This window comes from Kitasatospora sp. NPDC056184 (assembly GCF_042268405.1).
Classification (GTDB): Bacteria; Actinomycetota; Actinomycetes; order Streptomycetales; family Streptomycetaceae; genus Kitasatospora.
In genome coordinates this window covers 245,405-339,068 of sequence record NZ_JBHJUI010000008.1, presented here as the reverse complement: position 1 = coordinate 339,068, position 93,664 = coordinate 245,405, and the positions used below count along the sequence as shown (strand labels likewise).

Annotated in this window: 79 protein-coding genes, 3 tRNA genes and 1 other RNA gene (1 of these 83 only partly in view); 34 read left to right on the top strand and 49 right to left on the bottom strand. The window is 74.1% G+C overall.

All coding sequences use genetic code 11. From position 1 onward, the window contains the following. Positions 1 to 154: 154 nt before the first annotated feature. Positions 155 to 382 carry a hypothetical protein gene (locus ACFC0B_RS19020; protein ID WP_376086973.1) on the bottom strand — a complete coding sequence of 76 codons (228 nt, stop codon included), beginning with the start codon at positions 380 to 382 and terminating at the stop codon, positions 155 to 157. A gap of 125 nt (positions 383 to 507) precedes the next feature. Here ACFC0B_RS19020 and ACFC0B_RS19015 point away from each other — a divergent pair, with 125 nt between their 5' ends. Beyond that, positions 508 to 1,176: a helix-turn-helix domain-containing protein gene (locus tag ACFC0B_RS19015; RefSeq protein WP_376086961.1), complete on the top strand. Its 669-nt coding sequence runs from the start codon at positions 508 to 510 to the stop codon at positions 1,174 to 1,176. Then, positions 1,173 to 2,768 carry a tyrosine-type recombinase/integrase gene (locus ACFC0B_RS19010; RefSeq protein WP_376086960.1) on the top strand — a complete coding sequence of 532 codons (1,596 nt, stop codon included), beginning with the start codon at positions 1,173 to 1,175 and terminating at the stop codon, positions 2,766 to 2,768. Before ACFC0B_RS19015 ends, ACFC0B_RS19010 begins: the two co-directional genes overlap by 4 nt. A gap of 130 nt (positions 2,769 to 2,898) precedes the next feature. Here ACFC0B_RS19010 and ACFC0B_RS19005 read toward each other — a convergent pair. From ACFC0B_RS19005 to bldG, 12 genes are all read right to left on the bottom strand, one after another. Then, positions 2,899 to 2,972, bottom strand: a tRNA-Thr gene (locus tag ACFC0B_RS19005). A 79-nt stretch (positions 2,973 to 3,051) separates the two neighbouring features. Continuing rightward, positions 3,052 to 3,711 carry a leucine efflux protein LeuE gene (gene leuE / locus ACFC0B_RS19000; protein WP_376086959.1) on the bottom strand — a complete coding sequence of 220 codons (660 nt, stop codon included), beginning with the start codon at positions 3,709 to 3,711 and terminating at the stop codon, positions 3,052 to 3,054. A gap of 68 nt (positions 3,712 to 3,779) precedes the next feature. Next, on the bottom strand, positions 3,780 to 5,462 hold the full coding sequence (locus tag ACFC0B_RS18995; RefSeq protein WP_376086958.1) for an alpha/beta hydrolase: 1,683 nt from the start codon (positions 5,460 to 5,462) through the stop codon (positions 3,780 to 3,782). An 82-nt stretch (positions 5,463 to 5,544) separates the two neighbouring features. Further along, entirely contained in the window at positions 5,545 to 6,780 is a 1,236-nt protein-coding gene (locus tag ACFC0B_RS18990; RefSeq protein WP_376086957.1) for a hypothetical protein, read from the bottom strand. A 224-nt stretch (positions 6,781 to 7,004) separates the two neighbouring features. Next, the gene (locus tag ACFC0B_RS18985) at positions 7,005 to 8,216 is read right to left on the bottom strand and encodes a DNA polymerase III subunit delta' (protein ID WP_376086956.1); all 1,212 of its coding nucleotides are present in this window, start codon (positions 8,214 to 8,216) and stop codon (positions 7,005 to 7,007) included. Between the two features lie 207 nt (positions 8,217 to 8,423). Beyond that, on the bottom strand, positions 8,424 to 11,804 hold the full coding sequence (gene tmk, locus ACFC0B_RS18980) for a dTMP kinase (RefSeq protein ID WP_376086955.1): 3,381 nt from the start codon (positions 11,802 to 11,804) through the stop codon (positions 8,424 to 8,426). A 193-nt stretch (positions 11,805 to 11,997) separates the two neighbouring features. Then, complete coding sequence (gene topA, locus ACFC0B_RS18975; protein ID WP_376086954.1) at positions 11,998 to 14,886, bottom strand: type I DNA topoisomerase; 2,889 nt, start codon at positions 14,884 to 14,886, stop codon at positions 11,998 to 12,000. Between the two features lie 385 nt (positions 14,887 to 15,271). Next, the gene (locus ACFC0B_RS18970; RefSeq protein ID WP_376086953.1) at positions 15,272 to 15,763 is read right to left on the bottom strand and encodes a DUF3592 domain-containing protein; all 492 of its coding nucleotides are present in this window, start codon (positions 15,761 to 15,763) and stop codon (positions 15,272 to 15,274) included. 197 nt (positions 15,764 to 15,960) lie between these two features. Beyond that, positions 15,961 to 17,493, bottom strand: a complete 1,533-nt coding sequence (locus ACFC0B_RS18965) for a methyltransferase (RefSeq protein WP_376086952.1) — start codon at positions 17,491 to 17,493, stop codon at positions 15,961 to 15,963. Between the two features lie 193 nt (positions 17,494 to 17,686). Continuing rightward, positions 17,687 to 18,385, bottom strand: coding sequence for a hypothetical protein (locus tag ACFC0B_RS18960; protein WP_376086951.1), 699 nt, complete (start codon positions 18,383 to 18,385; stop codon positions 17,687 to 17,689). A 166-nt stretch (positions 18,386 to 18,551) separates the two neighbouring features. Further along, positions 18,552 to 18,971, bottom strand: coding sequence for an ATP-binding protein (locus ACFC0B_RS18955; RefSeq protein ID WP_376086950.1), 420 nt, complete (start codon positions 18,969 to 18,971; stop codon positions 18,552 to 18,554). Positions 18,972 to 19,148: 177 nt separating this feature from the next. Next, positions 19,149 to 19,490, bottom strand: a complete 342-nt coding sequence (gene bldG / locus ACFC0B_RS18950; protein WP_030310770.1) for an anti-sigma factor antagonist BldG — start codon at positions 19,488 to 19,490, stop codon at positions 19,149 to 19,151. A gap of 221 nt (positions 19,491 to 19,711) precedes the next feature. Between bldG and ACFC0B_RS18945 the strand changes: the two genes are divergently transcribed. Then, positions 19,712 to 22,228, top strand: coding sequence for a DEAD/DEAH box helicase (locus ACFC0B_RS18945; protein ID WP_376086949.1), 2,517 nt, complete (start codon positions 19,712 to 19,714; stop codon positions 22,226 to 22,228). Here the strand turns inward: ACFC0B_RS18945 and ACFC0B_RS18940 are convergent. The 7 genes from ACFC0B_RS18940 to ssd all read right to left on the bottom strand — a co-directional run bounded on the left by ACFC0B_RS18940 (position 22,223) and on the right by ssd (position 27,965). After that, positions 22,223 to 22,669: an Rv3654c family TadE-like protein gene (locus ACFC0B_RS18940; RefSeq protein ID WP_376086948.1), complete on the bottom strand. Its 447-nt coding sequence runs from the start codon at positions 22,667 to 22,669 to the stop codon at positions 22,223 to 22,225. The two genes, ACFC0B_RS18945 and ACFC0B_RS18940, sit on opposite strands and share 6 nt — an antisense overlap. Then, positions 22,657 to 23,079, bottom strand: coding sequence for a TadE family type IV pilus minor pilin (locus ACFC0B_RS18935; RefSeq protein WP_376086947.1), 423 nt, complete (start codon positions 23,077 to 23,079; stop codon positions 22,657 to 22,659). Before ACFC0B_RS18935 ends, ACFC0B_RS18940 begins: the two co-directional genes overlap by 13 nt. Then, complete coding sequence (locus ACFC0B_RS18930) at positions 23,069 to 23,335, bottom strand: DUF4244 domain-containing protein (RefSeq protein ID WP_376086946.1); 267 nt, start codon at positions 23,333 to 23,335, stop codon at positions 23,069 to 23,071. Before ACFC0B_RS18930 ends, ACFC0B_RS18935 begins: the two co-directional genes overlap by 11 nt. Before the next feature lie 69 nt (positions 23,336 to 23,404). Next, the gene (locus ACFC0B_RS18925) at positions 23,405 to 24,214 is read right to left on the bottom strand and encodes a type II secretion system F family protein (RefSeq protein ID WP_376086945.1); all 810 of its coding nucleotides are present in this window, start codon (positions 24,212 to 24,214) and stop codon (positions 23,405 to 23,407) included. After that, positions 24,211 to 25,311 carry a type II secretion system F family protein gene (locus ACFC0B_RS18920; protein ID WP_376086944.1) on the bottom strand — a complete coding sequence of 367 codons (1,101 nt, stop codon included), beginning with the start codon at positions 25,309 to 25,311 and terminating at the stop codon, positions 24,211 to 24,213. The genes ACFC0B_RS18925 and ACFC0B_RS18920 overlap by 4 nt, the downstream gene beginning before the upstream one ends. A 186-nt stretch (positions 25,312 to 25,497) precedes the next feature. After that, on the bottom strand, positions 25,498 to 26,841 hold the full coding sequence (locus ACFC0B_RS18915; RefSeq protein ID WP_376086943.1) for a TadA family conjugal transfer-associated ATPase: 1,344 nt from the start codon (positions 26,839 to 26,841) through the stop codon (positions 25,498 to 25,500). After that, positions 26,841 to 27,965 (bottom strand): septum site-determining protein Ssd, encoded by a 1,125-nt coding sequence (gene ssd, locus ACFC0B_RS18910; protein ID WP_376086942.1) that lies wholly within the window; start codon positions 27,963 to 27,965, stop codon positions 26,841 to 26,843. The genes ACFC0B_RS18915 and ssd overlap by 1 nt, the downstream gene beginning before the upstream one ends. Before the next feature lie 671 nt (positions 27,966 to 28,636). On the opposite strand from ssd, the gene ACFC0B_RS18905 reads away from it, so the two are divergent. Continuing rightward, a complete protein-coding gene (locus ACFC0B_RS18905) occupies positions 28,637 to 29,617 on the top strand; it encodes an HAD-IB family hydrolase (RefSeq protein ID WP_376086941.1) in 981 nt (326 codons plus the stop codon). A gap of 369 nt (positions 29,618 to 29,986) precedes the next feature. Here the strand turns inward: ACFC0B_RS18905 and ACFC0B_RS18900 are convergent, their stop codons facing one another. Next, on the bottom strand, positions 29,987 to 30,907 hold the full coding sequence (locus ACFC0B_RS18900; protein WP_376086940.1) for an oxidoreductase: 921 nt from the start codon (positions 30,905 to 30,907) through the stop codon (positions 29,987 to 29,989). A gap of 222 nt (positions 30,908 to 31,129) precedes the next feature. Here ACFC0B_RS18900 and ACFC0B_RS18895 point away from each other — a divergent pair, with 222 nt between their 5' ends. The 7 genes from ACFC0B_RS18895 to ACFC0B_RS18865 all read left to right on the top strand — a co-directional run bounded on the left by ACFC0B_RS18895 (position 31,130) and on the right by ACFC0B_RS18865 (position 41,293). Next, positions 31,130 to 32,137 (top strand): ATP-binding protein, encoded by a 1,008-nt coding sequence (locus tag ACFC0B_RS18895; RefSeq protein ID WP_376086939.1) that lies wholly within the window; start codon positions 31,130 to 31,132, stop codon positions 32,135 to 32,137. A 455-nt stretch (positions 32,138 to 32,592) separates the two neighbouring features. Then, positions 32,593 to 35,073: a SulP family inorganic anion transporter gene (locus tag ACFC0B_RS18890; protein ID WP_376086938.1), complete on the top strand. Its 2,481-nt coding sequence runs from the start codon at positions 32,593 to 32,595 to the stop codon at positions 35,071 to 35,073. A 212-nt stretch (positions 35,074 to 35,285) separates the two neighbouring features. Continuing rightward, entirely contained in the window at positions 35,286 to 37,262 is a 1,977-nt protein-coding gene (gene acs / locus ACFC0B_RS18885; RefSeq protein ID WP_376086937.1) for an acetate--CoA ligase, read from the top strand. A gap of 410 nt (positions 37,263 to 37,672) precedes the next feature. Further along, positions 37,673 to 39,079 carry a Na+/H+ antiporter NhaA gene (gene nhaA / locus ACFC0B_RS18880; protein ID WP_376086972.1) on the top strand — a complete coding sequence of 469 codons (1,407 nt, stop codon included), beginning with the start codon at positions 37,673 to 37,675 and terminating at the stop codon, positions 39,077 to 39,079. 112 nt (positions 39,080 to 39,191) lie between these two features. Next, entirely contained in the window at positions 39,192 to 39,668 is a 477-nt protein-coding gene (locus ACFC0B_RS18875) for a phage holin family protein (RefSeq protein WP_350558600.1), read from the top strand. Between the two features lie 185 nt (positions 39,669 to 39,853). After that, the gene (locus ACFC0B_RS18870; protein WP_376086936.1) at positions 39,854 to 40,843 is read left to right on the top strand and encodes an alpha/beta fold hydrolase; all 990 of its coding nucleotides are present in this window, start codon (positions 39,854 to 39,856) and stop codon (positions 40,841 to 40,843) included. A 177-nt stretch (positions 40,844 to 41,020) separates the two neighbouring features. Next, positions 41,021 to 41,293 (top strand): hypothetical protein, encoded by a 273-nt coding sequence (locus ACFC0B_RS18865; protein ID WP_376086935.1) that lies wholly within the window; start codon positions 41,021 to 41,023, stop codon positions 41,291 to 41,293. Positions 41,294 to 41,507: 214 nt separating this feature from the next. On the opposite strand, the gene ACFC0B_RS18860 is transcribed toward ACFC0B_RS18865, so the two are convergent. The 4 genes from ACFC0B_RS18860 to ACFC0B_RS18845 form a co-directional block, all read right to left on the bottom strand. Continuing rightward, positions 41,508 to 42,692 carry a MarP family serine protease gene (locus ACFC0B_RS18860; RefSeq protein WP_376086934.1) on the bottom strand — a complete coding sequence of 395 codons (1,185 nt, stop codon included), beginning with the start codon at positions 42,690 to 42,692 and terminating at the stop codon, positions 41,508 to 41,510. Between the two features lie 133 nt (positions 42,693 to 42,825). Further along, positions 42,826 to 43,569 carry an NUDIX hydrolase gene (locus ACFC0B_RS18855; protein ID WP_376086933.1) on the bottom strand — a complete coding sequence of 248 codons (744 nt, stop codon included), beginning with the start codon at positions 43,567 to 43,569 and terminating at the stop codon, positions 42,826 to 42,828. After that, positions 43,566 to 44,441: an endonuclease III gene (gene nth, locus ACFC0B_RS18850; protein WP_376086932.1), complete on the bottom strand. Its 876-nt coding sequence runs from the start codon at positions 44,439 to 44,441 to the stop codon at positions 43,566 to 43,568. Before nth ends, ACFC0B_RS18855 begins: the two co-directional genes overlap by 4 nt. 90 nt (positions 44,442 to 44,531) lie before the next feature. After that, the gene (locus ACFC0B_RS18845; protein WP_376086931.1) at positions 44,532 to 45,491 is read right to left on the bottom strand and encodes a beta-ketoacyl-ACP synthase III; all 960 of its coding nucleotides are present in this window, start codon (positions 45,489 to 45,491) and stop codon (positions 44,532 to 44,534) included. Positions 45,492 to 45,594: 103 nt separating this feature from the next. Between ACFC0B_RS18845 and ACFC0B_RS18840 the strand changes: the two genes are divergently transcribed. After that, a complete protein-coding gene (locus ACFC0B_RS18840) occupies positions 45,595 to 46,278 on the top strand; it encodes a TetR/AcrR family transcriptional regulator (RefSeq protein WP_376086930.1) in 684 nt (227 codons plus the stop codon). Between the two features lie 69 nt (positions 46,279 to 46,347). Here the strand turns inward: ACFC0B_RS18840 and ACFC0B_RS18835 are convergent, their stop codons facing one another. After that, entirely contained in the window at positions 46,348 to 47,193 is an 846-nt protein-coding gene (locus tag ACFC0B_RS18835) for an isocitrate lyase/phosphoenolpyruvate mutase family protein (protein ID WP_376086929.1), read from the bottom strand. 154 nt (positions 47,194 to 47,347) lie between these two features. Between ACFC0B_RS18835 and ACFC0B_RS18830 the strand changes: the two genes are divergently transcribed. Both ACFC0B_RS18830 and ACFC0B_RS18825 read left to right on the top strand, forming a co-directional pair. Continuing rightward, a complete protein-coding gene (locus tag ACFC0B_RS18830; RefSeq protein ID WP_376086928.1) occupies positions 47,348 to 48,352 on the top strand; it encodes a DUF5937 family protein in 1,005 nt (334 codons plus the stop codon). Between the two features lie 273 nt (positions 48,353 to 48,625). Continuing rightward, complete coding sequence (locus ACFC0B_RS18825; protein ID WP_030288117.1) at positions 48,626 to 49,300, top strand: Crp/Fnr family transcriptional regulator; 675 nt, start codon at positions 48,626 to 48,628, stop codon at positions 49,298 to 49,300. Positions 49,301 to 49,416: 116 nt separating this feature from the next. On the opposite strand, the gene ACFC0B_RS18820 is transcribed toward ACFC0B_RS18825, so the two are convergent. The 5 genes from ACFC0B_RS18820 to ACFC0B_RS18800 form a co-directional block, all read right to left on the bottom strand. Then, positions 49,417 to 50,244: an MBL fold metallo-hydrolase gene (locus ACFC0B_RS18820; protein ID WP_376086927.1), complete on the bottom strand. Its 828-nt coding sequence runs from the start codon at positions 50,242 to 50,244 to the stop codon at positions 49,417 to 49,419. Then, positions 50,241 to 50,417 (bottom strand): hypothetical protein, encoded by a 177-nt coding sequence (locus ACFC0B_RS18815; RefSeq protein ID WP_376086926.1) that lies wholly within the window; start codon positions 50,415 to 50,417, stop codon positions 50,241 to 50,243. The genes ACFC0B_RS18820 and ACFC0B_RS18815 overlap by 4 nt, the downstream gene beginning before the upstream one ends. Before the next feature lie 118 nt (positions 50,418 to 50,535). Then, positions 50,536 to 51,414, bottom strand: a complete 879-nt coding sequence (locus ACFC0B_RS18810; protein WP_376086925.1) for an NUDIX hydrolase — start codon at positions 51,412 to 51,414, stop codon at positions 50,536 to 50,538. A gap of 160 nt (positions 51,415 to 51,574) precedes the next feature. Further along, entirely contained in the window at positions 51,575 to 52,045 is a 471-nt protein-coding gene (locus ACFC0B_RS18805) for a RidA family protein (RefSeq protein ID WP_376086924.1), read from the bottom strand. After that, the gene (locus tag ACFC0B_RS18800; RefSeq protein ID WP_376086923.1) at positions 52,042 to 52,209 is read right to left on the bottom strand and encodes a DUF4177 domain-containing protein; all 168 of its coding nucleotides are present in this window, start codon (positions 52,207 to 52,209) and stop codon (positions 52,042 to 52,044) included. The genes ACFC0B_RS18805 and ACFC0B_RS18800 overlap by 4 nt, the downstream gene beginning before the upstream one ends. A gap of 200 nt (positions 52,210 to 52,409) precedes the next feature. Between ACFC0B_RS18800 and ACFC0B_RS18795 the strand changes: the two genes are divergently transcribed. Both ACFC0B_RS18795 and ACFC0B_RS18790 read left to right on the top strand, forming a co-directional pair. Further along, a complete protein-coding gene (locus ACFC0B_RS18795) occupies positions 52,410 to 53,495 on the top strand; it encodes an ArsA-related P-loop ATPase (protein ID WP_376086922.1) in 1,086 nt (361 codons plus the stop codon). After that, a complete protein-coding gene (locus ACFC0B_RS18790; protein ID WP_376086921.1) occupies positions 53,492 to 54,685 on the top strand; it encodes an ArsA family ATPase in 1,194 nt (397 codons plus the stop codon). Before ACFC0B_RS18795 ends, ACFC0B_RS18790 begins: the two co-directional genes overlap by 4 nt. A 118-nt stretch (positions 54,686 to 54,803) precedes the next feature. Here ACFC0B_RS18790 and ACFC0B_RS18785 read toward each other — a convergent pair whose 3' ends face one another. Then, positions 54,804 to 55,127, bottom strand: coding sequence for a WhiB family transcriptional regulator (locus tag ACFC0B_RS18785; RefSeq protein ID WP_344338874.1), 324 nt, complete (start codon positions 55,125 to 55,127; stop codon positions 54,804 to 54,806). A gap of 423 nt (positions 55,128 to 55,550) precedes the next feature. Between ACFC0B_RS18785 and ACFC0B_RS18780 the strand changes: the two genes are divergently transcribed. Next, positions 55,551 to 57,893, top strand: coding sequence for a transglycosylase domain-containing protein (locus ACFC0B_RS18780; protein ID WP_376086920.1), 2,343 nt, complete (start codon positions 55,551 to 55,553; stop codon positions 57,891 to 57,893). 112 nt (positions 57,894 to 58,005) lie between these two features. On the opposite strand, the gene ACFC0B_RS18775 is transcribed toward ACFC0B_RS18780, so the two are convergent. Next, a complete protein-coding gene (locus tag ACFC0B_RS18775; RefSeq protein WP_376086919.1) occupies positions 58,006 to 58,461 on the bottom strand; it encodes a GatB/YqeY domain-containing protein in 456 nt (151 codons plus the stop codon). Between the two features lie 89 nt (positions 58,462 to 58,550). On the opposite strand from ACFC0B_RS18775, the gene ACFC0B_RS18770 reads away from it, so the two are divergent. The 3 genes from ACFC0B_RS18770 to ACFC0B_RS18760 all read left to right on the top strand — a co-directional run bounded on the left by ACFC0B_RS18770 (position 58,551) and on the right by ACFC0B_RS18760 (position 60,356). Continuing rightward, complete coding sequence (locus ACFC0B_RS18770) at positions 58,551 to 59,165, top strand: CGNR zinc finger domain-containing protein (RefSeq protein ID WP_376086918.1); 615 nt, start codon at positions 58,551 to 58,553, stop codon at positions 59,163 to 59,165. Positions 59,166 to 59,235: 70 nt separating this feature from the next. Beyond that, positions 59,236 to 60,180 (top strand): metallophosphoesterase, encoded by a 945-nt coding sequence (locus ACFC0B_RS18765; protein WP_376086917.1) that lies wholly within the window; start codon positions 59,236 to 59,238, stop codon positions 60,178 to 60,180. A gap of 102 nt (positions 60,181 to 60,282) precedes the next feature. Further along, positions 60,283 to 60,356, top strand: a tRNA-Pro gene (locus ACFC0B_RS18760). A gap of 123 nt (positions 60,357 to 60,479) precedes the next feature. Here the strand turns inward: ACFC0B_RS18760 and ACFC0B_RS18755 are convergent. Beyond that, positions 60,480 to 60,815: a nuclease-related domain-containing protein gene (locus tag ACFC0B_RS18755; RefSeq protein WP_376086916.1), complete on the bottom strand. Its 336-nt coding sequence runs from the start codon at positions 60,813 to 60,815 to the stop codon at positions 60,480 to 60,482. Between the two features lie 65 nt (positions 60,816 to 60,880). Here ACFC0B_RS18755 and ACFC0B_RS18750 point away from each other — a divergent pair, with 65 nt between their 5' ends. Then, on the top strand, positions 60,881 to 61,789 hold the full coding sequence (locus tag ACFC0B_RS18750) for a YDG/SRA domain-containing protein (RefSeq protein ID WP_376086915.1): 909 nt from the start codon (positions 60,881 to 60,883) through the stop codon (positions 61,787 to 61,789). Positions 61,790 to 61,948: 159 nt separating this feature from the next. Here the strand turns inward: ACFC0B_RS18750 and ACFC0B_RS18745 are convergent, their stop codons facing one another. Beyond that, on the bottom strand, positions 61,949 to 63,433 hold the full coding sequence (locus ACFC0B_RS18745) for an amidase family protein (RefSeq protein WP_376086914.1): 1,485 nt from the start codon (positions 63,431 to 63,433) through the stop codon (positions 61,949 to 61,951). A gap of 99 nt (positions 63,434 to 63,532) precedes the next feature. Here ACFC0B_RS18745 and ACFC0B_RS18740 point away from each other — a divergent pair, with 99 nt between their 5' ends. Next, complete coding sequence (locus ACFC0B_RS18740) at positions 63,533 to 64,114, top strand: TetR/AcrR family transcriptional regulator (protein WP_376086913.1); 582 nt, start codon at positions 63,533 to 63,535, stop codon at positions 64,112 to 64,114. A gap of 7 nt (positions 64,115 to 64,121) precedes the next feature. On the opposite strand, the gene ACFC0B_RS18735 is transcribed toward ACFC0B_RS18740, so the two are convergent. Further along, positions 64,122 to 64,979: a LysR family transcriptional regulator gene (locus ACFC0B_RS18735; RefSeq protein ID WP_376086912.1), complete on the bottom strand. Its 858-nt coding sequence runs from the start codon at positions 64,977 to 64,979 to the stop codon at positions 64,122 to 64,124. A 174-nt stretch (positions 64,980 to 65,153) separates the two neighbouring features. Here ACFC0B_RS18735 and ACFC0B_RS18730 point away from each other — a divergent pair, with 174 nt between their 5' ends. The 6 genes from ACFC0B_RS18730 to ACFC0B_RS18705 all read left to right on the top strand — a co-directional run bounded on the left by ACFC0B_RS18730 (position 65,154) and on the right by ACFC0B_RS18705 (position 72,238). Next, the gene (locus ACFC0B_RS18730) at positions 65,154 to 66,521 is read left to right on the top strand and encodes an MFS transporter (protein WP_376086911.1); all 1,368 of its coding nucleotides are present in this window, start codon (positions 65,154 to 65,156) and stop codon (positions 66,519 to 66,521) included. A 125-nt stretch (positions 66,522 to 66,646) separates the two neighbouring features. Continuing rightward, a complete protein-coding gene (locus tag ACFC0B_RS18725) occupies positions 66,647 to 67,276 on the top strand; it encodes a ScbR family autoregulator-binding transcription factor (protein WP_376086910.1) in 630 nt (209 codons plus the stop codon). Positions 67,277 to 68,015: 739 nt separating this feature from the next. Beyond that, positions 68,016 to 68,360: a hypothetical protein gene (locus tag ACFC0B_RS18720; protein WP_376086909.1), complete on the top strand. Its 345-nt coding sequence runs from the start codon at positions 68,016 to 68,018 to the stop codon at positions 68,358 to 68,360. 185 nt (positions 68,361 to 68,545) lie between these two features. Continuing rightward, positions 68,546 to 69,190 (top strand): ABC transporter ATP-binding protein, encoded by a 645-nt coding sequence (locus ACFC0B_RS18715; RefSeq protein ID WP_376086971.1) that lies wholly within the window; start codon positions 68,546 to 68,548, stop codon positions 69,188 to 69,190. Continuing rightward, complete coding sequence (locus ACFC0B_RS18710) at positions 69,187 to 71,400, top strand: FtsX-like permease family protein (RefSeq protein ID WP_376086908.1); 2,214 nt, start codon at positions 69,187 to 69,189, stop codon at positions 71,398 to 71,400. Before ACFC0B_RS18715 ends, ACFC0B_RS18710 begins: the two co-directional genes overlap by 4 nt. A gap of 199 nt (positions 71,401 to 71,599) precedes the next feature. Further along, positions 71,600 to 72,238: a DUF4937 domain-containing protein gene (locus tag ACFC0B_RS18705; RefSeq protein ID WP_376086907.1), complete on the top strand. Its 639-nt coding sequence runs from the start codon at positions 71,600 to 71,602 to the stop codon at positions 72,236 to 72,238. Here the strand turns inward: ACFC0B_RS18705 and ACFC0B_RS18700 are convergent. Together ACFC0B_RS18700 and ACFC0B_RS18695 are read right to left on the bottom strand one after the other, a co-directional pair. Next, positions 72,225 to 72,632 carry a hypothetical protein gene (locus ACFC0B_RS18700; RefSeq protein ID WP_376086906.1) on the bottom strand — a complete coding sequence of 136 codons (408 nt, stop codon included), beginning with the start codon at positions 72,630 to 72,632 and terminating at the stop codon, positions 72,225 to 72,227. The genes ACFC0B_RS18705 and ACFC0B_RS18700 overlap by 14 nt on opposite strands. Before the next feature lie 68 nt (positions 72,633 to 72,700). Next, a complete protein-coding gene (locus tag ACFC0B_RS18695; RefSeq protein WP_376086905.1) occupies positions 72,701 to 73,933 on the bottom strand; it encodes a serine hydrolase domain-containing protein in 1,233 nt (410 codons plus the stop codon). Positions 73,934 to 74,177: 244 nt separating this feature from the next. Between ACFC0B_RS18695 and ACFC0B_RS18690 the strand changes: the two genes are divergently transcribed. Continuing rightward, positions 74,178 to 74,906 (top strand): helix-turn-helix domain-containing protein, encoded by a 729-nt coding sequence (locus tag ACFC0B_RS18690; RefSeq protein ID WP_376086904.1) that lies wholly within the window; start codon positions 74,178 to 74,180, stop codon positions 74,904 to 74,906. 171 nt (positions 74,907 to 75,077) lie between these two features. On the opposite strand, the gene ACFC0B_RS18685 is transcribed toward ACFC0B_RS18690, so the two are convergent. After that, the gene (locus ACFC0B_RS18685; RefSeq protein WP_376086903.1) at positions 75,078 to 77,813 is read right to left on the bottom strand and encodes an AAA family ATPase; all 2,736 of its coding nucleotides are present in this window, start codon (positions 77,811 to 77,813) and stop codon (positions 75,078 to 75,080) included. Positions 77,814 to 77,967: 154 nt separating this feature from the next. On the opposite strand from ACFC0B_RS18685, the gene ACFC0B_RS18680 reads away from it, so the two are divergent. From ACFC0B_RS18680 to ACFC0B_RS18665, 4 genes are all read left to right on the top strand, one after another. Further along, positions 77,968 to 78,381, top strand: coding sequence for a nuclear transport factor 2 family protein (locus ACFC0B_RS18680; protein WP_376086902.1), 414 nt, complete (start codon positions 77,968 to 77,970; stop codon positions 78,379 to 78,381). An 81-nt stretch (positions 78,382 to 78,462) separates the two neighbouring features. Next, a complete protein-coding gene (locus tag ACFC0B_RS18675) occupies positions 78,463 to 79,944 on the top strand; it encodes an MFS transporter (protein WP_376086901.1) in 1,482 nt (493 codons plus the stop codon). Positions 79,945 to 80,043: 99 nt separating this feature from the next. After that, the gene (locus ACFC0B_RS18670) at positions 80,044 to 81,939 is read left to right on the top strand and encodes a prolyl oligopeptidase family serine peptidase (RefSeq protein ID WP_376086900.1); all 1,896 of its coding nucleotides are present in this window, start codon (positions 80,044 to 80,046) and stop codon (positions 81,937 to 81,939) included. Positions 81,940 to 82,029: 90 nt separating this feature from the next. Continuing rightward, positions 82,030 to 82,563 (top strand): hypothetical protein, encoded by a 534-nt coding sequence (locus ACFC0B_RS18665; protein WP_376086899.1) that lies wholly within the window; start codon positions 82,030 to 82,032, stop codon positions 82,561 to 82,563. On the opposite strand, the gene ACFC0B_RS18660 is transcribed toward ACFC0B_RS18665, so the two are convergent. The 10 genes from ACFC0B_RS18660 to ffs form a co-directional block, all read right to left on the bottom strand. Continuing rightward, a complete protein-coding gene (locus ACFC0B_RS18660) occupies positions 82,564 to 83,367 on the bottom strand; it encodes an SURF1 family protein (RefSeq protein WP_376086898.1) in 804 nt (267 codons plus the stop codon). Between the two features lie 571 nt (positions 83,368 to 83,938). Continuing rightward, positions 83,939 to 85,555 carry a hypothetical protein gene (locus ACFC0B_RS18655; RefSeq protein WP_376086897.1) on the bottom strand — a complete coding sequence of 539 codons (1,617 nt, stop codon included), beginning with the start codon at positions 85,553 to 85,555 and terminating at the stop codon, positions 83,939 to 83,941. Next, positions 85,548 to 86,111, bottom strand: coding sequence for a SigE family RNA polymerase sigma factor (locus ACFC0B_RS18650; RefSeq protein ID WP_376086896.1), 564 nt, complete (start codon positions 86,109 to 86,111; stop codon positions 85,548 to 85,550). Before ACFC0B_RS18650 ends, ACFC0B_RS18655 begins: the two co-directional genes overlap by 8 nt. A gap of 289 nt (positions 86,112 to 86,400) precedes the next feature. Further along, positions 86,401 to 87,543 (bottom strand): aspartate-semialdehyde dehydrogenase, encoded by a 1,143-nt coding sequence (locus tag ACFC0B_RS18645; protein WP_376086895.1) that lies wholly within the window; start codon positions 87,541 to 87,543, stop codon positions 86,401 to 86,403. Then, on the bottom strand, positions 87,540 to 88,820 hold the full coding sequence (locus tag ACFC0B_RS18640) for an aspartate kinase (protein ID WP_376086894.1): 1,281 nt from the start codon (positions 88,818 to 88,820) through the stop codon (positions 87,540 to 87,542). The genes ACFC0B_RS18645 and ACFC0B_RS18640 overlap by 4 nt, the downstream gene beginning before the upstream one ends. 354 nt (positions 88,821 to 89,174) lie before the next feature. Continuing rightward, the gene (locus ACFC0B_RS18635) at positions 89,175 to 89,921 is read right to left on the bottom strand and encodes a DUF5063 domain-containing protein (protein WP_376086893.1); all 747 of its coding nucleotides are present in this window, start codon (positions 89,919 to 89,921) and stop codon (positions 89,175 to 89,177) included. Continuing rightward, positions 89,914 to 90,513 (bottom strand): recombination mediator RecR, encoded by a 600-nt coding sequence (gene recR, locus ACFC0B_RS18630; RefSeq protein WP_376086892.1) that lies wholly within the window; start codon positions 90,511 to 90,513, stop codon positions 89,914 to 89,916. Before recR ends, ACFC0B_RS18635 begins: the two co-directional genes overlap by 8 nt. A 180-nt stretch (positions 90,514 to 90,693) precedes the next feature. Then, complete coding sequence (locus ACFC0B_RS18625; RefSeq protein WP_376086891.1) at positions 90,694 to 91,035, bottom strand: YbaB/EbfC family nucleoid-associated protein; 342 nt, start codon at positions 91,033 to 91,035, stop codon at positions 90,694 to 90,696. 70 nt (positions 91,036 to 91,105) lie between these two features. Continuing rightward, the gene (locus ACFC0B_RS18620) at positions 91,106 to 93,349 is read right to left on the bottom strand and encodes a DNA polymerase III subunit gamma and tau (protein WP_376086890.1); all 2,244 of its coding nucleotides are present in this window, start codon (positions 93,347 to 93,349) and stop codon (positions 91,106 to 91,108) included. Positions 93,350 to 93,414: 65 nt separating this feature from the next. Then, an RNA gene (ffs, locus tag ACFC0B_RS18615) (signal recognition particle sRNA small type) lies at positions 93,415 to 93,505 on the bottom strand. Positions 93,506 to 93,639: 134 nt separating this feature from the next. On the opposite strand from ffs, the gene ACFC0B_RS18610 reads away from it, so the two are divergent. Continuing rightward, positions 93,640 to 93,664, top strand: a tRNA-Ser gene (locus tag ACFC0B_RS18610) (it continues 63 nt past the right edge of the window).

Sequence of the window (93,664 nt, the reverse complement as noted above, 5' to 3'; positions counted from 1 at the left end):
AAACCCCCTGGGAGTGCTGGCACCTGGGGGGTGGCCCCGGGGGGCCCACGGCCGCCGCGGCACCACGAACGTACGGTCGTGCCGCTGGAAGATCCACTCCAATCGGGCAAGTACGCCCACGGCAGACAGGCTTGTGGATCGGGCTCTCACCACGTCAAGCTGCATCAGCCGCCGAACCTTCGCCGAGCGCCCCATCGATGCCGAGCAGGCGCAGAAGGTCCGCTGTGATCACGCGGTACTTCTTGCCCAGCCGCAGGACCCGGCAGGGGTAGGCGCCGAGGCGGGCCAGCTCGTAGCCCTTGCTCCGCCCGAGGCCGATGGCCCGGTTGGCGGTGTCGAGGTCGATGGCCGCCGGCAGCCTGAGAAGTTCGGCCCGACCCATCCCCTGCGCCGTCGCCGATATGTCACCAGTTCGCACATGAACTCCAAATCCGAGCTTCCCCCGGACGGGGGGCTGCGGCGGAGTGCCGCAACGGAGAAGAGCTTTCCAGTGGCTACTGTGTCGATATGACACAACGCCGCGAGGAACACTGGTCCACCGACGACGAAGACGCGCCCGACTGGCCCGAACGGATCACCAAGGACGTCATCCGAGCAATCACCCGAAGGAGGCAAGACCTTGGACTGTCCGCGCAGGATGTGGCCGACGAAACAGGGGACTTGGGCTACGAAGTCCCCCGGAACGTCATCGCCAACTGGGAGTCCGGCAGGCGCAAGACGATCACGATTCCCGAGCTGATCGTCGTGGCCGAGGCCCTGGACATCGCACCGGTCGAGCTCCTCTTCTCTCCAGCTCTCGGCGGCTGGGTCGACTACCTGCCAGAGATGCCCAGCGACCGCTGGTCGGCGCTCACCCACTTCACAGGAGAGGCCCGCCACTCGCTCGGGATGTACCGGCTCCGCCTCTACCGGAAGCACGAACGGATCTGGCAAGAGCTCCAGGAGGAACATCACGACGCGTTCCAGCTGGAATTCAAATTGTTCCGGGAGGAATGGCCTCCCGGCTCGCAGGACAAACTCGATGCTTTTGTTGCAGCCGTCCGCGAGCGGCTTCAACCCGTCAGGGCACACCTGCGCGAGATCGGCCTGGAAGTCCCGCACCTCGCACCGAGTCTCGACTTTCTCGACGCCGAGCTTCCCCCACTGAACACCGATACCGATCTGGAGGACGAATGAAGGGTTCCACCTACCACCGCTGCTACTGCCGCGACGCCGAGACCGGAAAGCCGCTCGGCAAGGCGTGCCCGAAGGCCGGCAGCCGTAAGCACGGCTCCTACTCCATACGCCAGGAGCTGCCCAACTCCGAGGACGGCACCCGCCGTTCGTTCAACCGTGCCGGCTACGAGACTCTCAAGGAGGCGCAGGCTGACCTCGACCACGTCCGTGGCCTGCTCGCCCTCGGCAAGGAGGATCCCGACGACCTGGCCCTGGTCGCCGAGCTCCTGGTGAAGGTCGCCGACGAGAAGGCCCAGCTGCCCGATATCGAGGAGACCCGCAACCGCCTAAAGGCCGGTCAGGATCTGTCCAGCCGCGTCACCGTGGGCGAGTGGCTCGACACCTGGCTGGCCGGCAAGAAGATCCGCAAGTCCGGGATCACTCGCTACGAGTGTGACGTGCGGGTCCACCTCAAGCCCCGCATCGGGCACATCCGCGTCGACCGGCTGCGGGTGAGCACGCTCGCCGAGATGTTCACGGCCATCGCCGACGCCAACGAGGAGATCCTGGAAAACAACGCCCTGCGGCACGCGCTGAAGGCCGAGCTTGCCACGGTGCCGTTCAAGGGCGTGGAGAACCGCGCCCGCCGCAAGGCTCTGCGGGCCGAGCTCGCCGAGATGCCGCCCTTCCGGCGAACGACCGGCGCGGCCACCCGCCAGCGCATCCGGGCCACGCTCCGGACCGCCCTGAACGACGCGATCCCCGAGGGCCTGATCACCCTCAACCCGGCCGCCCACGTCAAGCTCGACCCGGCTGCCAAGCCGAAGGCTCTGGTCTGGACGCCGGAGCGGGTCGCCCAGTGGCAGGCGACCGGCGTGAAGCCCTCCGCCGTGATGGTCTGGACGCCGCAGCAGACCGGCGCGTTCCTCGACTATGTGGCTGCCGACCGTCTGTACGCGATGTGGCACGTGATCGCCTTCCGCGGGCTTCGCCGGGGCGAGGCGTGCGGCCAGCCGTGGTCCGAGACCAACCTCGACAACAGCTCGCTGACCGTGACGGCCCAGCTCGTGCAGGACGGCTGGGAGGTCGAGGAGTCCGACCCCAAGACCGACGGGAGCTTCCGGACCGTGGCGCTGGACGACGACACGGTGGCCGTCCTGCGGCGCCACCGCGAGCGCCAGCAGAAGGAGCGGGACGACTGGGGGCCGGCCTGGAAGGACACCGGCCGGGTCTTCACCAACGAGGACGGTTCCTGGCTCCACCCCGGCAAGGTCACCGAGATGTTCGAGCGGCTCGTGACCGCGTCCGGCCTGCCGCCGATCCGCCTGCACGACCTCCGCCACGGCGCGGCCACCCTCGCGCTCGCGGGCGGGGTCGACATGAAGGTGGTGTCCGAGATGCTCGGCCACTCCTCCATCAAGATCACCTCGGACATCTACACCAGCGTCCTGCCCGAAATCGCCAAGGGCGCGGCCGAGGCCGCCGCGAAGCTCGTCCCCCTCCAGCGGAAGACCGAAGCCGAGGCTCACGCCAAGGCCGCAGCCGAAGCGGAGAAGGCCAAGCGGAAGGCCGCGAAGAAGGCGAAGTCCAAGGCCAAGAAGGCCAAGGGCTAACCCAAGATCAACACCGGCGCTCACGCATCGCTCACGCAAGCGATCTTGTAGCGCGTCGCTGACGCCTGCCCGCACGTCAAGGAATGGCAAAAGGCCCAGGTCATGGGCTATATGACCTGGGCCTTCTCTGAGCCGCCTGCGGGATTCGAACCCGCGACCTACGCATTACGAGTGCGTTGCTCTGGCCAACTGAGCTAAGGCGGCACCGTTGCCGGAAGTGCTGGCAACGCGGGCCAGTCTACACAGGTTGGCCGGTGATCCGTAACGCGATGCCAGGTGGGGGTCAGGCGGAGGAGACGGCGAGCTTGGCGGCGAAGCCCGCGAAGAGGGCGGCGACGCCGCTGGTGAGGCCGGCGGAGAGGCGCTTGCGGCGGCGGAAGGCGGAGGCCAGGGAGGTTCCGGCGAAGATCAGCAGGGAGAGGTAGAGGAAGCTGAAGGTCTGCAGGATGCCGCCGAGGAGGGCGAAGGAGAGGACCGGGCTCCCGTAGGAGGGGTCGACGAACTGGGTGAAGAAGGAGAGCAGGAAGAGGATGGCCTTGGGGTTCAGCAGGCTGATCACCAGGGCGCGGCGGAACGGGCGCTCGGTGGACTCGGCGGGGTCGTCGGCCGCCGCGGCGGCGGGGTCGGGGGCGGCCCGGTGCTCGCGCCAGAGCCGGCGGGCGGCGCGCAGCATGCCGATGCCTATCCAGAGCAGGTAGGCGGCGCCGCCGAACTTCACCATGGCGAAGACGGCCGGGTTGGCCTCCAGGAGGGAGGCGGCACCGAGCGCGGTCAGGCTGATGAGGGTGAAGTCGCCGACGAAGACGCCGGCGGCGGCGCGGTAGCCGGTGCGCACGCCCTTGCGGGCGGCGACGGACAGCACGTAGAGGGAGTTGGGGCCGGGGAGGAGGACGATGACGAGGGCGCCGAGGACGTACGTCGCCAGGTCGTTGACTCCGAGCACGGTGGGCTCCGGTGGGGGTGGGAGAGCGATGAGGGGGCGCTCATCCTAACGTCGTACCGGACGCTTCCTCAGTGCCCGCAGCTCTTCCCGTTCTCCGGTGCCTCGCCGGCCAGCAGGTAGCGGTTGACCGCGCCGTCGAGGCAGGCGTCGTGGCGGCCGTACGCGGTGTGGCCGTCCCCGTCGTACGTGAGCAGCCGCCCGGATTCCAGCTGCCCGGCCAGCGACTGCGCCCACGCGTACGGGGTGGCCGGGTCCCGGGTGGTGCCGACGACCACGATCGGCGCGGCGCCCGCGGCCCGGACGGTGTGCGGCGTTCCGGTGGCGCGGACCGGCCAGTAGGTGCAGGTCAGCGCCATCCAGGCCATGTCCCGGCCGAACCGCGGCGAGGTCCGCTCGAACTCCGGTACCGCCCGCGCGGCGTCCTCGGGGCCGGCGAACGGCGCGGGCAGGTCGAGGCAGTTCACCGCCATGTTGGCGAACATCAGGTTGGGGTAGGCGCCGTCCGGCTCCCGCCCGTAGTACCCGTCGGAGAGCTTGAGCAGGCCGGTGCCGTCGCCGCCCTTCGCGTCGGCGAGCGCGGTGCGCAGCCGGGGCCAGAGGAAGTCCGCGTACATGGCCTGGATGACGCCGGTGGTCGCCTGCGCCTCGCTGAGCCGGCGGGCGCCGTCGGCGGTCGTCAGCGGGTGGGCGTCGATCGTCGCGAACAGGGCGGTGAGCTGCTCGCCGGCCTGCTGCTCGGTGCGGCCGAGCGGGCAGTCCTCGCGGGCGACGCAGTCCCGGGCGAAGGCGGTCCAGGCGGTCTCGAAGCCGCCCGCCTGGGTGCGGTTGCCGGCCAGTGAGTCGAGCGAGGGGTCCATCGCGCCGTCGAGCACCATCCGGCCGGCGCGGCCCGGGAACAGGCCCGCGTAGGTCGCGCCGAGGAAGGTGCCGTAGGACTTGCCGACGTAGTTGAGCCGCTCGTCGCCGAGCAGGGCGCGCAGCACGTCCAGGTCGCGCGCCGCCTCGACGGTGCTCAGGTGGCCGAGCCGGGCGCCGGACCGCTGGCGGCAGCCCTCGGCGAACTCCTTGGCGGCGGCCACCAGGGCGTCGACCTCGGCCGGGTCGTCGGGGGTGATGTCGACGGCGGTGTACGCGTCCATCCGCTCGCCGCTCAGACAGGTGACCGGGGCGCTGCGGCCGACCCCGCGCGGGTCCAGGCCGACCAGGTCGTACCGGGCGCGCACCGCGGGGTCGTACGTGCGGGCCGCGGCCTCGACGTACTCGACCGCCGAGCCGCCGGGGCCGCCGGGGTTGAGCAGCAGCGAGCCGAGACGGCCGTCGGACCCGGAGGACCCGGAGGACCCGGACGAGCCGGAGGAGTCGCCGGGGACGGCCGGGGCGCGGACGGCGGCCAGGGTGAGGTCGCCGTCCGCCGGGCGGTCGTAGTCCAGCGGCACCCGGAAGGTGGTGCACTCGTAGCCGTCGTCGCAGGACTGCCAGGCGAGCCGCTGCCCGTAGTAGGGGGCGAGCGCGGACGGCACGGCGGCGGGCAGCGACTCCAGAGGGGTGGCCGGCGGCGCGGAAGCGGCCCCGGACGGAGCGGCGAAGCCCGGCGTCCCGCCTCCGGACGGGACGGCGACGGTCTCCGGGGCGGCGGCCCCGCCGGCCGAACAGCCGCTCGCGACCAGCCCGGCGGCCGCCAGCAGCGCGGCCGCCACGGCCCCTCCCCCGCGCACCCGCGCCGGGGCGTCCTGCCGCCTGTCGGCCCGCATCTGGGATCCCCTCAGCCGTTCACGCCCGGTGGCCCCACTGCCACCCGGGGTACCGGAAGCGTAGTGCCGCGCGTCGGCGCGCTCAGGACGCCTTGCCGAGCGCGTCGCCGAGGTACTGCGCCGCCTGCCGGACCAGCCGCAGCCGGATCCGGTCCGCCGAGTAGTCCGTCGCGTTGTCGGAGATCCGCACCTCGGCGCGGGCGGCCGCGCCGGTGCCGCCGCGCAGCGCCGACTGGAGCTTGCGGGCGGCGTCCAGCCCGGCGGTGTCGGCCTTCCCGGCGGCGAGCAGCAGCCTCGGGGTCCCGGTGGCGGGGGCCTCGGCGCCGGTGCGGACGAGCGCGGCCGCGTCGTACCGGCCGGAGACGGCCGCCGCCGCGCCGTAGAGGTCCGGGCGGGCCAGGCCGGCGGCCGCGGCGCAGGGCGCGCCGTCCTCGACCCCGAGCGTGCCCCAGGCCGCCGGGCCGGGCGGCAGGGTGCGGAAGGTGGCCGCGATGGTGGTGCGCAGCGCGGCGTCGTCGGCGACGGCCATCGGGGCGGCGGCGACCAGCTCGCAGGGGTGCGCGGTGCCGTTCGGCGCCTCGGGGGCGACCAGGATGAACGGCTTGGACCTGGCGCTCTGCACGGCGGAGGCGAGGCCCTCGAAGACGTCGGGGACCTCGGCGTCGGCGGTCTTCCGGGGGGTGGCGGCGTGCATCACGACGACCGGGAAGCGGGCGTTCGGGTCCTTGGCGTACTGGGCGGGCAGCCAGACCCGGACGTTGCGCGGGTGGCCGTCCGGGCCGGGCACGGCGGACTGCAGCAGCTCGCCGCCGCCCGGGTGTCCGACGCTGTCGAACCGGCTGACGACCGGCGCCGGGGACGGCGTCGGCACGGCCGCGGCGGCCGCACCCGCGCCCGCGGCCGCGGCCGGGGCGGACGCCGCGACGGCGTCCGCGGGCCCGACCGGCGGTGCGGCCTGCCGGCCCCCGCCGGGACCGGCGGCCCCGTCCTCCGCGCCATCGAACCGGTCGGCGAACGAACCGAACGAACCGAGCGAACCGGCGGAACCGAACGAACCGTCCGGACCGGCCGTCCCGTCGGCCCCGCCACCGCCCAGCGCGCCGAACGTGCCCAGCGCCGTCAACAGCGTCAGCACGGTGACGCAGACCCCGCAGACCATCGCCCCGGCCGCCCGCACCAGCATCGGCCGCTGCTCCCCGGCCAGCTCGTACGTCGCGGCGGCCCGCAGGTCGCGCCAGCGCAGCAGCGCGCCGCGGGCCAGCCAGACGCCGCCCCCGGCGGCGGCCAGCAGCGGAACGAGCAGAAGCGAACGGACCATGGGACGCACCACCTCGGAGAAGGGCCGGCCGACCGGTCGGGCCCGGCACCGTAACGGGGACGCGACGGCCCCCGCGGTGGGGCGCGGTCGGCCCCCCAGCGTGCAAGACGATCCGGGGTTCGCACACGCGTGTGCCCGGCGCGTAACGCACGTTCACTCGAAGGTGGGATGCCGCAAGAGCGCGACGGGCCGAACGGGCGTACCGCCCGCACCGCACCGGCGGCTCAGCCCGCGCGCAGCGCCACGGTCATCGCCTCGACGGCGAGCAGCGGGTCGACGTTGCGGTCCAGCGCCCGCCGGCAGGCGAGCACCGCCTCGATCCGGCGCAGCGTGGACTCCGGCGGACCGCCCTGGGCGACCCGGTCCAGCGCCTGCCGCTGGTCCTCGTTGGCCAGCGCTCCGGTCGAGCCGAGCTGGAGCGCGAGGACGTCCCGGTAGAAGCCGAGCAGGTCGAGCAGCGCGACGCCGAGGGTCTCGCGGCGGGTCCGGGTGGCCCGGCTCTTCTGCCGCTTCTCCAGTTCCTTGACCGCTCCGGCCATGCCGCGCGGCGCCTTGCCGCCCTCGGCCGCGCCGTACGCGGCCTTGAGGTCGTCGGTCTCCTTGGCGTCCTGGGTCTCGGCGAGCGCCTCGGCGTCGGCCTTGGCGGTGTCGACCAGGCGCTGGGCGGCGGCCAGGCAGCCGCCGATGTCGCCGACCTCCAGCGGGATCCGCAGCACGTCGGTGCGGCGGGTGCGGGCCTGCTCGTCGACGGCCAGCCGGCGCGCGCGGTCGACGTCGCCCTGGCCGGCCAGCGCGGCGAGCCGGGCGGTGTGCGGCTCGACGCCGTCGCGCCGCACCAGCATGTCGGCGACCGCCTCGGCGGCCGGGGTGCGCAGCACCAGCAGGCGGCAGCGGGAGCGGATGGTCGGCAGCACGTCCTGCACCGAGGGGGCGCAGAGCAGCCAGACGGTGCGCGGGGACGGCTCCTCCACGCCCTTGAGCAGCGCGTTGGCGGCGGCCTCGGTGAGCCGGTGGGCGGCGTCGACCAGGATCACCGACCAGCGGCCGCCGGTCGGGTAGCTGGAGGCGCGCAGCACGAGGTCGCGCATGTCGCCGACGCCGATCGACAGGCCGTCGGTGCGGACGTACTTCACGTCGGCGTGGCTGCCCGCGAGGACGGTGTGGCAGCCGTCGCAGAAGCCGCAGCCGGGCGTGCCGCCGAGCGCGAGGTCGGGGCTGGTGCACTGGAGCGCGGCGGCGAAGGCACGGGCCGCGGTGGTCTGGCCCGCCCCGGGCGGGCCGGTGAACAGCCAGGCGTGCGTCATCAGCGAGGCGTTGCCGCCCGACTGCGGCTCGGCGCCGCGCCCGGCACCGATGATCGCCCCGGCCGCCCGGGCGGCGGCGGTCAGCTGCTCGACCACCCGCTCCTGGCCCACCAGGTCGTCCCAGACGGCCACTGCTGCTCCCAAGCTCGCTACGGACCTGCCGCCCCGCCCGTACCGGCGGCGGCGGGAACCGGAACCGTGACCGGCCGGGCACGCCGCCCCGGCCACCTCTCCCGCTCCCGCCGTCGAGCATACGTGGCCGCTACGACGGGCCCGGGCCCCGCGGGAGCCCGGTCGGGCACCGGCCGGGTCCGGACCACGGCCCGGCCGTGGTGCCCGTCAGCCCCGACGGCCCCAGCGACGGCCCTTGCCGCCCTTGCCGCCGTCCTTGCCGCCGTCCGGTGCGCCCTGGCCGGACCGGCCCTCCGGAGCACCCTGGCCGGACCGGCCGTCCTGGCGGCCCTGGCCGCCTGCGCCACCCGGACGGGGACGGTCGTCCTGATCCCAGCGGGCCCACTCCTCGCGGGACCCGAGCAGGGTGTCGGTCAGGCTCGGCAGGTCGTCGAGCGGGGTCTCCTCCGCCCAGTCCGGGCGCGGCCGCGCGTCCTCGGCGGGCGGGTCCTGCCGCGGGTCGACCACCGGGAGCTCGCGGGTGCGCTCCACCGGGCGCTCCTCGGCGACCGGCCGCCCGACCGGTCGCCGGGCCGGCGGCGCCTGGTCGACCGGGGCGGCACCCGACCCGATCCGGGGCAGCACCGCCGTCCGGTCGGCGTCCTCGGCCGGGATCCGCGGCAGCACGGCCGTCTCGTCGGCCGACGGCACGTCCGGCACCACCGGCAGCTTCGCCGTCGCCGTGAGGTCCGCCGCACCGGCGCCCCGGCCGCGCAGCGCGAGCTCCTGCGTCGCGTCGTTGCCGAGCCCGGTCCGCGGATCCGCCGGGCCGCCGTCCTTCACGGCCCGCAGCTCGGTGGTCGCCGCGTCGTCCGGCGCCCCCGCTCCCCCGGCATCCGCGCGCTCCGCCGCCTCGGCGGCCGCCGCCGAGGCCGCCGCCAGCGCGGCGGCCTGCGCCAGCCGGGCCTCCTCGGCCCGCTGCAGCGCCTCCTCCGCCCGGCGCCGCTGCTCCTCACGCGCCAGCTCGCGCTGCCGCTGGAGCTCCGCCCGGGCGGCCGCCTCCTCGGCGAGCCGCTTGCGCTCGGCCTCCTCGGCGGCCCGGCGCGCCTCCTCCTCCGCGCGCCGCTCCGCTTCCTCCTCCGTCCGGCGGCGGGCCTCCTCCTCGGCCTTCTTCCGGGCCTCCTCGGCGGCCTTGCGCGCGGCCTCGGCGGCGACCCGCTCGGCCTCCTCCTCGGCCAGCCGCTCCTTCTCGGCCTGCTCGGCCCGCAGCTGCGCCAGCACCTCCTGGCGCTTGCGCTCGGCGGCCTCCTCCTCGGCCTTCCTGCGGGCCTCCTCCTCGGCCCGGCGCCGCGCCTCCTCGGCCGCCTTCCGCTCCCGCTCGACGCGGGCGGCCTTCTCCTGCTCGGAGAGCGGCAGCTCGCGGTCGAGCCGGTGGCGGATCGCGGTGGTGACGGCGCCGGGGGCCTGGCTGCCGTCGACGACGAGGTAGCGTGCCGCGTCGGCGGCGGCGAGCGCCAGGAAGCCGGAGCGGACCCGCTGGTGGAATTCGGTCGGCTCGGACTCCAGCCGGTCCAGCGCCTCGGTGAACCGCTCCCGGGCCCGGGTCGGGTCGACGTCCAGGACGACGGTCAGGTCGGGCATCAGCCCGCCGGTCGCCCAGCGCGAGATCCGGGCGACCTCGGTGGCGGCCAGGTCGCGGCCGGCGCCCTGGTAGGCGATGGAGGAGTCCATGTAGCGGTCGGTGATGACCACCGCGCCGCGGGCCAGCGCCGGGCGGATCACGTTCTCGACGTGCTCGGCCCGGTCGGCCGCGTAGATGAGGGCCTCGGCGCGGTGCGAGAGGCCGGTGTTGCCGACGTCCAGGACGAGCCCGCGCAGCCGCTGGCCGACCGGGCTGCCGCCGGGCTCGCGGGTGAGCACGACCTCGTGGCCCTTGCCGCGGATCCACTCGGCGAGCGCCTGGGCCTGGGTGGACTTGCCGGCGCCGTCGCCGCCCTCCAGGGCGATGAAGAAGCCGGTGCCCGCCCGGTGCGGGGCCGGGCCGGTGGCGCCGCGCACCGCGTCGACGAGGTCCCGGCCGAACGGCACGGTGCCGCGCCGGTCGTCGGCGCGCAGCAGCACGACGGCGGCCAGCACCAGGGTGAGCAGTCCGGCGGTGGCGACCGCGAGGGCCGCGCCGCCGTGGATGAAGGTGAACGAGCCGGGCTCGACCGTGCCGTACTCGACCGCCCCGTAGGCGGCGGCGATCAGCGGGACGCCGACCAGCGCGGCGCCGACCACGGCCCGCAGCACCGCGTGGAGGTGCTCGGTGACCTGGGGCAGCCGGACCTCCTCGACCTCCTGGGCGAGCAGGGTGCGACCGGTGGAGATCACCACTCCGGCGGCCAGCGCGGCCAGCACGGTGAGCAGCAGGACGAGCACGAAGTCCACGACCAGGCCGGCCAGGATCAGCGCGACGCCCTCGGTCAGCAGGGCGAGCGCGAGCAGACGGCGGCGGGAGAGCGCGGGCAGCACGGCCCGGGTGAGCCGGACGCCGAGCGCGGGGACGCCGGTGGCGGCCAGCACCAGCAGGGCGTAGCCGATCGGCCCGGCGCCGTGCTCGGCGGCGGTCAGCAGGGCCAGCGCGGCGACGCCGGCCATCGTGGCGTACCCGGCGGCGACGGCGAAGGTGAAGTAGGGGGCGGAGCCGGTGCGGCCCTTGGCCAGGGCCGGGCCGGGGGTCGCGTCGGTCGGGGCGCGCAGGCCCCGCAGCGGCGGGACCGGCGGTACCCGGACGGGGCCGCCGGGCAGCTCCTGGAGGTGCACCCGGGCGGCCGAGACGGCGAACAGGGCGGCCGCCCCGAGCGCGGCGAAGGTGGTCTGGTGGGCGCGCAGCCAGTCCGAGCCGAGCGCGGCGGCGACGTTGTTGAGCAGCGTGAGCGCGACCAGCGCGGCGGCGCCGAGCGGCACCGTGGCCCAGCCGGTGCGGTGGTCCAGGGTCCGGACGGTGGCCAGGTCGGCGGCGGACGGGCGCTGCTCGGCCGCCGGGGCGTACACGTCGGCGGGCGGCAGCAGCCCGGGGACGGCAGCGGCCTTGGCGATCGCCCAGACCCGTTCGGCGGCGCCGGTCAGGAAGACGGTGGCGAGCAACACCCAGGTCGCGGCGCCGGAGGGCTCCGACCCGGAGCCCAGCCAGACGATCCACCAGGGGGCGAGGCCGATCAGCACGGCGCGCAGCGCGTCGGCGCCGAACAGCGTCCAGCGCCGGTCGAGCTTCCCGCTGAGCAGTCCGTGCACCGGGCCGAGCAGGGCGGCGCCGACCAGTCCGGTGGCGGCCAGCCGGGTGGCGAGGACGGCGGCGACGGCGAAGGCGAGGCTGCGCGGCGGGTCGCCGAACGGCCCGCCGAACACGGCGGCGATCACGGTGAGCATCAGCAGCACCAGCAGGCCGAGCCGGTCGGCGGTGCCGCCGATCAGCTGGGTGGTCCACAGCCGCCGGTAGGGGCGCAGCCGCAGCAGCGCCCGGATCCGCTCGCCGGCGGTGCCGGCGGGCGCGGTCTCCGGCCGGTCGGGCGTGCCGGTGCCGGCGGCCGCCGCGGCGCTGGGGGTGGGCTGCTCCTCGCTCGTCATACGGTCAGCGTAGCGGTCGGGGCAGGGCGCAAAAGAGGGGAGCGCGGCTCCGGAACGGCACCGCCGCCGGGTTGTGACGATCCGCGCACGTCCCTGTCACGCCCGGTCCCCGGGCCCGCCGGGGCGGAGCGGCGAACGGTTCGGGCCCGCGCCGCCGGAGGCGGACACGGGCCCGGGTGCGACCGACCGGGGGTCAGCCCTCGTCGGTGGCGGTGGTCTTGCTCGTGGCGGTCTTGCTCGCCGCGGTCTTCTTGGCCGCCGCCGTCTTGGTGGCGGCCTTCTTCGTGGTGGTGGTCTTCTTCGCCGCCGTCTTGGCCGCCGTGGTGGTCTTCTTGGCAGCGGTCTTGGTCGCGGTCTTCTTGGCCGCCGCCTTCTTCGCCGGGGCCTTCTTCGCCGTCTTCTTCACCGGTCCGCGCGCCCGCTTCTCGGCGAGCAGCTCGTAGCCGCGCTCGGGGGTGATGGTCTCGACCGCGTCGTCCTTGCGGAGCGTGGCGTTGGTCTCGCCGTCGGTCACGTACGGCCCGAACCGGCCGTCCTTGACCACCACCGGACGCTCGCTGACCGGGTCGGTGCCCAGCTCCTTGAGCGGCGGCGCGGCGGCGGCCCGGCCGCGCTGCTTGGGCTGGGCGTAGATCGCCAGCGCCTCCTCCAGCGTGACCGTGAACAGCTGGTCCTCGCCGGCGAGCGAGCGGGAGTCGGTGCCGCGCTTCAGGTACGGGCCGTAGCGGCCGTTCTGCGCGGTGATCTCCACGCCCTCCTGGTCGACGCCGACCACGCGCGGCAGCGAGAGCAGCTTCAGCGCGTCCTCCAGCGTGACGGTGTCCAGCGACATCGTCTGGAACAGCGAGGCGGTCCGCGGCTTGACGGCGTTCTTGCCGGTCTTGGGCGTGCCCTCGGGCAGGATCTCGGTGACGTACGGGCCGAACCGGCCCTTCTTGGCGACCAGCTGGTTGCCGCTGACCGGGTCCGTGCCGAGCTCGTAGTCGCCGCTGGGGCTGGCCAGCAGCTCCTCGGCCAGCTCGACGGTCAGCTCGTCCGGCGGCAGCTCGTCCGGGATGTCGGCGCGCTGGCCGGGCTCGCCCTCGACCTCGGAGGCGCGCTCCACGTACGGGCCGTAGCGGCCGACCCGCAGGGTGATGTCGTCGCTGACCCGGAACGAGCTGATCTCCCGGGCGTCGATCGCGCCGAGGTCGGTGACCAGTTCCTTCAGGCCGCCCAGGTGGTCGCCGTCGCCGTTGCCGGCCTCGGCGGCGCCGCCGGCGGCGGCACCCTCGCCCGCGCCCTCGCCGAAGTAGAAGCGCTTGAGCCACGGCACGGACTGCGCCTCGCCGGCCGCGATCCGGTCGAGGTCGTCCTCCATCTTCGCGGTGAAGTCGTAGTCGACCAGCCGGCCGAAGTGCTTCTCCAGCAGGTTGACCACGGCGAAGGAGAGGAACGACGGCACCAGCGCCGTCCCCTTCTTGAAGACGTACCGGCGGCCGATGATGGTGTCGATGATCGAGGCGTAGGTGGAGGGGCGGCCGATCTCCCGGTCCTCCAGCTCCTTGACCAGCGAGGCCTCGGTGTAGCGGGCCGGCGGCTTGGTGGCGTGGCCCTCGGGGGTGAGCTGCTCGGCGGACAGCGGGTCGCCCTCGGCGACCTGCGGCAGCCGGCGCTCGCGGTCGTCCAGCTCGGCGTTCGGGTCGTCGGCGCCCTCGACGTAGGCCTTGAGGAAGCCGTGGAAGGTGATGATCTTGCCGGAGGCGGAGAACTCGACGTCCCGGCCGTCGGCCGAGCGACCGCCGACCTTGACGGTGACCGACTGGCCGACCGCGTCCTTCATCTGGGAGGCGACGGTGCGCATCCAGATCAGCTCGTAGAGCCGGAAGTCGTCGCCGCTCAGGCCGGTCTCGGCGGGGGTGCGGAAGCGGTCGCCGGACGGGCGGACCGCCTCGTGCGCCTCCTGCGCGTTCTTCACCTTGGAGGCGTAGGTGCGCGGCGCGTCCGGCAGGTAGTCGGCCCCGTACAGCTGGGTGACCTGCGCGCGGGCGGCGGTGACGGCGGTGTCCGACAGCGTGGTGGAGTCGGTGCGCATATAGGTGATGAAGCCGTTCTCGTACAGCTTCTGGGCCACCTGCATGGTCCGCTTGGCGCCGAAGCCCAGCTTGCGGCTGGCCTCCTGCTGGAGCGTGGTGGTGCGGAACGGCGCGTACGGCGAGCGGCGGTAGGGCTTGGACTCGACGCCGCGCACCGCGAAGGCGGTCTGCTCCAGGGCGGCGGCCAGCGCGCGGGCGGCCTGCTCGTCCAGGTGGAGGGTGTTGGCGCTGCCGGCCTTGAGGCGGCCGTCCTGGCCGAAGTCGCGGCCGCTGGCGATCCGCTTGCCGTCGACCGCGATCAGCCGGGCGCCGAAGCTCTCCGGGCTGGCCGCGTCCGCCGCGGTGCGGCCGGTGCCGAAGGTGCCGACCAGGTCCCAGTACGAGGCCGAGCGGAACGCCATCCGCTCGCGCTCGCGCTCGACGACCAGCCGGGTCGCGACCGACTGCACGCGGCCGGCCGACAGCTTCGGCATGACCTTCTTCCAGAGCACCGGCGAGACCTCGAAGCCGTACAGGCGGTCGAGGATGCGACGGGTCTCCTGGGCGTCGACCAGGCGCTGGTTCAGCTGGCGCGGGTTGGCCACCGCCTCCTGGATGGCGGACTTGGTGATCTCGTGGAACACCATCCGGTGCACCGGCACCTTGGGCTTGAGCACCTGCTGGAGGTGCCACGCGATGGCCTCGCCCTCGCGGTCCTCATCGGTGGCGAGGAAGAGCTCGTCGGACTCCGCGAGCAGCGACTTCAACTTGCTGACCTGGGACTTCTTGTCCGCGTTGACCACGTAGATCGGAGCGAAGTCGTGGTCCACGTCCACCCCGAGACGGCGCACCTCACCGGTGTACTTGTCCGGAACCTCGGCGGCCGTGCTGGGGAGGTCGCGAATGTGCCCGACGCTCGCCTCGACGATGTAGCCGGGGCCCAGGTAGCCCTTGATCGTCTTCGCCTTGGCCGGCGACTCGACAATGACGAGTCGCTGTCCGTGCGCGGTCTCGCTGCTCGGGGACACCTTCGCTCTTCTCTCCCGGTCGTTACGTGAGCTGGTCGGCGCCGGCAGCACGGGCTGCGCTCCGCCCGACCCCTCCACCGTCCCGGGGCTGCCGCTGTACGACGACCCCACCAGCGGAGTGTGACCGTACCCCGGCCACCCTTGTCAAACGGACGGATCCCGCGATTTCACCGGCAAGGCCGACCGACGCCACTCGAACGGTAACCCGAGGGCGACGCATCGCGCCCTGCGGAGGGGGGCTTCGGCGGGTTTCGAAGGATGGAATGACGGATTTCAAAATCTGTCAACGGAATATCCGCCCCCGGTTCCCGCCGGTGCGGGGGCCGTCCCGCGCGGGCCCGGCGGGGGGCCCGGCAGGGCCCGGCAGGGCCCGGCAGGCAGACGGCTACCCGGCGGTGACCAGCAGGATCGCCCCGGCGGCCAGGCAGCCGAGGCCGAGCGCCGTCCACAGCAGGTCCGCGACGAGGGCCCGCGGACCGGTCTCCTCCGGCGCGAGCACGGCGAGGCCGGGGCGGCGGGGATCGTAGGCGATCCGGACGGAGGTGCCCGGGACGAACCGGGGCGGGCGCCGCAGCGGGGTGTGACCGCGCGGACGGGTCAGCACCAGCTCGCAGGCGTCGACGGCCAGGACCCCGTGCGCTCCGGCGCCGTACGTTCCCGCGGAGCCGACGGCCGCGGGCCCGGTGGCGAAGGAGAGCAGCGGCGCGCTGTCGAGTTCGCCGTGCGCGTCGGACTCGGCGACCACGGTCGCGACGGCCGGCCGCCCTCGGCGGCGCACCCGGCGGCGCACGCGCGCTTCGGCGGCGCACCAGAGCAGGAGTGCGCCGCCGAAGAGGACGAGTACCGCGCCCCCCGCCGTCGCCGTCGTCGTGTCCACCCCAGCCGCCCCCAGCCCTGTCCACAGCCTGTGGACAGAGCCTCACAGCCCACGGCCAACGAGGGGCAGATGTTCGGCGAACAATCGACGAACCAGGGGGAGCCGGGCGGTGAACCAACGGCGCTCGGGCACCACGAGGCCACCGGCGTTCAGCCCGCCGACGCCGCTCGGCCCGCCGGTGCTCGGTCCACGAGTGCTCAGCCCACCGGCCGGATGAACCCCTGCTCGGTCAGCAGCCGCAGCGACTCCGGCACCCGGTCCCGCAGCACCACCCGGTCCTCGCCGAGCAGCTGGGCGATCGCGTCGACGATCTCGCCCGCCGCCAGCGTCCCGTCGCAGACCCCGACGAAGCCGGCGCCCACCGTGTCCACCTTGGTGGCCCGGCGCATCCCCCGGTTGTGACGCAGGATCACGTGCTCCGGGTCCTCCGCCCCCGGCGCGCCCACCTGCTCCTGGACGACCTCGTCGGCCAGCACGTACCGCGTCGCCAGCAGGCCCGCGTCGTCGTGGGTGCGCAGGAAGTCCTGCCGGTCGAACCACTCCTCGATGTGCGGGCCGAGCGGCTGCTCCACCGGGTGCGGCCACTCCTCCACCCGGACGGTCGGCTGCGCGGCGCCGCTCGCCCGCAGGGTGATCCAGCCGAAGCCGATGCCCTCGACCCGGCCGGCCTCGAAGGCGTCCAGCCACTCCCCGTACCGGGCCTGGTAGTCGCCGCCCGGGCCGCGGTGGTCGCCGCCGTCGCGCAGCCAGAGCTCCGCGTACTGGGCGACGTCCTGCACCTCGCGCTGGACGATCCAGGCGTCCAGCCCGGTGCCGGCCACCCAGCCGGCCAGCCGGTCGTGCCAGTCCTCGCCCCTGACGTGCTGCCAGTTCGCCAGCAGCTGGCAGTAGCCGCCCGGTTCCAGATGGTCGGCGGCCGAGCGGACCAGGCTGCGGCAGAGGTCGTCGCCCGCCATCCCGCCGTCCCGGTAGGTGAACCGGCCGCCTGGCGAGATCACGAACGGCGGGTTGGAGACGATCAGGTCGAAGCGCCGCTCTCCCACCGGCTCGAAGAGGCTTCCGGCGGCCGTCTCCGTGTTGTCGAAGCCGGACAGCGCCAAGGTCAGCTCGGTGAAGCGCAGCGCCCGCGCGTTGAGGTCGGTGGCGGTCACCCGCTGGGCGTGCCGGGCGGCGTGCAGCGCCTGCACGCCCGAGCCGGAGCCGAGGTCCAGCACCGAGCGGACCGGCCGGCGCACCGTGATGTTGGCCAGCGTGGTGGACGCGCCGCCCACCCCGAGCACCAGGTCCTTGCGGGCCACGCCGTGCGCGGTCTCGCCGGAGCCGATCCCGCCCGCGCCGCCGACGGCACAGCCCAGGTCGGAGACCACCCAGGCGTCCGAACCCGGCAGCCCGGCGACCTCGTTGGCGTACGGGCGGACGTCCACGGTGGCGCGCACCAGCTCGCCGTCCGGGCGCAGCCAGCCGTCGATCAGGCAGTCCTCCACCGGCAGCGCGGCGGCGGCCGCCTTGTACGGCACGGGCTGCTGCAGCAGGAAGAGCCGCACCAGCGTCTCCAGCGGGCTGCCGCCGCGGGTCGCGCGCAGCGCGGGGACCGCCTCGCTGCGGGCCAGCGCCGCGTACCCGGTGGGCCCGAGCAGGTCCAGGCAGCCGTCGGCGGTGTACGAGGCGGCGAGCAGCGCCTCGCGCAGCTTGGCGAGGCGGGTCGGGTCGAGAACGGGGCTACTGATCACCCCGCCATTGTCCCCCGCGCGGTCGCCCTCGCCCGACCTCCTCGCCCGCTCTTCCCGGGCCTCCCGGACCTCCCGGCTCCGCCCGACGCCGCCGCCCCCTCGGCCGGGGGGCCGAGGGGGTGCGGGTTCGAACGCGGGTGCCGGCGCGGTGACGGCGCCGACGCGAGTGCGGCGCCGACGCGGGCCCGGTCGGTCAGCTCGCCGAGGGGGCGGCGGCCGGGGTGGTCGGTGCCGGGGTGGCGGCGGGGTCGCTCGCCGCCGGGCTCGCGCCGTCCGTGGCTCCCGCCGCGGGCGTGCCCGTCGGTGTGGCCGCCGGGCTGCCGGTCGAGCCGCCGGTCGGAGCGGCGGCCGCCGAACCCGGCTTGCAGCCCTCCTGCTTGGCCATCGCCGCGCCCAGATCGCCGCGCTGCAGCTTGCCCTGCGCCTGCGTGGAGAGCGCCGACAGCTGCCGGATCTGGTCGCCCACGCTGCGCAGCCCGTCGGCGAACTTCGACTGGTCGTCCACGGTGAGCTCGGACAGCTTCTTCTGGACGTCGAGGTAGCCGTCGGCCGCCTTGTTGAGCTCGGCGACGGTGTCCTTCTGGAGGGTCCCGCCGTCGTCCACCTTGGGGGCGCCGGCCCCGTCGATGGCCGCCGCGATGTCCTGGTTGGTCTTGGCCAGCTGGCCGATGTCCGCCGAGAGCCTCTTCTGGAGGTCGGCCGGGACCTCGCCGGTCTTCACCTGCCCGGTGTCCGCCAGCGCGGTCTGCGCCTGGGCGATCGGGTCCTTGGCCGCGCCGCACACCTTCGCCGCCCAGGACTCCAGCTGCTTGCTGTTGTCGTCGCCGCAGCCGACGGCACCGAACGCGAGCAGCGCCCCGAGCGCGGGTACGGCCAGCAGTCGCTTGTTCACCGGGAGAAGCCCTTTCGGTTACGGTCGTCGAACTGCGAACCTACACGTCCGCCGTTCGACTCCCGGTTCCCGCCCGGGCCCCCTCCCGCGCTCCCGCCGCACCGCGCGACGCCGAGGGACGCGACGCCGCAGGTCGCGGTGCCGTCGTGACGCCGCCGCGGGTCGCTCAGCGCGCGAGGGCGTCCACCGAGGCCGGCCAGCTCATCCGGATCAGCCCGCCGCCAGCACCGGCGGTGACCTCCAGGTCCTCGACCAGGCCGGTGAGCACCGCGAGACCGAGGGCGTCCTCGTCCGGCTCGCCGCCGTCCGCCGTGCCGGAGGTCGGGACGGTGTCCAGTCCGGCCTCGTCCTCGACCTCGATGAGGAAACGCTTCTGCTGGTCGATGAGCGCGACGCGCACCGCGCCCTTGACGTCTCCACGCCGGTGCAGACCCACCGCCCGCGAGCACGCCTCGCCGACGGCCAGCCGCACCTCGTCGAGCACCGACTCGTCGACCCCGGCCCGTCTGGCGACTGCCGCGGCTACCAGCCGGGCGGTCCGCACGTGTTCGGGAAGCGCGCTGAATCGAAGTTCGACGGTTGCCATCTCTTCCCCCTCGGGGTGCTCCGACCGGGGCCGGGCTCACGGCCCCTGCGGGCCGGCGTCGGCCGGCCCTGGGGCGACTGGGCCGGCCGGGGCGTGACGCCCCGGCTCCCGGACGCATAGGGATCGGGCGGGTCGGCCGCCAGGGGCCGACCCGGCCGGGTCAGTCGGTCCTGCTGATCAGTCGGTCGCCTGGACCGCGTCGTCCACCGAGGTGTGGATCGGGAAGACCTTGGTCAGACCGGTGATCCGGAAGATCTTCAGAATGCGCTCCTGGTTGCACACCAGGCGCAGCGAGCCCTCGTGGGCACGCACCCGCTTCAGACCGCCCACCAGCACGCCGAGGCCGGTGGAGTCCAGGAAGTCCACGCCCTCCATGTCGACGACGAGGTGGTAGCTACCGTCGTTGACGAGCTCGACCAGCTGCTCGCGCAGCTTCGGGGCGGTGTACACATCGATCTCGCCGCCAACCTCGACGACCGTGCGATCGCCGACTGTACGGGTCGACAGGGACAGGTCCACGGAACCTCCAGCACCTTGCCTTGCTACGTCATTGCGATCCTCGGCCGGACGGCCGTCACCGCATGGTCGCCGCTCCGGGCACACCCAGCCAGTGCGTGGCAAGCCTCAGCGCTGCGACCCCCGGCCGTACGGCCGTCACGGCCACATTCAACCACCTGCGACCATGCCCGCACGATGGCTTAGGACGATTCTCCGTCACGCCGGTGACACACTGGGTCCTCATGCCGCCGCGTCACAGCCTGCCCGAGGCACTGCTCACGACCCTGTCCACCACCCGAGGGCGGTCGGACCGGCTCACCCATACGGAGCACCTTCCCGCCCGGCCCGCCCGTTATGCGCCGTGGCCCGACTGGATCCGGCCCGAGATCACGGAGTCCGCGCGGGCCACGGGTGTCCGGCAGCCCTGGGCCCACCAGGCGGAGGCGATGAACCTGGCCAAATCCGGTCAATCTGTGGTGATCGCCACAGGGACCGCCTCGGGCAAGTCCCTCGGCTACCTGGCCCCGGTGCTCTCCGACCTGCTGGAGGGCACCGAGGCCCGCAACGGCCGCGGCGCCACCGCGCTCTACCTCGCGCCGACCAAGGCGCTCGCCGCCGACCAGCGCCGCCGGGCCGCGGAACTCGCCCCGCCCCGGGTCCGGGCCGCCCTCTACGACGGCGACACCCCGCCCGAGGAGCGCGAGTGGGTCCGCCAGTACGCCTCCTACGTCCTCACCAATCCGGACATGCTGCACCGCGGCATCCTGCCCGCGCACGCCCGCTGGTCCTCCTTCCTCAAGACCCTGCGCTACGTCGTGGTCGACGAGTGCCACGGCTACCGCGGCGTCTTCGGCTCGCACGTGGCCCAGGTGCTGCGCCGGCTGCGGCGGATCTGCGCCCGCTACGGCTCCTCGCCGGTCTTCCTGCTCGCCTCCGCCACCACCGCCGACCCGGCCGTGACCGCCCGCCGCCTCACCGGCCTGCCCGCCGAGGCGGTCACCGAGGACGGTTCCCCGCGCGGCCCGATGGTCTTCGGGCTCTGGGAGCCACCGCTCACCGAGAACGTCGGCGAGCACGGCGCGCCGGTCCGCCGGACCGCCACCGCCGAGGCCGCCCACCTGCTGACCGACCTGGTCGAACGGGAGACCCGGACCGTCGTCTTCGTACGCTCCCGGCGCGCCGCCGAACTCGTCGCCCTGCAGACCCAGGACCAGCTCGGCCGACCGCTCGCCGACCGGGTCGCCGCCTACCGCGGCGGCTACCTCGCCGACGAGCGCCGGGCCCTGGAACGCGAACTGCACTCCGGCCGGCTGCTCGGTCTCGCCTCCACCTCCGCCCTCGAACTCGGCGTCGACATCTCCGGCCTGGACGCCGTCCTGATGGCCGGCTACCCGGGCACCCGGGCCTCGCTCTGGCAGCAGGCCGGCCGGGCCGGCCGCGAGGCCCAGGGCGCGCTCGCCGTCCTGATCGCCCGCGACGACCCGCTGGACACCTACCTGGTGCACCACCCGGAGGCACTGTTCGCCACCCCGGTCGAAGCCACCGTGCTCGACCCGGACAACCCGCACGTCCTCGCCCCGCACCTGTGCGCGGCGGCCGCCGAGCTGCCGCTCACCGACTCCGACCTGGAGCTGTTCGGCCCCTCGGCCGCGCCGCTGCTGCCGGTGCTGGAGCGGCGCGGGCTGCTCCGCCGGCGCGGCGACGCCTGGTACTGGACCCGCCGCGAGCGGGCCGCCGACGCCGTCGACCTGCGGGGCAGCGGCGGCAGCCCGGTGCAGATCGTCGAGGCGCCGACCGGCCGGCTGCTCGGCACCGTGGACGCCTCCGCCGCCCACACCACCGTGCACACCGGCGCCGTCCACCTCCACCAGGGCCGCACCTACCTGGTCAAGGACTTCGACCTGGACAGCTCGGTCGCCCTGGTCGAGCCCGCCGACCCGCCCTACACGACGTCCGCGCGGGACATCACCTCCGTTTCCGTGCTCTCGACCGACACCACCGTCGACTGGGGCGAGGGCCGGCTCAGTTTCGGTTCGGTGGAGGTGGTCAACCAGGTGGTCGGCTACCTCCGCAAGCGGATCTCCACCGGCGAGATCATGGGCGAGAGCAAGCTCGACCTGCCGCCCCGGACCCTGCGCACCCGGGCCGTGTGGTGGTCGGTCACCGAGGACCAGCTGCTCGACGCGGACATTCCGCCCGACCAGCTGCCCGGCGCCGCCCACGCCGCCGAGCACGCCTCGATCGGCCTGCTGCCGCTCTTCGCCACCTGCGACCGCTGGGACATCGGCGGCGTCTCGGTGCCGCTGCACCCCGACACCGGGCTGCCCACCGTGTTCGTCTACGACGGCCACCCCGGCGGGGCGGGCTTCGCCGAACGCGGCTTCCGGCGGGCCGAGCAGTGGCTGACCGCCACCCGGGAGGCGATCGCCGCCTGCGAGTGCGAGCGCGGCTGCCCGTCCTGCGTGCAGTCGCCCAAGTGCGGCAACGGCAACGACCCGCTGGACAAGGCGGCCGCCGTCCGGCTGCTGGACGTGCTGCTCGTCGGCGCTCCCGCCGCCGCTGGACCGACCGGCCCGGACGGAGCAGCCGGACCGACCGGACCGCGCGAACCGGCTGGAGAGACCGGCAAGGCCGCAGATGCCGGAGAAGCCGCGCCGACGCACACGGCGGACCCGGCGGAGGCGGCCCGGGCGATCGAACGGGAGGAGGGGCCGGACGAGGGCGGGCGCACCGGCGAGGGCTCGCCGGGAGCTTCATGAGCCGCCTCCGATCTGCCCGGCGCCACCCAGCGCGGCCCGGGCGTCCTCGTCCGTCGGCGCCACCGGTGCCCTGATCGGTCCGGCCCGGGCCCGCGCCCGCGCCGGGCCCACCGGCAGCCGCGAGCTCAGCCCGGCGACGGGCACCTGCGCCACCACCTCGACGGCGTCCGCCGCCAGGTCCACCGCGCAGGAGACCACGGTGGCCTCCTGCGCGGCCGCCACGGCGTCGGCTCGACCGCAGCCGCCGTCCGCGTCCAGCAGCAGCCGGTCCGCCGCCGCGAGCGCCGCCAGGTCGGCGGCGGACTCCGCCCGGTGGCGGGCGCCGACCACCGCGCCCACCGAGAGGGCGGCGGTGCACGCCAGGCAGCCGAGCAGCGCGCAGAGCAGCAACCAGACCGTCGCCGACCCCGTGTCCTCCCGACGCGCCCTCAGCCCGGCCACGGACCCGCACCCCCCTCCGCTCCCGGCAGGGTGTCCTCCCGGGCCGCGACGGCGGTGGCGCTCAGCCGTACCGCGAGCACCTCCGCGAACCGCCCGGGCGCCCCGTAGGGCGCGTCCACGGTGACCCGGACGGTGTCCGGCGCCAGGTCGACCAGGACCGCCGCCCCGGCCGGCGCGGCCGCCCGTGCCACCCCGGCGGCGTCCGCCTCCCCGCGCGCGGCCGCCCTGGCTCCCACCCGGGCGGCGTCGACGCACCGGAGCTGGGCCGCCGCCGCGAGCACGGCCCAGACCAGCAGCACTCCCAGCAGCACCAGGGCCGGCAGCGCGACGGCGGTCTCGGCGGTGACGAACCCGGCGTCGCCCCGCCGGCTCCGCCGCTGCCGCCACCGCAGCGGTCGGTCAGGCCACATGGAGCGCCCGGTCCAGGGCCCCGGCGAGCGCTTCGAGCACCGCCGTGCTGGTCGCCACCTTGTACAGCCCGGCCGCCAGCGCGCACGCCCCGAGCGTGCCGACCGCGTACTCCGCCGTCGTCATCCCCGCGTCCGGGCCGCCCCGGCCCGTGATCCGGCGCCGGATCACGGGCCGGACCACAGGCCGGACCACAGGCCGGATCCGGTGCGCCCTCCGGGGAGCGGTGACGACCACGGGCTTGATCACCACGTTCATGGTTTTCCTCCTTGCATCGAGCCATCGAGCCATCGAGTCGGTTCGGTGTTGTGGTGTTGCGGTGTTGCGTCACATCGCCTGCGAGAAGCGGCTGGTGAGCCCCACGACCACCGGGGCGACACCGACCAGGACGAACGCCGGGAGAAAGCACAGCCCGAGCGGCGCCGTCGCGAGCACCCCGGCTCGGCGGACGCGGGCGTGCGCCGTCCGGACGGCCTCGGCCCGCCGGCCGCTCGCGAGCCCGGAGAGCGCTGCCGCCGCCGGGGCGCCGCTCAGGCTCGTCCGCACCAGGCACCGGGCCAGTGGTGCCAATGGCGGGTGTTCCTCGCCGAGCCGGCGCCAGCAGACCTCCGGCGGTGCCCCGAGGGCCAGCTCCGCCGCGGTCGACAGCAACCGCGGCCCCATGGGGGCGTCCACGCTCGCGCCGACCGCCGCCACGGCCTCCGCCGGTGAGGCCGCCGAGCCGAGGCAGGCCGCCAGCAGCTCGGCGGTGAGCGGCAGCTGCCGCACCAGCCGCTCCTCCTCCAGCACCGCCCCCCGCTCCGCCGGGGACCTCGCCCGAGGCATCCACCGGTGCAGCCCGACCGCCAGCAGTCCGCCCGCCAGCAGGCCTCCCGGTCCGCCGAGGAAGGCCGCCGCCCCGAGCCCGGCCGCCACCGCCGTCGCCGCCCGCCGCAGCCACCCCGGAAGGACGGGGCTCCCCCGCGCCGCCGACCACCGGTCGGCCTTCCACCGCCGAGGCGGGTCCCCGGCGTCCAGCAGGGCGCCGGCCCTCCGCCGTGCCCGCCACTCGGCGCGGACCTGACCGGCGGCCACCGCGACCATCAACACCCCCGCACCGGCCGCCGCCACGACGGCCCGCTCCGTCGGCCAGGTCATCCGCACCCCACCTCCCGGCGGAACGCCCCACTCGGCCGCCCGGTCCGGGCACGGGTCCGACTGATCCCGCACCGCCACTGCTCCGGAGGCGGCTCGGTCTCCCGCACCGGCGCCGAGCCCAGGGCTCCCTCGGCGGCCGCCCTGACGATCCGGGCGGTCCAGGCCAGGCCCAGCGCCTCCAGGGCCGTGCCGGCCACCAGGGAGGCCAGCCCGGCGGGCGTGTGGAGCAGCACCTCCAGCGGCCTGGCTCCGAGGGCCGCGCCCAGCAGCAGCCCGGCGAGCGGCAGGGCCGCCAGGACCGCGATCGTGGTGCGCGGTGCCGCCAGCTCGGCGGCGATCTCCTCCGTGAGGGCCCGCTCGACCCGCAGGGCCTCGGCCACCCCGTCCAACCCGGCCGCCAGACCCGACCCACCGGAGGAGGCGACCTCCCAGCAGGCGGCGACCGCCGCCGCCCCGCTTCCGCCCGGCCGTTCGGCGAGCAGCCGGAACGCGGCCGGCACGTCCGCGCCGTAACGGCCGGCCGCGAGCCGCGCGACCGGCTCGGCCCCCAGTCGGCGCAGTGCCACGGGATCGGCGGCGATCCGCGCGGCCACCAGGTGCAGCGCCTGCTCGGGCGTCGCCCCGCCGCGCAACTCGCCCGCCAGTCCGGCGCAGAGCTCCACCACCGCGGCCGCCCGGTGCCGTGCCTCGGCCGCAGTCGCGCGCCGCAGCCGCCACCGCCGGACCGGCAGGACCGCCGGGACGGCCGCCAGCACCGGGACGGGCGATCCCGTCGCCCACCCGGCCGCCAGCCCGCCGGGCAGGAGCAGCAGTTCGGGAGCACCCCGGACGGGCCGCCAGAGCCCGGCCGACCACCACGCGACCGCGGCCGCCGCACCGCCGATACCGCCACCAACGTCACCGACGTCACCGACGTCACCACCACCGCCGGCGCGGGCGCCGGTGGCACCCGCCAGCACCGCACCGGCCCGACGAGCGCCCGCCGCCTGCCGCTGCAGCCCGCACCACGCCGCCACCGCGGCCCCGCTCAGCACCGTCACCCACCACACCGCCACCCCGTCCACCGCCACGGACACCACCTCCCTCGGCGCCGCCACCGACGCCACTCCGCCCGCCGACCACCCGGCCGGGCCACCGCCAGCCGTCACCCGCTCGGCCACCCCGGCCGCCACCGTCCCGATCCCCTCGCCTCCCCGGTCCGCCGCCCGGCCCGAGGAGCAGCAGGGCGCCGGCCGCACAGCCGCCCATCAGCAGGGCGAACGCCGCCTCCGCCCACCCGGCCGTCACGGCGGGTCCTGCTCGACGCCGGCTCCGCGGGCGGCGAGCAGGCCGGTCAGCCGCCCCCAGCCGGGGCCCGGGACGGTGGCGCCGTCCGCCGTGAAGGTCACCGCCGGGGTGGTGACGGCGAGTCCGCGCCGGTCGCCGCCCACGGTGTGGATCTCGGCGACGCGCCGCCGCCCGGTGCCCGGTTCGCGCACCAGGTGCACCACCAGGTCGAGGGCGGCGCGGAGTTGGCTGTGCAGGGCCGGGCGGTCCAGCCCGGCCAGCGAGCCGAGCGCCTCCAGCCGGACCGGCACGTCCGCCGCCGTGTTGGCGTGGACCGTCCCGGTACCGCCCTCGTGGCCCGTGTTGAGGGCGGCGAGCAGATCGGCCACCTCCGGGCCGCGCACCTCCCCGATCACCAGCCGGTCGGGCCGCATCCGCAACGCCTGGCGGACCAGGTCCCGAAGGGTGAGTTCGCCCAGCCCCTCCTGGTTGGGCGGGCGTCCCTGGAGCCGCACCACGTGCGGGTGGTCGGGCCGCAGTTCGGCGGAGTCCTCGGCGACGACGATCCGCTCCTCCGGACCGACCAGGCCGAGCAGCGCCGCGAGCAGCGTGGTCTTCCCCGTGCCGGTGCCCCCGCTGACCAGCAGCGAGAGCCGGGCCCGCACCACGGCGGCCAGCAGCGCGCCGCCGCGCGACGGGAGCGCCCCGGCGGCCACCAGCTCGTCGAGGCTGAACGGCCTGGGGCGGCACACCCGCAGCGAGATGTGGGTGCAGCCGGCCGCGATCGGCGGCAGGACGGCGTGCAGCCGGGTGCCGTCCGGCAGCCGGGCGTCCACCCACGGCCGCGCGTCGTCGAGCCGCCGGCCGGCCGCCGTGGCGAGGCGGTGGGCCAGTCGGCGCACCGCCTCCGGGTCGGCGAAGCGGACGCCGGTGGCCCGGTGCAGACCGCCGCCGCGGTCGAACCAGATCTCCTCCGGTCCGTTGACCAGGACGTCCGTGACGTCGGGCGCCGCCAGCAGCCGGTCCAGCGGGCCCGCACCCACCAGCTCGGCGCAGAGCGAGCGCACGGTGTCGAGGGCGTCGCCACCGCCGAGCGGCGGTCTTGCGGCGCGCAGCGCGGTCGCCACCGAGCCCGCGGTCGGCGGTGCCCCGGACTCGGCCAGCCGCAGCCGGACGGCGTCGACCAGCGCGGCGGCGCGCTCCTCCCGCGCCGTCCTGCCGTAGGGATTCGGTCCGGGCCGGGCACCGGCCGCCGGGGCGGTCCCGGGGCCCGGGACGCTCCGCAGCACCCGCCGCTCGCGCGGCCCGTCACGGCCCCGGCCGGTGCCCGGCCCGTCACAGATCCTGCGCAGACGCACCATCAGAAGACCCCTCCCTCGACCGCCGGGACCGGCGGCAGCACCTCGTCCAGGAACGCCCCGCAGAAGCGGGCGAGCGGCCCGCCCTCCCGGATGCCGGGCGGGACGCCCTGTTCGAGGTCGACGGCCAGGCCGGGCTCCGGCTCCAGCACCCCGGCGAGCTGCATCCGCAGCCCCCGGGCGACCCGGTGCGCGGGGAGCCCGAGGGGCCCCGGCGACCGCACCACCGCCCGCACGTCGTCGAGCCGCATCCGGACGGACGCGGCCACCCGGTCCGCGGCCGCCACGGCGCGCAGTTCGGCCGGCACCACCAACAGCGCCGTGTCGGACTGCTCCAGCGCCTGCCCGGCCGCCGGATCCAGCCGCCGGGGCACGTCGACCACCACGAGGCCACCCCGACGGCGGGCCGCGGCCAGGACGCTGCGCATGGCCTCGGGCGGCACCGCGAGGGTGTCGCCGCGGTCCCAGGACAGGCAGGACAGGGTGCCGAGCCGCTTGAGCGCGGGCAGCGCCCGGGCCAGCTCGGCGCCGTTCACCCGTCCCCGGGATCCGGCGAGGTCCGGCCAGCGCAGACCGGCGGCCGTCTCACCGCCGAGCAGGATGTCGAGCCCGCCGCCGAGCGGGTCCCCGTCGACGAGCACGGTGCGCAGGCCCCGGCGCGCGGCGGTGACCGCGAGCGCGCAGGCCAGGGTGGAGGAGCCCGCGCCGCCCCGCCCGCCGAGCACGGCGACGGTGCGCGCCGGGGTGCCACCCCCCTCGGCGGCGTCGGCGACGCGGTCGAGCAGCCAGGCCTCGGCCTCGGGCAGGAACAGCACGTGCTCCGCGCCGAGTTGGACGGCCCTGACCCAGACGCCCGCGTCGTCGAGGTCCGTCCCGAGCAGCAGCACCCCGGGTCTGCGGGGCATCCCGGCGCACTGCTCGGACCGGTCGTCGCCGACCAGGACCAGCGACGCGCCCTCCCAGAGCTCGCGCGGCGGCGGGGCGCCCCGGATCAGCCGCGGCTCGGTCCCGGCCGCCGCGCAGATCCGCAGCAGCTGCTCGGCCAGGCCGTCGTCCCCGGTGAGCACGAGCGGCCCCGCGGGCTCCGGCCCGCCAGTGGTGGCGTGGTCGGTGATGGGCTTCGTCATGGCGGCTCCCCTGTCGTCCTGGTGTCCGGTCGGTCCGGGCGGCCGGCCGCCCGGACCGACCTACGGGCCCGGCGACCGCCGCCGGACCTCACGGTGGACGGTGATCCGGATTCCGGCCGACTGCTTCCGAATGCCTGTGGACAACTCGGGGGCTGTGGACGAAAACGTTCACCCACACGGGGGGCTATTGGACAAAGAATTGACGAAACGGGCTCACGGAGATGAACCGGCATACCGGCGCGGCCGGATAGCGCGGCGCGGACCGCGCACTCCGCGGGGCAGGTCCGGGCCCATTCCCGAAGCCGCGGGGACAGGGGTCGGCCGACAGCAATGCCCTACGGACCCTCTACGGAGAGTGACGAAAACGGGGAAACGCCCCCACCCGTCGACACCCCCTGTAGACGCCCCCCGGGGCCGACCCGCGGATCCCCGCGACGGGCCGTTCAAGCCCTGAAAATGGCCCCGGACGTGCGACGACCCCCGCCGGGGGGGAGAGCGGGGGTCGTCTATCCACGGCCCGACTCGGGGGGGAGGAGCCGGACCGGGTTAGCACGGTCGCGAACGATCCGTGACTTCCATGGTGTACCCGAGCGGCCAGAAACACAAACCCGCACGCCCACGAGTACGCCGAATGGCGGGCTGTTTTGCGGCGCCCTCTATCCTCGGTTCCCGTGGACACCACCGAGAACGCCGACGAGCACGCCGACGAGTCCCCGGACTCCACCGCCGCAGCCGCCGGGACCGACGGGACACCCGGGCCCGAGGGGACGACCGTGACCGGCGCGCACCCCGGAACCGCCGGCTCCGCCCCGGCCGGAGCCCGCCCGCCCGCCGTCCGGCCGCACCCGGCCGGACCGCGCACCGCCGCCTTCTTCGACCTCGACAAGACGATCATCGCCAAGTCGAGCGCCCTCGCGTTCAGCCGACCGTTCTACCAGGGCGGCCTGATCAACCGTCGGGCCGTCCTGCGAAGTGCGTACGCCCAGTTCGTCTTCCTGGTGGGCGGCGCGGACCACGACCAGATGGAGAAGATGCGGGAGTACCTCTCCTCGCTGACCCGGGGCTGGAACGTGCAGCAGGTCCGCGAGATCGTCGCCGAGACCCTGCACAACCTGATCGACCCGATCATCTACGACGAGGCCGCCTCGCTCATCGAGCAGCACCACGCGGCCGGCCGCGACGTGGTCATCGTCAGCAGCTCCGGCTCCGAGGTGGTCGAGCCGATCGGCGCGCTGCTCGGCGCGGACCACGTGATCGCGACCAGGCTGAAGATCGAGGACGGCTGCTACACCGGCGAGATCGAGTACTACGCCTACGCCGAGAACAAGGCCGCGGCGATCCGGGAGTTGGCCGAGGTCGAGGGCTACGACCTGACCGAGTGCTACGCCTACAGCGACTCGTCGACGGACCTGCCGCTGCTGGAGGCGGTCGGCCACCCCTCGGCGGTCAACCCGGACCGCGCGCTGCGCAAGGAGGCGGTGGCCCGCGAGTGGCCGGTGCTGGTCTTCGACAAGCCGGTGGAACTCCGGCGCCGGCTCCCGGAATTCTCGGCGCCGAGCCGCTCGGTGCTGACGGCGGTGGCGGTCGGCACGGCCGCGCTGACGGCGGGGGTCATCTGGTACGCGGCCCGGCGCCGCCGCCCGGCGGCCTGACCGGGGAGCGTTGGACAAAACGGTCAAAAGCCGAGGACGGGACTTTTCGGGTTCCCCTTTCGCCCGAAACGCGATACAAATGAAGCACGGCCCGCGAGACCCGGTCAGGACCGAAGAGGTCAAACCGACAACGCAGTTCAGGCCCCACGGACCGCCGTACAGATGACCGAGCACCCACATGCAGCCGACCCGCTGTCGGGCCGCCGGACCAGACGAACGGGCAGGATCCCCGTCTGATCGGCACTTCCGGTGCATGCATGGTCACCCGGCATCTGTGCCAGCGGCGGCACCTGGCAGGATCAGGTGCCGCCGCATCTCGCTGTCGGGGCCCGGCAGTCGGCGCCGGAGCCGGGCGGCCGGCCCGGGCGCTCAGACCATGCCGCGCTGCATCGCCTCGCAGACCGCCGTGCTCTCCCGCACCCCGAGCCGCAGCGCCCGGCCGCAGTGGCCGATCCAGGCCGCCAGCCCCTCCGGCGTCCCCGCCAGGTAGCCGGCCAGCGCCCGCCGGTAGGCGTCCGTCCCCAGCTCCACGAGGCCGACCTCGGCCGGGCAGATCGACTTCGGGTCGAGCCCCTCGGCGATCAGCACGATCCGCTGGGCGGCCCGGGCGATCAGGCCGTTGTACGCGCCGAAGGGCCGCAGCGCCAGCAGCTCGCCGTGCACCACCGAGGCGACCACCAGGGCGGGCGTCCCGACGCCCTGGCCCTCCGCGCGGGCCACCAGCAGCCGGGAGAGCTGGTCGAGCCGGGCGGCGACCTCCTCCGGACCGGGCGCCGCCGGCAGTGCCGGCACCGGCCCGTCCGCCGGCGTGCCGGCCACCTCGGCCGCCGGGCCGTGGTCCGCCGCGACCCCCTCCGCCGGCCTCAGCGCCAGCGGGAACGGTTCGTCGGCGCCCTCGCCGCCCTGCCGCGGGCGGCCCGCCGCGGGGTCGGCGTCACCGACCGCCAGCAGGTGCAGCCTGGCCAGCACCTGGAGCGGCGAGTGCCGCCAGATGCTCAGCAGCTGGCCCGCCTCGGCCGCGACCCGCAGTGCGGCGCCCACCGTGCGGGCCTCGGGGTCCGCGCCGAAGTCGCTGCGCCGCCGGACCTCCTCCAGCGGCCAGTCGGCCCCGGCCAGCGCCGCCGAGGCGCGGGCGCCGCGCAGGGCGGACTCGGAGGTGACCTCGGCCGCGCGGCGGCGCATCACCCGGTGGCCGTAGAGGCGGTCGACGGCCTTGCGCACCTCGGCCACCGCGTCCGGCACTCCGGGGAGCTGGGCCAGCGGGGCGAGGGGATCTGTTCCAGTGCTCACCTACCCGAGAGTAATGACCCGGGCGCCCCGGCCGGAACAGCAACCTCACATCACCCGTTAGAGGCAATCCTCACTTCCCGTCGGCCCGCGAGCCCGAACCCCGATAGCATGACCACTGTCGAAGACGATAACGATTTCCAACTCTAGGGAAATCGTCGACCCCGCCGCGGGGCGCAGCCGCGACCGCGGCGGGCCCCAGGAGCGAGAGCCGGAGTCCCACAGATGAAGATCGCCTTCGTCGGCAAGGGCGGCAGCGGCAAGACGACGCTGTCCGCGCTGTTCATCCGCCACCTGGCCGCCGCGGGCCGACCGGTCCTCGCCGTCGACGCCGACATCAACCAGCACCTCGGCCCCGCGCTCGGCCTGACGGACGACCAGGCCGCCGCGCTGCCCGCGCTCGGAGCCCACCTGCCCGAGATCAAGGAGTACCTGCGCGGCGGCAACCCGCTGATCCGCTCCGCCGAGGAGATGATCAAGACCACCCCGCCGGGCCGGGGCTCGCGGCTGCTGCGGATCGTCGAGGAGAACCCGGTCTACACGGCCTGCGCCCGCCCGGTCGCGCTCGACGAGGGCTCGGTGCGACTGCTGGCGACCGGCGCGTTCACCGAGGAGGACCTCGGTGTCGCCTGCTACCACTCCAAGGTCGGCGCGGTCGAACTGCTGCTCAACCACCTGGTCGACGGCCGGGAGGAGTACGTGGTGACCGACATGACCGCCGGTTCCGACTCCTTCGCCTCGGGCCTGTTCACCCGTTTCGACCTCACCTTCCTGATCGCCGAGCCCACCCGCAAGGGCGTCTCGGTGTACCGCCAGTACCGGGACTACGCGCGCGATTTCGGCGTGCGGCTGCGGGTCGTCGGCAACAAGGTGCAGGGCCCGGACGACCTGGACTTCCTCCGTCGGGAGGTCGGCGAGGACCTGCTGACGGCCTTCGGCCAGTCCGACTGGGTGCGCCGGCTGGAGCAGGGCGCGCAGCCACCCTTGCGCGCCCTCGAACCCGCCAACCGCGCCGTGCTGGACGAGCTGCGCGCCGCGGCCGACGCCGCGTACGAGCTGCGCGACCCGCACCGGTACACCGAGCAGGCCGTCCTCTTCCACCTGCGCAACGCCGAGAGCTGGGCCAACGCCAAGGTCGGCACGGACCTCGCCGCCCAGGTCGACCCGGACTTCGTGCTCGGCGGCGAGTCCGCGCCGGCCGGCGCACCCACCGCCGCCGGCGCGGCCGTCTGAGCCGGAGCCCCGCCGCGCCACCCACGGGCCGCGGTCCCCGCACGGGGACCGCGGCCCGCGCGCGTCCCCGGCCGGAGCCGCTCCCGACAGGCCCGCCACCAGCAGATTCCCGTCCGTTCGACCACCACCCAATGGGGTGAATCCGGCCGTTATTCACTGTCGCTTCGAATGACGCTGTGCAAAGCTCTCATTACCCTCGGTTTACCGAGTCTTGATGTTCCGCTTCCGTCCCGGTGTCCCTCGCCGTGGCCTGGCTCCTCCCAGCGCCCCGCCGAGCGACCGCCGGGCGCCCGATGGACCGAAGCCCGGCCGGTGACACCCCGCACTCCCGGCCCGACCGCGCCATCCCGCCACACCGTCGCGACCCACGACAGCCGATCCGCTTCACCGAGCCCACGCCCGGACTCACCGCCGGACCTGACTGCGTTCGTTTCCCCGGACAGACGGGAAGACCCATGACCCTCGACATCTCCAGCGCCCCCATCGCCTCCGACACCACCGACCACGCACCACCGGGCCGACGTCCCCGCGCCGACTGGACACGGGACCTCTCGGCCTCCCTGGTGGTGTTCCTGATCGCCGTGCCGTTCTCCCTCGGCATCGCCCTGGCCACCGGCGCCCCGCTCACCGCCGGGCTGGCCGCGGCGGCCGTCGGCGGCATCGTGGTCGGCCTGCTCGGAGGAACCCCGCTGCAGGTCAGCGGCCCCTCCGCCGCACTCACCGTGATCACCGCCGGGCTCATCGCCCAGTACGGATGGCAGGCCACGTGCGCCATCACCCTCGCCGCCGGCCTGCTCCAACTCCTGCTCGGGGTGCGCCGGGTGGCCCGCACCGCGCTGGCCGTCTCGCCCGCCATCGTGCACGGCATGCTGGCCGGGGTCGGCCTCGCCATCGCCATCGCCCAGCTGCACGTCGTCCTCGGCGGTTCGCCGCAGAGCTCGGCACTGGCCAACCTGCTCGCCCTGCCCGGACAGTTGGCGACCCCTCACCCCGCGGCCCTGGCCGTCGGCGCGGTCACCGTCGGCGTGCTGCTCGGCTGGCCCCGGCTGGAGCGGCTCCCCGGCCGGTACGGGGAGTTCGGTGCCCGGCTGGCCAAGGTCCCCGGCCCGCTCGCAGCCGTCGCCGCCGCCACCGTGCTCGCCGTCGCGCTGGACCTGCGGATCGCCCGGGTCGAACTGCCCGCCTGGCAGCCGCACGGCCTCGCCCCCGACCTGCCGCACGGCGCGCCGCTCGCCGTCCTGGGCGCCGTCCTGACCGTCACCGCCGTGGCGAGCGTCGAGTCGCTGCTCTCCGCCGTCGCGGTCGACCGGATGTCGCGCCGCACCGGGGACCTCGACCGCGAGCTGCGCGGCCAGGGCCTCGCCAACCTGGTCAGCGGACTGGTCGGCGGGCTGCCGATCGCCGGCGGCGCGGTGCGCAGCACGGCCAACGTCCGGGCCGGGGCGCAGAGCCGCCGGTCCTCGGTGCTGCACGGCGTGTGGGTGCTGGCGGCCGCGCTGGCCCTGGCCGGCGGCCTGCGCAGGATCCCGCTCGCCGCGCTCGCCGCCCTGGTGCTGGTGGTCGGCCTGCAGATGGTGAGCTTCGCGCACATCCGCAAGGTGCACCGGCACCGCGAGTTCCCCGTCTACCTGACCACCGTGGTCGCCGTGGTGCTGCTCGGCGTCCTGCCGGGGGTGGCTCTGGGCGCGGGGACGGCCGTCCTGCTCGCGCTCTACCGGCTGACCCGCGCCCATGTGGACGTCCTGGCCGGCTCCGACGGCTCGTTCACCGTGGAGACGCACGGCCCGCTCACCTTCACCGCGGTGCCCCGGCTGAGCCGGGCGCTGGCGGGCATCCCGGCCGGAGCCGAGGTCACCCTCGTCCACGACGGCTCCTTCCTGGACCACGCCGCCTTCGAGACCGTGCACAGCTGGCGCACCGGCCATCAGGCGGACGGCGGGCGGGTGTCGATGGTGACGCGCCGCCAGGACGACGAGGTGCTCGACCCGGACGGCACCGTCCGCGCCGGCAGTTCCCCCGGCCCGCACCGCTGCCGCGCCTGGACGCCCTGGGTCGGCCACCACTGCATCGAGCAGCAGGAGGACCCGCACGGCCGGCTGCTGGACGGGGTACGGGTGTTCCAGCTGCACACCGCCCCGCTGGTGCGGCCCGAACTCGCCCGGCTCGCCCGGGAGGGGCAGACGCCGTCGCAGCTCTTCCTGACCTGCGCCGACTCCCGGATGGTCACCAGCATGATCACCAACAGCGGTCCGGGCGATCTCTTCACCGTGCGCAACGTCGGCAACCTGGTGCCGGCGCCGCACGAACCGGGCGCGGCCGACGACTCGGTGGCGGCCGCGGTGCAGTACGCGGTCGAGGTACTGGAGGTGCGGTCGATCACCATCTGCGGGCACTCGGGCTGCGGGGCGATGAAGGCCCTGCTGGACGGCGTGCACGAGCAGCCCGGCCGGCCCACGCCGCTGGCCCGCTGGCTGCGCAACGGCCGCGGCTCGCTGGACCGGCTGCGCAGGATCCCGGCGGAGTTCGCCGACCGTCCGGCGGTCGACCTGACCGAGCAGCTCTGCATCACCAACGTGGTCCAGCAACTGGACCAGCTGATGGCCAACCCGGCGGTGGAGCGGCGGGTGACCGAGGGGACCCTGCGGCTGGTCGGCATGTACTTCGACTTCGCCACCGCGCAGGCCTACGTGCTCGACCGGGAGAACGGCCGGTTCGGTCCGGTCGAGGCCGCGACGCCGACCACCGCACCGGCGCCGGTGGCGGCAGGAACACGGGCAGGCGCACCGGCGGGCGCACCGGCACGGGCGCAGCGGGCCTCCGCCCTGCGGCAGGAACCCGACACGCCCGGGCGTGTGAATGAATTCGAACAGGTCCCGGCCACCGGTACCGCCGCCGATTCAGCCCGGGGCGGAGGAGGTCCCGGCCTGGCCGCCTGAGAGCCGGGCCCGCGTCCCGCCGGGCGGGCCAAGGACGCGGGCCCACCTTTCCGCACCGCCCCGGGGCGCCGCCGACCTCGGGCGGTCGTTCGACGCCCGGTCAAAGGTCTACACCAATTACCCGGAGCCTCTTGTCAACTGACCTCTTCGCCTGGTGAGCTGTGCGCTGGGACACACGGGACAATCCCCACGCACGGGAAACGACCCCGATCATGACTCATGAGGAGTGCGCGTTGAGCAACGAGAGCCTGGCCAACCTGCTCAAGGAGGAGCGGCGCTTCGCCCCGCCGGCAGAGCTCGCCGCAGCCGCCAACGTCACCGCGGCCGCGTACGCTCAGGCCTCCGAGGACCGCCTCGGATTCTGGGCCGAGCAGGCCCGCCGCCTCAGCTGGGCCGTCGAGCCCACCCAGACCCTCGACTGGTCCAACCCGCCGTTCGCCAAGTGGTTCGCCGACGGCACGCTCAACGTGGCCTACAACTGCGTCGACCGGCACGTCGAGGCCGGCAACGGCGACCGCGTCGCCATCCACTTCGAGGGCGAGCCCGGCGACAGCCGCTCGATCACCTACGCTCAGCTCAAGGACGAGGTCTCGCAGGCCGCCAACGCGCTGCTGGAGCTCGGTGTCGTCAAGGGCGACCGGGTCGCGATCTACCTGCCGATGATCGCCGAGGCGGTCGTCGCGATGCTCGCCTGCGCCCGGATCGGCGCCACCCACTCGGTGGTCTTCGGCGGCTTCTCCGCCGACGCCGTGGCCTCCCGCATCCAGGACGCCCAGGCCAAGCTGGTCATCACCGCCGACGGCGGCTACCGGCGCGGCAAGCCGTCCGCGCTCAAGCCGGCCATCGACGAGGCGCTGACCAAGGCCGACGGCGTCGAGCACGTCCTGGTCGTACGCCGCACCGGCCAGGAGATCGCCTGGACCGAGGGCCGCGACGTCTGGTGGCACGAGGCCACCGGGCGCCAGTCCACCGAGCACACCCCCGAGGCGCACGACGCCGAGCACCCGCTCTTCATCCTCTACACCTCGGGCACCACCGGGAAGCCCAAGGGCATCCTGCACACCTCGGGCGGCTACCTCACCCAGGCCAGCTACACCCACCACGCCGTCTTCGACCTCAAGCCGGAGAGCGACGTCTACTGGTGCACCGCCGACATCGGCTGGGTCACCGGCCACTCGTACATCGTCTACGGCCCGCTCTCCAACGGCGCCACCCAGGTCATCTACGAGGGCACCCCGGACACCCCGCACCAGGGCCGCTTCTGGGAGGTCGTCCAGAAGTACGGCGTGACCATCCTCTACACCGCGCCCACCGCGATCCGCACCTTCATGAAGTGGGGCGACGACATCCCCGCGAAGTTCGACCTGTCCTCGCTGCGGGTGCTGGGCAGCGTCGGCGAGCCGATCAACCCCGAGGCGTGGATCTGGTACCGCGAGCACATCGGCGCCGGCAAGGCCCCGATCGTGGACACCTGGTGGCAGACCGAGACCGGCGCGATCATGATCAGCCCGCTGCCGGGCGTCACCGAGACCAAGCCGGGCTCGGCCCAGCGCGCGCTGCCGGGCATCGCGGCCACCGTGGTCGACGACAACGCCGCCGAGGTCCCGAACGGCTCCGGCGGCTACCTGGTGCTCACCGAGCCGTGGCCGTCCATGCTGCGCACCATCTGGGGCGACGACCAGCGCTACATCGACACCTACTGGTCGCGCTTCGAGGGCCGCTACTTCGCCGGCGACGGCGCCAAGAAGGACGAGGACGGCGACATCTGGCTGCTCGGCCGAGTCGACGACGTCATGCTGGTCTCCGGCCACAACATCTCGACCACCGAGGTCGAGTCGGCGCTGGTCGGGCACCCGTCGGTGGCCGAGTCCGCCGTGGTCGGCGCCACCGACGCCACCACCGGCCAGGCGATCGTCGCCTTCGTGATCCTGCGCGGCAACGCCACCGACAGCCCCGAGCTGGTCGAGGAGCTGCGGGCGCACGTCGGCCGCACGCTCGGCCCGATCGCCAAGCCGAAGCAGATCAAGGTGGTCGGCGAGCTGCCGAAGACCCGCTCCGGCAAGATCATGCGCCGTCTGCTGCGCGACATCGCCGAGGGCCGCGAGGTCGGCGACACCACCACGCTGGCCGACTCGACGGTGATGAACCTCATCCAGGCCCAGCTGCCGGCGGCGGGCAGCGAGAGCTGACCCACGCCATGAGGTGTGCGTGAGGCGCCCAAGAGGCGCACATGACGGTGCCCCGGGTGGTCGTGACCGCCCGGGGCACCGCCGTGTCCGGGCACCGCAGCACGCGGGCACCGCAGCACGCGGGCACCGCAGCACCCGGGCACCGCAGCACCCGGGCACCGCCGCGTCCGGCCCCTGTCGCATCCGGGGGCCGCCGCCGTGCACAACGGGCCGCGAGGGCTTACTTCCTTGAAGTAGGACAATCCGGATGTCGTTCTGCCGTCACGCTACAATGTCAAAGGCGCATCAAGATCCGCGTCACAGGGCGAGCCGGGAAGTCTGGTCGGCAATGCACCACCGGTGCATCCACACACCGTTCCCTCGCCCCCAGGAGGCCGCGCGTGGCCAGCCAGCCGCCCGTCCACGAGCCGATGCCCCAACGCCGCCAGTTCCTCGGCAGGCTGCCCCTCCCCGAGCGCACCTTCGTCCTGGACGCCCTGCGCACCGAGACGGTCGGCGGCATCCTGTTGCTCGTCGCCGCGGTCGTCGCGCTGATCTGGGCCAACGCCTGGCCGGACGCCTACCAGTCCGTCCTGAACCACACCGTCGGCCCCTCCGGCCCGCTCCACCTCGACCTCACCCTGGGCACCTGGGCCAAGGACGGTCTGCTGACCATCTTCTTCTTCGTGGCCGGCATCGAGCTCAAGCGCGAGTTCGTGGCGGGCGAGCTGCGCAGCCCCAGCGCCGCGATGCTGCCCGTCATAGCCGCCGTCTGCGGTGTCGTGCTGCCCGCCGTCCTGTACGCCCTCATCAACGCGGGCCCGGGCGGACACCCGGCCGGCTGGGCCGTCCCGACCGCCACCGACATCGCCTTCGCACTCGGTGTGCTCGCCGTGGTCGGCAGCCACCTGCCCTCCGCGCTGCGTGCCTTCCTGCTCACCCTCGCGGTGGTGGACGACCTGATCGCGATCCTGATCATCGCGGTCTTCTACAGCTCCGGCATCAAGTTCTGGGCGCTCGGGCTGGCCTTCGCCGGGCTGGTGCTGTTCTGGTTCCTGCACCGGCGCGGGGTGCACGGCTGGTACCTGTTCGTTCCGCTCGCCTTCGTGATCTGGGCGCTGATGCACGAGAGCGGCGTGCACACCACCGTGGCGGGCGTCGCCATGGGCCTGATGCTCCGCTGCCACCGGGAGGGCGACGAGGAGCACTCCCCCGGCGAGCACATCGAGCACCTGGTCCGTCCGCTCTCGGCCGGGCTGGCGGTGCCGGTCTTCGCCCTGTTCGCGGCCGGGGTGACGATCTCCGGTCCGGCGCTGCGCGAGGTGTTCACCCAGGCCACCCCGATCGGCATCATGGTCGGTCTGCTGGTCGGCAAGACCGTGGGCGTCTTCGGCGGCACCTGGCTGACCGCCCGCTTCACCCGGGCCGAGCTGAACCCGCAGCTCAAGTGGGCCGACCTGTTCGCCGTCTCGGTCCTGGCCGGCATCGGCTTCACCGTCTCGCTGCTGATCGACGAGCTGGCCTTCCCGGACGACCAGGCGCTCGCCGACCGGGCCAAGGCGGCCGTCCTGGTGGGCTCGCTGATCTGCGCGCTGATCGCCACCGTGCTGCTCAAGCTGCGCAACCGGCACTACCGCGCGCTCTGCGAGGAGGAGGACCGCGACCTCGACGGCGACGGCATCCCCGACGTCTACCAGCTGGACGACCCGGCCTGGCAGCACCGCATGGCCGAACAGGCCCGCCGGTCGGAGGCCCGCCGGTCGGACGCCCCACCCGCGGCACCCACGGACACGACGCCGACACGCCCGACGGACGAGGGCCGCGACGGGGCGCGCTGAGCCGCCGCCCACCGGAACACGTCCCCCCGGCGGGGCCCCGGAGTGGTGTCCGCTCCTCCGGTAGGGGCATGATTCTGAACTGTCGACAGTCCACCGAAGAGGAGAACCGCTGATGCCCGCAGGAGCCGCAGACCCGTCCAGCAACGGCCGGGCGCCCTATGAGGGCGAGCGTTCGGTGGGGCAGTTGTTCGCCGCGGCCACCGCCGACCTGTCCGCCCTGGTCCACGACGAGATCGCACTCGCCAAGGCCGAGATCCGCGCCGACGTCAAGCGGGGCGTCTCCGGCGGCGTCTCGCTGGGCGTGGCCGGCGTGGTCGCGCTGGCCGCCGTCCCGATGCTGAGCGCGGCCGCCGCGTTCGGCATCCACGCGCTGGGTCTGTCGCTCGGCTGGTCGTTCCTGATCGTGGCCGGCGCGTACCTGCTGCTGGCCGTGCTGCTGGGTCTGCTCGCGCTGCGTTCGTTCAAGAAGATCGAGAAGCCGGTCCGGACCATCGAGGGTGCGCAGAAGACCGCCGACGTGCTGAAGAACGCGCGGCCGCGTCCCGCCACCAAGGAGGAGATCGACCGCGCCCTGGGCCGCATCCCGTAGGCCCGCCCGGTGCGCCGGGGACTCGCCGGGGACTGCGCCGGGCACGCGAGGGGATCGCGCCAGGCACACGCGGGGATCGCGCCAGGAACGCGCCAGGCACCCGCGCCCGGCACGCGACGGGCCGGAACGGCCGGAGTGCGAGTGCCGGGCGCGTGTCCGGCGCGCGGATATGACACGCTCTCGGTATGTCGCTCGACCAGAAGCACGTGCCCGCGCAGCCGTCCGACAGCTCCGGCCTCACCGCCTCCGGCGACGCCCAGGACGCGCCCCCGGCCGCCTGGGACGTCCGGCAGGCCGGGCCGTGGATCCACCGCGACCTCGCCGCCAACGGCGCGCGGTTCCACATCGCCGAACTCGGCGAGGGCCCGCTGGTCCTGCTGGTGCACGGCTGGCCCGAGTACTGGTGGGCCTGGCGCCACCAGCTGACCGCGCTGGCCGCGGCCGGCTACCGGGCCGTCGCCGTGGACCTGCGCGGCATCGGCGGCAGTGACCGCACCCCGCGCGGCTACGACCCCGGCAACCTCGCGCTGGACATCACCGGGGTGATCCGCTCCCTCGGCGAGGACCGCGCGCACCTGGTCGGCCACGCCTCCGGCGGCACGCTGGCCTGGGTGGCGGCCGTGATGCGCCCCTCCGTGATCCAGAGCCTCACCGTGGTCTCGGCCGCGCACCCCCGCGACCTCCGCCGGGCCCTGCTCACCGACCGCAAGCAGCTGGCCGCCTTCGAGCACGTGCTGGGCTTCCAGCGGCCGTGGATACCGGAGCGCCGCCTGGTGGCCGACGACGCCGCGCTGGTCGGCCGCTACCTGGACGCCTGGACCGGCCGCAACCAGCTGGACCGCACGGCGGTGGCCGCGTACCGGCAGGCGATCCAGATCCCCAGCACCGCGCACTGCTCGATCGAGCCCTACCGGTGGCTGCTGCGTTCGGTGGCCCGGCCGGACGGCATCCAGTTCGCCCGCCGGATGAAGAAGCCGATCACCGCACCCACCCTGCACGTCCAGGGTGCGGCCGACCCAGTGCTGCTGTCCCACACCGCGCTGGGCGGCGGCGAGTACGTGGCCGCGCCGTACCGCTGGCGGCTGCTGCCGGGCGTCGGGCACTTCCCGCACGAGGAGGCGCCGGAGCAGTTCACCGCCGAGCTGCTGGACTGGATCGGCCGGCACAAGGACTGAAGGACCAACGGCCCTCGGCCGGGGAAGGGCACGGGTCCAGGGTCCCGGCGCCCGGATGGGCGAACGGGGCCGAAGGTCCCAACTCCCTTGATGTGACGTTCATATGACAAACGCATAGGCCACGTTGATGCCCCGCCGGGCGGTTACCCCCGTCGGCCCAGGGGCATCCATTGCGGTATGACCTGGATGCCCGATCGCGGCAGCGCCCCGCGCGGCCGACAGCACAGCAACGGCAACAGCACGCAGCGTTCCGCCCACCGCCCCGAGTGGGCGGACGACCACGGCCCCGGCCGCGACGGCGGCTACGACGCCGGCTTCGACGGCCGCCACGACGGTGGTTTCGACGGGGCCGGCGGCCACCCGCGCGGGGCGCAGCGGCAGCTCGGGATCCCGCACATCCTCGGCCGCCGCGCCCGCTGGGTGGGCGCCCGGCTCCGCCGCGACACCTGACCGGTCCCCGGCCCTCCGCCCATCACCGGCCCGGCCCGGCCCGCCCACCCTCTCGCCCGACGAACCCTCCGGCCACCGGGCGGGCCCCGGCCGGTCACGGCACAGAAGTCACCGCACAGAAGTCACGGCGCAGAAGTCACCGCACGGAAGTCACCCCGCAGCGAGCGGCCACCCCACAGGGCCCAGAGCGCACAGAACTCAGAGCGCACAGGACTCAGAGCGCGCAGCCCTGGGTGTCCACCCGCCCCGTCGCGGCACTCCCCTGCTCGGCGTCCTGACGCACCTCGGCGGCGGTCAGCACGTACCCGGTGTCCGCGCTGTCCAGCGACTTGGCGAACACCATCCCGTACACCTGGCCGTCCGGCGTGAGCAGCGGGCCGCCGCTGTTGCCCTGGCGGACCAGCGAGCGCACCGAGTAGACGTCCCGGACGACCTGGCCGCGGTGGTAGATGTCCGGGCCGTTGGCCTGGATCCGGCCGCGGATGCGGGCCGGCTGGACGTTGAAGGCGCCGTTCTCGGGGAAGCCCGCGACGATGGCGCTGTCGTTGGTCTTCGCCTCGCCCGCGAAGGCGAGCGGCGGCGCGTTCAGCTTCGGCACGTCGAGGACGGCGATGTCGCGCTGCCAGTCGTAGCTGACCACCGTCGCGTCGTACAGCTGGCCGACGCCGCCGACCTGCACGGTCGGCTCGTCGACGCCGCCGACCACGTGGGCGTTGGTCATCACCCGGTGCGGGGCGTAGACGAAGCCGCTGCCCTCCAGCGTCTTGCCGCAGGCGGTGGCGGTGCCGACCACCTTGACCAGGCTCTGCCGCGCCTTCGCCACCGCCGGACTGCCGGCCAGCGCCGGGTCGGGGACGTCGACCTGGGTGATCGGCTCGTGCTCGAAGGGGTTGAACACCTGTGGGAAGCCGTTGCGGGCGAGCACCTTGGAGAAGTCCGAGAACCAGTTGGGCGCGTCGCCCGGCAGCGCGTCCTGGACGCCGCCCAGCACGGACGAGGTGCGGACCTGCTTGGAGACCGTCGGCAGGGACGTCCCGGCGAGCGCCGAGCCGATCAGCCAGGCCACCAGCAGCATCGAGATCACATTGACCACGGCGCCGCCCGCGGCGTCCAGGGCCCGGGCCGGGCGGCGGTCGATGTGGCCGCGCAGCTTCCAGCCGAAGTGGGTGGTGATCGCCTGGCCGGTCGCCGCCAGCACGATCACCACCACCACGGCGATCACCGAGGCGGTCGTCCCGGGGCTGAGGTGGTCGAGCAGCAGCGGCAGCAGTTGGACGGCGAGCAGGCCGCCGCCCAGGAAGCCGAGGACCGACAGCACCCCGACCACGAAGCCCTGCCGGTAGCCCGAGACGGCGAATCCGAGGGCGGCGGCGATCAACAGCACATCCAGGACGTTCACCCGGACACCCTCCCACGACGGACCGTCCGCCCGGGCGGGCTAACGCCGAATCCGGCCGGGACTCCGCACAGGCCCGCCCCGTCCGCCGTCCCGCGGCCCCCGAGGAGGTGTGGCCCGCCTGCCGCCCTGCGGTTCACAGCGCCCCGGCGTCGCGGCCGAGCACCGCGCGGGAGCGCTCCAGATCGCCCTGCACGAGTTCCAGGGCCTCGTCCGAGAGGTCGACGATCCGGCCGGCGTCCCACGGCAGCTCCAGGCCGCTGTGGTGCAGCACCCGGTCGATCACCCCGGCGGTGAAGCCCCAGACCAGCCGCCCGCCAACCGCGAAGGCCGGGCCCAGGTGGCCGGACGGGTGCCGCAGCCGGGCCCGGTTGGCCGGGTCGGTCAGCTCCGTGATCGGCACCCGGAACACCGCGCCGGTCTCCCCCAGGTCCACCGGACGGACCGGTGACTCCTCGCGCCACCAGCCGAGCACCGGCGTCACCACGAACCGGCTGACCGGGATGTACAGCGCGGGCAGGGTCGCGAAGACCTGCACGCCCTCCGGCTCCAGTCCGGTCTCCTCCCAGGCCTCGCGCAGCGCCGCCGCGACCGGCCCGGGCCCCGCCGGGTCGCCGTCCTCCGGGTCCAGCGCGCCGCCCGGGAAGGACGGCTGCCCGGCGTGCGAGCGCAGCGAGCGGGCCCGTTCGATGAGCAGCAGGTCCGGCCCGGACGCGCCCTCGCCGAACAGCATCAGCACGGCGGCGGCCCGGCCGCCCTCGGGCGGCGGCAGGAAGCGGCTCAGCTGCTCGGGCAGCACCCGCTCCGCGGCCTCCCGGACCGGCTCCAGCCAGCCCGGCAGCCCGTCCCGCTCGACCTGCCGCACCGCCCGCCCGCTCACTCGGCCACCGCCAGGTCGGCGACCTGGCCGTGGTGCGCGGCCGCGTCGGCGCGGGCGCCGGCCTCGCCCGGGAAGTCGGAGGGCGGCCGCAGCCGCTGGCCCGGGTGGCCGCCCAGCTCGTACTTCAGCAGCTTCCCCGCCTTCTCCGGGTCGGTCTCGCCCTCCCCGTAGGAGGGGCAGAGCGGTGCGATCGGGCAGGCCCCGCAGGCCGGCTTCCGGGAGTGGCAGATGCGCCGGCCGTGGAAGACCACCCGGTGCGAGAGCATCGTCCACTCGGACTTCGGGAAGATCTCCGCGACCGCCGCCTCGACCTTCACCGGGTCCTCCTCGGCGGTCCACCCGAACCGGCGGGCCAGCCGCCCGAAGTGGGTGTCCACGGTGATCCCGGGGACCCCGAAGGCGTTGCCGAGGACGACGTTGGCGGTCTTGCGGCCGACGCCGGGCAGGGTCACCAGGTCCTCCAGCCGGCCGGGCACCTCCCCGCCGAAGTCGTCGCGCAGCGCGATGGACAGGCCGATCAGCGACTTCGCCTTGTTCCGGAAGAAGCCGGTCGGCCGGATGATCTCCTCCAGCTCCGCCGGGTTCGCCGCCGCCATGTCCTCCGGCAACGGGTACTTCGCGAACAGCGCCGGCGTCGTCTGGTTCACCCGCAGGTCGGTGGTCTGCGCCGACAGCACGGTGGCCACCAGCAGCTGGAAGGGGTTGTCGAAGTCCAGCTCCGGGTGCGCGTACGGGTACAGCTCCGCCAGCTCCCGGTTGATCCTCCGCGCCCGCCGCACCATCGCCAACCGGGACTCCGGCTTGGGTGCCCCGACCGTCTTCCCCACCGGCTCTCCCGCAGACGCGGTCTTCCGGACCTTGCTCTCTGCCATGCGTGAAGGCTACGCCGGACGGCCGCGCTCCCGGGGCGGATCCTCCGGGCCCGCGCCCCCACCGCCGGTCGCACGCCGGGCCGGCACGTGTCAGGGGCAGGTGACGACCTGGCCGGCCCAGGAGAGGCCGCCGCCGAAGCCGAGCAGCAGGGCGGGAGCGCCGCTGAACACCTCGCCGCGTTCGACCAGCTTGGCGAGGGCGAGCGGGACGGAGGCGGCCGAGGTGTTGCCGGACTCGACGACGTCGCGGGCCACCACGGCGCCGGTCGCGCCGAGGCGGTCCGCCAGGGCCTCGATGATCCGCAGATTGGCCTGGTGGGTGACCACCGCGCCGAGGTCGGAGGGGGTGAGGCCGGCCCGGCGGCAGGCCTCCTCGGCGATCGGGACCATGGCGGTGGTCGCCCAGCGGTAGACGGTCTGGCCCTCCTGGCGGAAGTGCGGCCGCCAGCCGTCGTCCAGCCGGACGGCGTGGCCCCTGGTCGGGTCGGAGCCCCAGACCACCGGCCCGACGCCCGGGCGGTGGGCGCCCGGACGGCCGGCGGTGTCCGGGCCGAGCACGGCGGCGCCCGCGCCGTCGCCGAGCAGGACGCAGGTGGAGCGGTCCGTCCAGTCGGTGACGTCGCTCATCCGCTCCGCGCCGACGACCAGCGCGTACCGGGCGGCGCCGGCCCGCACGGCGTGGTCGGCGGTGGCCAGCGCGGTGCAGAAGCCGGCGCAGCCGTTGTTGACGTCGAAGCCGACCGCCGCCGGGATGCCCAGCCGACCGGCGACCTGGGTACCGATGCTCGGACAGCGGTCCATCGCGGTGCAGGTCGCGACCACCACCAGGTCGATCTCCCCGGGGTCCAGTCCGGCGGCGGCCAGCGCCTTGGCGGCGGCGGAGGCGGCGAGGTCGGTGACGGTCTCGTCCTCGGCGATGCGGCGGGCCACGATGCCGGTGCGCTGCCGGATCCACTCGTCGCTGGTGTCGACCATCCCCGCGAGGTCGTGGTTGGTCAGGACCTTCGCGGGCTGGTGGTGGCCCAGCGCGACGATGCGGGAACCCGGCATGGCTGCTCCTCGGGAACGGGTCGGTGATGGGGCGTCATCACGCCGGACTATAGCGTCCGACCGTTCGGACTCTAAACCCCTCGACACTCGCTACACTGGCGCGGTGAGCCCGAGAAGATCAGTCGCCGACACCCGCCGGACCCGCGCCTCGATCCTGGCCCGCAGCCTGGACCTCGCCTCGGTCGAAGGCCTGGAGGGCCTGACCATCGGCCGGCTCGCCACCGACCTGTCGATGAGCAAGTCCGGCGTCCTGGGCCACTTCGGCACCAAGGAGAGCCTGCAACTGGCCGTCGTCGACGAAGCGGTCGCGCTGTTCCTCCGCGAGGTGGTGCACCGCTCGGAGGCCGCCGGGGCCGCCCCGGGCCTGCCGCTGCTGCTCGCCCAGTGCGAGGCCTGGGTCTCCTACCTGGAGCGCGACCTGCTGCCCGGCGGCTGCTTCTTCACCACGGTGACCGCCGAGTTCGACGACCGGGAGCACGGGCCGGTCCGCTCGGCGGTCGCGGCGCGCAACGCGCTCTGGCAGCGGAAGGTGCGCCACCAGGTCGAGCTGGCGGTCGCCGCCGGACAGCTGCCCGCCGGGACGGAGCCCGAGCAGGCCGTCTTCGAGCTGACCGGCCAGGTGCTCGCGCTCAACCACGCCCGCCGGCTGTACGGCGACCGGAGCGCCGCCGACCGCGCCCGGCGGGCGATGCGGCGGCTGCTCGGGCTCCCGGTGCCGGGCGCCGGGCAGCCGGCGGCGCTCGCCGAACTGCCCGCGCCGGATCTGCCCGCGCCGCAGCCGTCCTGACGCGCCGGGGCTCCCGGGCCGACGCGCCGGGGCTCACCGGCCCCCGAAGCCCCCGAGCCGCCGGATCCGTCAGCCCCGGAACAGCGCGTCGACGTCGCCGAAGCCGAGGGCGCCGGCCGGCGCCGTCAGGGTGCCGGGGCCGAGCAGTTCCGCGGCCGCCCGGCGCGCGGCGGTGTAGGCGAGCTGCGCCACCGCGGTGCCCACGCTGATCCGGCGCACCCCCGCGGCGGCGAGTTCGGCGACGGCCGGCCCGCCGGCCACCGCCATCGCCATCGCGTTGACCGGCAGCGGTGAGCGCGCGCAGAGCGCGGCCAGCGCGTCGAGGTCCAGCAGCCCCGGCACGAAGAGGCCGTCGGCGCCCGCCGCCGCGTACGCCTCGGCCCGGGCGAGCACGTCGTCGAGCCCGCCCAGCCCGAACAGGAAGACGTCCGTCCGGGCGTTGACCAGCAGCTCCGGCAGGCCCGCCGCCTCCGCCGCCGTCCGGGCCGCGCGCAGCCGGGCGGCCTGCTCGTCCACCGCGAACAACGGGCCGCCGACCATCGTCGAGTCCTCCAGGTTCACGCCGGCCGCGCCCGCCCCGACCAGGGCCCGGACGGTGTCCGCGACGTCGGCGGGCGCCGGCCCGTAGCCGCCCTCGGCGTCCACGGTGACCGGCAGGTCCACGGCCTCCGCCACCCGGCGGGCGGCCTCGACGGCGCTCGTGCGATCGAGGCGCTGGCCGTCGCCCCGGCCCAGCGACCAGGAGACGCCGCCGCTGGTGGTGGCGATCGCGGCCGCGCCGGCCGAGGCGATCACCGCGGCGCTGCCGGCGTCCCAGGCGTTCGGCAGGACGAGCACGCCGTCCGCGACCAGCGCCCGCAGCCGGGCGGCCTTCGCGCGGAGGGCGGCGGGCGGGAGAGGGGTGGATGTGGTCATGAGGGTCACCGGCTTTCACGGATCGATGGGGGCGGGAGGCGAGCGCGGGAAGCGCGGACGGTGCGACGACGGCATCCTGCGGGCGGCGGACGCCCCTGCTCCAGTGATTAAGCTGAGACCGAATCACGGCCGGGGCGGGGAGGGCGGGACACCGATGCGGACCGAACTCGCGCTGTCGGCCGACGACCTGGCGCGCACCAGGTTCGCCGTCTCCCCGATGTGGGAGGTGGTGACCAGCCTCCGGGTGCTCGCCCGGCCGACCGTCCCCGCGGAGCACCGGCACTGGGCCGCACAGGTCCGCCCCCGGCTGGCCGCCGCCGGGCCCGCCGTCCGCCGGCTGGCCGCGATGGTCCCGCCCGCCGGCCACCTGCCGGACTTCCTGAACCCCGTCCCCGGCACCCCCGCCCCCGCGCTCGCCGACGAGCTGGCCGCGATCACCGCGACCTCCCCCGAGCTGGTCCGCGCCGACCTCGCCGTCCTGGCCGCCGAGCGCGGCGGCCGGCTGCCCGCCGTCCTCGAACCGCTGCACCGCGACCCGGCCGCCCGACTGCCCCGGCTCGCGGCGGACATCGAGGCGTACTGGGAACTCGCGCTGGCGCCGTACTGGGCCCGGATCCGCGCCCTGCTCGACGCCGACGTGCTGCACCGCGCCCGTCAGGCGGTCGGCCACGGCACCGCCCGCGTCCTCGACGACCTGCACGGGACGGTCCGCTGGGACGGCGGCAAACGCGGGGCGCTGCGGCTGGAGCAGCGGCACTGCGCGGTCGAACGGCTGGACGCCGCGGCCGGCCTGGTGCTGGTGCCCTCGGTGTTCGCCTGGCCCCGGGTGCTGACCCGCACGCTGCCGCCGGACCCGCCGCAGCTCGCCTACCCGGCGCGCGGGATCGCCACCCTGTGGGAGCCCCGCCCCTCCGGCGGCACCCCCGAGGCGCTCGCCGCCGTCCTCGGCCGCTCCCGGGCCCGGCTGCTCGCCGAACTCGACGCGCCCGCCTCCACCACCGAGCTGGCCCGGCGCACCGGGCTCTCCGCCGCCGGCGTCTCCCAACACCTCACCGCCCTGCGCGCGGCCGGGCTGACCAGTGCGCACCGCGCCGGCCACGCCGTGCTGTACGCCCGGACCGCCCTCGCCGACGCCCTGCTCGCCCCGGACCGGGCCTGACCGAACCTGCACGGGTCCCGATCCGCACGGACCGGGACCGACCGGCACCGACCGGTACCGACCGATTCGCCAGGCCCTGCCGACCCTGCTGACCTGCCGGTTCGGGCGGCTCCCGGGACAACCCCGGCGGTACGAATGGCCCCGCGCAGCACACCTCCGCACACCCCCTCCTCATATGATCGGAGCGACATGCGCCATGCTTGGTGATGCAGAGCACTGTACGAACTTGTGCCGGAGGGCTTGACGGCCGGCCGGCCGAGAAGGAGGAAGCACGTGGACGACGTTCTGCGGCGCGCCGCACTCTTCGCGGCACTCGACGACGAACAGGCCGGCGAGCTGCGCGCTTCCATGACCGAGGTGACGCTCGCCCGGGGCGAGTCGCTGTTCCACGAGGGCGACCCGGGCGACCGGCTGTACGTCGTCGCCGAGGGCAAGGTCAAGCTGCACCGCGCCTCGCCGGACGGCCGCGAGAACATGCTCGCCGTCCTCGGCCCCAGCGAGATGATCGGCGAGCTCTCGCTGTTCGACCCGGGTCCGCGCACCGCCACCGCGAGCGCGCTGACCGAGGTCAAGCTGCTCGGCCTCGGCCACGGCGACCTCCAGCCCTGGCTGCACGCCCGCCCCGAGGTCTCGATCGCACTGCTGCGCGCCATCGCCCGCCGCCTGCGCCGGACCAACGACGTGATGTCCGACCTGGTCTTCTCCGACGTGCCCGGGCGCGTCGCCAAGGCCCTGCTGGACCTCTCCCGCCGTTTCGGCGTGCAGTCCGAGGAGGGCATCCACGTCGCCCACGACCTCACCCAGGAGGAGCTGGCCCAGCTGGTCGGCGCCTCCCGCGAGACGGTCAACAAGGCGCTCGCCGACTTCGCCGGCCGCGGCTGGCTGAAGCTGGAGGCCCGCGCGGTCGTCCTGCTGGACGTCGAGCGGCTCTCCCGCCGGTCCCGGTAGCCGCACACCGCTTGCGGAAAGGGCCCGTACGCTCCGGCGTACGGGCCCTTCGCGCTGCCTCGGCGGCCGCCTCCGCGGAAGCCGCTGTCTCCAGGGGGCCGCTGCCGCGGCGGCCGTCACTCCGGGATGAGCCCGTGCTCCCGGAGGTACTGGAGCTGGGCGCGCACCGACAGCTCGGCGGCCGGCCACAGCGCGCGGTCCACGTCCGCGTAGACCCGGGCCACCACCTCGGCGGCCGTCCGGCAGCCGGCCTCGACCGCCGTCTCCACCTGGGCCAGCCGGCCCGCCCGGTGCGCCAGGTAGTAGTCCACCGCGCCCAGCGCGTCCGCGAGCACCGGCCCGTGGCCGGGCAGCACCGTCCGCACCCCGTGCTCGGCGGCCATGGTGTGCAGGTGGCGCAGCGAGTCCAGGTAGTCGCCGAGCCGGCCGTCCGGATGGGCGACCATCGTGGTGCCGCGGCCGAGCACGGTGTCGCCGGTGAGGATCGCGCCGTCGGCGGGCAGGTGGAAGGTCAGCGAGTCCGAGGTGTGGCCGGGGGTGCCGACCACCCGCAGGTCGAGGCCGCCGACCTCCAGCCGCTCGCCGTGCGTGAGGCCCTCGGAGCCCAGCCGGTGCGCCGGGTCCAGCGCGCGGACCTCGGTGCCGGTCAGCTCGGCGAACCGGGCCGCGCCCTCGGAGTGGTCGGCGTGCCCGTGGGTCAGCAGGGTGAGCGCCACCCGCTGACCCCGCTGCTCGGCGGTCTCGATCACCCGGCACAGGTGGCCCTCGTGCAGCGGGCCCGGGTCGATCACCACCGCGAGGTCCGAGCCGGGCTCGGCGAGCAGCCAGGTGTTGGTGCCGTCCAGCGTCATCGGGGACGGGTTCGGCGCCAGGACGCAGAGCGCCCGGGCGGTGGCCTCGCCGCCGATCGCGGCGGCGGGGTCACCGGGCAGGAGTCCGCTCACCGGCCGCCCTCGCCGTCGCGATGCAGCAGGCGCAGGGGCAGTGAGCGGACGAGCGCGCGCTGGGCCACCTCGGTGAAGCGGACCGGGTCACCGGCACAGGCCGGGGTGCGCGGGGTCAGGCTGCGGGCGGGCATCTCGGGTGCCGTCCGGCGAGCCACGTCGTTGTGGGTCATCGGGCGTCGGTCCTTTCCTCTGGCGGGGGACTTGCTTCGGGGACTGCGGGGACTGCGTCGACTACGTGGACCACGGGAACGCGGGAGAGAGGGGACGGGGGCGGGGAACGCTCCGGCATCAGCCGACGCGTTCCTCGGGGAAGGTGCCGTCGATGGTCAGCTCGTCGTACCCCGGCCAGCGGACGGTCAGCCGCTCTCCCCGCACCTCGGCGCGGCCCAGCACCGGCTCCAGCGAGCGGCCGGCCGCCGCGCCCAGCGCCTCGGCGGCGCTGCGCACCGGCAACAGCTCGCGCAGCACGGTGACGGTCGGCGGCAGCATCCCGAACCGGCCCTCCTCGTAGCCGTGGACGGCCTCGGCCGGGGTCAGCCATGCGACCCGGTCGGCCTCGCCGACCTCGCGGGCGGCGTCCTGCCCGGGCGGCAGGGCGGCGACGAAGAACCAGGTGTCGTAGCGGCGCTCCTCGAACGCCGGGGTGATCCAGCGCGCCCAGCCGGCCAGCAGGTCGCTGCGCAGCAGCAGGCCGTGCTCCCGCAGGAAATCGGCGAAGGAGAGCTCGTGGGCCTCCAGGGCGGCGCGCTCGGCGCTCCAGTCGCGGGGCGCGGCGACGCTGTCGGCGTCCGGGCCGGCCAGCAGCACCCCGGCCTCCTCGAAGGTCTCGCGGACCGCGGCGCAGACCACCGCCTGCGCGGTCGCGGCGTCCACCCCGAGCCGCTCGGCCCAGGCGCGCGGACCGGGTCCGGCCCAGCCGAGCTCGGCCTCGGCGTCCCGCCGGTCCACCCCGCCGCCCGGGTAGGCGTACATGCCGGCGGCGAACGCCATCGAGGTGCGGCGGCGCAGCAGGTACGCCTCCGGGCCGGAGCCCGCACCGGTGTCCCTGAGCAGCACCACCGTGGCGGACGGCTTCGGCACGGGCGGGGTCAGCTCACCGGCGTCGGCCGCCCTGATCCGGGCGGGCCAGCCGGGCGGCATCGGGAGCGTCGTTGCTCGCTGGTCCATGCCCGGATGCTAAGCGCCCGGGGGCGGGGTTGGACAGGGGTGATCCGTTGTCCGGCCCCGCCCCCGGCAGGCACGCGTGTCCGGGTCGAGCCCTCGCGGTTCGGGCCCTCGCGGTTCGGGCCCCACCGTTCGGGCCCTCGCCCGTTCAAGCCCTCCCGGTTCAGGCTCCGGCGCGGACGCGGACCTGCAGCTCGACCTCGACCGGGGCGTCCAGCGGCAGCACGGTGACGCCGACCGCGCTGCGGGCGTGCACGCCGGCCTCGCCGAGCACCTGGCCGAGCAGCTCGCTGGTGCCGTTGATCACACCGGGCTGGCCGGTGAAGTCGGGGGCGGAGGCGACGAAGCCGACCACCTTGACGACCTGCTCGACCAGGTCGAGGTCGCCGATCACGGACTTCACGGCGGCCAGCGCGTTCAGCGCGCAGATCTGCGCGAGCTCCTTGGCCTCCTCCGGGGTGACCTCGGCGCCGACCTTGCCGGTGTTCGGCAGCTTGCCGGCCACCATCGGGAGCTGGCCGGAGGTGAAGACGAACTCACCGGTGCGCACCGCGGGAACGTAGGCGGCGACCGGGGCGGCCACCGGCGGCAGGGTCAGACCCAGCTCGGCGAGCTTCTCCTCGACCTTGCTCATGCGTGCTTCACCTTCTTCTCGCGCTTGAAGTAGGCCACCAGCTGCTCCGGGTTCGGGCCCGGTACGACCTGGACGAGCTCCCAGCCGTCCTCGCCGAAGTTGTCCAGGATCTGCTTCGTGGCGTGCACGAGCAGGGGTGCCGTCATGTATTCCCACTTGGTCATGGCCAGACTCTAGACGCTCGGTCCCGGCGGACCGGCACGCTCCGCGCCCGGGTGCGCTCCGGCGTGTGAGGTGGCCCACAAACCGGGCATGATTCAGGCCCGGCCCCCGGGGTAGTCCCGGCATCCGGCGCGGTCCCTGGTTACCCTCGCGGAAGGGCACCCGTGTGGTGCCGGCCCTCGGAGACGGACGGAGACGGAGCGTGGCACGCACCCCCGGCCAGGCGGCCCGGCGCGATCCCGACTGGGAGGGCGTGCGGCTGCACGTGGTCAGCGGCAAGGGCGGGACCGGGAAGACGACGGTGGCCGCGGCGCTCGCGCTGGCGCTCGCCGCGGAGGGCCACCGGACGCTGCTGATCGAGGTGGAGGGCCGGCAGGGCATCGCCGAGCTGTTCGGCATAGCGGCCCTGCCGTACGAGGAGCGCAGGATCGCCTCGGTGACCCCGGCCCAGCTCGGCCTGCCGCCGGCCCAGGACGGTGCCGCGGCCACGGGTGGCGAGGTGCACGCGCTCGCGATCGACACCGAGCAGGCGCTGCTCGAGTACCTCGACATGTTCTACAAGCTCGGCCGGGCCGGGAAGGCCCTGCAGAAGGTCGGCTTCGTCGACTTCGCCACCACCATCGCCCCCGGCGTCCGGGACGTCCTGCTGACCGGCAAGGCCTGCGAGGCCGCCCGCCGCAAGGGCCCGGACGGGCGGCGGCGGTACGACGCGGTGGTGATGGACGCGCCGCCGACCGGGCGGATCACCCGGTTCCTGAACGTCAACTCCGAGGTGGCCGGCCTGGCCCGGATCGGCCCGATCCACAGCCAGGCGCAGGCCGTGATGCGGGTGCTGAAGTCACCGGAGACCGCCGTGCACCTGGTCACCCTGCTGGAGGAGATGCCGGTCCAGGAGACCGTCGACGGCTTCGCCGAGCTGCACGAGGCCGGGCTGCCGGTGGGCGGGGTACTGGTCAACATGGTCCGGCCGCCGGTGCTGGACGCGGCGGCGGTGGCCGCGGTGGACGGCGACCACCGCGAGGAGGTCGCGCTGGCCCTCGGCGAGGCGGGCCTCGGCGGACGCTCACGCAAGCCGGAGACCGTCCGGGCGGCGGTCGAGCCACTGCTGGACCCGCTGCTGGAGCAGGCCAGGGAGCACGCCGAGCGGGTGGAGCTGGAGCGCGCACGGCGCGCCGACCTGCAGCAGCTGAAGCTCCCGACCTACGAACTTCCACTGCTGGGCGAGGGCGTGGACCTCGGCGGGCTCTACCGGCTGGCGGGCGAACTGAAGCGGCAGGGGGCGGCGTGAGCGGGCGGAACGACACGAGCGGCGGCGGCACGGGCGACCGCGACGGCGGCCGGCTCGCCGTGGACGGGCTGATCGACGACCCGAAGACCCGGATCATCGTCTGCTGCGGCTCCGGCGGCGTCGGCAAGACCACCACCGCGGCGGCGATCGGCCTGCGGGCCGCCGAACGCGGCCGCAAGGTCGTCGTGCTGACCATCGACCCGGCCCGCCGGCTGGCGCAGTCGATGGGCCTGACCGAGCTCGACAACACCCCGCGGATCGTCAAGGGCGTGAGCGGCGACGGCGAGCTGCAGGCCATGATGCTCGACATGAAGCGGACCTTCGACGAGGTCGTGCTGGCCCACGCCGAGCCCGAGCGGGCCCGCGCGATCATGGAGAACCCCTTCTACCAGTCCCTGTCGGCCGGCTTCGCGGGCACGCAGGAGTACATGGCGATGGAGAAGCTCGGCCAGCTGCGGGCGGCCGAGGAGTGGGACCTCATCGTCGTCGACACCCCGCCGTCACGCTCGGCGCTGGACTTCCTGGACGCGCCGAACCGGCTCGGGTCGTTCCTCGACGGCAAGGTGATCCGGATCCTGACCGCGCCCGCCAAGGTCGGCGGCCGGTCCGCGATGAAGTTCCTGAACGCCGGGATGGGCCTGTTCACCGGCACCCTGGGCAAGATCTTCGGCGCCCAGCTGCTGACCGACGTGCAGACCTTCGTCAGCGCGATGGACTCGATGTTCGGCGGCTTCCGCGAGCGCGCCGACCGCACGTACCAGCTGCTCCAGGCGCCGGGCACGGCGTTCCTGGTGGTGGCCGCCCCGGAGCGGGACGCGCTGCGCGAGGCGGCGTACTTCGTGGACCGGCTGGCCGCCGACCGGATGCCGCTGGCCGGGCTGGTGCTCAACCGGGTGCACGGGACGGGCGCGCCGCAGCTCACCGCCGAACGGGCGCTGGCCGCGGCGGAGGCGCTGGAGGAGAACGGCTCCGAGCACGCCTCGCCCGAGGCCGAACTGCTCGCGGCCGGGCTGCTGCGGCTGCACGCCGAGCGGATGCAGGTGATGGTGCGCGAGCGCCGGACCCGCGACCGCTTCGTCTCGGTCTACCCGGACGTGCCGATCGTCGAGGTGGCCGCGCTGCCCGGGGACGTCCACGACCTGGACGGCCTGCGGGTGATCGGCGAACGGCTCAGCGGCTCCACCGGCTGAGCGTCCGAACACCCGCCCGAACACCCGCCCGCCTCGGGTCCGACATCAGGTCCGACCTCCGACACCGGTCCGGCCCGGGCCCCCCAGCCCGGGCTGACCGACCGTTCTTCGGCCCGGCTCAGCCCGCCTGGGCGTAGTCCGTCAGTATCACGCCGGTGGCCAGCGAGGCCTCGTACTCCGTACGCGCCGTCTCCAACAGCCGCCGCCACGAGATCACGGTCGGCCGGCGGCGCAGCAGCGCCCGGCGCTCGCGCTCGGTCATCCCGCCCCAGACCCCGAACTCCACCCGGTTGTCCAGCGCGTCCGCCAGGCACTCCGTGCGTACGGGGCACCCGCTGCACACCGCCTTGGCGCGGTTCTGCGCCGCCCCCTGGACGAACAGTTCGTCCGGATCACTCGTGCGGCAGGCGGCCTGCGCACTCCAGTCGTCTACCCAGCCCATGCTGGCGCCGTCCTCTCCCGAATCGAGGCTCCCCCACGGCGGCAACGGCATATTCACCGTTGCCAGTTGAGGACGTTACGGAAGAACGACAGCTTGCAACAGCCCCTTCGGGCTCAATCTCGAATGACCCAATTGGACTATGGGTGGCGATCAGCTCACTCGTTGGAGTGATCGCAGGTCGCAAGCCTTGCCAGGGTCGCGGGCGCCACTCTCGCCACGCGAGCCGTCACACAGTGTTACCGGACACAGGGGTGCAGCGGCCAACAGCTGCCCCAAAAGCGCCCCAGTAACGGGCAATTCGGGCAATTCTCATCACTCACAAGAGTGATCGATGCTGACACAGCGAAGCTGTCGCAAGCTTGTGACAAGCGTAGGCGAACACCTGCCCCGGTGTGTGGCATTCGGCAACGTAGGGTTCTCCCCATGGCACCGAAGCGCCCCCAGGCATCCCCGCCCCCCGGAAACACCGGAGCTCCGCGCGGCAAGCGCCGCGGATCACCGCTGGACTACGCGGGCCACGGAGTGAAGTTCCTGGGGGTCAGCGTCCTCTCCGGCGTCCTGCTGGCCGGCATGGCCCTGCCCGCCGTCGGCGCACTCGGGCTGACCGCCAAGAACACGGCCGAGGGCTTCTCCAACATCCCGGACGACTTCAAGACGCCGCCGCTCACCCAGGCCACCCAGATCTTCGACGCCAAGGGCGGGCTGATCGCCAAGGTCTACGAGCGCGACCGCACCGTCCTCACCGCCGACCAGATGTCGCCGTACATGCGGCAGGCCCAGGTCGACATCGAGGACGCCCGCTTCTACGAGCACGGCGCCGTCGACCTCAAGGGCGTGCTGCGCGCGATCAGCAAGAACGCGGAGAGCGGCACCGCCTCCCAGGGCGCCTCGACGCTGACCCAGCAGTACGTGAAGAACGTCAACGTCGAGAAGGCCGGCGACGACCAGGCCGCCGTCCTGGAGGCCCAGCGCAAGACCCTGGGCCGCAAGATCCAGGAGCTGAAGGTCGCGATCAAGCTGGAGGAGGACCTGACGAAGGACCAGATCCTCACCAACTACCTCAACATCACCTTCTACGGCCACCAGGCGTACGGCATCGAGGCCGCGTCCCAGCGCTACTTCAGCAAGAGCAACAAGGACCTCACCGTCGCCGAGGCCGCGACCCTGGCCGGCCTGGTCCAGAACCCCTCGCAGTACGACCCGGTGCGCTTCCCGGACAACGCGGTGAAGCGGCGCAACGTCGTGATCGACAAGATGGTCGAGAACAAGCACATCACGGCCGACCAGGCCAAGGAGGCCAAGGCCGCCCCGCTGGGCCTGAAGTACAAGGACCCGCAGAACGGCTGCATCACCGCCCAGGCGGGCATGGGCTTCTTCTGCGACTACGTCCGGCACGTGGTCAAGCAGGACCCGGCGTTCGGCAAGAACGCCGCCGAGCGCAAGAAGTTCTGGGACCAGGGCGGTCTGAACATCTACACCACCCTCGACCCGGACAAGCAGGCCGCCGCGCAGGCCGCGGTCACCACCAAGGTCAAGGTCACCGACCCGGTCTCGGCCGCCACGACCATGATCGAGCCGGGCTCCGGCAAGATCCTGGCGATGGCCCAGACCCGCCCGTACGGCCTGGAGCCCTCCAAGAACCAGACCGTCGTCAACCTCAACGTCGACGCGGCGATGGGCGGCGGCAACGGCTTCCAGCCCGGTTCGACGTTCAAGCCGATCATCGCCGCGGCCGCGCTCGAGAACGGCATGTCGCCCACCAAGGCGTTCCCGTCCGAGAACCGCATCGAGTGGCCGACGATGAAGACCTGCGAAGGCACCTGGAAGAACACCGAACGGGGCGACAAGCGCTTCGTCCCGAACGAGAGCAAGAGCGAGGTCGGCCCCTACGAGCTGAAGCAGGCGATGGCCCTCTCGGTCAACACCTACTTCGTTCAGATGGAGCAGGAGATGGGCCTCTGCCCCGTCAAGCAGATGCTCGACAAGCTGGGCATCTCCAGCACCGCCTCCGGTGACAAGATCGACGTCGTGCCCTCGATCACCCTGGGCACCAAGGAGATGTCCCCGCTGACCATGGCGAACGTCTACGCGACCTTCGCCGCCCGGGGCAAGCACTGCACGCCGATCGCGGTCAACAAAATCACCACCGTCGACGGCAAGGACGTCAAGGTCCCGGCGAGCAGCTGCAGCCAGGCCTTCTCCGAGCAGACCGCCGACGCGATGAACACCGTCCTGCTCAACGTGACCGAGAAGGGCACCGGTGCCTCCCTCGGCCTGGAGGACGGCCGCCAGATCGCCGGCAAGACCGGTACCACGGACAAGAAGAAGGCCGCCTGGTTCAGCGGCTACACCCCGCAGCTCGCGACCGCGGTCTGGATCGGCGGCCCGACCGGCGGCGTCGAGATGAAGAACATGAAGATCGGCGACACCTACTACGGCGCCGACGGCGTCTTCGGCGCCACCGGCCCCGGCCCGATCTGGAAGATGGCCATGGACGGCGCGCTGAAGGGCTCCCCCAAGGAGACGCTGCCGACCATCGACATCCCGGACCCGGCCCCCAAGCCGGACCCGAACGCCACCGCCCCGGCCACCGCGCCGGCCGACCCGAACGCGGGCGGCAACCCGCCGCCCGCCCAGAACCCCGGCGGCCCCGGGACCAACGCGGGCGGTGTGATCGGCGGCGGCTTCACCTTCCCGCCGGGCGTCATCGGCGGCGCTGACGGCGGCAACGGGAACGGCAACGGGAACGGGCACGGCCGCCCCTGAGCGGAGGCCCGCCCGCCGGCCTGCTGGCTTGCCTGCCTGGTGAACGACGAGGGGCGCCCCCCGAGCGATCGGCTCGGGGGGCGCCCCTTCTTTCTTCTCGCTCCTCGCCCGGTCAGCCGGCGAGGGCGGCCTTCACCACGGCGGCCACCCGGCCGCCCTCGGCCAGTCCCTCGACCTTCGGCCGCACCAGCTTCATCACCGCGCCCATGCCCTGCGGCCCGCTCGCGCCGCTCTCCGCCACGGCGGCGGCCACGATCGCGGTCAGCTCCTCGTCGGACAGCTGCTTGGGCAGGTACTCGGCCAGCACCTCGCCCTCGGCCCGCTCCCGGGCGGCCTGCTCGGCCCGGCCGGCGTTGTCGAAGGCCGTGGCGGCCTCCCGGCGCTTCTTCGCCTCCCGGCCGAGGACCTTCAGCACCTCGTCGTCGGACAGCTCGCGCTTCTCGTCCCCCGCCACCTCCTCGCTGGTGACAGCGGTCAGCGTGAGCCGGATGGTGGACGAGCGCAGCTCGTCCCGGTTCCTGATGGCAGCCGTGAGGTCCTCCTGCAGCTGCGCCTTGAGCGTGGTCATGGCCCCGAGTCTCCCACCTGCGGCGTTCCACCGCCCACCATTAACCCGTCGCCGCTCCCGCTGCCCCGCCCCCTCTTTAAAGTGGTTACATGACCGACGAGCGAGCCCCCGGCCTGGTCCTGCACTCCCCCGGCGGGGCGCGGTTCCACTTCGACCCCGGCGCGCTCTGCCTGGAACTGCTGCCCACCGGCGGCCCCGGCCCCTACGCCCGCTACGAGGTGCTGCACCGGCCCGCCGACCTGGCCGACTGGGCCGGGGAGTGCCGCCTCGGCCTGCCACCCGGCGCCGTCCGGATCACCGACGGCCAGCTCACCGCCGTCCGCGCCCTGCGGGACGCCCTCTGGCGGCTCACCGCGGCCCGGGCCGCCCACGGCAGAGGCGCCGGCGACCCCGCCGACTACGCCGTGCTCAACCGGGCCGCCGCCCGTCCCCCGCTCGCCCCGCAGATCGGCCCGGACGGCACGGCCGCGCCCCCGCTGCCCGGTGACGGCGACCAGCTCGCCTCCACCGTCGCCCGCGACGCCGTCGCCCTGCTCACCGGCCCCTGGGCGGACCGGGTCCGCGAGTGCGGCGCCGACGACTGCCGACTGCTCTTCGTCGACACCTCGCGGCCCGGGCGGCGGCGCTGGTGCTCGATGGAGCGGTGCGGCAACCGCCACAAGGTCCGGGCCCTGCGCGCCAGACGCGAACAGCACGAGGACTGACCCCCGGCCCGCTTCCCCCTGTGGGCACCGGCAGTTCACCCGTTGATCCGCCGTCTGAGAGCATGGAACGATGCGACCGCTGTACTCCGTTCCCCTCGGAATCGCCGCCACCGGCGCCGCCTGCCTCGCCTACTCCGTTGGGTACGAGGTCCGTTCCTTCCGCCTCCGCCGGGTCGAGATCCCGGTCCTCCCCCGGGGCGCCCGACCCATCCGGGTACTGCAGGTCTCCGACATCCACATGGTGAGCAACCAGGGCAAGAAGCAGCGCTGGCTGCAGAGCCTCGCCGGCCTGCGCCCCGACCTGGTGGTCAACACAGGTGACAACCTCTCCGACCCGCTCGGCGTCCCGGCCGTACTGGACGCGCTCGGCCCGCTGATGGAGTTCCCCGGCGTCTACGTCTTCGGGTCCAACGACTACTACGGCCCGGCCCGCAAGAACCCGGCCCGCTACCTCCAGGCCATGCGCAGCGGCGTCCACGGCATGAACAACCCCGACGGCACCGCCGCCCGCGGCATCAGCGGCGCCGTCCACAACCCCTGGGAGAAGCTGCGCGACAGCTTCGACGCGGCCGGCTGGCTCGACCTCACCAACACCCGGGGCCGCCTCACCGTCGCCGGCCTCGACCTGGAGTTCACCGGCCTGGACGACCCGCACATCCGCCGCGACCGCTACAGCGAGGTCACCGGCGGCCCCTCCGCCGACGCCGACCTCTCCCTCGCCGTCGTGCACGCCCCCTACCTGCGCGTCCTCGACGCCTTCACCGCCGACCGCTACCCCCTGATCCTCGCCGGCCACACCCACGGCGGCCAGCTCTGCGTCCCCTTCTACGGCGCCCTGGTCACCAACTGCGACATCGACGCCAAGCGGGTCAAGGGCCTCTCCACCCACCAGGCCGGCGGCAGCCGCTCCTACCTCCACGTCTCCGCCGGCTGCGGCACCAACCGCTACACCCCCGTCCGCTTCGCCTGCCCTCCCGAAGCCACCCTCCTCACCCTCACCCCGACCCCCCGCTGACCCTCCCACCCCCGCTCGCCGAGATACCGGATTTCGTCTCTCGGCGAGCGTCCGGTAGAGTTCTACTCGTCGCGAAGGAGACGGAGCGACAAACAGAAAGACCGGGGTGTGGCGCAGCTTGGTAGCGCGCTTCGTTCGGGACGAAGAGGCCGTGGGTTCAAATCCCGCCACCCCGACCCAGTAGGACCAGCTCAGGGCCGGTCTCCCGCAAGGGAGACCGGCCCTGACTGGCTTTCCGGGGCCCACCGGGAGAATCCTGGGAGAAAGCCGCTCCGGATGGTCCTCCAGCGGGCCTCCCACTAACCAGCCCTCAGCAGGCTGCTGAGCAGGCCCACGGGCGAGCCCGCCAACGTGCTTCGAGTGACGCGCCCCACACTCCGGGGAGTTGCCCATGAGTCCGCTCCGCATGTCGGGTGCGATGTGCGAATAGCGGGCCTGTAGCAGTTGATCTTCACGGTCCTATCGCTGACCCGCGCGATGACGCCAGGGCGCTGCTTCGAGTTGATCACGAAGACTCCCGACGGGCCGATCACCATGTGGTCGATGTCGGCCCCGGAGAGCAGCAGTACTCGGTGGAGCACCTCCCAGCCGGCGGCTTCCAACGGATCCAAGCGAGCCCCGACGATCTGCCTCACGGCTGTCCACCGTACGCAGCGAAAATCGCGCGCAGGTTGTCATCGCGCCATGCAAGGCTGAGTCCATGATTGGTGAGCCGCCCGACGCTTACGTCGGCCAGGAGTTCAGCACCCGACGCTTGGCCCATAAGGCGGGGGTGCACCGTCCGCTACAGGCTGGCATCTGTGGCACTAAGGCGACCGGCGCAGAGTCGATCGTCCTCTCCGGTGGCTACAAGGACGACGAGGACTACGGAGACGTCGTTGTCTACACCGGCCATGGTGGACAGGACTCGTCGAAGAACCAGGTTGCTGACCAAACCCTGGAAGATCCCGGGAACGCTGCCCTGGTCACCAGCTATCTGGAAGGCCTTCTCGTCCGAGTGCTGCGCGGGGCACACAAGAGCTCCAAGTATGCGCCCACGTCGGGCTACCGGTACGACGGATTGTTCCGCGTCACGAGCTACGGCAGCAAGCTCGGCATTGACGGTCACTTGATATGGCAGTTCCGCATGGAGGCCCACGAGGGCACGCCGATTCCCGCTGCCGTAGAGACGGCAGACCTGCCCGAGGTGGACGAACTCCCGCTCGAAGGTGGCTCTGAACAGACTGCCACTGGCAGTGAAACGCCCAAGCGAATACCCACCACAGTGCAGCGCATCGTCCGTAGTAGCGCTGTAAAACGACAGGTCAAGGCCTGGCACGACAACCAGTGCCAGGTCTGCGCATTGCGCATTGAGGTTCCCGGCGGCAGCTACAGTGAGGGCGCCCACATCCAGGCCCTCGGCAGCCCCCACGACGGGCCCGATATCGCTGCGAACGTTCTCTGCCTCTGCCCGAACTGCCACGTCATGCTCGACGCAGGCGCCATCGTCCTGAGTGACGATCTCGTGGTCATCAAGGGAGGCGCCGAGATAGGCCCCCTGCGGACCCACCCCAAGCATAAGATCGACCTCAATTGCGTGCGACAGCACCGGAAGCGCTGGCGCCAGTGAGGAGCTGAGGCCAGACGGGTGCCCGGGTTGCTTCGGGACGACGAGGCCGTGGGTTCACATCACGCCACCACGACCCAGTGCAGAGGCCCTGCCGGAGAGATCCGGCAGGGCCTCTGTCGTTGTGTTCCCGGGTGGGTGACCGCGTCTCAGGAGTGGCGGTCAGGGGTGGGGGGTGATGGGGGTGAGTGGGGGGAGGCGGGATTCGAGGGTGTGGGCGGCGTGGAGGGCGAGGTCCTCGCGGTAGGGGCGGGTGATGAGTTGGACGGCGGTGGGGTGGTGGGGGGTGGTGGGGGTGAGGCCGGTGGGGAGGGAGACGGCGGGGACGCCGGCGAAGCTGGTGGCGGTGCACAGGGCCATGGCGGCGGCGACGCGGTCGCGGGAGGCGGGGTCGCGGGATTCGAGGCCGGGGGTGGGGATGGGGTCGGTGTAGACGGGGGCGAGGAGGAGGGGGTAGTCGGCGAGGAATTCGGCCCAGGCGCGGCGGATGGTGAGCCAGGTGCCCATCAGGGTCATGAACTCGGCGGAGCCGGCCGGTGAGGTGCGGTCCATGACGGGGGCGAGGTAGCGGTCGCCGCCGGGGCCGAGGAGGGGGCGGACGGCCGGCCAGGTGGGGGCGAACTCGGTGACGGTGAGCAGGTCGTAGGCGGCGAGGGTCTCGTCGAGGAGCGGGACGTCGGGGACCTCGCGGACGTCGTAGCCGGCGTCGGAGAGGACGGAGGCGGCGGTGGCGACGGCGGCGCGGGCGGCGGGGTGGACGCCGCGGCCGCCGGGGTCGGCGACCACCGCGACCTTGACGGGGGCGGACAGCGGTTCGCCGTCCAGGGGTGCCGGGACGGCGCGCGGGTCGCGGGGGTCGGTGCCGGCGAGGAGTTCGAAGGCGAGCCGGAGATCGGCGACGCTGCGGGCCAGCGGGCCGTCGGTGACCAGGAACTGGGAGGCGGGGCCGGGGTCGGCGGGGCCGAGGATGCGGTGGTCGGCGGGGAAGCGGCCGTAGGTCGGCTTGAGGCCGGCCACGCCGCAGAAGGCGGCCGGGACGCGGATGGAGCCGCCCGAGTCGTTGCCGAGCCCGAGGGCGGCCATGCCGGTGGCGACGGCGACCGCGTCGCCTCCGCTGGTGCCGCCCGGAGTGACGGACGGGTCCCAGGGGTTGACGGTGTCGCCGTAGAGCTCGCTGCGGGTGTGCATCCCGGACAGGACCAGGGTGGGGATGTTGCTGTGGCCGATCGGGATCGCGCCGGCGGCGCGGAGGCGGGCGACCGGGGGCGCGTCGGCGGCGGCGACCAGGTCGCGGAAGCGGGGGACGCCGAAGGTGGTCGGGACGCCCTCGATCGCGGTGGTCTCCTTCACGGTGAACGGCACGCCGGCCAGCGGGCCGAGCGGTTCGCCGGCGGCGCGGCGGCGGTCGGTGTCGGCCGCCTGGGCGCGGGCGCGGTCGGCGAGGAGCTGGGTGATCGCGTTGACCTCCGGGTTCACCTCGGCGATGCGGGCGAGGTGGGCGTCGAGGAGTTCGGTGGCGGAGATCGCGCTGGTGCGGACGGCGTGGGCCTGGGCGGTGGCGGTGAGGGACCAGGGGAGGGAGGAGGGGGGAGAGGAGGGGAAGGAGGCGGGGAGCTGGGAGGGGAGGTCCGGCGACGGGCTGGGCATGGGCGGGCTCCAGGGCGGGAGAGACGTAGCGATGCGCTCGTATCGGAAGAGTAGCCTTTGAAGCGATACGACCGCATCGGATTAAGTGGGGAGCACGGCGTGCCCAGGCAGGTGGATCTGGAGGAGCGGCGGCGGGTGATCGCCGAGGCGGTCTGCCGGCTCGCCGACGAGAGCGGGCTGGAGGGCGTCACGGTGCGGGACGTCGCCGAGCGGGCGGGGCTCTCGATGGGGGCCGTCCAGCGGTGCTTCCGCACCAAGGAGGAGATGCTGGTCTTCGCGCTCCGGCACGTCGGCGGGCGGATCGAGCGGCGGCTGCGGGAGCGGCTGGGCGGCAGCCCGGCGCAGTCCGCGGCCAGCGCGGTCGGCTACGCGGCGGAGGAGCTGGCGCTGCTGCGGGCGGAGCACCGCTCCGAGGCGCGGGTCTGGCTGGCGTTCCTGGCGCAGGCCGCGGTGAGCGAGGCGCTGGCCGAGCCGCTGCGGGCGGGGTACGCGGTGTCGGAGGAGCTGTTCCTGGCGCTGCTGGCCGAGGCGGGCGCCGACGAGGGGACGCGGGCGGTCGAGGTGCGGACGCTGCTGGCCCTGGTGGACGGGCTGACCGCGCACGTCCTGGTCGGGCGGCTGACGGAGGGCCAGGCCGCGGAGGTGCTGCACGCACACCTGGAGCGGCTGTGGAAGGGCTGAGCGGCGGTCAGCGCGGGGTGGCGGCGGCGTAGAGGACGTCGCGGACGGCGGGGATGGCCTCGCGGTCGGCGCGCCAGACCAGGCGCAGGTGGAGCGGCGGGACGGCGGCCGCGGTGGCGAGGCGGCGCAGGGTTCCGGCGGCGAGGTGGTCGTGGACGGCGAACTCCGGGAGCAGCGCCATGCCGAGGCCGCGTTCCGCGCAGGCCCGGGTGACGGCGACGCCGCCGGTGTGCAGGCGCTCCACCTCGGGGCCGAAGAGGCGGTCGCCGGCGAGGCGGAACGAGCAGGCCGGCGCGTTCACCAGCAGGCGCCGGCCCGAGTCCGGGAACTCGGGCGCGGCGACCAGCGCGAGCGGGACGTCCTCCAGGTCGAGGTGGGCCAGCGGGACCGGCGGCAGGGCGAAGCCGAGTTCGCCGAGCGGACCGGCGGTGTCCAGGACCAGCGCGGCGTCCAGGCTCCCGGCCGCGACACCGTGCAGCAGGCCGTCCCGGGCGGCGTCGGTGTGCAGGGAGACGTCCAGCTCGGGGTGGTGTTCGGCCAGCCGGGCGAGCACCCGGGGCGCGTGCGTGGCCGCGACGGTCTCCAGGGCGCCGAGCCGCAGGACCAGGCGGCCGCCGGTGACCTCGCGGCGGGCCTGGTCGGCCTGGTCGAGCAGCCGGCGGGCCCAGGGCAGCAGTCGCCGCCCGGCCGGGGTCGGCACCATGCCGCGCGGCGTGCGATCGAACAGGACAGTGCCCAGCGAGCCTTCCAGGGTGCGGAGTTGCTCGGAGACGGAGGACGGCGCGAGGCCGAGGGCCACGGCGGCGTCGGTGACGGTGCGGTGGACGACGACCGCCTCGAAGGTGCGGAGCTGTCTGAGTTCCATGCGCGGTCCGTCCCCCTGATGTCCGGCGCCGGGGGTCCAGGGTACGGCGGCCTCGCGCGCGGGGTGCCCGGCCCCTGGCATTCGGGCGCTCGCCCCGGGCGTTCGGGATTCCCGAACGCGGCGTTCGGGGCGGGCGGTGGAGCCGGGCCCGGGCGGCCGCGCAGGGTGGACGGCATGCTGAACGGAGAAGTCGGGGAGAGGGGCGGCGGCGCCGTCCGGTCCAGGCCGGACAGCCGGACCCGGGCGCTGCTCGGGATCGCGCTCGGGTACTTCGCGGTGCTGCTGGACACCACCGTGCTGTCGGTGGCCGAGCCCGATCTCGCGTCCTCGCCGGGGAGTTCGACGGCCGGCCTGCAGTGGGTGGTGACCGGGTACAGCGTGGCGTTCGGGGCGGTACTGCTGTCCGGGGGCGTGATCGCCGACCGGTACGGCGCGCACCGCGCGTTCCGCTGGGGCATCGCGGTGTTCGGCGCGGGCTCGCTGCTCAGCGCGCTCGCGCCCGGCCTGTCGGCGCTGGTGGTGCTGCGGGCGCTGCTCGGGGTCGCGGCGGGGGCCGCGGTGCCGGCGAGCACGGCGATGATCGCCCGCCTCTACCCGGACCCGGCCGAGCGGGCCCGGGCGGTCGCGGTGTGGGCGGCGGTCAGCGGGTGCGCGATGGCGTTCGGGCCGGTGGTGGGCGGGGTGCTCGTCGGCCTGGGCGGCTGGCGGGCGGTGTTCTGGGTCAATGTGCCGCTGACCGCCCTGGTGCTGGCGCTCACCGCCGGACGGGTGGTGCGCTGCCCGCGCGGCGGACGCCCCGTCGACTGGTGGACGCAGCTCGCCGTCTGCGCGGCGCTGGCGCTCGCCACCGACGCGCTGATCGAGGCCGGCGCGGGCGCCTGGACGCGGGCCGGCTGGTCGGCCGGGGCCGCGCTGCTCGCCGGGACGCTCTTCGCGCGGCGTGAACGGCGCAGTGCGGCACCGGTGTTGCGGTCCGACGTGGTGCGGGCGCCGGGGATGGCGAAGGTGCTGCTGGCCGGGGCGGCGGTGAACTTCGCCCTGCTGGGGCTGCTGTTCCTGCTGCCGCTGCTGCTGCGGGACGGGCGGGGGCTGTCCCCGGCACTGGCCGGGCTGGCGTTCCTGCCGATGACCCTGCCGCCGGGCTTCAATCCGCTGCTGACCGGGCTGATCGTCGCCCGGGTCGGACCGTGGCGGCCCGCCGTGGGCGGGTTGGCGCTGCTGGCGGGCGGGTGCCTGGTGATCGCGGCCGCGGTGGCGGCCGGGGCGCCGTACCCGCTGCTGGCGGTGGGGCTGTCGGGCGCGGGGTTCGGGGTGTCGTTCGCGCTGCCGGCGCTGGTGACGGCGGTGGTGTCGGCGGCGCCGAAGGGGGCGGCGGGCGCGGCCGGCGGCCTGCTGAACGCCGTCCGGCAGGTGGGGGCCTCGCTCGGGGTGGCGGTGCTGGGAGCCTTCGCGGGCTCCCCCGGACGGGCGGGGGCGGCGCTGCTGCTGCCGGCGGCCGCGTGCGCGGCGGCGGGGCTGCTGCTCGCCCGGCGGCGCACGTGAAGACGCAGGTGAAGACGCAGGTGAAGGGAGGGAGGGGGGTCGGCGCTCCGATGGTCGGGCCGGGCTCCCAAGGCCCATAACATAGAGGTCGTTCTCTTTGTTTGCCGAGGCGTTTGGAGCTACCCGTGGCGAGAGCCCAGCAGGAACGTGCCGTCCGCACCCGCGCGACCATCCTGCGGGCCGCCGCGCAGATCTTCGACGAGTACGGCTTCAGCGGCTCCAGCGTCAGCAAGATCATCAACCTGGCCGGGACAACCCAGGGGGCGATGTACTTCCACTTCAGGTCGAAGGAGGACCTCGCCAAGGCCGTCATCGACGAGCAGGCCTCCGACCTGGACCTGCCGGAGCAGCCGTCGGGACTGCGCCAGCTCGTCCGGACCACCCTCTACCTGGCCGACGAACTGCAGGGGAACGTGCTGCTGCGCGCCGGGGTGACCCTCGCCGTCGAGCAGGGGCAGCTCGGGCTGCGCGACTTCAGCCCGTACGAGATGTGGGCCGGGCGGTTCCGCGCCGAGTTGGAGGCCGCCCGGCGGGCGGGTGAACTGCTCGACGACGTCGTGGTCGAGGAGTTCGCCCAGGTGCTGGTCGCGGCCTACACCGGCGCGCAGATCATGTCCCACCTGCGCACCGGGCGCGCCGACCTGCCCGGGCGGATCGTCCAGCTGTGGTGGTTCCTGCTGCCCGGCATCGCGCCGGCGCCGGTGGTCGAAGAGTTGCGCGCACTCCTCCTGGAGCGCCGGGGGCAGCCGGCATGACCGCGGCACGGGGAAACTACGGGGAACGGGCGGACGGTGGCCGGGCACGGACGGGCCCACCGTCCCGCTGACCGGGGCGGGGCTTCATCGCCTCCGCCGTCCTGGTCGAGCTGCGCGCCCGAGTCCCGGGCCCGCAGCACCGGCCTCTGCACCCTGGTCAACCGGGCCGCCAACGTCATCGTCGGCCAGGCCTTCCTCCCGACCGCCGATGTCATCGGCGAGCGCCGGGTCTTCCGGTTCATCGCTGCGGTCTCCCGCCGCCACCCACTTCGTCGCCCGCGTCGCCCCCGAGACCAGGAGCCGTTCCCTGGCCCAGATCCAGTCCGCCCTGACTGCCCGATGAGGCCCCCGGCCCTCCACACCCGCCCAAGGGCCGAAACGCCAGGCTTCCTCTCAGGAACCACGACCTTGGCGACCCATCAGTTCTGCCGGGATGCAGGAGAGACATAAAGATCAGATCAACTTCGGGAACGCCCTTGACAAAGGTGCAGATCCAACAAAGTTGCCAAATATTGTCGACTTCGATCGAACGGCACCCAAATCACCCTTGAGGCACTTTTGAGGACCGCCGGGCCGACTTCTTCCCCGGCGCCCATAAGGTCCGTTCGAATATCAGCCGTTCCAGGCAAGTATCCGGCCACCCAACGGAGCTGACGCTTCATCAGATTGGTGATGCTGTTTGCTTACAACCCAAGCACCCGAAGGGGTGGCTTCGATTGGCAGGACAGGGGAGGAAGCTATGAAGAAGACGGCCGCGAGGGTCGCTCTCGCGATCGCGGGGGTGGGCGTCGTCATAGGCAGCGCACCGGCGTTCGCCGTGACCGCCTCGACGACGGGGTCGACCGCCTGGTCGGACGACGGGTACACGTTCTACGTCAAGGACACGAAGGCGGACAGCCGCTCGGCGTACGGTCAGTACACTCGCATCGCCAACACGGGCGAGGTCCGCACGCTCTGGAACAAGAGCGGCTCCGGCACCACGGTCTCGACTACCACCGACAGCCCGATCTGGCAGATCCGCGCTTGCCGGCAGGAGCAGTTCGCGTCGGACAGCTGCAGCAGTTGGGTCATCCAGATCGGCTGATGCCGCCACCGTAGAACGAACAAGGATTGGTCTCAGCGCCGGGTCGGACGCGACGTGTGTCCGACCCGGCACCTTTCGCGACAAGTGGGGGACGAATGATCTCTCGAGCGGTCCACCCCGCCGGGCCGGCTCCGAGGACGACATCTGACGTGCCGGTCCTGGGGGTTTACGGCCTGCACCATGCCATGGGCGGGCGGAGCCTGTTCAACGGAGTCGAGCTCGAGGTCACGCGCAACGAGTCGGTGGCGGTGTCGGGGGCCAGCGGCAGCGGGAAGAGCACGCTGCTGATGTGTGTACTCGGCCTGATCCGGCCCGACGCCGGGAGGGTCGAGGTGGAAGGGGCCGACCTCGCCCGGCTGCGCGGCCGGGCACTGGCCAGGTACCGCAGCCACCACATCGGGATGGTGTTCCAGACCGGCGAACTGCTACCTGAGCTGTCCCCGCTGGAGAACGTCGCCCTGGCGGCCCTGTTGGGCGGACGGCAACGTGAAGAGGCGTACCGCCGGGCCGCACACCTACTGGAAGAGCTGGGAGTTCCCAACAACGACACCCGCACCGCAGCGCTCTCCGGTGGGGAACGCCAGCGCACCGCGGTAGCGCGGGCCCTGGTGAACGAACCGGCTCTGCTGGTCGCGGACGAGCCGACGGCCGCGCTCGACCCCGACAATCGCGACAGCGTCTGCGACCTGATCTTCTCCCTGCCCAAGAGTCGCGGGTGCGCGCTCGTGGTCGTCACGCACGACAAAGCGGTCGCCGCTTACGCGGACCGTCAGCTCGTCCTGGATACCGGGCAGTTGACCAATCCGGACCGAAGCGGAGGCGGAGAGTGAGAAGTCGGCACCTCGCGCTCCAATTGCTCCGGATCGGTGCCACCTCCGGCCGGTCCTCCCGCTTCGGCTCCCTGCGGTTCACCGCGCTCCTGTGCGCAGTCGCCGCACTCACCCTCGCCACCGGTTCCCTGGTTTGCGCCTGGTCCGCCTACGAGGGACGCGGGTTGCGCAGCGAGGCGCGCAACCCCCAGATGGCCGCGGCGCATCCGGCCGAGCAGCCCATCGCACTGTGGGCCGCCGGCTTCGACGTCGTACAGGGCCACCAGTACTCGGTCGTCTCCGTCGTTCCGCTGCACCCCGACGCTCCACTCCCGCCAGGTCTGCCGCGCTGGCCCGGACCGGGCGAAGCGATACTGTCACCGGCTCTGGTCTCAGCAGGTGCGGACGAGGGAATCACGACCAGATTGGGGCGTGATACCGGGCGCATCGGTGACTCCGGGCTGAGCGCACCGACCGAGTACCTGGCGTATGTCCGGCCTCCGGACAAGCTCGTCGACCGGAATCGCATGATCCCGATCACGGGCTACGGGGCATCCGGCACGTTCTTCGGGGACGATCTCTCCATCGAACCGCTCAGCCAGTTCCTCTTCGCCATCACGGTACTGATGGTCTTTCCAGCGGGCGTTCTGCTGTTCGTCGCAGCGCGGATGGGCGGTGAGGACCGCGACCGCCGGACAGTGCTGCTCGGTGCGCTGGGAGCGACGAGAAGTGCACGCTTCCTGGTCAACCTCGGCGAGTGCGCCCGGCCGGTCCTCATCGGCGCGGTCGCGGGCGCGGGCCTGATCGCGCTCTGGACAGCCTCGGAGGCCGCGATTCCCTTCGTCGGCACCCCACTGCCCGCAGCCGACATCATGGCTGACTTCGAATTGATCGCCGCGTGCGCCATGGCCTCGGCCGCCGCCGCGGTCATCTGTGTCACCGCGCTCCACCGGGCCGGCCGGCGCCGCGGCGCATCGGCGGGTGCCCTGTCAGCACCTCGCCGCACGCAGCGCTGGTGGTCCCTGGGCCTGGCTGCCGGTGTTCTGCTGGCCACCAGGGGACCCGACCTGTTCGCGGCGCACAACCCGTTCCTCTACATCGTGGTGTATCTGGCTGGCGTGGTGCTCACCCTGGCGACCTTGCCGTCGGCGCTCGCCGCGCTGACCTCCGCCGCCGGGCGGGCGCTCACGCGTGCGGCCCGCCGCAGCGGTGGGACCGGAGCACTCGTGGCCGGCCGTTGGCTGACCGCGCGTCCCGGTGTCACGGCCCGGCTGACCGCCGGAACCGTCGTGGCCATCGGTCTGCTGGGCCAGGTGCAACTGCACACCAGCCGGATCAGCGAACCGGTGGCTGTCGCGCAGGCAACCGCCGCACGGATCGGTACGAGTGTGCTGACCGTCACCGCACCCTCGGACGAGACGCACGTCACGGCCTTCCTCCAGGCCCTGCCCGCGGACATCCGGACCTTCCGACTGACTCAGTCGCACGAGGGGACGGCGGTACGGGCCGTGCTTCAGGGCCCCTGCGACCAGATCGAGAACGTCTTCCACCGGCCGTGCTCCGGAAGCGTACTGGGAACGACCGACCCGGATCCGCGGATCAGAGAGCTGGTCGCGTGGTACGGGCTGGGTTCTGCGATGGAGCTCCGACAGGGACCGGTGGAGAAGGTGTCCACGGATGCCGCCGCGGCGCCCACGAGTCCTGGCTCAAGCGTGCTGGTGATCGTTCCGTCGGGAGGCAGCGCGGACGTTTCGGCCCTCACCAGGACGGCCCGGCAGCACCTCTCGCTCAGCCCGGCCGTCCAGCCACCGGGCGGGGAATGGCTGTCGGCCGCCACTTCACGGGGTTCGCGCCTGCCGTGGGTCACGTTCTTCGGGTGCTGCGCCCTGGTGTTCACCGGCCTGGCCATCGGTCTCAACAGTGTGGCGGAGTTCAGCCGCTTCAGCCGGTCGATCGCCCCCGTGGGGATACTGACCGGCCGCAACCGGCTCTTCCTCAGTGTCGCGGCCTGGACGCTGCTCGCTCCCCTCGTCCTGGCGGCGGTGGTCGGCATGCTCGTCCATCTCTGGCTGGCCACGCCGCTGACCTCACCGCTCATCGGCGCCCAGGTCTCCTGGTCGGCCATGGGCCTGCTGTTCGCCCTCACCGTCGCCCTGGCCCTGGTCACGTGGACGGGCGGCAGTTGGACTGCCCGGCGGATGGCCGCGCGGTGGCGCCCGGGCATGGAGTAGACCGGCTCAGCCCGGTGACCGAACGGCGGGGGGCCGGACAACTGCTCGGCTCAGGCCGAGAGACACGCCTTGGCCTGCCGGGCTTCGAGACGCCTCCCGAAGCCCGGCAGAGCCGTACACCTCGGTGCCAGGACGGAGCAGGGCGCAGTCCGGGGTGGTGAACGCCGTCGCCGGGACGAGCTCGGAGGAGTCGCTGCGTATGTGGGGCAAGTGGATCAGTTGCGAGGTGCCGCCCGGGGACGGCCGGGAGCGGTTCTCGGCCGGCCAGCGGGGGTGGGCGGCGATCGGGGACCAGCCGGGGCTGGTGGGGCAGGTGGGCGGGTGGGATCGCGGGTGTGCCAGGGTCCTGGGCCTGTGGGAGGACGCCGTCGCGTACGGGCGGTTCATGCGTGAGCGGCACGATGCGGTGGTGGGCGCGAGCGGCCAGGGTGGGACGTACGCCGCGATCGAGACCGCCGACGGGGCCGTCGTCCTGGAGATGCCCGGCGACGCGGCCGATCTGCCCCGCGCGCTCGAAACCGCGGCCCTGCTGCGCGTCGCCGACTGCCGGCTGCGGCCGGGCCGGACGGCGCACTTCCTCGATGTGCAGCGCCGGGTGTGGGCGCCCGGCATGGCGGCGGCCGGGGGCATGCTGGGCGGCGTGGTCACGCGGTTGGCCCCGCGGCGCTACCTGGTCACCACCCTGTGGTCCGACCCCGCCGCCCACCGGCGCTACGCCGCCGAGCGGCTGCCGGCCCTGCGTGAGCGTGCCGCGATCGAGGACGATCTGCGCACGCTGGACGGCCGTCCGGTGCCGCTGGAACCGGCCTGGACCGTGCTGCCCGTCAGGCGGCGGTGAGGGCCTCGTTGATCTTGCGGGTCATCTCGGCCATGGCCGGGGTGGGCTCGCCCTTGCGGGACTGGACGGCGGTGGCGAGGGCGACGTCGACGATGCCGCGGAAGTTGTCGGCCTCGGCCGGGTCCTGGGCGCGGAGCAGGGTCGCGGCGGCGGTCAGGGCCGGGAGGACGTGGTCGGCGAGTTCGGCGACGGACCTGCCGTCGAGGCCCTTCACCGCGGACTTCTCGGCGAGCACGTGCCCGACCGGGCCGGTCGCGGTGGTGAGGGCGATGGAGCCGTTGGCGGCGATCCGGTGGGGCGAGCCCGCGGCGTCGGCGGCGGCCAACAGGGAGACGGCGCCGTAGGCGGCGGTGCGCAGGGTGGCCTTGTCCTGGTCGGTCAGGGTGAGGGACATGGTGGTGTGTTCCTTCGGTCGTTCGGGTGTTGAGTGTTGCCGGTGTCGGGTGTTGCGGGTGGTGAGTGTCAGGCGTCGAGGGCCTGGTAGACGGTGGTCCAGAAGTCGTGGATCAGCCGGGCCGAGTTCGGGACGGTCATCCCGACCTGGGTGAGCAGGAGACCGGTGATCCCGTTCTCCGGGTCGGCGTAGGTGGAGGTGCCGCTGCCGCCGTCCCAGCCGAACTGGCCGATCGGCGCGTAGTCGCCGCGGTAGGTGCGCACCGCCGTGCCGAAACCCCAACCCCCGTGCTGCCCCTGGCCGTACGACAGGTGGACGGCGTCGCGGGCGAGGGTCTCGCGGGCGGCGGTCTGCTCGGCCGTGAGGCGGTTGGTGGTCATCAGCCGGACGGCGGGGCGGGACAGGATGCGCTCGCCGTCGTGCGTGCCGCCGTTCAACAGCATCCGGAAGTAGGCGTGGTAGTCGTCGACGGTGGAGACCAGTCCCCCGCCGCCGCCCGGGAACGCCGGGGGCTTGCTCCAGCGCCCGTCCGCCGGCTCGTCCCAGACGTGGAACTCCCCGGTCTGCGGGTCGGGCGCGTAGAGGGCGGGCAGGCGGTCGATCTTGTCGGCCGGGACGTGGAAGCCGGTGTCGTCCATGCCCAGCGGGGCGAAGACGCGCTCGCGGAGGAACTCCTCGAACGGCCGGCCGGTCACCCGGGCGACGAGCACGCCGAGCAGGTCGCTGGCGATGTGGTACTGCCAGCGCTCGCCGGGCTGGTGCATCAGCGGGAGCGTGCCGAGGCGGCGCAGCCACTCGTCGGGCTCGGGCATCGGCTGCGGCAGGTCGGGCGTGAGGCCGTTCTCGATGATCGCGGTCATGATCGGGGTGCCGAGTGCCGTGATGTCCATGCCGAGGCCGAAGGTGGAGGTCAGCACGTCCCGGACGGTGATCGGCCGACGGGCGGGGACGGTGTCGTCCAGCGGGCCGTCGATCCGCTTGAGCACCTGGCGGTTCGCGAGTTCCGGCAGCCAGGTCTCGACGAGGTCGTCCAGCCGCAGCCGGCACTCGTCGAGCAGGACCGCGGCCGCGGCCACGGTGACCGGCTTGGACGTCGAGGCCATCCGGAAGATCGTGTCCCGGGCCATCGGGGCGCCGCCCTCGTGGCGCATGGTGCCGACCGCTTCGACGTGGGTCGCGTCGCCCCGGCCGATGAGGGCGACGACGCCGGGGACCGCCCCGGACTCGACGTGCCGTACGAGCACCTCGCGCACCTTGCGCAGGCCTGCTTCGGAGAGGTGGTCGGTGTTCTTGCCCATCATGAGTCTCCCCACTCATTGCTGTTCGAGAACTTCTGAACACCGACGACGCTACATTGCGTTCAGAGATCAGTCAACGCTCAATGAACGGCCATGGCGGGTATTTCACAGGCATTATGGGCCGATCTTTGCAATGGGAGTGAAGCTGAATGCAATGGTCGATCAAGATATCTTTGCAATGAGGTTCGAGTGAATGCATACTTCGCACCTAGATCCGCAGGTATCGACAGACGGAGGACGAGGACCGGTGCCCGGAGGCAGACTCACCAGTGAGGACCGTCAGCACATCGCCGCAGGCCTGGCCGAAGGGCTGGGATACGCCGAGCTCGGTCGACGGCTGGGGCGGCCCGCCTCGACGATCATGCGCGAGGTCACCCGCAACGGCGGACCGGACGGCTACGGCGCGGACCGGGCCGCCGAGGCAACGCAGAGCCGGGCGCGGCGGGCCAAGAAGGCTCAGCCCGAGGCGCCGGCGGTTCCCGACAGCGGGTACGGGCGCGATCCGGAGGCGGTGCAGGACTTCACGGAGGCCTTCACCACGCTGCTCGCGCAGTCGGGTCTCCCGAAGATGGAGGCCCGGGTGCTGGCCGCCGTCTTCACCACCGACGCCGGCGCCCTCACCGCCGCCGACCTGGTGCAACGGCTCCGGGTCAGCGCGGCGTCCGTCTCGCACGCCGTCGGGTTCCTCGAACAGCAGGGGCTGCTCAGGCGGGAGCGCGTCCCCGGCGAGCGCCGCGAGCGCTACGTCATGGACGACGAGATCTGGCTACGGTCCCTGCTCGGGGCCGCGGAGATGAACGAGACCCTGGCGGGGATGGCACGCCGGGGAGCCGATGTCCTGGGGGCGGACACACCGGCGGGCGGCCGCTTCGCCTCGTCGGCCGAACTCTTCGTCCTCATCGGCGAGTCCATGCGGGAACTGCTGGAGCGGTGCCAGCAGCACCTGGCCGCGCAGGGCGCCAGACGGGAGAAGTGACCTGCGAGCTGGAGTGGGAAGTCGGCCAGGCCGACTCCCTACGGCGACGACGCCGACTACAACGACGCCATCCTCGAATTCCGCTGGTACACCCCCCGACAGGGACAAGCACCGGTCCCTGCCGCCCTCCTCACCCCGGGGCGGCGGGGACCTCCGTCCGCTCGGAGCAGCTCAGAACAGCGCCACCAGCTCCGTCCGCGAGGCGATCCCCAGCTTCGGGTACGCCTTGTACAGGTGGTGCCCGACCGTCCTCGGGCTCAGGAACAGCTGCGCCGCGATGTCCCGGTTGCTGAGCCCCTGCGCCGCCAGCCTCGCGATCTGCAACTCCTGCGGAGTGAGCACCGTGAGTACCCCCGCCGCAGCGGCCGCCGGGGTCGGGGCGGCGGTCCCGGTGGCGGTCAGTTCCGTCCGGGCGCGCTCCGCCCACGGCGCGGCGCCCAGCCGCTCGAAGGTCTCCAGCGCCGCGCGCAGATGCGGCCGGGCCTCCGTCCGCCGGCGCTCACGCCGCAGCCACTCGCCGTACAGCAGCGCCGTCCGCGCCCGCTCGAACGGGCGGTGCGTCCCCTCGTGCAGGTCGAGGGCCGCCCGGTACGCCGACTCGGCCAACTCGTCCGGCCCCAGCAGCGCCTGGCAGCGCAGCCGCACCGCCTCCGCCCAGGGCGTCCCCGCCGCGCCCGCCCAGCGCGCGAAGCGCTCGTACGGCTCCGCAGCCCGCTCCGGCTCGCCCAGCCGGACGGCGGCCTCGACAAGGTCGGGCACCGCCCGGGTCGCGCCGATGTGGTGCCGGTGGGGCCCGGTGGTGAGCGTGTGCAGCCGGTCGGCGGCGGACGCGGCGCGGCCCCGGCCGAGGTCCAGCAGGGCGAGCGCCCACTGCGCCCAGGGCTCACCGGCGGCGGACGCGGACGAGCCGGGCGCCAGAGCCCGCGCGGCGAGGTCCGTGCACCGCTCGTCGGCCCCGCCCAGGGCCGCCAGACAGGCCAGCACGGCGCCGAGCTGGCTGGTCCACTGGTGCTGGCCGGTGTCCCGGGCGAGCGCGTACCCCTCCGCCGCCGTGATCTCGGCGTCGCGGTGCCGACCGTGGAACAACTCGGCCTCGGCGAGGAAGAACTGGAGCGTGGGCAGCACCCCGACCGCCCCCTTGGCCCGTGCCTCGGCGGCGAGTTCGGCGGCCAGCTCCAGCGTCTCGTGGTCCCGCCCAAGGACGAGCGCCGCGCCGCACAGCTGCACCAGGTCGACCGGACTCTCCGCCCCCGCCCTGCGCGCCGCCTCGGCGGTCACGCGGACGTCGGGCACGGGACCGGCGGGACGCCCCAGGGCCGGCAGTACGGCGGCCGGCAGGTCCCGGGCCAGCGGGGCGAGCGGTTCACCGGGGCCGAGCGGGAGGGCGGCCAGCCGGTCGAGCACGACGGCCACCGGCTCCTCGCCGACGTACCAGGCGGCGTGGAAGGCCTGGAGCAGCATCCGCGCCGCGTGCGCGGGCTCGATGTCGGTGGCGGCGGCGTCCAGCAGCAGCCGGTACGCGGCCGGGTAGGCGCCGCGCCAGAAGTGCGCGACCGCCCGGACCTGGTCGAGCAGGGCGTGCGCGAAGACGTTGTCGGTGCGCGCCCCGGCCCGGTCGGCCAGCGCCTCGGCCTGCGCCAACTTCCCTTCCTCGGTGGCCGCTTCGGCGGCGAGGACGAGGCGGCGGGTGGCGCCGTCGCGGTCCGGCGTGAGCCCGGCGGCGCGCTCGTAGGCGGCCGCCGCGCCACCGTGGGCGCCGCGCGCCTCGGCCCGTTGGGCGGTGCGCTCCAGGGCGTCGGCGAGGTCGGCGTCGGGCGCGGTGGCGGCCAGCGCGAGGTGCCAGGTGCGCCGGTCGCCGTCCTCCAGGACCTCGCCGATCGCCCGGTGGGCGGCCAACCGCTGTTGCAGGGGCGTCCGTTGGAGGACCGCCGCACGCAGCAGCGGATGCCGGAAGACGAGCCTGCGCTCGGCGCTGACGGTGATCAGCCGGACCCGCTCGGCGGGAGCGAGCGCCCCGGCGTCCACACCGAGCACGGCCGCCGCGGCCAGTACGACCTCCAGCTCGCCGTTCTCCTCGGCCGCGGCGACCAGGAGCAGCGTCTGGGTGGCCGGCGGCAGGCCGGTGACCTGGCCGTGGAAGGCCATCAGCAGACGGCTGGTGAGCGCCAGCCCTCCGGAGGCGCAGTCCGCCTCCACCGACGGGAGTTCGACGAGCGCCAGGGGGTTGCCCGCCGCCTCGGCGAGCAGGCGCCGGCGGACCGGTTCGGTGAGCGCCCCGCCCGCTCGGTCGGCGAGCAGCCGGACGGCGTCCGCCTCGGCGAGCCCGGTCAGCCGCAGCTCCGGGAGCCCGACGAGCGGCAGCACGCCGGCCCCACCGCCCGTCCCCGCGTCCGCCCCCGTGTCCCGGGCGGCGAGCAGCAGCGCGACGCCCTCCGCCTGGAGCCGGCGGGCCGCGATCAACAGCGCGTCCAAGGAGGACGGATCCAGCCACTGCACATCGTCGACGACGCACAACAGCGGCTGATCGGCGGCGAGTTCGGCGAGCAGGCCGAGCGTGGCCAGCCCGGTGAGCAGCCGGTCAGCGCCGCCGGTCGCCTCCACGAGACCGAACGAGCCCTCCAGTGAACGCCGTTGAGGCCCGGGCAGCGCCTCCAGCCGGTCGAGTCCGGGCGCCAGCAGCTGGCTGAGCCCCGCGAAGGGGAGTTCGGCCTCGTACTCGACGCCGGCCGCCCTGATCACCCTGATCGCCCGGAGGCCGTCCCCCGCCGCCGCCACCGCGTACTCCAGCAGCGCCGTCTTGCCGATCCCCGGCTCGCCACGCAGCACCAGCACCCCGCTGCGGCCGTCCCGCGCACCGTCGAGCAGCGCGTCGACGGCGGCCTGCTCCCGCTCCCGCCCGTACAGCACCCCGGTCTCCCCTCCCGATACGCCCGACCCTACTGGCGGCGGTGTACGTACACCCCTACCTATCCGTGACGGATTCGCCCGCCGCGCGTCGCCCGTACGTTTTCGACCAGCGGGAACGGCCCGCCAACAGCCCTACCGGACACGGGAGAAGACGATGACCGCCAACAAGCCCACCCAGCCCGCCCAGCCCGCCGAGCTCCAGGCGACCGACCTCCAGCAGCTCGCCGCCCGCTACCTCGCCGCCTGGAACGAGACCGACCCGGCCGCCCGCCGGAAGCTGGTCGACGAGGCCTGGGCCGAGGACGGCAGCTACACCGACCCGCTGGCCGCCGTCACCGGACGCGAGGGCGTCGACGCGCTGCTCGGCGCCGCGCAGGCGCAGTTCCCCGGGCTGGTGTTCACCCTCGGCCCGGTCGACGCCCACCACAACATCGCACGTTTCACGTGGAACCTCGGCCCGGCCGGCGCGGAGGAGCCGCTGGTCATCGGCTTCGACGTGCTGGTCGCCGACGCGGAGGGCCGGATCGCCTCGGTGCTCGGCTTCCTCGACCGCGTCCCGGGCGCCTGAGCCGACACACCGCACCGACCGACCACCGGGGCGGGCGAATTCGGCGCCCGCCCCGCTCCACCGCCCCGAGGAGTGGACGAGTTGTCCCGTGCGCCCACCGCCCGCCCGACCGCCCCCGGTACCGGCTCCGGCACCGCCCCCGGTACCGGCTCCGGAACCGGCTCCGGAACCGCCGACGCGCGCGCTCCGCGCGGCCTGCTGCCGGTCCTCCTGACCGCCACCTTCATGACCGCCCTCGACGTCTTCGTCGTCAATGTCGCCATCCCCTCCCTGCAGAGCGACCTGGGGGCCGGACCGGCCGCCGTCCAATGGGTGGTCGCCGGCTTCGGCCTCGCCTTCGCCGCCGGGCTGATCACCGCCGGCCGGCTCGGCGACCGCCACGGCCGGCGCCGGCTGTTCGGACTCGGCCTGGCCCTGTTCACCCTGGCCTCGGCGGCCTGCGGCCTGGCGCCGACCGCGGGCGCGCTGGTCGCCGCCCGGGTGGCCCAGGGGCTGGCGGCGGCGCTGATGGGTCCGCAGGTGCTGGCGATCCTCCGCACGGCCTACAGCGGCGCGGCGCAGGCCCGGGCGTTCGCGATGTACGGGCTGACCATGGGGCTCGGCGCCGTCTTCGGGCAGCTCATCGGCGGGGTGCTGATCCGTGCCGACCTGTTCGGCCTGGACTGGCGCAGCTGCTTCCTGCTCAACCTCCCGGTCGGTCTGACCGCCCTGGCATTGGTGCGGCGCAGTCTGCCCGAGTCGCGCGCCCCGCACCGCCCGGGCCTGGACCCGGTGGGCGTCGCGCTGGTGACCGTCGCGCTGACCGGACTGGTGCTGCCGCTGATCCAGGGCCCCGGGGCCGGCTGGCCGCTGTGGACCTGGCTCTGCCTGGGCGGCGCGACGGCGCTGCTCGCCCTGTTCGCGCTCCACCAGCACCGCAGCGGCCCGGCGGGCCGCTCACCGCTCGTCGACACCCGGCTGTTCGACATCCGGCGGTCCGCCGGCCGCTCGTTCACCACCGGCCTGCTCGTGCAGCTGACCTTCTCGCTCGGCCAGGGCTCCTTCTTCCTGGTGCTCGCCCTCTACCTCCAGCCGGGCCGCGGCCTGGACGCGCTCGGCGCGGGCCTGGTCTTCACCGCGATCGGCCTCGGCTACCTGGCGACCTCCACCGCCGCGCACCGCGTCGCCGCCCGGCTGGGCCGGCAGGCGATCGCGCTCGGCGGACTGCTGATGGCCGCCGGGCTGGGCCTGCTCGGCCTCGCCGTGCACGCCACGGGCACCACCGGCAGCGTCTGGTGGCTGGCGCCCGGCCTGTTCGTGGACGGGCTCGGGATGGGCCTGGTGATCGCCCCGGTGACGTCGGTGGTGCTGGCGGGCGTCGAACCGCGGCTGGCCGGTTCGGCGGCGGGCCTGGTGGCCACCGTCCAGCAGGTGGCGGGCGCGCTCGGGGTCGCGCTGATCGGCATCCTCTCCTACGCCGCCGACGACCCGGTCTCCGCGTTCGGGCGCAGCCTCGTGGCGCTGGCGGTGCTGGAGCTGCTGCTCGCGGGCCTGGTCCAGCTGCTGCCGCGCCGCACGCGGTGAGCCGGGGACCGGCGCGAGGGGAGGACCCCGGGGCGGTCCTCCCCGTTCCGTTTCGCCCTCCCGTTCCGTTTCCTCCCCCCGATCGGGTTGGATGGGTGGATGAGCGAGGAGAAGAGCGCCGTACCGGCGTGGGAGCAGCGGTTCAGGGCGGCCCGGGTCTCCCTGCCGGACTGGGCGGAGGACGCCCCCGAGCGGGCGCTGTACGTGTCCAACGCCAGCGGCACCTACGAGGTCTACGCGTGGGACCGCGCCACCGACACCCACCGGCGGGTCACCGACCGGCCCAACGGCACCACCGACGCCGAGCTGTCGCCCGACGGCCAGTGGATCTGGTGGTTCGACGACAACGACGGCGACGAGTTCGGCATCTGGCGCCGCCAGCCCTTCGCCGGCCGCCCCGAGGGCGCCGCTGGTCCTGCCGGTCCCGACGAGGAGGCCGTTCCCGGCCTCGCCCCGTCCTACGAGGCGGGTCTCGCCCTGGGCCGGGACGGCACCGTGGTGGTCGGCCGCTCCACGGACGACGGCGGCACCACCCTGCACCTGCGCCGCCCCGGCGCGGACCGGGCTGTCGAGATCTACCGGCACGCCGAGTACGGCGGCGTCGGCGACCTGAGCCACGACGGCACCCTGCTGGCCATCGACCACACCGAGCACGGCGACGCCATGCACGGCGCGATCCGCGTGGTGCGGCTGCCCGCCGACGGCTCCGGCGACGTCGCCACCGTGGCCGAGCTGGACGAGGTCACCGGCTGCGACGAGCCGCGCGGGGTGGCCTGCCTGGGCTTCGCACCGCTCGACGGCGACACCCGGCTGCTGGTCGCCCACCAGCGCACCGGCCGCTGGGAGCCGGTGATCTGGGACGTCGCGACCGGCACGGAGACGGCGCTGCTGCTCCGCGACGAGCAGGGCCGCGAGCTGCCGGGCGACCTCTCCGCCCAGTGGCGGCCCGACGCCCGGTCGCTGCTGATCGAGCACGAGTACGAGGCGCGCAGCGAGCTGTTCTCGTACGCGCTGGACGAGGGCGTGCTCACCCGGCTGGACACCCCGCGCGGCACCGTCGGCGGCGCCACCCCGCGGCCGGACGGCACCGTGGAGTTCCTCTGGTCCTCCGCCGCCGAGCCGTCCGCCGTGCGCTCCACCGCCGGCACCGTGGTGCTGCGCGCGCCCGGTGCCGTCCCGCCCGGCTCGGTGCCGGTCGAGGACGTGTGGGTGGACGGGCCCGGCGGGCGGGTGCACGCGCTGGTCCAGCGGCCGGCCGGGGCGGGCGACGGGCCGTTCCCGACCGTGTTCGAGGTCCACGGCGGCCCGACCCACCACGACAGCGACTCCTTCGCCGCCGGACCGGCCGCCTGGCTGGACCACGGCTTCGCGGTGGTCCGGGTCAACTACCGCGGCTCCACCGGCTACGGCCAGGCCTGGACGGACGCGCTGCGCGAGCGGGTCGGGCTGATCGAGCTGGAGGACATCGCCGCCGTGCGCGCGTGGGCGGTGGCGAGCGGGCTGGCCGACCCCGCGCGGCTGGTGCTGTCCGGCGGCTCCTGGGGCGGCTACCTCACGCTGCTCGGGCTCGGGACGCAGCCGGAGCTGTGGAGCCTCGGCGTCGCCGCCGTGCCGGTCGCGGACTACCTGACGGCGTACGAGGACGAGATGGAGGCGCTGAAGGCGATCGACCGCACGCTCTTCGGCGGCACGCCGGAGGAGGTGCCCGAGCGCTGGACGGCGTCGTCGCCGCTGACGTACGTCGAGCAGGTGCGGGTGCCGGTGTACATCAGTGCCGGGGTGAACGACCCGCGGTGCCCGATCAAGCAGATCGACAACTACGTCGAGCGGCTGGAGCAGTTCGGCAAGCCGCACGAGGTGTACCGGTACGACGCCGGGCACGGGTCGCTGGTGGTGGACGAGCGGATCAAGCAGCTGCGGTTGGAGATCGAATTCGTCCGCCGACACCTCGGCGGCCCGGCGGTGGGCGAGAATCAGGCGGGCACGGAGAAGTGACGTCGGGGACGTCGGGGACGTAGGCGACGTCGGGAACGGGGGGTACGGGTGAGACGCCTGTTGACGATCGCGGGGGCGGGGGTGGCCGGGGTGCTGGTGCTCACCGGCTGCTCGGGTTCGGACGGCGGTGGCGGGGGCGGTGGGAGCGCGGCTTGTCCGCCGGCTTCCTCGCCGTCGTCCTCGCCCTCCTCGTCGTCGTCCGCGCCGTCGTCGTCGGTGCCGTCGTCGCTGGTGCCCACGGCCGCCTCCACGGTGGTGAAGGCGGCGTTCCGCACCGCGCCGGTCGCGGGCGGGGAGGGTGACGGTGTGGTGCTGCTCGCCAAGTCGTCGGGCTCGAAGGGGTCGTCGTCATCGGGCTCGAAGGGGTCCAAGGGCTCCAAGAGCGGCCGCACGACCAGGCACCACAGCGACACGTACAACAGCAACGGCAGTGGCAACGGCAGCAACAGCAGTGGCCGCAAGTGCGACAACCCGCCGCCGACCGCCTCGCCTTCGGCCGGCACACCGTCGGCCGGTGCGCCGTCGCCCGCGGTGCCGTCGCCCGCGGTTCCCACGGTGCCGACTGCGCCGGTGCCGACCGGGCCGGCCAAGCCGGCCGTGCCGCCGGTGAAGCCGTCCCGCTGATCAGTCCAGGACCGGGTCCAGACCGAGGGCCCGGTCCTGCTCCGCCTCCGCCTCGCGGCGCACCAGGCGGAACCACATGAAGACCACGAAGCCGCCGAAGACGAACCACTCCAGCGTGTAGCCGAGGTTCTGGAACGCGCGCAGGGAGAGGCCGTCGCCGCCCTGCGGCTGCACGGTCGGCACGGGGGTGAGGCCGTCCGGCGCGATGTCGGCGGACACCCAGCCGTCGTACCAGCCGTCCAGCGCGAGCTTGTTGACGAGTGCGGCCCGGTTGATCGTGCCGAGCTGCCCCTCCGGGAGGCCGCCGGCCACGGCGCCGCCGCTGCCGCTGGTCTCGCCGGCCTGGAGGCGGCCGGTCACGGTCACCTCGCCGGCCGGGGCGGCCGCTACCGGGCTGTCGGCGACGGCCGCGCCGACCGGGGGCGCCCCGGCGGCCCAGCCGCGGACGACCGCGGTGGTCCGGCCGTCGGCGGTGCGCAGCGGGGTGAGCACGTAGTAGCCCTGCTTGCCGTCCAGCACGCGGTTGGGGACGAGCAGCTGGTGCTCCTGCTCGAAGGTGCCGGTGACCGTCACGGCGCGGCCGACGGTTTCGGTGGTGACCTGCGGGCTGTCGGCGGCGAGCAGTTCGCCGAGCGGCCGGGGGGCGCCGCCGTCGGCCACCGCCCGGCTGATCTCCTGGTGCGAGGAGACCCGGTCCTCGAACCGGCCGAGCTGCCAGGAGCCGAGCCAGACGCACACCGCGACGGCCGCCACGGCCAACGCGGTGCCGCTCAGCCAGCGCGGAGTGAGGAGGAACCGGTACACACCCCCCACGGTAACCACTCCTCACACCCCGCCCGCCCCCAGGGCCCCCGCGTGCCTTCCGCTCGCGTCTCCCGCCTTCAGGGAATATGCAGACCGGTCTACTGATTCTGGCCACCTCGCCAACGCCCCCGGAGCCGCCCGGAGTGGAAAGTCGGACCCGCCGACTTCCCACTCCCAGCACGTCGACCCGCGCCCCACGCGGCCCCACAAATATGCCGACCGGTCTACATACTCCGGCCAGTATCAGTAGACCGGTCTACATAGTCTGCCCGCCCCCGCGGCATCGCCGGAGCAGGAAGTCGGACCGGCCGACTTTCCACTCCCACCCAACGCCCTCCCACGCACCAAGCCCCCGCCCGCTCACGAAAATATGCCGACCGGTCTACATACTTCGCCCCGACCGCCCCACGCACAGCACCGCCCACACCGCCCCGCCTCGGAGCAGGAAGTCGGACCCACCGACTTCCTGCGCACCTTCCGCGGCGCACATCCTCGGCGCGCGCCAGCAGGAGCACACCTCGCGCCGTCGTCGGCGTCGGCACCGACGACGGCAGCCGCCCGCGCCCTCAGCTCACCCCGCCGACGGCGAGGTGCTGGGGGCGGGGGTCAGGGTGTCGGCCGGGAGGAGCTGCGGCACCGTCCGGTAGACGGTGCCCGCGCAGGCGCCCGGCAGTACGGCGCTCGCGGCGGCCGGGTTGCCCGGGGCCGGGGTGTACGCCAGGGTGACGCTCGCCGCAGGCTTGCTCGGTCCGGGCGCCGAGGTGGCCGACGGACTCGGCGCCCCGGTGGGCGCACCCGTCGTCGTGGTCGGCCTCGGCTGTGCGGTCGGCTCCCCGGCCGGGTCGGTCGCCGGGACCACCCCCGGTGCCCCACCCGTGCCGCCCGCCGACGTCCCGCCGACGCCCGGCTGGCCGCCGCCCGTCCCCGAGCCACCGTCCGTCCCCGCCGAACCCGCCGCACCCACCGAGCCACCGCCCGTCCCCGAGCCACCCGTGCTCCCGCCGGAACCGGAACCGGACCCCGCCCCGGAAACAGACCCGGAACCGCCGCCACCATCCGCTCCCGGCAGCGCACCCGAGCCCCCGCCCGGCCCGCCGCTCGCGGTACCGGGACCGGCCGAGCCGCCCCCCGTCGTACCGCCGCCGGACGTGCCCGACTGCCCGCCGCCCGTGGACGCGCTCGGCGAGGACGTCCCGCCCGGCGCGGAGCAGCCGCCCTGGTCCGGGATCCAGGCGAAGTCCACCCGGTACCCGGCCCGGGGCTGGAGGACGAGACCGTCGCTCCCCGCGTCCTTCCCGGTCGCGGGGCCGGACGCGGGTCCGGGTGCGGGCAGGTCGGCCGCCGGGTCACCGGCGGTGTGGAAGACGACCCGGATGCGGCCGGCGTCCGCCGCCGGGACACCCGTGACGGTCACCGACCCGGGACCGCCCAGCTGGCAGCTGCGCCCGGAGACGTTGGTCACGGTGAAGTAGCCGTAGATCCGCCCGCCGGCATCCGCGGCGCCGAGGCGCGCGGCGCCCTGCCCGAGGTCGGAGCGCGCGCACAGTGCCACCACCGAGGCGTTGTTCCCTCCGGTGGTGGCGGGGGCGGTCGGGGCGAAGGTGCCGTTCGCCGGCCGGCTGGTGCTCGGGCCGGCGCTCGGCGAGCCGTCGGCCGTGCCGGACGGGCTGCCGGGGACGGCCGGTGCCCCGGTGCCGGTGGTCGGCGGCAGGTCGGGCGCGCCGGCGGTGCCGGAGGCGGTGCCCGCGACGGTCGCCGAGGCGCTGCCGCTCGCGGCACCCGCCGAGCCGGGGCCGCCGGACAGGCCGAGGTGGTCCGCGGTGTGCAGCGCCGGCAGCAGGAACGAGGCGGCGGCGGTGACGGCGGCGACCCCCGTCCAGGCCCCGCGCCGGACGGCCCGTCTGCGCGGCACCGCCCGCCGGATGTGCTGCAGGCTGCCGGGGGCGGGCTGCACCCCGGCCACCGCCCGCTGCATCAGCTCCCGGACCAGCCGCTCCTCGCGCTCACCGGACTCCTCGCCGCCGAGCGGGGCCGCCGAACCCAGCGGGGCCGCCGAACCGAACGGAGCCCCCTCACCGACGCCCGAGCCCCCGCCGGCGCCCGTACCCGAGCCCGAGCCTGGGTCCTTGCCCGTACCCGTACCCGCTCCCGCTCCCGTGCCCGTCCCCGTGCGATCGTTCTCAGCCATGCCCGGCCTCCATCTGGACCCGCAGTGCGGCGAGCCCTCGTGAGCCGTACGCCTTCACCGAACCGAGCGAGATGCCCAGGGTCTCGGCCACCTGTGCCTCCGTCATGTCCAGGAAGTAGCGCAGCACCAGCACCTCCCGCTGACGGCGTTGCAGCCCCCGCAGCGCGACTTTCAACTGGTCACGCTCCAGCGCATCGTAGGCGCCTTCCTCTGCACTGGCCATGTCAGGCATCGGCTTCTGCAGCAACCGCAGCCCGAGGATCCTGCGCCGCAGCGTCGAGCGGGACAGGTTGACCACAGTCTGCCGCAGGTAGGCCAGCGTCTTCTCGGGTTCACGCACCCGCCGCCGGGCCGCGTGCACCCGGATGAAGGCCTCCTGGACGACGTCCTCGCAGCTCGACAGGTCGTCGAGGAGCAGCGCGGCCAACCTCAGCAGGGATCGGTAGTGCGCCTGATAGGTCTCTGTGAGCAGATCCTCGCTGGTCCCGGCGGCGGTTCCGGCGGTGCCGGCGTTACCGGCGCCGGAATCCGCGGCGCCGGGTGCGACTGCCGTCATCTGGTTATCTTCCGGCCTATCCGCAGGCCACTGGACACGCGACGGAAACGTCACCGCGGCTACCGCCGAGATGCCCGTCCCTGCCCCCACCATCACGTTCGCCACGCCCGTTGGACACTCGATCCCCTGTCATGGTTGCCCAGTCCGGGGGACATTCTCCCGCACGGGAGGAACGGCCCTCCAGGGGATCCGGCGAGGATTCCTCACACAGTCGGCGAACATCCCGCGCAGAGCCGGGGCATCCCGCTCCACACTTCGTCAGGACCGGTCCGCGGGCCGTGCGGCGGGCCTACGCCTCGTCGTCGTCCTCGTCGCCGACGCCGCCGCTGCCTACGCCCTCACCCGCAGACCCGCAGCGGCCCTCGGCGGCCACCAGATCGGCGGCCACCAACTCCGCGGCCACCAGCTCCGCGATCTGAAGCGCGTTCAACGCCGCACCCCGGCGCAGGTTGTCCCCGCAGAGGAAGAGGTCCAGCGCGTTCGGGTCGTCCAGCGCCCGCCGCAGCCGTCCCGCCCACACCGGGTCCGTCCCGACCGCGTCGTTCGGGGTGGGGAACTCCCCCGCCGCCGGGTCGTCGTACAGCACCACCCCGGGGGCCTCCGCCAGCAGCTCCCGGGCGTGCTCCTGGGTGACCTCGCGCTCGAACACCGCGTGCACGGCGAGCGCGTGGGTGCGCACCACCGGGATCCGCACGCAGGTGGCGGAGACCTTCAGCCGGGGCAGGCCGAGGATCTTGCGGGACTCGTCGCGCAGCGTGCGCTCCCCGGACGACCAGCCGCCGTCCGTCAGCACGCCGGTCCACGGCACCGCGTTGAGCGCGAGCGGGGCCGCGAACGGCCCGTGGTCGGCGATCACCGCGCGCAGGTCGCCGGTCTGCTCGCCGACGTCGGTGCCGGCCACCTGGGAGAGCTGGGTGCGCAGCGCGTCCGCGCCGGCCCGGCCCAGGCCGGAGGCGGCCTGGTAGGAGGCGACGACCAGCGACTCCAGCCCGTACTCGGCGTGCAGCACGCCGATTGCCGCGATCATGGTCAGGGTGGTGGAGTCGGGGCTCGCCACGATGCCGCGCGAGCGCATCCGGGCGGCCGCCGCGTTGACCTCGGGCACCACCAGCGGCACGGCGTCGTCCAGCCGGAACGCGCCGGAGTTGTCGACCACCACGACGCCCTTGGCGGCCGCGATCGGCGCCCAGCGGGCGGCGACCTCCTCGGGGACGTCGAACAGCGCGACGTCGATCCCCTCGAAGGCCTCCTCGCCGAGCGCGAGCACCTCGACGGGCTCCCCGCGCACGACCGCCTTGCGGCCGGCCGAGCGCGGGGAGGCGACGAGTCGGATCTCGCCCCAGACGTCCTGGCGGAGGGAGAGCAGGCCGAGGAGCACCTCGCCGACCGCGCCGGTGGCGCCGACGACGGCGAGGTTCGGCCGCCGGGTCATCGCCCGGTGCCTCCGTAGACGACGGCTTCGTCCGTCTCGCTGTCCAGCCCGAAGGCGCTGTGGACAGCCTGGACGGCCGCGTTGACGTCCTCGGCGCGGGTGACCACCGAGATGCGGATCTCCGAGGTGGAGATCAGCTCGATGTTGACGCCGGCCGCGGAGAGCGCCTCGAAGAAGGTCGCGGTGACGCCCGGGTTGGAGCGCATGCCCGCGCCGACCAGCGAGATCTTGCCGATCGCGTCGTCGTAGCGGAGCGACTCGTAGCCGATGCCCTCGCGGACCTTGTCCAGCGCGTCGATGGCCTTCTGGCCCTCGCTCTTCGGCAGGGTGAAGGAGATGTCCGTCAGGCCGGTCGACGCCGCCGAGACGTTCTGCACCACCATGTCGATGTTGATTTCGGCGTCGGCGATGGCGCGGAAGATGCGCGCCGCCTCGCCCGGCTTGTCGGGGACGCCGACGACCGTGACCTTCGCCTCGGACGTGTCATGGGCGACTCCGGAGATGATGGCCTGCTCCATCTCGCCCCCTTCGGGCTGGTTCGGGTTGTCGTTGCTGACGATCGTCCCGGGGAGGCCCGAGAAGGACGAGCGTACGTGAATCGGGATGTTGTAGCGGCGCGCGTACTCCACACAGCGGTCGAGCAGCACCTTGGACCCGGACGAGGCCAGCTCCAGCATGTCCTCGTACGCGATCCAGTCGATCTTGCGGGCCTTCTTCACCACGCGCGGGTCGGCGGTGAACACGCCGTCCACGTCGGTGTAGATCTCGCAGACCTCCGCCTTGAGGGCGGCGGCGAGGGCGACGGCGGTGGTGTCCGAGCCGCCGCGGCCGAGCGTGGTGATGTCCTTGCTCGACTGCGACACGCCCTGGAAGCCGGCCACGATCGCGATGTTGCCCTCGTCCAGGGCGGTGCGGATGCGGCCCGGCGTCACGTCGATGATGCGCGCCTTGTTGTGGACCGAGTCGGTGATGACGCCCGCCTGGCTGCCTGTGAACGACTGCGCCTCGTGGCCCAGGGATTTGATCGCCATGGCCAGCAGCGCCATGGAGATGCGCTCTCCAGCGGTCAGCAGCATGTCGAACTCGCGGCCGGCGGGGAGAGGTGACACCTGCTCCGCGAGTTCGATGAGCTCGTCCGTCGTGTCGCCCATCGCGGACACCACGACGACGACCTCATGGCCGGCCTTCTTGGCATCAACGATTCGACGGGCCACGCGCTTGATGCCCTCGGCATCCGCAACGGATGAGCCGCCGTACTTCTGCACGACAAGGCCCACGTGCGCTCCTCGACTTGTGTCGTCTTCGGGGGCGATCGGCCCCCGCACCCCCGGGTGGCGGGGGCAGTGCGGTCGGCGCCAGTCTACCGAGCGGGGGTGCTCCGACCTCCGCTTTCCATATGATGAGACACACGTTTCAGCAGGTGAGCGGGGGTGCGGGCGGTCCCACCGGCAGGTCTGCGGGCGGGCCCCCGCCGTTCCGGAGAATCGGCGGACGAACGGACGGACGCCCCGGGGTTTTCCTCCCCGTGCGGGAGAGTGAGGCTTCCGTCACACTCCGCGGCGCGCTCCGCTCAGGTACTCCGCCGACCCGCCGCGTCCACCGTCCTCGGCGGCGTCCGCACCGTGCCCGGCCTACCGCCCGCCCAGCTCCGCCGCCATCAGGTCACCGGCCTGCTGCTCCAGCTGCTCGTCGGTGAGCCCGTCGTTGTCGGTGTCCGCGCCGTCCGGCGCCGCCCCGATCGGGCTGTCCAACCGGACGTGGGCGATCAGCGACTGCAGCGCCCGCAGGACGGCCGTGCAGGTGGTGCCCCAGTTGGACAGGTACGAGAACTGCCACCACCAGAGCGCCTCGCTGACCCGGCCCTCGCGGTAGTGGGTGAGCCCGTGCTGCAGCTCGCCCACCACCCCGGCCAGGTCGTCCGAGATCCGGAAGGCGTTCGGCTTCTCCGGCGGCCCGTACGGGTCGAAGACCTCGTGGTAGACGTCGATCGGCGCGAGCAGTTCGGCCAGCCGCTCGCGCAGCTGCTCGCCGTCCGGCTCCGGTCCGGCGTCGGGCTCGAAGCGGTCCTCGGGGACGACGTCCTCGATGGCACCCAGCCGACCGCCGGCCAGCAGGAGCTGCGACACCTCCAACAGGAGGAGCGAGACGGCGCTGCCGGGCTCGTCGCCCTTGGCGACCTCGGTCACCGAGAGCACGAAGCTCTCCACCGAGTCCGCGATCTGCACCGCGAAGTCGTCCGGCTCCGAGCCGTGCCCGTGCGTGTGCGGGTCGTGCTGGCCCGGCGGGACGTGCGGGGCGTCCTGGGGGGTGAGCCGGTCCTGCTCCGGTCCGGCCTGGTGGGGTGTGTGGGGCTGCTGGTTGATCGTCCGGTCAGACATCGAGCAGTCGTCTCCCTTCGAAGGCACGGCCGAGCGTGACCTCGTCCGCGTACTCCAGATCCCCGCCGACGGGCAGACCGCTCGCCAGGCGGGTCACCTTCAGGCCCATCGGCTTGCAGAGCCGGGCCAGGTAGGTGGCGGTCGCCTCCCCCTCCAGATTGGGGTCGGTGGCCAGGATCAGCTCGGCGACCGTGCCGTCCGCGAGCCGCGCCAGCAGCTCCCGGATCCGCAGGTCGTCCGGGCCCACGCCCTCGATCGGGCTGATCGCGCCGCCCAGCACGTGGTAGCGGCCGCGGAACTCCCGGGTGCGCTCGATGGCGACGACGTCCTTGGGCTCCTCGACGACGCAGATGACACCGAGGTCACGGCGCGGGTCGAGGCAGACCCGGCACTGCTCGGCCTCCGCGACGTTGCCACAGACGGCGCAGAACCGGACCTTGTCCTTGACCTCCAGCAGCGCGTGCGCCAGCCGGCGGACGTCGACGGGGTCGGCCTGCAGGACGTGGAAGGCGATCCGCTGCGCGCTCTTGGGCCCGACGCCGGGCAGCCTGCCCAGTTCGTCGATCAGGTCCTGAACCACGCCCTCGTACAACGTCGCGCCTTCCCTCGGGTTGGACCGGTGGCACCCGCACGGGGTACTCCGGTGCCATCATCCAACGAATCGGACGCCGGGCACACCGCCCGACGCCCGACTCCCGCATAAATCACACAGGTCCATCGCCTGAACTCCGGACCGTCACGGCCCCGCGTCCCCCGGACCGTCCCGCCGCTCTCAGAACGGCAGACCGGGGATGCCGCCGCCGCCCAGGCCCTGGGTCAGCGGGCCCATCCGCTCGGCCTGCATCTTCTGCGCGGCCTGGTTGGCGTCCCGGACGGCCGCCAGCACCAGGTCCGCCAGCGTCTCGGTGTCCTCCGGGTCCACGGCGGCCGGGGCGATGGTCAGCGCCACCAGTTCCCCGGCGCCGGTCACCGTCGCCTCGACGAGACCGCCGCCCGCCGAGCCGGTCACCTTCGCCTCGGCCAGCTCCTGCTGCGCCTGGGCGAGGTCCTGCTGCATCTTCTGCGCCTGCTTGAGCAGCGCCTGCATGTTGGGCTGGCCACCACCGGGAAACACGGCTCACTCCTTGCGTTCGGTCTGCGCCTGGTGCGCCTTCTGGTACGTCCACGACGAGCCTACGTGCTGGTCAGTTCCCACCGTGCCGGATCTCCTCCAGCACCGTGGCACCCAGCTCGCGGATGATCAGCTCCTGGCCGGAGAACGCCTCCTCGTTGAGATCGGGGTCGTCCTCCTCCGGGATGTCGTCCTCCGGGGCGACCGCCTGCACGGGGTGCGCCGGGGCCGCCGGGGGCGGGGTCCGGACCGGCGGGGGCACCGGGGCGGCCGGCGCCGCCTGCGGCTGCGGGGGCTGGTGCTGCTGCGGCGGGGGCACCGCCGCAGGCGCCGGAGCCGCGGGCTGCACCGGGGGCGCGGACGCCACCGGACGCGCCGGTGGGGCACCCCAGCCGCCCCCGCCACCGCCGGAACCTCCGGCCCCACCGGTCCCACCGGCCCCACCGCCGAAGCCGCCCGCGCTGCCGCCGCCGACCCCGCCCGAGGACCCGCCGGACGGGTCCACGATGCACTCGACCCGCCAGTCCACGCCCAGCGCGTCCGCGAGCGCGGACCGCAGCACGTCGTCGCTGTTGCTGCTGACGAAGCTGTCGCGGGCACCCGCGTTGATGAACGAGACCTGGAGCACGCTGCCGTCGAAACCGGCCACCTGGCCGTTCTGGCTGAGCAGGATCCAGGTGAACCGGCGGCGGTTCTTCACCGCCTCCAGGATCTGCGGCCACAGCTGCCGCACCTGCGCCGCGCCCTGCTGCGCCGCCGCCGACGGCTGCCCGCCGGACACCGCGGCCGGAGCGGGGGCGGGGGCGGGTGCCGGAGCGGGCGGCTGCGCGGCCGCGGGGGCCGCCGGTGCCGCAGGCGCAGCCGCCGGGGCGGGGGCGTCCCCGGCCGGCGGGAAGCTCCGCTTGATCGGCCAGGCGCCGGGCGCCGGCCCGGCCGGCTGCGCGGGAGCGGGGGCCGGCGCGGGTGCGGGGGCCGGCGCGGGTGCGGGGGCCGGCTGCACCGGAGCCACCGCCTGCGGCACCGGCTGCGGCATCTGCGGCATCGCCGGCACCTCGGGCATCACCGGCGCGGCCGGCATCACCGCCGGAGCCGCCGCCGCGATCCCGCCGGCCGGCCCGCCGACCATTCCACCAGCGATCCCACCAGCCAGCCCGCCTGCCGCGGCCCGCCGCTCCAGCTTGTCCAGCCGCGCCTGCAACGACAGCTCGTCGCTGTACGCACCCGGCAGCATCACCCGGGCGCAGATCAGCTCCAGCTGCAGCCGGGGCGCCGCGTTGCCGCGCATCTCCGTCAGCCCGGTGTTGACGATGTCCGCCGCCCGGCTCAGCTCGGCCGCCCCGAAGGCGTCCGCCTGCGCCTGCATCACCGCGACCCGATCGGCCGGGGCGTCGATCAGCCCCTTCTCCCCCGCGTCCGGCACCGTGGCGAGGATCACCAGGTCGCGCAGCCGCTCCAGCAGGTCCGTGACGAACCGCCGCGGGTCGTGCCCGCCCTCGACCACCCGGTCGATCACCTGGAACACCGTCGCCCCGTCGTGCGCGGCGAACGCGTCCACCACCTCGTCCAGCAGCGCCGAGTCCGTGTACCCGAGCAGCGCGGTGGCCATCGGGTAGGTCACGCCGCCCTCGGTCGCGCCGGCCAGCAGCTGGTCCATCACCGACATCGAGTCACGCACCGACCCGGCGCCCGCCCGCACGACCAGCGGGAACACGGAGTCCTCGACCTGGATCCCCTCCCGGCCGCACACCTCCGTCAGGTAGTCGCGCAGCGTGCCGGGCGGCACCAGCCGGAACGGGTAGTGGTGGGTCCGGGACCGGATCGTCCCGATCACCTTCTCCGGCTCGGTGGTCGCGAAGATGAACTTGAGGTGCTCCGGCGGCTCCTCCACCACCTTCAGCAGCGCGTTGAAGCCGGCCGAGGTCACCATGTGCGCCTCGTCCAGGATGAAGATCTTGTACCGGCTGTGCACCGGCGCGAAGAACGCCCGCTCACGCAGCTCGCGCGCGTCGTCCACACCACCGTGCGAGGCCGCGTCGATCTCGATCACGTCGATCGACCCGGGCCCGCCCGTGGCGAGGTCCCGGCAGGACTGGCACTCGCCGCAGGGCGTCGGCGTCGGCCCCTGCTCGCAGTTCAGACAGCGCGCCAGGATGCGCGCGCTCGTCGTCTTGCCGCAGCCGCGCGGGCCGCTGAACAGGTAGGCGTGGTTGACCCTGTTGTTGCGCAGGGCCTGCTGGAGCGGAGCGGTCACGTGCTCCTGCCCGATGACCTCCGCGAAGGTCTCGGGGCGGTAGCGGCGGTACAGGGCTAGGGACACACCCCCGACGATATCGGGACGGACCGACAAACGCGGCCTCCCCCGCACCCCGGCCCCGGGAACGCAAAGACCCCTCGTGCACCCGCCAGAGCCCTCCTACCCTTGCTGCCTTCCGGCCCTGGGGGGGTTCAGAGAGATGACGCCACACGAGGGGCTGACCCCCACAGTACCGGATCCCGACCCCACCCCTCCACCACCACCCCCACCCCCGCATCCGCAGGCCACCCCCCACCCCCACCTGCGACATACGTGGTCGCGAGCACCCCGAAACATGTACTAAGCTCTCCCTCGGAGGATTCGCCTAGAGGCCTAGGG

What these genes read in the sequence shown, in the direction of transcription:
- tmk (WP_376086955.1), bottom strand. Translation starts at nt 11,804, where the DNA reads ATGACGAGCGAGGAGCAGCCCACCCCCAGCGCCGCGGCGGCCGCCGGC.
- ssd (WP_376086942.1), bottom strand. Translation starts at nt 27,965, where the DNA reads ATGACGAAGCCCATCACCGACCACGCCACCACTGGCGGGCCGGAGCCC.
- ACFC0B_RS18830 (WP_376086928.1), top strand. Translation starts at nt 47,348, where the DNA reads ATGCGGACCGAACTCGCGCTGTCGGCCGACGACCTGGCGCGCACCAGG.
- ACFC0B_RS18875 (WP_350558600.1), top strand. Translation starts at nt 39,192, where the DNA reads ATGCCCGCAGGAGCCGCAGACCCGTCCAGCAACGGCCGGGCGCCCTAT.
- ACFC0B_RS18770 (WP_376086918.1), top strand. Translation starts at nt 58,551, where the DNA reads ATGACCGACGAGCGAGCCCCCGGCCTGGTCCTGCACTCCCCCGGCGGG.
- ACFC0B_RS18935 (WP_376086947.1), bottom strand. Translation starts at nt 23,079, where the DNA reads ATGTGGCCTGACCGACCGCTGCGGTGGCGGCAGCGGCGGAGCCGGCGG.
- ACFC0B_RS18635 (WP_376086893.1), bottom strand. Translation starts at nt 89,921, where the DNA reads ATGTCTGACCGGACGATCAACCAGCAGCCCCACACACCCCACCAGGCC.
- ACFC0B_RS18655 (WP_376086897.1), bottom strand. Translation starts at nt 85,555, where the DNA reads ATGGCTGAGAACGATCGCACGGGGACGGGCACGGGAGCGGGAGCGGGT.
- ACFC0B_RS18865 (WP_376086935.1), top strand. Translation starts at nt 41,021, where the DNA reads ATGACCTGGATGCCCGATCGCGGCAGCGCCCCGCGCGGCCGACAGCAC.
- acs (WP_376086937.1), top strand. Translation starts at nt 35,286, where the DNA reads ATGACTCATGAGGAGTGCGCGTTGAGCAACGAGAGCCTGGCCAACCTG.
- ACFC0B_RS18915 (WP_376086943.1), bottom strand. Translation starts at nt 26,841, where the DNA reads ATGGTGCGTCTGCGCAGGATCTGTGACGGGCCGGGCACCGGCCGGGGC.
- ACFC0B_RS18945 (WP_376086949.1), top strand. Translation starts at nt 19,712, where the DNA reads ATGCCGCCGCGTCACAGCCTGCCCGAGGCACTGCTCACGACCCTGTCC.
- ACFC0B_RS19015 (WP_376086961.1), top strand. Translation starts at nt 508, where the DNA reads ATGACACAACGCCGCGAGGAACACTGGTCCACCGACGACGAAGACGCG.
- ACFC0B_RS18735 (WP_376086912.1), bottom strand. Translation starts at nt 64,979, where the DNA reads ATGGAACTCAGACAGCTCCGCACCTTCGAGGCGGTCGTCGTCCACCGC.
- ACFC0B_RS18995 (WP_376086958.1), bottom strand. Translation starts at nt 5,462, where the DNA reads ATGCGGGCCGACAGGCGGCAGGACGCCCCGGCGCGGGTGCGCGGGGGA.
- ACFC0B_RS18700 (WP_376086906.1), bottom strand. Translation starts at nt 72,632, where the DNA reads ATGTCCCTCACCCTGACCGACCAGGACAAGGCCACCCTGCGCACCGCC.
- ACFC0B_RS18695 (WP_376086905.1), bottom strand. Translation starts at nt 73,933, where the DNA reads ATGATGGGCAAGAACACCGACCACCTCTCCGAAGCAGGCCTGCGCAAG.
- ACFC0B_RS18925 (WP_376086945.1), bottom strand. Translation starts at nt 24,214, where the DNA reads ATGACCTGGCCGACGGAGCGGGCCGTCGTGGCGGCGGCCGGTGCGGGG.
- nth (WP_376086932.1), bottom strand. Translation starts at nt 44,441, where the DNA reads ATGGCAGAGAGCAAGGTCCGGAAGACCGCGTCTGCGGGAGAGCCGGTG.
- ACFC0B_RS18715 (WP_376086971.1), top strand. Translation starts at nt 68,546, where the DNA reads ATGGGCGGGCGGAGCCTGTTCAACGGAGTCGAGCTCGAGGTCACGCGC.
- ACFC0B_RS18815 (WP_376086926.1), bottom strand. Translation starts at nt 50,417, where the DNA reads ATGACCCACAACGACGTGGCTCGCCGGACGGCACCCGAGATGCCCGCC.
- ACFC0B_RS18785 (WP_344338874.1), bottom strand. Translation starts at nt 55,127, where the DNA reads ATGGGCTGGGTAGACGACTGGAGTGCGCAGGCCGCCTGCCGCACGAGT.
- ACFC0B_RS18870 (WP_376086936.1), top strand. Translation starts at nt 39,854, where the DNA reads ATGTCGCTCGACCAGAAGCACGTGCCCGCGCAGCCGTCCGACAGCTCC.
- ACFC0B_RS18670 (WP_376086900.1), top strand. Translation starts at nt 80,044, where the DNA reads ATGAGCGAGGAGAAGAGCGCCGTACCGGCGTGGGAGCAGCGGTTCAGG.
- ACFC0B_RS18775 (WP_376086919.1), bottom strand. Translation starts at nt 58,461, where the DNA reads ATGACCACGCTCAAGGCGCAGCTGCAGGAGGACCTCACGGCTGCCATC.
- ACFC0B_RS18955 (WP_376086950.1), bottom strand. Translation starts at nt 18,971, where the DNA reads ATGGCAACCGTCGAACTTCGATTCAGCGCGCTTCCCGAACACGTGCGG.
- ACFC0B_RS18680 (WP_376086902.1), top strand. Translation starts at nt 77,968, where the DNA reads ATGACCGCCAACAAGCCCACCCAGCCCGCCCAGCCCGCCGAGCTCCAG.
- ACFC0B_RS18810 (WP_376086925.1), bottom strand. Translation starts at nt 51,414, where the DNA reads ATGGACCAGCGAGCAACGACGCTCCCGATGCCGCCCGGCTGGCCCGCC.
- ACFC0B_RS18780 (WP_376086920.1), top strand. Translation starts at nt 55,551, where the DNA reads ATGGCACCGAAGCGCCCCCAGGCATCCCCGCCCCCCGGAAACACCGGA.
- ACFC0B_RS18990 (WP_376086957.1), bottom strand. Translation starts at nt 6,780, where the DNA reads ATGGTCCGTTCGCTTCTGCTCGTTCCGCTGCTGGCCGCCGCCGGGGGC.
- ACFC0B_RS18730 (WP_376086911.1), top strand. Translation starts at nt 65,154, where the DNA reads ATGCTGAACGGAGAAGTCGGGGAGAGGGGCGGCGGCGCCGTCCGGTCC.
- ACFC0B_RS18800 (WP_376086923.1), bottom strand. Translation starts at nt 52,209, where the DNA reads ATGACCAAGTGGGAATACATGACGGCACCCCTGCTCGTGCACGCCACG.
- ACFC0B_RS18930 (WP_376086946.1), bottom strand. Translation starts at nt 23,335, where the DNA reads ATGAACGTGGTGATCAAGCCCGTGGTCGTCACCGCTCCCCGGAGGGCG.
- ACFC0B_RS18645 (WP_376086895.1), bottom strand. Translation starts at nt 87,543, where the DNA reads ATGACCCGGCGGCCGAACCTCGCCGTCGTCGGCGCCACCGGCGCGGTC.
- ACFC0B_RS18750 (WP_376086915.1), top strand. Translation starts at nt 60,881, where the DNA reads ATGATTGGTGAGCCGCCCGACGCTTACGTCGGCCAGGAGTTCAGCACC.
- ACFC0B_RS18720 (WP_376086909.1), top strand. Translation starts at nt 68,016, where the DNA reads ATGAAGAAGACGGCCGCGAGGGTCGCTCTCGCGATCGCGGGGGTGGGC.
- ACFC0B_RS18650 (WP_376086896.1), bottom strand. Translation starts at nt 86,111, where the DNA reads ATGACGGCAGTCGCACCCGGCGCCGCGGATTCCGGCGCCGGTAACGCC.
- ACFC0B_RS18845 (WP_376086931.1), bottom strand. Translation starts at nt 45,491, where the DNA reads ATGCCGGGTTCCCGCATCGTCGCGCTGGGCCACCACCAGCCCGCGAAG.
- ACFC0B_RS18705 (WP_376086907.1), top strand. Translation starts at nt 71,600, where the DNA reads ATGTGGGGCAAGTGGATCAGTTGCGAGGTGCCGCCCGGGGACGGCCGG.
- ACFC0B_RS19020 (WP_376086973.1), bottom strand. Translation starts at nt 382, where the DNA reads ATGGGTCGGGCCGAACTTCTCAGGCTGCCGGCGGCCATCGACCTCGAC.
- ACFC0B_RS18895 (WP_376086939.1), top strand. Translation starts at nt 31,130, where the DNA reads ATGAAGATCGCCTTCGTCGGCAAGGGCGGCAGCGGCAAGACGACGCTG.
- ACFC0B_RS18835 (WP_376086929.1), bottom strand. Translation starts at nt 47,193, where the DNA reads ATGACCACATCCACCCCTCTCCCGCCCGCCGCCCTCCGCGCGAAGGCC.
- ACFC0B_RS18805 (WP_376086924.1), bottom strand. Translation starts at nt 52,045, where the DNA reads ATGAGCAAGGTCGAGGAGAAGCTCGCCGAGCTGGGTCTGACCCTGCCG.
- ACFC0B_RS18765 (WP_376086917.1), top strand. Translation starts at nt 59,236, where the DNA reads ATGCGACCGCTGTACTCCGTTCCCCTCGGAATCGCCGCCACCGGCGCC.
- ACFC0B_RS18745 (WP_376086914.1), bottom strand. Translation starts at nt 63,433, where the DNA reads ATGCCCAGCCCGTCGCCGGACCTCCCCTCCCAGCTCCCCGCCTCCTTC.
- nhaA (WP_376086972.1), top strand. Translation starts at nt 37,673, where the DNA reads ATGCCCCAACGCCGCCAGTTCCTCGGCAGGCTGCCCCTCCCCGAGCGC.
- ACFC0B_RS18890 (WP_376086938.1), top strand. Translation starts at nt 32,593, where the DNA reads ATGACCCTCGACATCTCCAGCGCCCCCATCGCCTCCGACACCACCGAC.
- ACFC0B_RS19010 (WP_376086960.1), top strand. Translation starts at nt 1,173, where the DNA reads ATGAAGGGTTCCACCTACCACCGCTGCTACTGCCGCGACGCCGAGACC.